At 36.0% G+C, this 101,693-nt stretch carries 100 protein-coding genes, 1 rRNA gene, 1 other RNA gene, 2 pseudogenes and 1 riboswitch; of the genes and pseudogenes, 75 read left to right on the top strand and 29 right to left on the bottom strand.

Translation table 11 applies throughout. The features are described from left to right. Nucleotides 1–481 precede the first annotated feature (481 nt). The 18 genes from HCJ50_RS10955 (at nucleotide 482) to smpB (ending at nucleotide 20,256) form a co-directional block, all read left to right on the top strand. A complete protein-coding gene (locus tag HCJ50_RS10955; protein ID WP_185345613.1) occupies nucleotides 482–877 on the top strand; it encodes a hypothetical protein in 396 nt (131 codons plus the stop codon). Between the two features lie 18 nt (nucleotides 878–895). Next, complete coding sequence (locus HCJ50_RS10950) at nucleotides 896–1,504, top strand: TetR/AcrR family transcriptional regulator (protein WP_185345611.1); 609 nt, start codon at nucleotides 896–898, stop codon at nucleotides 1,502–1,504. 78 nt (nucleotides 1,505–1,582) lie between these two features. Then, complete coding sequence (locus tag HCJ50_RS10945; protein ID WP_185345608.1) at nucleotides 1,583–3,745, top strand: MMPL family transporter; 2,163 nt, start codon at nucleotides 1,583–1,585, stop codon at nucleotides 3,743–3,745. Nucleotides 3,746–3,823: 78 nt separating this feature from the next. Then, nucleotides 3,824–4,750 carry a dipeptidase gene (locus HCJ50_RS10940; protein ID WP_185345607.1) on the top strand — a complete coding sequence of 309 codons (927 nt, stop codon included), beginning with the start codon at nucleotides 3,824–3,826 and terminating at the stop codon, nucleotides 4,748–4,750. Between the two features lie 157 nt (nucleotides 4,751–4,907). Then, nucleotides 4,908–6,251: an RNA polymerase factor sigma-54 gene (gene rpoN, locus HCJ50_RS10935; RefSeq protein WP_185345605.1), complete on the top strand. Its 1,344-nt coding sequence runs from the start codon at nucleotides 4,908–4,910 to the stop codon at nucleotides 6,249–6,251. A 440-nt stretch (nucleotides 6,252–6,691) separates the two neighbouring features. Then, nucleotides 6,692–7,738, top strand: a complete 1,047-nt coding sequence (locus HCJ50_RS10930) for a sugar-binding transcriptional regulator (protein WP_185345603.1) — start codon at nucleotides 6,692–6,694, stop codon at nucleotides 7,736–7,738. Nucleotides 7,739–7,771: 33 nt separating this feature from the next. After that, nucleotides 7,772–8,782 carry a type I glyceraldehyde-3-phosphate dehydrogenase gene (gap, locus tag HCJ50_RS10925; RefSeq protein WP_185345601.1) on the top strand — a complete coding sequence of 337 codons (1,011 nt, stop codon included), beginning with the start codon at nucleotides 7,772–7,774 and terminating at the stop codon, nucleotides 8,780–8,782. A gap of 135 nt (nucleotides 8,783–8,917) precedes the next feature. Continuing rightward, nucleotides 8,918–10,108 carry a phosphoglycerate kinase gene (locus tag HCJ50_RS10920; protein WP_185345599.1) on the top strand — a complete coding sequence of 397 codons (1,191 nt, stop codon included), beginning with the start codon at nucleotides 8,918–8,920 and terminating at the stop codon, nucleotides 10,106–10,108. A gap of 45 nt (nucleotides 10,109–10,153) precedes the next feature. Next, nucleotides 10,154–10,909, top strand: a complete 756-nt coding sequence (gene tpiA / locus HCJ50_RS10915; protein ID WP_185345597.1) for a triose-phosphate isomerase — start codon at nucleotides 10,154–10,156, stop codon at nucleotides 10,907–10,909. Nucleotide 10,910: 1 nt separating this feature from the next. Beyond that, nucleotides 10,911–12,443 (top strand): 2,3-bisphosphoglycerate-independent phosphoglycerate mutase, encoded by a 1,533-nt coding sequence (gene gpmI / locus HCJ50_RS10910; protein WP_185345595.1) that lies wholly within the window; start codon nucleotides 10,911–10,913, stop codon nucleotides 12,441–12,443. 123 nt (nucleotides 12,444–12,566) lie between these two features. Then, a complete protein-coding gene (gene eno, locus HCJ50_RS10905; RefSeq protein ID WP_185345593.1) occupies nucleotides 12,567–13,859 on the top strand; it encodes a phosphopyruvate hydratase in 1,293 nt (430 codons plus the stop codon). A gap of 101 nt (nucleotides 13,860–13,960) precedes the next feature. Beyond that, entirely contained in the window at nucleotides 13,961–14,134 is a 174-nt protein-coding gene (locus HCJ50_RS10900) for a hypothetical protein (protein WP_185345591.1), read from the top strand. Nucleotides 14,135–14,275: 141 nt separating this feature from the next. After that, nucleotides 14,276–14,995: an alpha/beta fold hydrolase gene (locus HCJ50_RS10895; RefSeq protein WP_185345589.1), complete on the top strand. Its 720-nt coding sequence runs from the start codon at nucleotides 14,276–14,278 to the stop codon at nucleotides 14,993–14,995. A 182-nt stretch (nucleotides 14,996–15,177) separates the two neighbouring features. After that, nucleotides 15,178–15,921, top strand: coding sequence for an alpha/beta hydrolase (locus HCJ50_RS10890; RefSeq protein ID WP_185345587.1), 744 nt, complete (start codon nucleotides 15,178–15,180; stop codon nucleotides 15,919–15,921). 89 nt (nucleotides 15,922–16,010) lie between these two features. Beyond that, nucleotides 16,011–16,244: a preprotein translocase subunit SecG gene (secG, locus tag HCJ50_RS10885; RefSeq protein ID WP_003753703.1), complete on the top strand. Its 234-nt coding sequence runs from the start codon at nucleotides 16,011–16,013 to the stop codon at nucleotides 16,242–16,244. A gap of 370 nt (nucleotides 16,245–16,614) precedes the next feature. Continuing rightward, nucleotides 16,615–17,361 (top strand): alpha/beta hydrolase, encoded by a 747-nt coding sequence (locus HCJ50_RS10880; RefSeq protein ID WP_185345585.1) that lies wholly within the window; start codon nucleotides 16,615–16,617, stop codon nucleotides 17,359–17,361. Nucleotides 17,362–17,394: 33 nt separating this feature from the next. Further along, nucleotides 17,395–19,776 carry a ribonuclease R gene (gene rnr, locus HCJ50_RS10875; RefSeq protein WP_185345583.1) on the top strand — a complete coding sequence of 794 codons (2,382 nt, stop codon included), beginning with the start codon at nucleotides 17,395–17,397 and terminating at the stop codon, nucleotides 19,774–19,776. Nucleotides 19,777–19,791: 15 nt separating this feature from the next. Further along, nucleotides 19,792–20,256: an SsrA-binding protein SmpB gene (gene smpB / locus HCJ50_RS10870; protein WP_003723350.1), complete on the top strand. Its 465-nt coding sequence runs from the start codon at nucleotides 19,792–19,794 to the stop codon at nucleotides 20,254–20,256. A gap of 57 nt (nucleotides 20,257–20,313) precedes the next feature. Here the strand turns inward: smpB and HCJ50_RS10865 are convergent, their stop codons facing one another. Next, nucleotides 20,314–21,225 carry a helix-turn-helix domain-containing protein gene (locus HCJ50_RS10865; protein WP_185345581.1) on the bottom strand — a complete coding sequence of 304 codons (912 nt, stop codon included), beginning with the start codon at nucleotides 21,223–21,225 and terminating at the stop codon, nucleotides 20,314–20,316. 377 nt (nucleotides 21,226–21,602) lie between these two features. On the opposite strand from HCJ50_RS10865, the pseudogene HCJ50_RS10860 reads away from it, so the two are divergent. The 3 genes and pseudogenes from HCJ50_RS10860 to ssrA all read left to right on the top strand — a co-directional run bounded on the left by HCJ50_RS10860 (nucleotide 21,603) and on the right by ssrA (nucleotide 29,494). Beyond that, nucleotides 21,603–24,877 (top strand): annotated as a pseudogene (locus tag HCJ50_RS10860) (TIM-barrel domain-containing protein). A 101-nt stretch (nucleotides 24,878–24,978) separates the two neighbouring features. Next, nucleotides 24,979–28,902 (top strand): TIM-barrel domain-containing protein, encoded by a 3,924-nt coding sequence (locus tag HCJ50_RS10855; RefSeq protein WP_185345579.1) that lies wholly within the window; start codon nucleotides 24,979–24,981, stop codon nucleotides 28,900–28,902. A 222-nt stretch (nucleotides 28,903–29,124) separates the two neighbouring features. Continuing rightward, nucleotides 29,125–29,494, top strand: a transfer-messenger RNA (tmRNA) gene (gene ssrA, locus HCJ50_RS10850). 210 nt (nucleotides 29,495–29,704) lie between these two features. On the opposite strand, the gene HCJ50_RS16100 is transcribed toward ssrA, so the two are convergent. Continuing rightward, a complete protein-coding gene (locus HCJ50_RS16100) occupies nucleotides 29,705–29,806 on the bottom strand; it encodes an LPXTG cell wall anchor domain-containing protein (protein ID WP_311769512.1) in 102 nt (33 codons plus the stop codon). A 240-nt stretch (nucleotides 29,807–30,046) separates the two neighbouring features. On the opposite strand from HCJ50_RS16100, the gene HCJ50_RS10840 reads away from it, so the two are divergent. Genes HCJ50_RS10840 through HCJ50_RS10830 form a run of 3 tightly spaced genes read left to right on the top strand, consistent with a single transcriptional unit; the run spans nucleotide 30,047 to nucleotide 31,994 of the window. Further along, nucleotides 30,047–30,616, top strand: coding sequence for a YdcF family protein (locus tag HCJ50_RS10840; RefSeq protein ID WP_185345577.1), 570 nt, complete (start codon nucleotides 30,047–30,049; stop codon nucleotides 30,614–30,616). A 44-nt stretch (nucleotides 30,617–30,660) separates the two neighbouring features. Further along, nucleotides 30,661–31,557, top strand: coding sequence for a helix-turn-helix transcriptional regulator (locus HCJ50_RS10835; protein ID WP_185345575.1), 897 nt, complete (start codon nucleotides 30,661–30,663; stop codon nucleotides 31,555–31,557). 53 nt (nucleotides 31,558–31,610) lie between these two features. Continuing rightward, nucleotides 31,611–31,994: a GyrI-like domain-containing protein gene (locus tag HCJ50_RS10830; protein ID WP_185345573.1), complete on the top strand. Its 384-nt coding sequence runs from the start codon at nucleotides 31,611–31,613 to the stop codon at nucleotides 31,992–31,994. A gap of 31 nt (nucleotides 31,995–32,025) precedes the next feature. Here HCJ50_RS10830 and HCJ50_RS10825 read toward each other — a convergent pair whose 3' ends face one another. Further along, nucleotides 32,026–32,367 carry a YxeA family protein gene (locus HCJ50_RS10825; RefSeq protein WP_185345571.1) on the bottom strand — a complete coding sequence of 114 codons (342 nt, stop codon included), beginning with the start codon at nucleotides 32,365–32,367 and terminating at the stop codon, nucleotides 32,026–32,028. Nucleotides 32,368–32,489: 122 nt separating this feature from the next. Between HCJ50_RS10825 and HCJ50_RS10820 the strand changes: the two genes are divergently transcribed. After that, nucleotides 32,490–32,999, top strand: coding sequence for a ClbS/DfsB family four-helix bundle protein (locus HCJ50_RS10820; protein ID WP_185345569.1), 510 nt, complete (start codon nucleotides 32,490–32,492; stop codon nucleotides 32,997–32,999). Between the two features lie 20 nt (nucleotides 33,000–33,019). On the opposite strand, the gene HCJ50_RS10815 is transcribed toward HCJ50_RS10820, so the two are convergent. Then, nucleotides 33,020–33,430: a VOC family protein gene (locus HCJ50_RS10815; RefSeq protein WP_185345567.1), complete on the bottom strand. Its 411-nt coding sequence runs from the start codon at nucleotides 33,428–33,430 to the stop codon at nucleotides 33,020–33,022. A 266-nt stretch (nucleotides 33,431–33,696) separates the two neighbouring features. On the opposite strand from HCJ50_RS10815, the gene licT reads away from it, so the two are divergent. Further along, a complete protein-coding gene (licT, locus tag HCJ50_RS10810; RefSeq protein ID WP_185345565.1) occupies nucleotides 33,697–34,551 on the top strand; it encodes a BglG family transcription antiterminator LicT in 855 nt (284 codons plus the stop codon). A gap of 60 nt (nucleotides 34,552–34,611) precedes the next feature. Here licT and HCJ50_RS10805 read toward each other — a convergent pair whose 3' ends face one another. Beyond that, nucleotides 34,612–34,920: an SdpI family protein gene (locus HCJ50_RS10805; protein ID WP_185345563.1), complete on the bottom strand. Its 309-nt coding sequence runs from the start codon at nucleotides 34,918–34,920 to the stop codon at nucleotides 34,612–34,614. Between the two features lie 126 nt (nucleotides 34,921–35,046). On the opposite strand from HCJ50_RS10805, the gene HCJ50_RS10800 reads away from it, so the two are divergent. Next, nucleotides 35,047–36,450, top strand: a complete 1,404-nt coding sequence (locus tag HCJ50_RS10800) for a glutamate decarboxylase (protein ID WP_185345561.1) — start codon at nucleotides 35,047–35,049, stop codon at nucleotides 36,448–36,450. A 39-nt stretch (nucleotides 36,451–36,489) separates the two neighbouring features. On the opposite strand, the gene HCJ50_RS10795 is transcribed toward HCJ50_RS10800, so the two are convergent. Both HCJ50_RS10795 and HCJ50_RS10790 read right to left on the bottom strand, forming a co-directional pair. Beyond that, nucleotides 36,490–37,248 (bottom strand): alpha/beta hydrolase, encoded by a 759-nt coding sequence (locus tag HCJ50_RS10795; RefSeq protein ID WP_185345557.1) that lies wholly within the window; start codon nucleotides 37,246–37,248, stop codon nucleotides 36,490–36,492. A 132-nt stretch (nucleotides 37,249–37,380) separates the two neighbouring features. After that, nucleotides 37,381–37,545 carry a hypothetical protein gene (locus HCJ50_RS10790; protein ID WP_185345554.1) on the bottom strand — a complete coding sequence of 55 codons (165 nt, stop codon included), beginning with the start codon at nucleotides 37,543–37,545 and terminating at the stop codon, nucleotides 37,381–37,383. A gap of 154 nt (nucleotides 37,546–37,699) precedes the next feature. On the opposite strand from HCJ50_RS10790, the gene HCJ50_RS10785 reads away from it, so the two are divergent. The 15 genes from HCJ50_RS10785 (at nucleotide 37,700) to HCJ50_RS10715 (ending at nucleotide 50,474) form a co-directional block, all read left to right on the top strand. Then, a complete protein-coding gene (locus HCJ50_RS10785) occupies nucleotides 37,700–38,671 on the top strand; it encodes an ABC transporter substrate-binding protein (protein WP_185345551.1) in 972 nt (323 codons plus the stop codon). After that, entirely contained in the window at nucleotides 38,672–39,682 is a 1,011-nt protein-coding gene (locus HCJ50_RS10780; protein ID WP_185345548.1) for a FecCD family ABC transporter permease, read from the top strand. Continuing rightward, a complete protein-coding gene (locus HCJ50_RS10775; RefSeq protein ID WP_185345545.1) occupies nucleotides 39,679–40,470 on the top strand; it encodes an ABC transporter ATP-binding protein in 792 nt (263 codons plus the stop codon). The genes HCJ50_RS10780 and HCJ50_RS10775 overlap by 4 nt, the downstream gene beginning before the upstream one ends. 143 nt (nucleotides 40,471–40,613) lie before the next feature. Then, entirely contained in the window at nucleotides 40,614–41,783 is a 1,170-nt protein-coding gene (gene rodA, locus HCJ50_RS10770) for a rod shape-determining protein RodA (protein WP_185345542.1), read from the top strand. A gap of 74 nt (nucleotides 41,784–41,857) precedes the next feature. Next, nucleotides 41,858–43,033: a rod shape-determining protein RodA gene (rodA, locus tag HCJ50_RS10765; RefSeq protein ID WP_185345539.1), complete on the top strand. Its 1,176-nt coding sequence runs from the start codon at nucleotides 41,858–41,860 to the stop codon at nucleotides 43,031–43,033. Between the two features lie 156 nt (nucleotides 43,034–43,189). After that, complete coding sequence (locus HCJ50_RS10760; RefSeq protein WP_185345537.1) at nucleotides 43,190–43,543, top strand: arsenate reductase family protein; 354 nt, start codon at nucleotides 43,190–43,192, stop codon at nucleotides 43,541–43,543. A 39-nt stretch (nucleotides 43,544–43,582) separates the two neighbouring features. Next, nucleotides 43,583–43,960: a glycine cleavage system protein GcvH gene (gene gcvH, locus HCJ50_RS10755; RefSeq protein ID WP_185345534.1), complete on the top strand. Its 378-nt coding sequence runs from the start codon at nucleotides 43,583–43,585 to the stop codon at nucleotides 43,958–43,960. A 60-nt stretch (nucleotides 43,961–44,020) separates the two neighbouring features. Next, nucleotides 44,021–44,329 carry a thioredoxin family protein gene (locus HCJ50_RS10750; RefSeq protein WP_185345814.1) on the top strand — a complete coding sequence of 103 codons (309 nt, stop codon included), beginning with the start codon at nucleotides 44,021–44,023 and terminating at the stop codon, nucleotides 44,327–44,329. Nucleotides 44,330–44,521: 192 nt separating this feature from the next. After that, nucleotides 44,522–45,397 carry a cation diffusion facilitator family transporter gene (locus tag HCJ50_RS10745; protein ID WP_185345531.1) on the top strand — a complete coding sequence of 292 codons (876 nt, stop codon included), beginning with the start codon at nucleotides 44,522–44,524 and terminating at the stop codon, nucleotides 45,395–45,397. Between the two features lie 76 nt (nucleotides 45,398–45,473). Beyond that, the gene (gene cesR, locus HCJ50_RS10740; RefSeq protein WP_185345528.1) at nucleotides 45,474–46,169 is read left to right on the top strand and encodes a response regulator CesR; all 696 of its coding nucleotides are present in this window, start codon (nucleotides 45,474–45,476) and stop codon (nucleotides 46,167–46,169) included. Beyond that, on the top strand, nucleotides 46,159–47,301 hold the full coding sequence (locus HCJ50_RS10735; protein ID WP_185345525.1) for a sensor histidine kinase: 1,143 nt from the start codon (nucleotides 46,159–46,161) through the stop codon (nucleotides 47,299–47,301). Before cesR ends, HCJ50_RS10735 begins: the two co-directional genes overlap by 11 nt. Nucleotides 47,302–47,379: 78 nt before the next feature. Next, complete coding sequence (locus HCJ50_RS10730; RefSeq protein WP_185345522.1) at nucleotides 47,380–47,568, top strand: hypothetical protein; 189 nt, start codon at nucleotides 47,380–47,382, stop codon at nucleotides 47,566–47,568. Between the two features lie 107 nt (nucleotides 47,569–47,675). Then, nucleotides 47,676–47,794, top strand: a riboswitch (SAM riboswitch). 89 nt (nucleotides 47,795–47,883) lie between these two features. Next, a complete protein-coding gene (locus HCJ50_RS10725; protein WP_185345519.1) occupies nucleotides 47,884–48,906 on the top strand; it encodes a methionine ABC transporter ATP-binding protein in 1,023 nt (340 codons plus the stop codon). Continuing rightward, the gene (locus tag HCJ50_RS10720) at nucleotides 48,903–49,577 is read left to right on the top strand and encodes a methionine ABC transporter permease (protein WP_185345516.1); all 675 of its coding nucleotides are present in this window, start codon (nucleotides 48,903–48,905) and stop codon (nucleotides 49,575–49,577) included. The genes HCJ50_RS10725 and HCJ50_RS10720 overlap by 4 nt, the downstream gene beginning before the upstream one ends. Before the next feature lie 63 nt (nucleotides 49,578–49,640). Beyond that, on the top strand, nucleotides 49,641–50,474 hold the full coding sequence (locus HCJ50_RS10715; protein WP_185345513.1) for a MetQ/NlpA family ABC transporter substrate-binding protein: 834 nt from the start codon (nucleotides 49,641–49,643) through the stop codon (nucleotides 50,472–50,474). Nucleotides 50,475–50,516: 42 nt separating this feature from the next. On the opposite strand, the gene HCJ50_RS10710 is transcribed toward HCJ50_RS10715, so the two are convergent. After that, nucleotides 50,517–51,596 (bottom strand): Lmo2079 family surface lipoprotein, encoded by a 1,080-nt coding sequence (locus HCJ50_RS10710; RefSeq protein ID WP_185345510.1) that lies wholly within the window; start codon nucleotides 51,594–51,596, stop codon nucleotides 50,517–50,519. A gap of 351 nt (nucleotides 51,597–51,947) precedes the next feature. On the opposite strand from HCJ50_RS10710, the gene sufC reads away from it, so the two are divergent. From sufC to HCJ50_RS10675, 7 genes and pseudogenes are all read left to right on the top strand, one after another. After that, nucleotides 51,948–52,733, top strand: a complete 786-nt coding sequence (gene sufC / locus HCJ50_RS10705; RefSeq protein WP_185345508.1) for a Fe-S cluster assembly ATPase SufC — start codon at nucleotides 51,948–51,950, stop codon at nucleotides 52,731–52,733. An 18-nt stretch (nucleotides 52,734–52,751) separates the two neighbouring features. After that, nucleotides 52,752–54,053 (top strand): Fe-S cluster assembly protein SufD, encoded by a 1,302-nt coding sequence (gene sufD, locus HCJ50_RS10700; RefSeq protein ID WP_185345505.1) that lies wholly within the window; start codon nucleotides 52,752–52,754, stop codon nucleotides 54,051–54,053. After that, on the top strand, nucleotides 54,054–55,280 hold the full coding sequence (locus HCJ50_RS10695) for a cysteine desulfurase (protein WP_185345502.1): 1,227 nt from the start codon (nucleotides 54,054–54,056) through the stop codon (nucleotides 55,278–55,280). After that, nucleotides 55,277–55,720 carry a Fe-S cluster assembly sulfur transfer protein SufU gene (gene sufU, locus HCJ50_RS10690; protein ID WP_003722439.1) on the top strand — a complete coding sequence of 148 codons (444 nt, stop codon included), beginning with the start codon at nucleotides 55,277–55,279 and terminating at the stop codon, nucleotides 55,718–55,720. Before HCJ50_RS10695 ends, sufU begins: the two co-directional genes overlap by 4 nt. A gap of 22 nt (nucleotides 55,721–55,742) precedes the next feature. After that, complete coding sequence (gene sufB, locus HCJ50_RS10685; RefSeq protein WP_185345499.1) at nucleotides 55,743–57,137, top strand: Fe-S cluster assembly protein SufB; 1,395 nt, start codon at nucleotides 55,743–55,745, stop codon at nucleotides 57,135–57,137. Nucleotides 57,138–57,641: 504 nt separating this feature from the next. Then, nucleotides 57,642–57,992 (top strand): annotated as a pseudogene (locus tag HCJ50_RS10680) (transposase); the annotation flags it as partial. Nucleotides 57,993–58,112: 120 nt separating this feature from the next. Next, a complete protein-coding gene (locus tag HCJ50_RS10675; RefSeq protein ID WP_185345496.1) occupies nucleotides 58,113–58,955 on the top strand; it encodes a DUF72 domain-containing protein in 843 nt (280 codons plus the stop codon). A 139-nt stretch (nucleotides 58,956–59,094) separates the two neighbouring features. Here HCJ50_RS10675 and HCJ50_RS10670 read toward each other — a convergent pair whose 3' ends face one another. Beyond that, nucleotides 59,095–59,460, bottom strand: coding sequence for a DUF1634 domain-containing protein (locus tag HCJ50_RS10670; protein ID WP_185345493.1), 366 nt, complete (start codon nucleotides 59,458–59,460; stop codon nucleotides 59,095–59,097). Continuing rightward, nucleotides 59,461–60,300, bottom strand: a complete 840-nt coding sequence (locus tag HCJ50_RS10665; RefSeq protein ID WP_185345490.1) for a sulfite exporter TauE/SafE family protein — start codon at nucleotides 60,298–60,300, stop codon at nucleotides 59,461–59,463. Nucleotides 60,301–60,434: 134 nt separating this feature from the next. Between HCJ50_RS10665 and HCJ50_RS10660 the strand changes: the two genes are divergently transcribed. The 5 genes from HCJ50_RS10660 to HCJ50_RS10640 are packed head-to-tail and all read left to right on the top strand — an operon-like array spanning nucleotide 60,435 to nucleotide 64,722. Further along, nucleotides 60,435–61,823 (top strand): bifunctional metallophosphatase/5'-nucleotidase, encoded by a 1,389-nt coding sequence (locus tag HCJ50_RS10660; RefSeq protein ID WP_185345488.1) that lies wholly within the window; start codon nucleotides 60,435–60,437, stop codon nucleotides 61,821–61,823. Then, nucleotides 61,820–62,095, top strand: coding sequence for a YutD family protein (locus HCJ50_RS10655; RefSeq protein ID WP_003720710.1), 276 nt, complete (start codon nucleotides 61,820–61,822; stop codon nucleotides 62,093–62,095). Before HCJ50_RS10660 ends, HCJ50_RS10655 begins: the two co-directional genes overlap by 4 nt. Nucleotides 62,096–62,114: 19 nt before the next feature. Beyond that, nucleotides 62,115–62,882 (top strand): TIGR01457 family HAD-type hydrolase, encoded by a 768-nt coding sequence (locus HCJ50_RS10650; RefSeq protein WP_185345486.1) that lies wholly within the window; start codon nucleotides 62,115–62,117, stop codon nucleotides 62,880–62,882. A gap of 51 nt (nucleotides 62,883–62,933) precedes the next feature. Continuing rightward, the gene (locus tag HCJ50_RS10645) at nucleotides 62,934–63,377 is read left to right on the top strand and encodes a GNAT family N-acetyltransferase (RefSeq protein ID WP_185345483.1); all 444 of its coding nucleotides are present in this window, start codon (nucleotides 62,934–62,936) and stop codon (nucleotides 63,375–63,377) included. 34 nt (nucleotides 63,378–63,411) lie between these two features. Beyond that, nucleotides 63,412–64,722, top strand: coding sequence for a hemolysin family protein (locus HCJ50_RS10640; protein ID WP_185345480.1), 1,311 nt, complete (start codon nucleotides 63,412–63,414; stop codon nucleotides 64,720–64,722). A 23-nt stretch (nucleotides 64,723–64,745) separates the two neighbouring features. Here HCJ50_RS10640 and HCJ50_RS10635 read toward each other — a convergent pair whose 3' ends face one another. Both HCJ50_RS10635 and HCJ50_RS10630 read right to left on the bottom strand, forming a co-directional pair. Beyond that, entirely contained in the window at nucleotides 64,746–65,246 is a 501-nt protein-coding gene (locus HCJ50_RS10635) for a phosphatidylglycerophosphatase A family protein (RefSeq protein ID WP_185345477.1), read from the bottom strand. 115 nt (nucleotides 65,247–65,361) lie between these two features. Beyond that, nucleotides 65,362–65,598, bottom strand: a complete 237-nt coding sequence (locus HCJ50_RS10630; RefSeq protein WP_185345474.1) for a NifU family protein — start codon at nucleotides 65,596–65,598, stop codon at nucleotides 65,362–65,364. A 480-nt stretch (nucleotides 65,599–66,078) separates the two neighbouring features. Here HCJ50_RS10630 and HCJ50_RS10625 point away from each other — a divergent pair, with 480 nt between their 5' ends. The 3 genes from HCJ50_RS10625 to HCJ50_RS10615 all read left to right on the top strand — a co-directional run bounded on the left by HCJ50_RS10625 (nucleotide 66,079) and on the right by HCJ50_RS10615 (nucleotide 67,034). Beyond that, a complete protein-coding gene (locus HCJ50_RS10625; protein ID WP_187125170.1) occupies nucleotides 66,079–66,210 on the top strand; it encodes a hypothetical protein in 132 nt (43 codons plus the stop codon). 241 nt (nucleotides 66,211–66,451) lie between these two features. Then, entirely contained in the window at nucleotides 66,452–66,778 is a 327-nt protein-coding gene (locus tag HCJ50_RS10620) for a YuzD family protein (RefSeq protein ID WP_185348710.1), read from the top strand. A gap of 22 nt (nucleotides 66,779–66,800) precedes the next feature. Further along, nucleotides 66,801–67,034: a YuzB family protein gene (locus tag HCJ50_RS10615; protein ID WP_185348708.1), complete on the top strand. Its 234-nt coding sequence runs from the start codon at nucleotides 66,801–66,803 to the stop codon at nucleotides 67,032–67,034. A gap of 49 nt (nucleotides 67,035–67,083) precedes the next feature. Here the strand turns inward: HCJ50_RS10615 and HCJ50_RS10610 are convergent, their stop codons facing one another. Both HCJ50_RS10610 and HCJ50_RS10605 read right to left on the bottom strand, forming a co-directional pair. After that, nucleotides 67,084–67,713, bottom strand: coding sequence for an SDR family oxidoreductase (locus HCJ50_RS10610; protein ID WP_185348706.1), 630 nt, complete (start codon nucleotides 67,711–67,713; stop codon nucleotides 67,084–67,086). A gap of 87 nt (nucleotides 67,714–67,800) precedes the next feature. Further along, nucleotides 67,801–68,796, bottom strand: coding sequence for an NAD(P)/FAD-dependent oxidoreductase (locus HCJ50_RS10605; protein ID WP_185348704.1), 996 nt, complete (start codon nucleotides 68,794–68,796; stop codon nucleotides 67,801–67,803). Between the two features lie 451 nt (nucleotides 68,797–69,247). On the opposite strand from HCJ50_RS10605, the gene HCJ50_RS10600 reads away from it, so the two are divergent. The 3 genes from HCJ50_RS10600 (at nucleotide 69,248) to HCJ50_RS10590 (ending at nucleotide 72,194) form a co-directional block, all read left to right on the top strand. Beyond that, entirely contained in the window at nucleotides 69,248–70,459 is a 1,212-nt protein-coding gene (locus HCJ50_RS10600; protein ID WP_185348702.1) for an NAD(P)/FAD-dependent oxidoreductase, read from the top strand. An 81-nt stretch (nucleotides 70,460–70,540) separates the two neighbouring features. Then, nucleotides 70,541–71,359 carry a YwqG family protein gene (locus tag HCJ50_RS10595; RefSeq protein ID WP_185348700.1) on the top strand — a complete coding sequence of 273 codons (819 nt, stop codon included), beginning with the start codon at nucleotides 70,541–70,543 and terminating at the stop codon, nucleotides 71,357–71,359. Nucleotides 71,360–71,537: 178 nt separating this feature from the next. Beyond that, nucleotides 71,538–72,194 (top strand): Crp/Fnr family transcriptional regulator, encoded by a 657-nt coding sequence (locus HCJ50_RS10590; RefSeq protein WP_185348699.1) that lies wholly within the window; start codon nucleotides 71,538–71,540, stop codon nucleotides 72,192–72,194. A 101-nt stretch (nucleotides 72,195–72,295) separates the two neighbouring features. On the opposite strand, the gene HCJ50_RS10585 is transcribed toward HCJ50_RS10590, so the two are convergent. Further along, nucleotides 72,296–73,525: a chloride channel protein gene (locus tag HCJ50_RS10585; RefSeq protein WP_185348697.1), complete on the bottom strand. Its 1,230-nt coding sequence runs from the start codon at nucleotides 73,523–73,525 to the stop codon at nucleotides 72,296–72,298. A gap of 374 nt (nucleotides 73,526–73,899) precedes the next feature. Then, nucleotides 73,900–74,373: a divergent PAP2 family protein gene (locus tag HCJ50_RS10580; protein WP_185348695.1), complete on the bottom strand. Its 474-nt coding sequence runs from the start codon at nucleotides 74,371–74,373 to the stop codon at nucleotides 73,900–73,902. 128 nt (nucleotides 74,374–74,501) lie between these two features. Between HCJ50_RS10580 and menI the strand changes: the two genes are divergently transcribed. Continuing rightward, the gene (gene menI, locus HCJ50_RS10575; RefSeq protein WP_185348693.1) at nucleotides 74,502–74,891 is read left to right on the top strand and encodes a 1,4-dihydroxy-2-naphthoyl-CoA hydrolase MenI; all 390 of its coding nucleotides are present in this window, start codon (nucleotides 74,502–74,504) and stop codon (nucleotides 74,889–74,891) included. Between the two features lie 24 nt (nucleotides 74,892–74,915). On the opposite strand, the gene mnhG is transcribed toward menI, so the two are convergent. The 8 genes from mnhG to HCJ50_RS10535 form a co-directional block, all read right to left on the bottom strand. Beyond that, nucleotides 74,916–75,509 (bottom strand): monovalent cation/H(+) antiporter subunit G, encoded by a 594-nt coding sequence (mnhG, locus tag HCJ50_RS10570; RefSeq protein WP_187127554.1) that lies wholly within the window; start codon nucleotides 75,507–75,509, stop codon nucleotides 74,916–74,918. Beyond that, a complete protein-coding gene (locus HCJ50_RS10565; RefSeq protein WP_185348688.1) occupies nucleotides 75,493–75,780 on the bottom strand; it encodes a Na(+)/H(+) antiporter subunit F1 in 288 nt (95 codons plus the stop codon). Before HCJ50_RS10565 ends, mnhG begins: the two co-directional genes overlap by 17 nt. Then, nucleotides 75,777–76,256 carry a Na+/H+ antiporter subunit E gene (locus HCJ50_RS10560; protein WP_185348686.1) on the bottom strand — a complete coding sequence of 160 codons (480 nt, stop codon included), beginning with the start codon at nucleotides 76,254–76,256 and terminating at the stop codon, nucleotides 75,777–75,779. The genes HCJ50_RS10565 and HCJ50_RS10560 overlap by 4 nt, the downstream gene beginning before the upstream one ends. Nucleotides 76,257–76,262: 6 nt before the next feature. Continuing rightward, complete coding sequence (locus HCJ50_RS10555) at nucleotides 76,263–77,747, bottom strand: Na+/H+ antiporter subunit D (RefSeq protein WP_185348712.1); 1,485 nt, start codon at nucleotides 77,745–77,747, stop codon at nucleotides 76,263–76,265. Further along, nucleotides 77,740–78,087: a Na(+)/H(+) antiporter subunit C gene (locus HCJ50_RS10550; RefSeq protein ID WP_185348684.1), complete on the bottom strand. Its 348-nt coding sequence runs from the start codon at nucleotides 78,085–78,087 to the stop codon at nucleotides 77,740–77,742. The genes HCJ50_RS10555 and HCJ50_RS10550 overlap by 8 nt, the downstream gene beginning before the upstream one ends. After that, nucleotides 78,087–78,512: a Na(+)/H(+) antiporter subunit B gene (locus HCJ50_RS10545; protein ID WP_185348682.1), complete on the bottom strand. Its 426-nt coding sequence runs from the start codon at nucleotides 78,510–78,512 to the stop codon at nucleotides 78,087–78,089. Before HCJ50_RS10545 ends, HCJ50_RS10550 begins: the two co-directional genes overlap by 1 nt. After that, complete coding sequence (locus HCJ50_RS10540; protein WP_185348680.1) at nucleotides 78,496–80,904, bottom strand: Na+/H+ antiporter subunit A; 2,409 nt, start codon at nucleotides 80,902–80,904, stop codon at nucleotides 78,496–78,498. The genes HCJ50_RS10545 and HCJ50_RS10540 overlap by 17 nt, the downstream gene beginning before the upstream one ends. A 355-nt stretch (nucleotides 80,905–81,259) precedes the next feature. After that, on the bottom strand, nucleotides 81,260–82,471 hold the full coding sequence (locus tag HCJ50_RS10535) for a lmo2377 family MFS transporter (protein WP_038407802.1): 1,212 nt from the start codon (nucleotides 82,469–82,471) through the stop codon (nucleotides 81,260–81,262). Between the two features lie 228 nt (nucleotides 82,472–82,699). Between HCJ50_RS10535 and HCJ50_RS10530 the strand changes: the two genes are divergently transcribed. After that, a complete protein-coding gene (locus HCJ50_RS10530) occupies nucleotides 82,700–83,284 on the top strand; it encodes a peptidylprolyl isomerase (RefSeq protein ID WP_185348678.1) in 585 nt (194 codons plus the stop codon). Between the two features lie 150 nt (nucleotides 83,285–83,434). Here the strand turns inward: HCJ50_RS10530 and HCJ50_RS10525 are convergent, their stop codons facing one another. Next, nucleotides 83,435–85,156 (bottom strand): ABC transporter substrate-binding protein, encoded by a 1,722-nt coding sequence (locus tag HCJ50_RS10525; protein WP_185348676.1) that lies wholly within the window; start codon nucleotides 85,154–85,156, stop codon nucleotides 83,435–83,437. Between the two features lie 187 nt (nucleotides 85,157–85,343). On the opposite strand from HCJ50_RS10525, the gene HCJ50_RS10520 reads away from it, so the two are divergent. Genes HCJ50_RS10520 through HCJ50_RS10490 form a run of 7 tightly spaced genes read left to right on the top strand, consistent with a single transcriptional unit; the run spans nucleotide 85,344 to nucleotide 92,374 of the window. Next, nucleotides 85,344–86,426, top strand: coding sequence for a U32 family peptidase (locus tag HCJ50_RS10520; RefSeq protein ID WP_185348674.1), 1,083 nt, complete (start codon nucleotides 85,344–85,346; stop codon nucleotides 86,424–86,426). Between the two features lie 16 nt (nucleotides 86,427–86,442). Next, nucleotides 86,443–86,733, top strand: a complete 291-nt coding sequence (locus HCJ50_RS10515) for a chorismate mutase (RefSeq protein WP_185348672.1) — start codon at nucleotides 86,443–86,445, stop codon at nucleotides 86,731–86,733. Next, the gene (locus HCJ50_RS10510; protein ID WP_185348670.1) at nucleotides 86,730–87,977 is read left to right on the top strand and encodes an ATP-grasp domain-containing protein; all 1,248 of its coding nucleotides are present in this window, start codon (nucleotides 86,730–86,732) and stop codon (nucleotides 87,975–87,977) included. Before HCJ50_RS10515 ends, HCJ50_RS10510 begins: the two co-directional genes overlap by 4 nt. Beyond that, complete coding sequence (locus HCJ50_RS10505) at nucleotides 87,970–89,184, top strand: ATP-grasp domain-containing protein (RefSeq protein WP_185348668.1); 1,215 nt, start codon at nucleotides 87,970–87,972, stop codon at nucleotides 89,182–89,184. Before HCJ50_RS10510 ends, HCJ50_RS10505 begins: the two co-directional genes overlap by 8 nt. Further along, entirely contained in the window at nucleotides 89,181–90,560 is a 1,380-nt protein-coding gene (locus HCJ50_RS10500; RefSeq protein WP_185348667.1) for an anthranilate synthase component I family protein, read from the top strand. The genes HCJ50_RS10505 and HCJ50_RS10500 overlap by 4 nt, the downstream gene beginning before the upstream one ends. 4 nt (nucleotides 90,561–90,564) lie before the next feature. Next, nucleotides 90,565–91,143 (top strand): anthranilate synthase component II, encoded by a 579-nt coding sequence (locus HCJ50_RS10495; protein WP_185348666.1) that lies wholly within the window; start codon nucleotides 90,565–90,567, stop codon nucleotides 91,141–91,143. A 7-nt stretch (nucleotides 91,144–91,150) separates the two neighbouring features. After that, complete coding sequence (locus HCJ50_RS10490) at nucleotides 91,151–92,374, top strand: ATP-grasp domain-containing protein (RefSeq protein ID WP_185348665.1); 1,224 nt, start codon at nucleotides 91,151–91,153, stop codon at nucleotides 92,372–92,374. Nucleotides 92,375–92,617: 243 nt separating this feature from the next. Here HCJ50_RS10490 and HCJ50_RS10485 read toward each other — a convergent pair whose 3' ends face one another. Next, a complete protein-coding gene (locus HCJ50_RS10485; RefSeq protein ID WP_185348664.1) occupies nucleotides 92,618–93,979 on the bottom strand; it encodes an aspartate kinase in 1,362 nt (453 codons plus the stop codon). 244 nt (nucleotides 93,980–94,223) lie between these two features. Here HCJ50_RS10485 and HCJ50_RS10480 point away from each other — a divergent pair, with 244 nt between their 5' ends. Continuing rightward, complete coding sequence (locus HCJ50_RS10480) at nucleotides 94,224–94,538, top strand: PTS sugar transporter subunit IIB (RefSeq protein WP_185348663.1); 315 nt, start codon at nucleotides 94,224–94,226, stop codon at nucleotides 94,536–94,538. 44 nt (nucleotides 94,539–94,582) lie between these two features. Here the strand turns inward: HCJ50_RS10480 and HCJ50_RS10475 are convergent, their stop codons facing one another. From HCJ50_RS10475 to HCJ50_RS10465, 3 genes are all read right to left on the bottom strand, one after another. Then, nucleotides 94,583–95,263, bottom strand: coding sequence for an ABC transporter ATP-binding protein (locus tag HCJ50_RS10475; RefSeq protein ID WP_185348661.1), 681 nt, complete (start codon nucleotides 95,261–95,263; stop codon nucleotides 94,583–94,585). Then, the gene (locus HCJ50_RS10470; protein ID WP_185348659.1) at nucleotides 95,263–96,366 is read right to left on the bottom strand and encodes an ABC transporter permease; all 1,104 of its coding nucleotides are present in this window, start codon (nucleotides 96,364–96,366) and stop codon (nucleotides 95,263–95,265) included. The genes HCJ50_RS10475 and HCJ50_RS10470 overlap by 1 nt, the downstream gene beginning before the upstream one ends. Nucleotides 96,367–96,512: 146 nt before the next feature. Beyond that, nucleotides 96,513–97,679, bottom strand: a complete 1,167-nt coding sequence (locus tag HCJ50_RS10465; RefSeq protein ID WP_185348657.1) for a MalY/PatB family protein — start codon at nucleotides 97,677–97,679, stop codon at nucleotides 96,513–96,515. Nucleotides 97,680–97,830: 151 nt separating this feature from the next. On the opposite strand from HCJ50_RS10465, the gene yugI reads away from it, so the two are divergent. The 5 genes from yugI to HCJ50_RS10440 form a co-directional block, all read left to right on the top strand. Next, nucleotides 97,831–98,184: a S1 domain-containing post-transcriptional regulator GSP13 gene (gene yugI, locus HCJ50_RS10460; RefSeq protein ID WP_185348655.1), complete on the top strand. Its 354-nt coding sequence runs from the start codon at nucleotides 97,831–97,833 to the stop codon at nucleotides 98,182–98,184. Nucleotides 98,185–98,333: 149 nt separating this feature from the next. Continuing rightward, the gene (locus tag HCJ50_RS10455; RefSeq protein WP_185348652.1) at nucleotides 98,334–98,741 is read left to right on the top strand and encodes an NUDIX hydrolase; all 408 of its coding nucleotides are present in this window, start codon (nucleotides 98,334–98,336) and stop codon (nucleotides 98,739–98,741) included. A gap of 102 nt (nucleotides 98,742–98,843) precedes the next feature. Beyond that, nucleotides 98,844–100,196, top strand: a complete 1,353-nt coding sequence (locus tag HCJ50_RS10450; protein ID WP_185348650.1) for a glucose-6-phosphate isomerase — start codon at nucleotides 98,844–98,846, stop codon at nucleotides 100,194–100,196. Between the two features lie 104 nt (nucleotides 100,197–100,300). Further along, the gene (locus HCJ50_RS10445; RefSeq protein ID WP_185348648.1) at nucleotides 100,301–101,059 is read left to right on the top strand and encodes a DeoR/GlpR family DNA-binding transcription regulator; all 759 of its coding nucleotides are present in this window, start codon (nucleotides 100,301–100,303) and stop codon (nucleotides 101,057–101,059) included. Nucleotides 101,060–101,415: 356 nt separating this feature from the next. Continuing rightward, a 16S ribosomal RNA gene (locus tag HCJ50_RS10440) occupies nucleotides 101,416–101,693 on the top strand; the annotation flags it as partial.

Raw genomic sequence — 101,693 nt, 5'->3', positions numbered from 1 at the left:
GGTGCAAGAAGACCTCCAAGCAGTGCAAGTGACGTTGAAAGATGCCTTTGAATCAGCGACAGGAGATGCGGTATTTACGTGGCTACAAACGACTCGAACAGAAGCGATACAAGCGAGTAGGGAAGCGTTAGAAGCTTCGTGGTAAGCCAGTACAAGAGATAGAAACGAATTAAATAGGAAGTGTTCACGGTAAAATGGCTGGCAGAATGGAGAGGGTTTTATGTTTTTTCTTGCCAGATAGAAGACACTGCCACTAAAAAATGAGCATAAAAGAAAAACACTTTCGTTGGATTCATGTAAAATGAACTGCCCCAAAAAGTTAGACCAAAAATCTAACTTTTTGGGGTATCTATATTAGAGATATACTTTTTTCCTACAATAATGCTATCATTATAAGGTGATAAAAGATATTGGATGAGAAAAGACACTTACATGCATTCTTATTTTGGTGAAATCGTAATTAGCAAGGGAGGCGTTTAGGTTGGCTATTAGTTTAAGAGAGCGATTAGAAGAAGAAATAAAGGTATACAGTGAAGAAAATAATTTAACCGTTCGGACAATGGATTTTTTATATGCTGGCCCTAACATGCGAGCAAGGCACACACTTGTCTTAGCTTTTACAGAGGCAGGAATGTTTACTTTTGTATTTAAGTTAAGTGATGCCGAAATGCACTTTTTAGATGCAAAAACAATTCAACAAATAAGTTTAGCTAAAAAAAAGTTAGTATATCAATTACATATTCGAGCAATTACTGAAAATGGCGAGCTTGAAGAAGGTAAATACCTTGTAAGCAAGCGTGTTTTTGGGAGGAAATGGCATAAAGAAACTTTGCAAAAATTAATTAATAAAAATATCCAATTGTTATCCGCGGAATAAAAGAAAGGTGGGATGATGATGCAGAAAAAGCGTACAAGAGCAGAAGAACTAGCAATTACTAGAAGAAAAATTTTGGATACCGCGCGTGATTTATTTATGGAAAAAGGCTATCGGGCTGTATCTACAAGGGAAATAGCTAGCGTTGTAAAAATTACTCAGCCAGCTTTATACCATCATTTTGAAGATAAAGAAACACTTTATATAGAAGTAGTCCGTGAATTAACCAAGCAAATCCAACTAGAAATGCATCCACTTTTAGCATCCGCAAAAACTAGCGAAGAGCAGCTGAAAGATATGTTAATCATGCTAATTGAAAAGCATCCTACCAATATTTTATTAATGGTTCACGATATATTAAATGAAATGAAACCAGAAAATCAATATTTAATGTACAGATTATGGCAAGAAACCTATTTAGAACCATTTCAAGCTTTTTTTCAAGGGCAAGAAGCTGCAGGGAAATTGCGAGAAGGTATAACTGCCGAAGTGGCCGCTAGATATTGTTTAGCGACAATTAGTCCGCTTTTTTCTGGTAAAAGTCAATTTGCTGAAAAACAAAGTACAACACAACGGATTGAAGAATTAATGGATTTAATGATGTTTGGCATTTCTAAAAAAGAGGTATAAATGAGAGTGCTTCTTTTTTTGGCATTTCACTTATCGAATGATAAATGAAAATCGGACAAGCGTGAAGGGGGATTAATAATGAAAGATGGATTCTTAAGTAAAGTAGCTAGCGGGGTAGGTGGGAAAAAAGGACGTTTTATAACTCTTGGAATTTGGATTGCCGCAATCATTGTGTTACAAATTTTCTTTCCAAAAGCAGCTGATTACAAAGATGATACAGCTAAAGATTTACCAAGTTCAGAACCTTCTGTTGTAGCGCAAAAATTAATTGATAAGCAATTTGCTGGGACAGATGGGGTGCCTGCGCTTATTACATGGTATCGTTCAACAGGTTTGACCACAGCAGATTTAATAAATATTCAAAAATACAGTAAAGAATTAACTGAGAGCCCTGTGGATTATCAACAAATGGCTGTTCCTTATGATAAATTGCCACCAATAGCTCTTAAACAGCAAGTATCTGATGATGGGACAACCTTTATTCAAACTATTATTATGGAAAATAGTGCTACATCTGATGAACTATCAAAAAGTTTTCAGCAACTTGAATCAAAAGCAAAAACAACTATTGGAGAAGATCCATTTACTCAGAAAGTGACAGCGAGCGATACGTTGATAGCGCGAACTACAGGGCCTGCCGGGATTAGTGTAGATGCGAGCGGCTTATTTAAAGATGCAGATGTTTCTCTTTTAATCGGAACTGTTTTGCTCGTGCTTGTTTTTTTACTAGTTATTTATCGTTCACCGATTTTAGCGCTTATTCCACTAATTGCAGTGGGTTTTGCCTACTTAGTTATTACGCCAATTCTCGGATTACTCGCAAAAGAAGGGATTATCACATATGGATCTCAAGGGCTGTCGATTATGACCGTATTGCTATTTGGTGCAGGAACAGATTATTGTCTCTTCCTTATATCCAGATTTCGTAGCCATTTGCATACAGAGAAAAATCGATTTCAGGCATTTAAAGAAGCTTTTAGTGGCACAGCAGGAGCAATTGCGCTTAGTGGTTTGACTGTAATGGCGGCACTGTTGTTGCTGCTAGCTGCTGAGTATGGTTCATTTCATAACTTTGCAGTACCATTTAGTTTAGCGATTTTTATCATGATGATTTCATCGTTAACGCTTGTACCAGCATTGTTAGGTATTTTTGGTCGCGTTTCATTCTGGCCATTTGTCCCTAGAACAGTGGAAATGGAAGAAGAACGTGCAACGAAGAAAGGTAAAGCACCTAAACATCACAAAGAAAATCGATTTTGGCATAAAATTGGCGAAATGTCTGCAAAACATCCAGTGAAAATTTTAGTTATTACTTTGATTATTTTAATTGGTTGCGGCATCTTTACCACCCAAGTAAAATACACCTATGATACACTCTCCACTTTTCCAGAAGATATGCCATCTCGAGAAGGATTTACATTAATTAGTGATCATTATGGTGCAGGTATGTTAGCTCCAATGGAAGTTGTTGTAAACTCGAAGGAATCAATGAAAGCCTCACTCGAAAATGTGGGTGGGATTCAATCTGTTTCCAGACCTGAATGGAACAATGGTTACCAAAAATATACACTGATTTTGGAGGATAATCCGTACAGTAATGAAGCAATGGATGTTGTACCGAAAGTTCGCGATGCAGCAGATAAAGGAAATGATGTATATATCGCTGGGCAAACAGCTACACAATATGATGATCGTGCAGTTACAGAGCATGATGAAAAAGTCATTATTCCTTTAGTGATAGCTTTAATTGCAATTTTACTACTCTGCTATTTACGTTCCATTACAGCCATGCTTTATTTGGTTGCGACTGTCTTGCTTTCATTTGTCGGGGCGCTGGGACTTGGTTGGGTCATTATTCATTATGTAATGGGAGTAGAAGCGATTTCTGGTTTAATACCACTATATGCTTTTGTTTTTATAGTTGCACTTGGAGAAGATTACAATATCTTTATGATTTCTAGTATTTGGAAAAATAGTGAAAAATTACCACTTCGAAAAGCAATTACAGAAGGTGTTGGGCAAACAGGAGGCGTTATTACTTCAGCTGGTTTAATTCTCGCAGGAACATTTGGTGTACTTACTACACTTCCAATTCAGCTATTAGTCCAATTTGGATTAATAACAGCAATTGGTGTGTTATTAGATACTTTTATTGTCCGTCCGTTCTTAGTTCCATCGATTACCGTACTTCTTGGAAAATGGGCATTTTGGCCGGGTAAAAAGCATAAAATCATCAAATAAATTCATTCTAAAAAAACTGCTTGTCTATTCCTTAGAAAAGTATATAATAGATGTATCAAAAAGGAGGCACGACAGAAAATGAGAGTAATTGATACACACTGTGATGCGCTTTATAAATTGCAAGCTGGAAAAGGTAAATACACTTTTCAAGATGCTGAGGAACTAGATGTTAATTTTGAGCGACTTGTAGAAGCTGAAATGTTATTACAAGGGTTTGCGATTTTTCTTGATGAGTGTGTTCCAGTAGAGCATAAATGGAAGAAAGCTGTAGAACAGGTTAATATTTTTAAACAACATGTGCTCCATAAGGGTGGAATAATTCATCAAGTGAAAAAATGGACTGACTTAGAAAATTTCCCAGAGAATAAAATTGGCGCTGTGCTAACGTTAGAAGGCATTGAACCGATTGGACACGACTTGGATAAATTAACACAATTACTCGATGCAGGTGTATTATCTGTCGGTTTGACTTGGAATAACGCAAATTTAGCAGCAGATGGAATTATGGAAGAACGCGGCGCTGGTTTAACACAGTTTGGCAAAGAAATTATACGCCGCTTAAATGAACGAAAAGTATTTACAGATGTTTCTCATTTAAGTGTAAAGGCGTTTTGGGATACTTTAGAAGAAGCAGAATTTATTATTGCCAGCCATTCAAGTGCAAAAGCTATTTGTTCTCATCCTAGAAATTTAGATGATGACCAAATTAAAGCAATGATTGAGCGAGATGCGATGATTCATGTGATTTTCCACCCGCTATTTACCACTAATTCTGGAGTAGCTAATATGGAAGATGTTATTCGTCATATTGATCATATTTGTGAACTTGGAGGAGTGAAAAACATCGGTTTCGGTTCGGATTTCGATGGCATTCCAGACCACGTTAAAGGGCTTGAAAATGCTGGGAAATACCAAGACTTTCTCCAAGTACTAGCAAAACATTATACAAAAGAAGAAGTAAGCGGATTTGCTTCTCAAAACTTTTTAAATCATTTACCGAAATAACCAAAAAACCAAGTACCAATCCAGTACTTGGTTTTTTGCGCATAAACAAACAGAATCTACTGTAATTTGAAAATCCCCATGTTATAATAAATAAGAATGGAATATTACTTAGCTTGATATAAACATAATCAGACTAAATTTTAATGGAGGTTTTATTTTGCGTTTAGAATCTAATTTCGTTCAAAAGCAGCAACAAAAACAATCGCTGAAATTAAATATGACGCAACAATTGTCACAGTCTATTGCTATGCTTCAATTTACAACAGCTGATCTAATGGCATTTTTAGAAGATAAAGCACTTGAGAACCCATTAATTGAAGTGATTCCAGGCTCAGATATTGGAACAGATTTTTCATACAGTGGTCGTAAAAGCTCTGGAAGTTCAGATGATACAGACTGGCTAGACCAAATTGCAGATAATAAGCTGACATTAGCTGATGCGCTAAAAGAACAGTTGCAATTAATGAAAGTGACCCAAACACATAAAATTATTGTTTTATATTTAATAGAAAGTTTAAGCGATAGTGGTTACTTACAAATTGATTTAAAAGATGTAAGTTCTGCACTTTTGATGGATGATTCAACGGTTATAGAAGGACTTGAAATTCTACAAAGTATGGAACCGGCTGGTGTGGGAGCTAGAGATGCACGTGAATGTATTTTACTCCAAATCGAACGGTCCCCAGATGCTCCTTATATCGCTTATGACGTTATTCAAAAGTATTTCACAGAATTTGCTGAAAAGAAATGGAAGAAAATTGCTACTGAGATGGATGTTAGTTTACAAAATATCCAAGAAGTATCTGATTATATCCAAACATTAAATCCTAAGCCAGGTTCAGAATTTGAGTCGGAACGGGTGCAATATATTGTGCCAGACTTAATCCTTTTACAAAATGAAAAGGAGCTCGTCGTTACTTTGGCAAAACAATTTTTACCGCAAGTTCGCTTTCAGTCTGCTTACTATGAAACAATGCGCGCAACCGAAGAGAAAGATGTTGCTCAATTTTTACGGGACAAAGCGGGAGAATTTGATTGGATTAAAAAAGGAATTGAACAACGAGAAAGCACCTTACAACGAGTGGGAGAAGCCATTGTTCAACATCAAAAGGCATACTTCACAGACAATTCAGCGCATTTGCAACCACTAACATTAAAAGAAGTGGCGGAAGAACTTGGTGTTCATGAATCAACCGTAAGTCGAGCAGTAAATGGAAAATACATGGAAACAAATACAGGGGTATATGAACTAAAACGCTTCTTTGCATCAGGATTACAGAAAAAATCTGCTGAAAATGAAGATTTAGGAGATGTTTCCAGTACAACCATCAAAAAACTAGTACAAGAATTTGTTTTAGCAGAAGATAAACTAAAACCACTTTCCGATCAAAAAATAGTAGATATGCTTGCGAAAAAAGATATTCAAGTTTCGAGAAGAGCAATTGCAAAATATCGTTTAGAATTAAATATTCCTTCTTCATCGAAAAGAAAGAGATTTTAAAAGACGTTTTACTCCTATCAAAAGCTGTGGGACACAAAACGTCTTTTTTAAAAATAAAAAATTCGCTAGAGCATGTTTCATTTTCAATTAAGGTGGAAAACTACTTATATAGCCTATCTAAAACTTTGCAAGATAAAAATGGATTGTAAATTATAGGTGAATATTTCATAAATGTCCCACTTAATACTTGAAGAATTATGCTAACACTGTTAGAATAGGGAACGTAGGGTAGTAAAAGAACGATAAAAAAGTTTCACCGGTGTAAGCAAAAAGAGAAGGGGTAAAAACACATTGAGAGACACTCTGTTGACGAGCTGAATTGGCTAGTTTAATAGTCTTGAAAGGTACGTTAAACCTCCATCTCTACTTTTTTTAGTTCAAACGGGACATCTTATGACTAAGCGGGTCGTATCGCGTCCATAGATGAGGAGCAATTAAAAATGTCAGATTTAATTAACATTCAGAAAAAGTTATTGCCCGACGTTTTAATGATTATGCAAAAACGCTACCAAATCTTACGCTCGATTTATTTTTCTGAACCAGTTGGGAGACGTACACTCGCTGGAATGCTCGGTATGAGTGAACGAGTTCTAAGAGGCGAAGTTGAATTTTTGAAAGCACAAGGTTTAATAGAAATTGCTTCATCCGGAATGACCGTTACAAAAGAAGGATTGATTGTTTTTCGTGATTTAGAGAGCGTCATGAATCAACTTTCAGGGTTACATTCAATGGAAGAACAATTAGCAAAAAAATTGCAAATCAAAAAATGCTTGGTAGTGCAAGGTGATAGTGATGTTACACCATGGGTCCGTGAAGAAATGGGACGTGTGGCAGTAGAACAACTAGACATGGCACTCACTGAAAAAAGAAACATCGTCGCAGTTATGGGCGGCTCTACAATGGCAACAGTTGCTGAAATGATGACAACTGATTTTGCAAAAGGCAGAGATTTACTTTTCGTTCCTGGACGTGGAGGTATTGGTGAAGACCTTGACAATCAAGCGAATACAATTTGTGACAAAATGGCAACAAAGACAAACACGAAACACCGCGTTCTCTATGTTCCGGAGCAGCTTGGCGAAGAAGCCTATCGTTCCTTACTGAAAGAACCGGCAATTCAAGAAGGCTTACGATTAGTACAATCCGCAAATGCCATTATTTTAGGCATAGGTGATGCGCTCGCAATGGCGAAACGCAGATATACCAGCGAAGAAGTGCTTGAAAAAATCATCCATCGTAAAGCTGTTGGTGAAGCATTTGGTTATTATTTTGATGAACAAGGCGAGGTTGTACATAAGGTTCCTACTTTCGGTCTTCAATTTGAAGATTTAGCACAAATCCCGCATATTATCGCTGTTGCAGGTGGTACATCAAAAGCCAAAGCAATCAAATCGTATATGAAAAGTGCTCCCAAAAATACGATTTTAATTACGGATGAAGGAGCAGCAAAGTCGCTTTTAAAAGGGAGTAATACCCTTTTGAAATAAAAAAAACACTATTTTCAAGGAGGAAATTGACTTATGACAGTTAAAGTTGGTATTAATGGTTTTGGACGTATCGGACGTCTAGCATTCCGTCGTATTCAAAATGTGGAAGGAATTGAAGTTGTTGCAATCAATGACTTAACAGATGCTAAAATGTTAGCTCACCTGTTAAAATATGATACAACTCAAGGCCGTTTTGACGGTGAAGTAGAAGTACACGATGGTTTCTTCAAAGTAAACGGTAAAGAAGTTAAAGTATTAGCTAACCGTAACCCAGAAGAACTTCCATGGGGAGACCTAGGAGTAGACATCGTTCTTGAATGTACTGGTTTCTTCACAGCGCAAGACAAAGCTGAATTACACATTAAAGCTGGCGCTAAAAAAGTTGTTATCTCCGCTCCAGCAACTGGCGATATGAAAACAATCGTTTATAATGTAAACCATGAAACATTAGACGGAACTGAAACAGTTATCTCTGGTGCAAGCTGTACTACTAACTGTTTAGCTCCAATGGCTAAAGTTTTAGAAGATAAATTTGGTGTTGTTGAAGGTCTAATGACTACAATTCACGCTTACACTGGTGACCAAAATACATTAGATGCTCCACATCCAAAAGGTGACTTCCGTCGTGCACGTGCTGCTGCAGAAAATATCATCCCTAATACTACTGGTGCTGCTAAAGCTATCGGTGAAGTATTACCAACACTTAAAGGTAAATTAGATGGAGCTGCTCAACGTGTTCCAGTTCCAACTGGTTCCCTTACTGAGTTAGTAACAGTTCTTGACAAAAAAGTTACTGTTGATGAAGTAAATGCAGCTATGGAAGCAGCTTCTGATCCAGAAACATTTGGTTACACTAATGATGCAATTGTTTCTTCTGACATCAAAGGTATGACTTTCGGTTCATTATTTGACGAAACTCAAACAAAAGTTCTTACAGTTGGCGATCAACAATTAGTTAAAACTGTAGCTTGGTACGATAACGAAATGAGCTACACTGCTCAATTAGTACGTACTTTAGAATATTTTGCAAAAATCGCTAAATAATTAGCAGATTAATTTTACTGACGTGCTTGTCACATCAGCAATAACAAGAATAAGCGGAGACACTATTGTTTCCGCTTATTTTCTGAAATAACGGGGGCAACCCTAATCCTTTAAAATCAATGGAGGAACTCTAAAATGGCTAAAAAAGTTGTAACTGATTTAAATTTAAAAGACAAAAAAGTTTTAGTTCGTGTTGACTTTAACGTGCCAATGAAAGACGGTAAAATCACTAACGACAACCGTATTGTAGCTGCACTTCCAACAATCGAATACATCTTAGAACAAAACGGTAAAGCAATTCTTTTTTCTCACCTTGGAAAAGTAAAAACAGAAGAAGATAAAGAAGGAAAATCACTTCGTCCAGTAGCCGCTCGTTTAAGCGAATTACTTGGTAAAGAAGTGAAATTCGTTCCTACTACTCGCGGTCCTGAACTTGAAAAAGCAATTGATGAGTTAAAAGACGGCGAAGTACTTCTTTTTGAAAATACACGTTTTGAAGATATCGACGGTAAAAAAGAAAGCAAAAACGATCCAGAACTTGGGAAATACTGGGCTAACCTTGGCGACGTTTTCGTAAATGACGCTTTCGGTACTGCTCACCGTGCGCACGCGTCTAACGTTGGAATCGCTTCTAACTTAGAATCAGCGGCCGGATTTTTGATGGAAAAAGAAATTAAATTCATCGGCGGTGTAGTTGATAATCCAGCACGCCCACTAGTAGCAATCCTAGGTGGCGCAAAGGTCTCTGATAAAATCGGTGTTATTGAAAACTTACTTACAAAAGCAGACAAAGTACTTGTTGGTGGCGGAATGACTTTCACTTTCATGGCAGCTCAAGGTCAAGAAATTGGTAAATCTCTTTTAGAAGCAGATAAAGTTGAGCTTGCTAAAGGCTTACTTGAAAAAGCTGGCGATAAATTAGTATTACCAGTAGATGCAGTTGTATCTAAAGAATTCAGTAACGATGCTCCATTCCATACTGTGAGTGCAGATAGTATTCCAGCAGATGAAATGGGACTAGACATTGGTCAAGCCACAATCGACCTATTTACAAAAGAACTTCAAGGCGCTAAAACAGTTGTATGGAATGGTCCAATGGGCGTATTCGAACTTAGCAACTTTGCTAAAGGTACAATTGGCGTTTGTGAAGCTATTGCAAACTTAACTGATGCGACAACTATTATCGGTGGTGGGGATTCCGCAGCAGCAGCTATGGACTTAGGCTTCGCTGACAAATTCACACATATTTCCACTGGTGGTGGTGCTTCTCTAGAATATCTTGAAGGTAAAGAACTTCCTGGAGTTGCTTCTATTAGTGACAAATAAGCTGAACCAAAAATAATTTTTAATATCGAGAGGATGTTTATCCATATGCGTAAACCAATTATTGCTGGTAACTGGAAAATGAACAAAACTGCTGCAAAAGCAGGACAATTTGCAGAAGATGTAAAAAATAACGTACCGTCAAACGATGCTGTAGAATCAGTAGTTGCTGCGCCGGCTTTATTTTTACAAGAATTAGTTCGTCTTACTGAAGGAACTAATCTTCGTGTCGCTGCACAAAACTGTTATTTTGAAGACGAAGGTGCTTTCACTGGCGAAATTAGCCCATTTGCAATTGCTGACTTAGGCGTTTCTTATGTAATTATCGGGCACTCTGAACGTCGTGAGTATTTCCACGAAACAGACGAAGATATTAACAAAAAAGCACATGCAATCTTTAAACATGGCATGACACCAATCATTTGCTGTGGTGAAACATTAGACCAACGTGAAGCTGGTCAAACAGATACTTGGGTACGTGGTCAAATCCGTGCAGCACTAGCTGGATTAACAGAAGAACAAGTAATCAAATCTGTTATTGCTTACGAACCAATTTGGGCAATCGGTACTGGAAAATCTTCCACAAGCGCTGATGCAAACGAAACTTGTGCAGTTATTCGTGCAGAAGTTGCGGACGCTGTATCCCAAAAAGCAGCAGATGCAGTTCGTATTCAATACGGTGGTAGCGTAAAACCTGAAAACATTGCTGATTATCTTGCAGAGTCCGACATTGACGGCGCTCTTGTAGGTGGAGCAAGCTTAGAACCAGCATCGTTCTTAGCATTATTGGAGGCAGTAAAATAAAATGAGTAAATCACCTGTAGCAATTATTATCCTCGATGGTTTTGGTAAACGTGCAGAAACAGTAGGTAATGCTGTAGCTCAAGCAAACAAACCAAATTTCGACCGTTACTTAGCTAATTTTCCTCATGGGGAACTTAAGGCTGCTGGTCTTGACGTAGGTCTTCCAGAAGGCCAAATGGGTAACTCTGAAGTTGGGCATACAAACATCGGAGCTGGACGCATTGTCTACCAAAGCTTAACTCGTATTGATAAAGCAATTGAAGAAGGCGAATTTCAAAAGAATAAAGCCTTAAACAATGCTTTCACTCATACAAAAGAAAACAATTCGGACCTACATCTTTTCGGCTTGCTATCAGATGGTGGTGTGCATAGTCACATTAATCATCTAGTTGCGCTACTTGAAACAGCCAAAGATAAAGGCGTGAAAAACGTATATATCCATGCATTCCTTGATGGACGTGACGTGGCTCCACAATCTTCACTAGAATATTTAGAAACACTGCAAAAAGCAATTAGTGATTTAAACTATGGTGCGATTGCAACTGTTTCTGGACGTTTCTACGCGATGGATCGTGATAAACGCTGGGAACGTGTTGAAAAAGCATATAAAGCAATTGTAAGTGCTGAAGGTGAAAAATTTGAAGATCCAATCGAACTTGTCAAAGCTTCTTATGCTAATAACAAAAATGATGAATTCGTTGTTCCAGCTGTCATTACTAAAGATGGCGAACCTGTTGCAACAGTGAAAGACAATGATGCCGTTATTTTCTTCAATTTCCGCCCTGACCGTGCAATTCAACTTTCTAATGCTTTCACTGATAAAGAATGGGATCATTTCGACCGTGGGACAAATCATCCTAAAAACATTAAATTCGTTACAATGACTCTATACAACCCAAGCATTGATGCGGAAGTTGCATTTGAGCCAATTGAAATGAAAAATGTAATTGGTGAAGTACTTTCTAACGAAGGACTTTCACAACTTCGCATTGCCGAAACGGAAAAATATCCGCATGTAACGTTCTTTATGAATGGTGGACGAAATGAAGAGTTCCCTGGTGAAAACCGGATTCTAATTAATTCGCCAAAAGTAGAAACATACGATTTGCAACCTGAAATGAGTGCATATGAAGTTACAGATGCACTTGTAGAGGACATTAAAAACGACAAACACGATGCGATTATCTTAAACTTTGCAAACCCAGACATGGTTGGACACTCAGGTATGCTTGAGCCAACTATTAAGGCAATCGAAGCAGTAGATGAAAATCTTGGTCGTGTAGTAGATCTTATTTTAGAAAAAGGTGGTTCAGCAATTATCTTCGCTGACCATGGTAACTCTGAAACAATGTCTACTCCAGAAGGCAAACCACATACAGCGCACACTACCGTTCCAGTTCCAGTAATTGTGACGAAAAAAGGTGTAACGCTTCGTGAAGGTGGTCGTCTGGCTGACGTAGCACCAACTATGCTTGACTTACTTGGCGTTAAAAAACCTGCCGAAATGACAGGGGAAAGTTTAATTCAAAAATAATTTTAGTTATTGCTTTAGTTTTTTTGCAAACAGAGCTACAATAAAAACGAATTTAAAAACGGATGGATCTTTGAATGTTTCGCTTTTTCATTCAAATGAATCCAACAAAGGAGAGAATTATAAATGTCTATTATTACTGAAGTTTATGCTCGCGAAGTCTTAGATTCCCGCGGTAACCCAACTGTTGAGGTTGAAGTTTATACAGAAGCTGGTGCGTTTGGTCGCGCTTTAGTTCCAAGTGGTGCTTCAACTGGTGAATACGAAGCTGTAGAATTACGCGATGGCGACAAAGCTCGTTACCTTGGAAAAGGTGTTTTAAAAGCTGTTGAAAACGTAAACGACATTATTGCTGACAAAATTATCGGTTTTGACGTAACTGATCAAATCGGAATTGACAAAGCAATGATCGAACTTGATGGTACACCTAATAAAGGTAAATTAGGTGCTAACGCTATTCTTGGTGTTTCTTTAGCTGCTGCTCGTGCTGCTGCTGACGAACTAGGCGTACATTTATATGAATATCTTGGTGGAGTGAATGGTAAAGTTCTTCCAGTACCAATGATGAACATCCTTAACGGCGGAGAACATGCTGATAACAATGTCGACGTTCAAGAATTTATGGTAATGCCTGTTGGAGCTCCTAACTTTAAAGAAGCTTTACGTATGGGTGCTGAAATCTTACATGCACTTAAAGCTGTTCTTAAAAATAAAGGTTTAAATACTGGTGTTGGTGATGAAGGTGGATTCGCTCCAAACCTTAAATCCAATGAAGAAGCCCTTGAAACAATTATGCAAGCAATTAAAGATGCTGGTTACAAACCTGGCGAAGAAGTTAAACTTGCGATGGATGCTGCATCAAGTGAGTTCTATAACCGCGAAACTGGTAAATATGAACTTAAAGGTGAAGGCGTAACTCGTACTTCTGAAGAAATGGTAACTTGGTATGAAGAAATGATTACTAAATACCCAATCATCTCTATTGAAGATGGCCTAGACGAAAATGACTGGGACGGATTCAAACTACTTACAGAACGTATTGGTGACCGCGTTCAATTAGTAGGTGACGATCTATTTGTAACTAACACAACTAAACTTAAAGAAGGTATCGAAAAAGGTATCGCTAACTCCATCCTAATCAAAGTTAACCAAATTGGTACTTTGACTGAAACATTGGATGCAATTGAAATGGCTAAACGCGCTGGCTACACTGCAGTTGTTTCCCACCGTTCTGGTGAAACAGAAGATTCCACAATCGCTGACATTGCAGTAGCTACAAACGCTGGTCAAATCAAAACTGGTGCACCTACTCGTACTGACCGTGTTGCAAAATATAACCAATTACTCCGCATCGAAGACAATTTGGCTGATCTTGCTGAATATCATGGTAACGACACTTTCTACAACTTAAAAAAATAAGTTGATTGAATAAAACGCTAAACACCGCGAAAAGTAAAATTTTCGCGGTGTTTTTTCTGTTTTAAAAATAACTAATGGGGTAATGTTTTGAAGAGGAGGTAATGCTGATGAAAGTAAAAAATACTCAGACCTCAAAAGTGCTCGAAACCCCAAAAATCAAAGACGCTGTGGTGCATGAAAAAAGCCACCCCTTAGCGGAAAAGCATTCTGTGCCAAAGAAAATCGTTAACGCAGATATGCCACAACAACAATTTCACCGAAGACTTATGAAATAAATAGTACGCCTGATTCTAGCAATAGTTGAATCAGGCGTATTAAAATTGAAGCGTGATAAAAACAATGCATTTTAATATGAAATCAAGTATAATCAGGTGTAAAATAAGAGTAGTAAAAGCTTCCACAAGGAGAAATGCTTTATGTTTGCAGAAATCAATGGAATTAACTTGTTTTATAAAATCGTTGGTAAAGGTGAACCAATTCTTTTGATTCATGGGAATGGGCAAAATCATCGTGCCATGAAACATATACTAGATGATTTAGCACTTGATCATATGGTAATTGCAGTTGATAGCCGCGGTCACGGCAAAAGCGATGCAGGAACTACGCCGCTGGATTTTGAAATAATGGCATTAGATATGCTTTCGTTACTTGATTATTTAAAAATTGATAAATATAAAGTAGTTGGTTATAGCGATGGAGGGATTATTTCTTTAGTAATGGGAAAAATGCAACCTAACCGTCAAATTGCATCTGTAGTCATTGGAACAAATTATCATGTCAATCAAATTCGATTTTTACCTGATTTGTTTTGTCGGATTGCATATGGTGCCGCTAGTATTTTTGCTCCATTTAGTCGTTTTTTCGATCGAATGAAACGTCAACTAGCCTTAACTATTTATCATCCGCACATGTCAGAAGCAGACTTAGAAAAAATTAGCGCACCACTCTTAGCTATAATTGGTGAGTTTGATATGATTTCTTCAGAAGATACGCAGAAAATGATTCACTCAGTTCAGCGTGGAAAAATGGAAATTATAAACAATGGCACGCATTTTTTACCACGCCAAAATCCAAAGCAATTGTTACAATTAATTCATACTTTTTTTTCTAATTCAAGCGCACAAATTCACATTTGAAACATACTGAAAAGAACCTATTACCAAGGGGTTTCAAGTTTCTTTAAAAAGTATTTGACAACTTTAAGAGATAGGGTTAATATTGGTCTATTGGTCAGAACTAAAAAGTTAGCTTATTTACTTAATATGGGCTACAATAGAGTGGATTATAAAAGTGATGATATTAGGAGGATTGCGTAAAAATGAGTGCGGATCGTAGCTTTACGTTAAAAGCGGGAAATCGTGCTGTTTTGCTCTTGCATGGCTTTGCAGGGACTACAGAAGACGTAAGAGAACTTGGAGAAAATCTAGCAGAAAATGGATACACAGTACATGCACCAAACTTCAGAGGCCACGGGGATGAACCCGCTATTTTCTTGAAAACAACACCGGAAATGTGGTACGAAGACGCGGTGGCTGGATATCATCAACTTGAAAAAGACGGATATAATGAAATTGCTATTGTCGGTGTGGCAATGGGTGGTGTTTTTGCGCTTAAAATGGCAGAATCATTCTCACCAAAAGCAATTGTTCCGCTATGTGCGAATGTAAACCGCAAAATGCGTTACATCCCAATTGAAAACTATTTAACAAAACAATTAATGAAGCAAGGAATAGTAGAACAAGAAGCAGATGATATGTTGAAAAAATATCTTCCTGAAATTGATACAATGACAGAAGCGCGCGCTAGTTTCTACAAAAATGTTGCTAAAGACATTGAGAAAATTCATGTACCAACCATGATTGGTCAAGGTTGCCAAGATGAAGAAATCGATGCAGATAATGCTAACTATATTTTTAAACACATTCACACAAATGATAAACAATTGTGTTTCTATGCAGGTTCAGGACATGATATTGTTAATGACTGCGAAAAAGACATTTTAGAAGAAGACTTAATTTATTTCCTAGACGATTTAGTTTGGCTAGAGGAAAAAGTTGTTTAATGATTGTAGCGAAACAAGTCTTTACGGATAATCACAAATATGGTAAAATTAATCTTAGTCAAATTGGGCGGTTTTAGGAGGAAAGAACAATGAGTACAGTTTTAACGGTCTTACTCATCATCGTATCAGTACTGTTAATTACAGTTATCATACTTCAACCAGGTAAAAGTGCTGGCTTATCCGGTGCCATTTCTGGTGGAGCTGAGCAATTATTCGGTAAGCAAAAAGCAAGAGGACTAGAACTTATTTTACACCGTACAACCATCGTTCTATCCGTTGTTTTCTTCGTAATACTAATTGCACTGGCATACTTTGTACAGTAACGAGATGTTAACCACCTGAATGAAAATTTAGGTGGTTTTTTATTGGAGTTCTCAGGAAGCGTACTAAGCTTCCCTAGAACTCCAATACAAGGCGTAACAAAGTGAAGCGTTGTTTCCATAAAAAAGTGGACGAACCACCCCACCAGTAAGAGACAACTCATACAACATAAAAATAATCCCTAGAACTCCAATACAAGGCGTAACAAAGTGGAGCGTTGTTTCCCAAAAAACGGAAGTATCCACCAAATAGAGAAAACCCAAGAGAATAAAAAACAATAAACTCGCGCCTAAGAATTTCAACATAAGGCGCACCTAATAAAAATAACTAACACGACAAAACTCCCAAAAGAATCAAGGAGCGATAGTTACTATGAAAATAACACCACCACAACCATTTTTATTCGAAAAAGGTCCTCGGGCAGTATTACTTTTACACGGATTTACAGGAAGCTCAGCGGATGTGAGAATTCTAGGTAGGTTTTTACAAGAAAATAATTACACATGTTATGCACCTCAATACAGAGGTCACGGCGTATCACCAGATTTATTATTACAAACAGGCCCAAAAGAATGGTGGGAAGATGTTCTTACAGCATATGACCACTTAAAATCGCTTGGTTATAAAGAAATAGCTGTGGCAGGACTTTCACTAGGGGCACTTTTTTCATTAAAATTAGGTTTTTCTAAACCGTTAAAGGGAATTATAGCCATGAGTACTCCAACAAGAATGGATAGCTCGTCTCCAATAATCCAAGGCTTTTTAGATTATGTTCGTAATTATAAAAAATTAGAAGGTAAAAATCCGGAACAAATTGATAGTGAAATGCTGGCATATAAAGATGCACCAATGAATACTATCGCCAAATTAAAAGAAGAAATAAATGGTGTAGCTGCTGAAATGGATATGATTTATGCTCCAATCATGGTTGTCCAAGGAGAAAAAGATGATATGGTTGATGTAAGCGGAGCACAGTTGATTTATGATACAGTAGAGTCAACAAAAAAAGAATTACACTGGTTTAAAAATTCTGGTCATGTAATAACATTAGACAAAGAACGAAAAGAAGTAAATCAAGCAATTTTGACCTTTTTAAATGGTCTAGACTGGCAAGAATAAACAATTTTTTAAACAGAGAGAGGAGGGACAGAAGTGGAACAAAAACAAATGGAAGAAAAAATTATGAACTTACTAACTTCAGCGCCGAATAAGACATTTGCGTTAGAAGATTTAGAAATAGAAATCGCCTTAAACAATGCGGATGATTTTAAATTAATGGTTAAGTCCTTGGTAAAACTGGAAGATTCCGGAACTATTGTCCGCTCAAGGAAGAATCGGTATGCACTACCTGAAAAAATGGACTTAGTAAAAGGGACATTTCGTGCACATGAACGTGGCTTTGGCTTTGTTCTCCCAGAAGAGAAAGAATTAGATGATATCTTTATCCCGCCAAATGAAGTGAAAGATGCAATGAATGGAGACTTGGTTTTTGCGACTATCACGAAACGTAAGAGTGATAATTTAGCAGAAGGCACAATTAAGAAAATCGTCGAGCGGAAAACCACGCAAATTGTTGGAACTTATATGGAAGATTTAGCAGGTACGCCAATTGTTATGCCTGATGATAAACGCTTATTTGGAGAAGTAGAAATTGATTTAGAAGATGGCTTAAAACCAGTAGACGGCCATAAAGTCATCGTCGAATTAACTGAATACGCAACTGGGCATGATCGAGCTAGAGGTGTTGTAAAATCAATTATCGGACACAGGAATGATCCTGGGGTGGATATTTTATCGATTATCCATAAACATGGTATTTCTATCGGATTTCCGGAAGAAGTGATGGAACAAGTAAGCAAAGCGCCAGATGTGGTTGATGCATCAGATATTGGTAGCCGCCGTGATTTACGTGACCAAATGATTATTACGATTGATGGGGCAGATGCTAAAGATTTAGATGACGCGGTAACAGTAAGCCAATTGCCAAATGGTAACTGGAAACTTGGCGTGCATATTGCGGATGTAACGCACTATGTCACAGAAGGTTCGCCGCTTGATATCGAAGCGCAAGACCGTGGAACAAGCGTGTATTTGGTAGACCGAGTAATTCCCATGCTACCACACAAGCTTTCCAATGGGATTTGCTCGCTTAATCCGCAAGTAGACCGTTTTACAATGAGTTGTGAAATGGAAATTGATCAAGATGGTCATGTAGTCAATCATGAAATCTTTGAAAGCATCATTAAAACAACTGAAAGAATGACTTATACAGATGTAAATGATATTTTGGTTGAAAAAGATGAAGCGTTGCGAGAAAAATATGCCCCAATCGTTCCAATGCTTGAAGCAATGCAAAATTTAGCAGAGACACTTCGAGGTAAACGTGAAAAACGTGGGGCTATTGATTTTGATTTTAAAGAAGCTCGTGTAGTAGTTGATGAAGAAGGTCATCCAGAAGCAGTTGTGATGCGCGAACGTTCAGCTGGGGAGCATTTGATTGAAGAATTTATGCTTGCAGCGAATGAAACAGTTGCAGAACATTTCCACTGGATGGATGTACCATTTATTTATCGTATTCATGAAGATCCAAAAGAAGATAAATTAGCGCGTTTCTTTGAATTTATTACTAATTTTGGACTAATTGTCAAAGGTACAGCAAATGATATTCATCCCGCAGCCCTACAACAAGTGTTAGAAGAAGTAAAAGGTAAACCGGAAGAAATGGTCGTTTCAACTGTAATGCTACGTTCTATGCAACAAGCGAAGTATGATACAGTTAGCGCTGGACATTTTGGTCTATCAACAGACTTTTATACACATTTCACATCACCAATCAGACGTTACCCGGATTTAATCGTTCACAGGCTAATTAGAGAGTATTTAATTAACGGGGATGTTCGTCCAGAAACGCTAGAAAAACGTGCTGAGGAGCTTCCTGAGATTGCTGAACATAGCTCGAAAATGGAGCGACGTGCAGTAGAAGCTGAACGCGAAACGGATGAACTTAAGAAAACGGAATTCATGGTCGACAAAGTTGGGGAACGTTTTATTGGTATCATTAGTTCCGTGACGAATTTCGGCTTATTTATTGAGCTACCGACAACGATTGAAGGTTTAGTCCACGTTAGTGCGATGAAAGGTGATTATTTCAAATTCCACCAAAACCAACTAGCAATGATTGGTGAAAGAACTGGCCAAATTTATCGCATTGGTGATGAAGTGGAAGTAGAAGTAACAAAAGTAGATGTTGATGCACGTGAAATTGATTTTGCGCTTCGCAGTGAAGGCAAGCCAGGTCCAGTGAGCGATAAGCAAAAACGCCAACGTGAAAAACCGATTGATAAAACGAGAAACTATAAGAGTAATCCAAAAAACAATCGCAAAAAGCGCAGAAATGGTAGCACAGAAGACGTGAAACCAAAATCAGAACGTAAAGAAGACGAATGGTATACAAAACCGAAAAAGAAAAAGAAGAAAAAGCCTTTTTACCAAGGTGTAGCAAAAGAAAGCCCGAAAAAGAAAAAACGTCGCTAGAAAGGATGGGGAGTTATGCCAAAAGGTGATGGTAAACTAGTCGCGCAAAATAAAAAAGCGCGCCACGATTACGCAATTGAAGAAACTTTTGAGGCTGGCATTGTCCTGCAAGGTACTGAAATTAAATCCGTTAGAAATGCACGGGTAAACTTAAAAGATTCCTATGCACGTATTGATAAAGGGGAAATTTTCTTGCACAATATGCACATTAGCCCATACGAACAAGGAAACCGTTACAATCACGACCCACTAAGAACACGCAAATTACTTCTTCATAAAAAACAAATCAGTCGTTTAATTGGAGAAACAAAAGAGTCCGGTTATTCCATCGTTCCGCTAAAAATGTATATTAAAGATGGCTACGCAAAAGTACTTATCGGTGTAGCTAGAGGTAAAAAGAAATACGATAAACGCCAAGATTTAAAACAAAAAGAAGCAAAACGTGATATTGAGCGTGCTTTCAAAGAACGCCAACAATAAAAAACCAAATCTAGTCATTCAACTTAAGTAGTTGGAGAAACTAGATTTGGTCTTTTTTTATAGATTAATTTTAGTTGATTCATCGAGTGCAAGTTCTTCGATGTCCTCTTGCAGAAAATAATTTATTTCATCTTTAATCCCTTTTAAAATGTGTTCATCTTCAAGTACTTTGGCAACTCGTAGTGCGCGTTGCATAAATTCTTTACCTGATTGTTTTTCGCCTAATTTGTACAGCACAATGCCTTTTTTAGCAGTCGCCATACAAAATTGGAGATAATAATGGTTTTGTTTGGAAATTTTAATGGACTTTTCTATATAGTATAAGGCAAGTTCGTATTTCTCATCTAAAATTAAATAAGTTGCACGATTGACATGAAGTGAGATTTCAATAGAAAGTGTTGGATATAAATAACGATACTTCTTAAGTTGGACAATAAGCCGATTAACAATATGTTGAGCGGTTTCATTTTCAAAAATAAAGAAGATATTTCTTAGAATCATAATGTCATTCCAAAATAATTCATCTGATTTAGAAAGTCTCTCCCAAATATAAGCTACTTTTTGCCTCGCGAGTGTGAAATCATGTTCTCTTTCAGCGAGTAAGATTCCTTCAAGTGAAGCTTTAACATCTGCAATAAAAATATCAAGTGGTTGTTCTCTTAAGTAATCGTCGCATTTTGAAATAACATCAGTTAAATTATCTGTTTTTGAAGAGGTAAGAATCTTGGAATATAAATAAAGAATATTTTCTTTTGGAGAAGGTGTGAAACCACGCTTAATAAATTTAAATTCTTCTAGCGTCATATTGAAATTAAATAAGATTTGAACAAAACGGTCCATACTAGGCATGATTTTATTATTTTCGATTTTTTGATAATTAGACCGACTTAAGGCTCCTGAACAAGCTTCCCTTTGTGTTAGGCCTTTACTTTTTCGAATGAATTTTAACGTATCACCAACATTTTGCATAAAACACAACCCCTTTTGTTCAAATTTGATGTATTTTAATTTTATGTAGTGTTTCTAGGATAGAATTTATGTACAGATAAAAAGGAGGGGGAAAATATGTTGACTTTTTTAACAAGTATTAATTGGTTATTCTAGGTTAGCTATGCAAGTTCTTCTGATGAACGCAATTATTGTTTTACCATGAATGTGGTCTGGCGTAATTGCGTTTTTTTTTGTAGGACGGAGGTTAATTTGAATATTTGTAGTGTATCTGTGAAAATTATAACACTTTGTGATTAAACGCACAATTCAAATATTCTAAAATTAACAATTTTGCAAAACATTATACCAAAAGTAGTAATTTTTTGAAAAAAGGTGAATAAAGGGAGGAAAGTGAGATGAAGCGAAAGACAAAAAAAGCTAGTTTGGTCTTTGTTCTGGGGATACTTATTTTTAGTTGTTTAAGTGGATTTGGAACGAACGTTTTTGCGATGGATGGGGAATATCACTCGCCATATGGAGACGATGATTTATATTCTGTTCAACCAACAGAGCGTTCACCAAGAGATCCAAAAGCTGGAGAAGATGTGATTCTAAACATTACTACCTGGCCAATTGAAGACGGGATAACGTCTGGGTGGAATGGACTAAGAATGGAGTCGCACAAGAAAATGTAACAGCAAGCTATGATTATAATAGCGGCACCAATACTTACTGGAAAGCTAATTTAGGGAAATTTGAAAAAGGCGACGAAATCACATACACAACAAAAGGTTCCCAAAACGGTGGAACAACCCATGAAAGTGGTCCATTTACTTTTTATGTAACGGACTGGGAATATGTGGAAAATGTTAGTAGCGTAGTTGACAACGGTGATTCTATTACATTAAATATGACCGCTACTGCAGGAACTTTTACACCGAAGTTATATGTATCTTTTGAAGATTTAGATACTCTACGGATGGAACTTTCACCAACTGGTAAGGAAACTGGACACCCTGGTAAATCAGGTTACACTGTGGAAGATGGCGCAGATGAAGTAATAATTACAACGGATGATTTGCGAGTGGAAATCCAAAAATCACCTTATCGGATGGAAGTGTATCAAGCAGATGGAACTTTACTTACAAGTGAATATACAACTGCAAATAGTTTAGGTTGGTTAACAGATGGTAAAAACGTTATTAACCAATATCAAAATAATTTTGTAACGCCAAGTGATGAAGCGTTTTATGGCTTTGGTGAACGTTATGACACAATTAACCAACGCGGAAAAGATGTAGAAACATATGTCTATAATGAATATCAAGATCAAGCTCAAACAGAAAGAACTTATTTAGCAGTACCATTCTTTGTAAGTGCTAATAAATATGGTATGTACGTTAATTCGGATTTCCATTCACAGTTCCAAATGGCTTCTAAAGTAGAAGACAAGTACAGCTTTGTTTTGGACAATGATGGAGACATGACAACGATGCTAGACTATTATGTTATTAGCGGGAAAGATCAAAATGATATTGTGAATAATTATACAGATATAACTGGGAAAACCACTTTGCTACCGAAATGGGCTTTTGGTCTTTGGATGTCAGCAAATGAGTGGGATAGAGATTCAGATGTCGATGCAGCACTAGCTAATGCAGAACAAAATGAAATTCCAGCTACTGGATTTGTATTAGAGCAGTGGAGCGATGAAGAAACATATTATATATGGAATGATGCAACTTATACAGCAAAAACAAACGGGGAAGCATTTAGCTATGACGATTTCACTTTCAACGGGAGATGGACTGATCCAAAAGCAATGGTGGACAATGTTCATAATGCAGGAATGAATATCGTTTTATGGCAAGTGCCGGTACTAAAAGATGATGGTATCGTTTATGAACAACGGGATAATGATGAAGACTACATGATAAGTCAAGGGTACAGTGCAAAAGACGGGACAGGAGCACCATATCGGGTTCCAGCGTCTCAGTGGTTTGGAAATGGGGTTTTACTCGACTTTACCAATCCAGCAGCAGTTGATTGGTGGACGTCGCAACGTGAATACTTATTAACAGATGTTGGTATTGACGGATTTAAAACAGATGGTGGAGAAATGGTCTGGGGACGCGATACGACCTTCTCTAACGGCGAAAATGGACAAGAAATGAGAAACCGTTACCCAAGTGATTATGTTTCTAGCTATTTTGATTTTGCGAAGAGCATTAATCCGGATGCAGTTTCATTCAGTCGTTCAGGAACTTCCGGAGCACAAAAATCAGGAATTTATTGGTCAGGAGATCAAACTTCTACCTTTGAATCATTCCAATCATCTGTAAAAGCAGGACTTAGCGCTTCCACGTCTGGTGTTTCATACTGGGCTTGGGATATGGCTGGATTTACTGGAGATTATCCAACGTCGGAACTTTATAAACGCTCCACAGCAATGGCAGCATTTTCACCAATTATGCAGTTCCACTCGGAAAAATCTAATCCATCGCCAAGTGAAGAACGTTCACCTTGGAACGCAGTAGCTAGAACAGGTGACGAAACAATTTTACCAACGTTCCAAAAATATTTATATACAAGAATGAATTTATTACCATACATTTATACAGCGGCGAAAGATACTGCTGATAATGGAAAATCAATGATGCGTCAAATGGCAATGGATTATCCAGATGATGTCAATACGCATGGCTTAGATGAACAATATATGTTTGGTAATGATTTATTAGTAGCACCAATTGTACAAGAAGGTCAAACTGAAAAAGAAGTTTATTTACCAGAAGGAGAATGGGTTGATATTTGGAATGGTGGTATCCATCCAGGTGGTGAAACAATTTCTTACCATGCAGATGTTGATACACTTCCTGTCTTTGCAAAAGCAGGTGCAATTATTCCGATGAACATGACTGATGGTTACCAAATTGGTCAAAATGTTGGAAATGATTTAGATACGTACGAAAACCTAACTTTCCGTGTTTATCCATCAGGAGATAGCTCATATAGTTTCTATGATGATGTAAATGGTGGAGAAATGCGCGATATTAGTGTTTCAGAAGACTTTGCTAACGAAAAAGTAACAGTAAATCTTCCAGCAATGGCAGATGAAACTACTATGCAAGTATTCAGTACTGAACCAACAGACGTTACGATTGATGGAACAGAAGTAGCGAAAATGGATACTCTGGATGCATTTAATACAGCTACAACTGGATATTACTATGATTCTGTTCAAAACCTAACTTATGTAAAAGCTGAAGCAAAAACAAGCGCACAAACAATTGTAATGAATGGAACAAATCACGCGCCTTACGAAGCAGAATTCGGCCATTTAACAAATGTAACCACTGCAAATGATCATGCAGGATACACTGGAACTGGTTTTGTAGCAAGTTTTGACCAAGAAAAAGAAGCCGTTGAGTTTGATATTGATGCTGTGGACGGCGCTTCTGATTATACAATGGAAGTTCGCTATAGCGCTGGTGTTGAAGATGCAACTAGAACGGTTTATGTGAATGGTACAAGACAAAAAATCACCTTACCAAAAACGACGGATTGGGATACTTGGGCAACAGTAGAAATTCCAGTAACTTTACATGATGGTAATAATCAAGTCGTCTTTGATTTTGAAGCAGATGATGCAGCAGGAATTAATTTTGACCATGTAGTTATTAAGAAGTAAGTTTTGGTTCCTCTTTTCCGGTGAGGGGAAGAGGAACCGAAAAGTAATTTTATCTATGAATTTCAGGGATACTTAAAATAACTAAAAAACGAGGCGAGATGATGAAAAAAGGGATGAAGCAAGTTTGTGTCAGTATGGCAGTTCTCCCGCTTGTTTGGCTGAATTTAGGGATAACTCAGCCACTTGAAGTACAAGTAAATGCGGAAGAAACTAAAGAAAATGAAACAGCGAAAACAGAAGCAGCCCAGCAACTAAGTAAAGAAGAGTACGCGAAATTGAGTGCCGAAGAAGGGCTGGGGAATGTAATTGATGCATCTGTAACAGATAACGTAATTACACTTAAAATCGATAATGGAGATGAAGATCAAGATGACTATCTAGAAATTTCTCCACTAGCAAATAACTTGCTTAAAGTTAATTTGCGTCCAAGAAATATAGAAAACAGTGAGTCTACACCAATGATTGACCCAAATGCTACTTTTACGGCAATTGGAGCAACAATTGATTTAGAATCAGATCCAATGATTATTTCAACAGATGAATGCACACTTGAAATCTCCAAAAACCCAGCTCGGATGACTTTTAAAGATAAAGACGGGAAAACGTTATTATCTGAATCAGCTGACGGAGGTATTTTTGATGGTGGCGTCAGATTTAAACGTGGCGCAAGTGATCATGTGTACGGCGCTTATGGAATTAGTTTTGGTGAAGGCGACCTTGGGATGGAGCGCGATAATACGGCTGCGGATAGCGGGAAAACAGCTCAAGCAGGTCAGCAAGGTAATGCTGGTGGACCATTTATGTGGTCAACAGCTGGATATGGCTTATTAGTAGATAGCGATGGTGGTTATCCATATTCTGTAGCAGATGAAGAAAAGTTAGAGTTTTACTATGGTGATACGATTGTTGAAGGACGTCGTTACGTAAAAGAAAATGTCGAAATGTACCTGATGTCAGGTGAGCCAGAAGCGATTATGTCTTCTTATGCTGACGTAACTGGACATACACCAATGATGCCGAAATGGTCACTTGGTTTTTCTAATTTTGAGTGGGGAACAGATGAAGCTGAGTTTAGAAAAAACATTGATACTTATCGTGCAAAAGGTATCCCAATTGATGCTTTTGCTTTCGATTATGATTGGAAGTTTTACGGCGACCCAGTTCATGGTGCGGATTACGGAGAATTTGCGTGGAATACGGAGAATTTCCCATCCGCAGCAGATGCAACTTTAAAAACTGATATGGATGAGCTAGGCGTTAAAATGATTGGAATTACGAAACCGCGTGTTGTGACTAATTTAGAAGATGGAACCCCAACACAACAAGGTAAAGACGCTGAAGCAAATGGTTACTGGTATCCAGGTCAAGCACCATATGAAGATTATGCTTTCCCTGTAACTGTTAGAAGTATTGACCCATACAATGCAGAGGAACGTGACTGGTGGTGGTCTCATTCAGAAGATGCGCTAGATAAAGGTATTGTTGGTTGGTGGAATGATGAAACGGACAAAGTATCCTCCAATGGAGCAGATTACTGGTTCGGTAATTTCTCAACGGGCTTTACTTCTCAAGCGATGTATGAAGGCCAACGTGAATATACAAATGAACGTGTTTGGCAAACAGGTAGAACATATTACCCAGGAGCACAACGCTATTCCACATCAACTTGGTCAGGAGATATTGGCGTTCAGTGGAAAAAAGGCGAAGTAGTTGATTGGGCAAATGGGATGCAAGAGCAACCAAGTACGATGCTCTCCACTATTAACTTAGGGCAAACAAAATGGGGCATGGATACAGGTGGCTTCAATGCAAATTCAGGACAAGTTTTAAACCCTGATCCAGAACTTTATAGTCGTTGGATGGAATTTAGTTCACTTGTACCAGTTTTCCGTACACACGGAAATGACAACCAACAACGCCAACCTTGGTTTTATGGTGGAACCGCAGAAGAAGTAGCGAAAAGTAGTATGAATTGGCGTTATTCGATGATTCCTTATATGTATGCTTATGAAAGACAAGCGTATGAATCTGGCGTGGGCTTAGTTCAACCACTTATATTTGATAATCCTACTGATGAAAATGTTGTTGATTTAACGGATGAGTGGATGTTTGGTGATGGAATTCTCGCAGCGCCTGTATTAGAAGAAGGAGCAGGTTCGCGTGATATTTATTTACCAGCAGGAACTTGGATTGATTATAATCGCGGTGATGTTTATGAAGGAAATCAAACCATTAGTTATGAAGTGAATGATGAAGACTGGACAGACGTACCGATGTTTGTGAAACAAGGTGCTATTATGCCAATGCAACAACCGCAAAATTACGTTGGTGAATCAGCAGTCGAAACAGTTTATTTAGACACTTTTGCATCTGATGATAATACTTCATTTACACATTACGATGATGACGGAAAATCTTTTGACTATGAAAATGAAACATACCTAAAACAAAAAATGACTACTTCAAAAACAACTGATGGAACAACTTTCACTGTTGGTGCTAAAGAAGGAAGTTATCAAGCGGATACAGAAAACTATATCGTTAAACTTCACGGAAATGCAGCAGAAAGTGTTCAAGTTAATGGAGCGGATAGTAAACTTTATGATGATTTATCTGCCCTAGAAAATGCGGATGGAGGCGGGTATGCCGTTTCGAGCGATATCTACGGAGCAGTAACTTATGTAAAAGTACCAGCACAAGCCACTGCCGATACAGTGATTACAACAACTGGTTCTGCAAGTGTCGTACAAACGGGAACATATGAAATGGAAAATGGTTCAAGTTTTGCAAATACTGTAGCAGATAAACCAGTTTCTGAAAACACGTATGTTGATGGTTATGATACTGATGGCGCTGGATCAACTGTTTATGCAAATGTAAAAGATTCCGGTGATTACAATGTTGACCTAACTTACAAAAACACATCAACTGAGAACCAATCATTAAGTATTTTTGTTAACGGTGAATATGTAAAACAAACAACCTTGAAACCAGCTGCAGAATGGACTATAGCATCTGAAGCACTACCACTTTCAGCAGGTAAAAATAGTATTACTTATAAAGTGGTAACAGATACTGGTGATAAAGCTGATCAAGTACAACTCGATAAAGCAAATGTTGGTTTTACACCGACTATTGCAAAAGTAGAAGCAGAAGAAGCTGATCTTTCAGGAACACTAGCCGTAGCAACAGATCACTGGTTCTATAGTGGAGCGGGATTTGTTGGTGGTTTTGGAACAGCTGGAGATGAAATTAAATTTACAGTAGATGTACCAGCGGACGGGGAATATGTGCTAAATACACGTACTGCCAATGGAACAGGTATGCCGCAAACGCTTGATTTGTATACAAATGGTGAATACAATTCTCGTATTACTTTCCCTTCTGAAGGCGAAAACTGGAATATTTGGTCTGATACTGAAAAAGCGGTTGATTTAAAAGCTGGAACAAATAAAATTACTTTCTTAATGGACGGCGCAACAACTGGGAATATCAGCATGGACAGAATTCTCGTTTCAGCTGCCCCAGTGGAATCTCCAGTTCAGTCAGAAGTGAATTTATTAGACAATGGCGGATTTGAACGTGATGCAAGTGGAACGACGAATTGGGTAGAGTCACATCCAGATGGTCAAGAGAAGGCATATGCCGTTGATAGTGGATCAGGAGTAAATCCTCCAGAATCCCCAGCGTTCGGTAGCCAAAGCGCGTATTTCTATCTTCCAGGAGCATATGAGCAAACACTAGCTCAACAAATTGCTGTCCCAACGAATAATGCAACTTATGATGTGGAAGCTTGGGTTAAAGTAAGTGAAAATGAAGCAGCAAAAGCACAAATGACAGTCAATAATTATGATAGCAGCGATGGACAAACAATTGATTTAGTGGCAGATAATGTGTGGCATTACGTATCAATTAAAGACGTCAATGTTACAACTGGCAATATCAATACAAGTTTCCAAATGGACTCACCAGGTGGAACAAGTATCCATATTGATAATGTCAGGGTTATGCCAGCAACAAAATAATTAAGAACTGAGCGGGGTGTGTTCCATCCCGCTTTGTTTAGTTTTGGAAGAAAAAACTGGATGTATTATTGTTTTTAATGGGACAGATGGGGATAAAATTTTAAATTATACTGTACTGCGATAATTGAGTAAAATGAAACTTATATTCTGGCCAATCAAGTTTTTTCTATTTGTAAAGCCCCGTTTTTTCCTGTATAATAATATCCGTTAGACTTGTTTCCTGGGGATGTTACGGATTCGACAGGGATAGTTCGAGCTTGAGTTGCGAGTCGGGGGGATCGTCCTCGTTATCAACGTCAAAGCCAATAATAACTGGCAAAGAAAAACAAAACCTAGCTTTCGCTGCCTAATAAGCAGTAGCATAGCTGATCCTCCGTGCATCGCCCATGTGCTACGGTAAGGGTCTCACTTTAAGTGGGCTACACTAAATAATCTCCGTCTGGGGTTAGTTAGAAGAGCTTAATCAGACTAGCTGAATGGAAGCCTGTTGCTGGGCTGAGGTTTATGCGAAATACTAATACGGTGGCTACGCTCGTAGATATTTAAGTGCCGATATTTCTGGACGTGGGTTCGACTCCCACCATCTCCACTTTTAGAAGAATAATAAAAAGCACTATAAACTGCTATTTTAAGCCGTTTGTAGTGCTTTTTTTATTTTGAGGTATCAAAAATTTCATCCCCATACCAAAGTTAGTTAAGATAAATCTATTTTTGTCATTTTTAATAAAAATAGCAGAGAAAATCATTTAAAAAGATTTTCTCTGCTATTATCTTTCTCACTTTTAGCATTGTTTTGAAGTGATTAGCTTCTTTTCTTCCACATAACTAAAGCGGAAGTTGAAAGAAGGACTCCCATAATAAGTGCATTCCAAGGAGTAGTGTCACCAGTCTTTGGTAATGAAATAGTAGCTGTTACTATAGTTTTCCTTCTGCAGAAATCCGGTTTTCGGAAATGGAAAGATTAGCAAAATATACAAAAAATGTAGTGAGCACTTTAATCTTTTGAATTCATAAAATTAGCGAGTATATTTATAGAAAATAAAAGCCTTTTTTACACGAATTTCCAATAATTTGAGGTTATCTTTCTCTTTTATTTAAAAGTCATTGTTAAACTGAATAGAATAACATATAGGAGGAAGCGAAAATGGAGCATCTTAGAAAAATTTTAATTGTTTTAGTAATAATTGGTTTGTTATATATGTTTTTGGTTGCCATATGCATGTTTAGTGGAAGTCAGGCAAAACCAAATGAAAATGTGGACACAGTATTGATTTTGGGCGCGAAAGTAAATGAGGATCCGGGTTATCCATCTCCAGTTTTGCAAGAAAGGTTGGATACTGCTGTTAATTATTTAAATGAATATCCGAAATCCAAGGTGATAGTCAGCGGCGGTCAAGGGGCAGATGAATCTGATACAGAAGCCGCTGTAATGAAGGAATATTTAATAAATAAAGGTATCTCAAAATCACGAATTGATATGGAAACAAAATCTAAACGAACAGAAGAAAATATTAGTTATAGTAAGGAAAAATTCCAACTGGGAAAAACGGTCATTATCACGAGTGATTATCATATGTACCGGGCACTTATGCTTGCGAAACGCCAAAATATCGATGTAACTGGACTTCCAGCAAAATCAGAGACAGGTGCAAAATACAAAGGAATGATGCGAGAAGCGTTATCCATTACTTATGCCTGGGTTTTTGATTGGTAAAAAGGCATGCTATAATTAGGCTAAAAATGCGGGAGGTTGTATCGGTGAAATTAGAGCGGATTTTAGCAATACTAATATTAATATTAGAACGAAAAGTAGTTGCAAGTGAGCTAGCTGAAAAGTTTGAGGTTAGTGTGCGAACTATTTATCGTGATATGGATACACTTCTTTATGCAGGATTTCCAGTCGTTGCGTTACCTGGGAAAAACGGCGGATTTACAATGCTAGATTCTTATAAATTATCAACATTTACTTTTTCTGAACTAGAAAAACAAATTTTATTAGAAGCGCTTCAAGCTCGTTCTGGATATATTTTGAGTGAAAGTCAGGAAATTTTACAAGAGAAAATTGCATTATTACAAACAGAAAAGCCAACTAGCAATCATCTTTTCTTTGATTCTGCAACACAGCATCGGCAGCAAATTGAGGCAGAGGTGAAACGAAAAATAGCACATATCCAAAAAGCTTTTACAACAAACAAACAGTTAGAAATTACCTATATTGCGATGAATGGGACGGAAACGAAACGACGAATTTCTCCACAAAAGCTAAATTTAATGGATGGCAGTTGGTATTTGGAAGCATACTGTCATAAAAGAGCAGCAACTCGGAGTTTTAAATTAACAAGAATTATTACGTTAAAGCAACTTAATAGAGATATAGAGGTATTAAACAAAATAGAGTCAGATGTTCATGCAACAAGTAAAGTTATATTAGAATTTCCTAAAAATCAACTGGGTAAATTGCTCGATTATTTTTTATTAGAAGAAATGAATATTCAATCTGATCTTGTTCGTGTTCAGTTTGAATATGATAAAAGTAAAAATATGATTCCTTTTTTACTGATGTTTACTAGTTCTGTAAAAGTTATCGAACCAGAATCGTTAAAAGCAGCATATAAAAAAGAAGTGGAAAAACTTTATTTTAATTTGAATAGTTGACATTATGTTGTCAGGGTTTGTTTGCTATTATCTAGTTAAAGAGGTGGTAAATAATGAACTTGCCAGAAAACAAAATAATTTATGGGAAGAAAATTCGGACTAATAATGCTGATTTTGCTCCAATTGCAAGGCTTTGGGGTGAGGTGATGGTAGAGCAACCAGCAGGAGATATTTTTGCAGTGTATAGTAATTATGCTAGTGACTATATGGGTGATTACGATTTGCTTGTAGGAACCACTGATTGGGAACAAGAAATAACTTCTATTATTGAAGCAGGAGAGTATCTTGTTTTTCCAGTAGATACAACTAATCCAAAAGGGGTAGAACAGGCATGGCGAGAAATTTGGAGCCGTGATAGTGAGTTGGCTAGAACTTATAATACTGATTTTGAATGGTATCATAAAAATGGTAAGATTGAAGTGTATATTGCAATTTAAAATCCCCACGGAAAACCGAGGGGACTAGTTATTAATTGAGTTTTTTAGCAGCTTTTTGGGGGATTTGCTTAAGTGTTATTTCTTCAAATGTAGTGACTCCCTTTAATTTTTTATAATAGACTCTTAAGTAGGCATCTTTACGTAAGTTTTTATCTGCTGTGAAACTCATTTTTTCTCCGTGGCCATCTTTATCATATCCGGGCAGTCTGTAAGAATAAGCAAAGCCTTTTTGCCCATTATTTTCACCATCCTTAGTGATTTTTACATAATATTGCTCGGCTACTGCTGTTTTATCGTAGCAATAGTAAAAAACAGTTATGCCAATGCCTCCAAGTATGAGTAAACTAATTATACCTATAAATAGTTTCTTCATCGAATCATCCTTTTCTAAGTTCTTACGTTTATTTTATAGGTAAAAATAGTGAAAATCCTGCTTATAAAGTAACAAAAATAGTAAAAAAACTTACATAATTGTTGGGAAGGAGTAAGATTATTATGGCGAGACCGACGAATAAAGGGGAATTAATAAAGTTAAGTGCGGAAAATTACAAAAAGCTAAATGATTTAATTGATGCCATTCCAGTAGAAAAACAAATGCAACCATTTCCGTTTGAAGATAGGGACAAGAACATTCGGGATGTCATTATACATTTACACGAATGGCACAAGATGATGCTTGAGTGGTACAAAGTTGGGATGTCAGGCGGAAAACCAATCACTCCAGCAGAAGGTTATACGTGGAAAACCACACCTGAACTAAATAGGGCTATTTGGGAAAAGTACCAAACGACCTCTTTAGCAGAAGCACGGAAATTACTAGATGAAACGCATAAAATAGAAATGGATATAATTGAAGGACATTCAAATGAAGAATTATTTACAAAAAAATACTTTAAATGGACAAGTACTACTTCGCTAGGTGCCTATTTTATTTCTAGTACATCTAGTCATTACGATTGGGCTATTAAAAAAATCAAGAAATTTAAAAAAGCTGCTGGAATTTAATTGATTCCAGCAGCTTTGTTTTATTCAAATGCGTCTTCGTTGAAATAGAGAATTTCCCATAGGTGTTTGTCTAAATCGAGAAAACTTTTACTATACATATATTCATATTCTTGAGGTTCAGCAGCTATCTCTGCGCCGAGGCTTAAAGCTAAATCTACTAATTCATCAACAGCTTCACGGCTTTCGAGTGTTATTGTGATGAGAACTTCGCGTACTTTAGTTGTATCTGCGAGTGCATTTTTATGGAAAGTCTGGAAGAAATCTTCTTTCAGTAACATGGCAGAAATATTTTTCCCAATAATCATTTGAGTAGCATTTTCATCAGTAAATTTAGGATTAAACTCATAACCAAGTTTCGTGAAAAAAGCGATGGATGCTTGTAAATCTTTTACAGGCAAGTTAACAAAAATTTGTTCCGAGCGTGTAACCATAATTTATCACCTCCAGCCAAAAATAGCACGATATAAATTATATGTCAATGAATAAAATGGAGTAAAATAGGGAAGATAAAAAGTAATGCTAAATTGAATATCAAAAAACTACTTGTAATCGGTTTCTTTTTGTACTATAATGTTAGAGAAATGTATAGGATTGTTACTGCCAAGGCAGGCAAAACCTAAACTAATTCAAGTGCTATTTTGAATTCGATAGCATTAGAATTAGTTTGGGTTTTTTCTTTTGAGAGAGGTGAAGATGCATGATTATTAAAAAAATCCTAAATAACAATGTTGTAATCGCCGAGGGTAAAAATGGCAAAGAGTCTGTAGCGATGGGTCGCGGTCTTGCTTTTCAAAAGAAAGTTGGAGATGAAGTAGACGCATCCAAGATTGAAAAGACATTCATTATGGAAACGCACGAACTATCGGAGAAGCTGTCAGAATTGCTAAGTGAAATCCCGCTAAAACATTTGCGCGTGGCGGATGATGTTGTCCAGTATGCGCAAGAAACATTGGAAACAGATTTAAGTGATAATATTTATTTAACGTTAACAGATCATATTAATTTTGCAGTATCCCGCTATAATCAAGGTATTAATTTGAAAAACGCACTATTATGGGAAATAAAACGATTTTATCACGCAGAGTACTTAGTCGGCATGAAGGCGTTAGAGTTTATTGAAAAAGAAATCGGAATTAAGCTAGATGAAGATGAAGCAGGTTTTATTGCACTTCATATTGTGAACGCTAGACAAGATGGGCAACAAATGCATATGACTGTTGCGATGACACAAATAGTTCAAGACATTCTAAGTATTGTTACATATCATTATGGTATGGTTTTAGATGAAACGTCGCTGAATTATACTCGTTTTATTACACATCTACAGTATTTTGCACAACGGTTACTACGAAAAGAGATTGTTGACTCTGGGGATGATTTTTTATACGAACAAGTACAAATGAAATATCCCGAAGCATTTGATTGTACGAAAAAAATTGATGCATATTTAATTAATACGCATCATACTGAGTTAACTAGAGATGAACAAGTCTATCTCACCATCCATATTTATCGAGTAACAGAGCGCAACACGATAACAAAAGAAGATTAATTTTTTTTGATAAGGTATGTAATGGATTACAGAAAAGCACTGCCAACTGGTTGTGCTTTTTTATTTTAGCTTTTTTTCTACTAAAATAATCGAAAGTAAAACGGCAAAAATACTTGTAGCTAGTAATATAGAGCTGCGCACAAATGCATACATTGGAATAAACGCGAGGATAAGTGAAAAAACAAGTAATAAACATCCCGTTAATATCCAGTAAAAGCCGAGTAAGCGATGCGCTTTTTGCCAATTGGTTGCGTTCTTAAGGGATGCTTTTGTACGATAACTAAAACGGCTATCTCTATTTTGTGGTAGATGAACGCGGTAAATAATGCCAAGAATAATAAGTAATATGGGGAAAATTAAATCAAACATAATAACCTCCTCTTGGATATCTTTGTAGTATAACAAAAATTTGTGAAAAATTGAACGGTTTGGGTATAATATTTAATGGGTATTGGTCAAATGATACAGTTAGATTATATTGAAGGAGGAAAAAAGATGCTTTATAGCGAAAACGACAAACGAAAACATGAAAGTTATCGAATTCCACTCTTTGGTTCCGAGGAAGAAAGTACTAGCATTCCAAAATATGTCTTAAGAAAAGAGCCAATGGAACCAAGAATTGCTTATCAACTCGTAAAAGATCAATTGCTAGATGAGGGCAATGCTAGGCAAAATTTAGCTACTTTTTGCCAAACATATATGGAAGAAGAAGCACAGTTGCTTATGGCGGAAACGCTGGAAAAAAATGCTATTGATAAGTCGGAATATCCGCAAACAGCAGAACTTGAGAACCGTTGTGTGAATATTTTAGCTGATTTATGGAATGCTCCTAAAGAAATGTCTTACTTAGGGACGTCTACTGTTGGATCATCGGAGGCGTGCATGCTCGGTGGTTTGGCGATGAAATTTAGATGGCGGAAAGAAGCTGAGAAACGAGGACTAGATATTCAAGCAAAGCGTCCGAATTTGATTATTTCTTCAGGCTATCAAGTTTGTTGGGAAAAATTTTGCGTATATTGGGATATTGATATGCGTGTTGTACCAATGGATAAAGAACATTTAAGCCTTGATGTAGATCGCGTATTTGAATTGGTAGATGATTATACGATTGGCGTAGTTGGAATTCTGGGCATTACTTATACTGGTAAATTTGATGATATTGCACTATTAGATGAAAAAGTGGAGGAGTACAATAAAGTCAATGAACATCAATTAGTAATTCATGTGGATGGCGCAAGTGGTGCGATGTTTACTCCTTTTGTAAATCCAGAGTTACCATGGGATTTTCGATTAAAAAATGTCGTTTCGATAAATACATCTGGTCATAAATATGGCTTAGTATATCCTGGCGTTGGTTGGATATTATGGAAAGATAAGGAATATTTACCAAAAGAATTGATTTTCGAAGTAAGCTATTTAGGCGGATCCATGCCAACAATGGCAATTAATTTTTCCAGAAGTGCTAGTCAGATTATTGGGCAATATTATAACTTTTTACGGTTTGGTTATGATGGTTATCGTGAAATTCACGAAAAAACGAAAAAAACAGCAAGCTATCTTGCCAAAGCGGTAGAAAAAAGTGGTTACTTTGAGTTAATTAATGATGGCTCTAATTTGCCAATTGTTTGTTATAAAATAAAAGAGGGACTTGATGTAGAATGGACTCTCTATGATTTGGCAGATCAACTTTTGATGAAGGGGTGGCAAGTTCCGGCGTATCCACTTCCAGCTGATTTGAGTGATACAATTATTCAGCGTTTTGTTTGTCGCGCGGATTTAGGTTATAATGTTGCGGAAGAATTTGCAGCGGATTTTCACGAGGCATTGCATAACCTAGAAAAAGCTAGAGTACTTTATCATGATAAAGGGCGAAATGATTCATATGGTTTTACGCACTAAAAAAATGAAGACTTGGTTTTTTTTCCAAGTCTTTTTTCTTTATAAAGGCAACCAATCGATAATTTCTTTGATACTTTTATCCCAGAAATCCCAGTTGTGTTCACCTGGACCTTCTCGATATTCAAGTGGTGCATTTTTGGAAAGAGCGAAATCACGAAAGCGAATATTATCTTGATAAAGGAAATCTTCTGTCCCGCAATTTTGAAATAGAAGTGGCAGTTGGACTTGATTGATTAGATTTTTCTCTAATAAATAAAATAAATCATTTTCGGTGCCTGTTTGACTGGTCATTTCTCCTGTAATCGCTCTAGTACTAAAGTTATCAAAGCAGTCTTCTTTAATAATGTAGTTAATATCCATGACGCCTGACATACTTGCGGCAGCTTGGAATTTTTCAGGAAAAGTGAGTGCGACCTTGAATGCCCCGTAACCACCCATCGAATGCCCCGCGATAAATGTATCTTCTTTATTTTCCGAGAGAGGAAACCAGTTTTGCATTACTTGCGGAAGTTCCTTACTAACAAATTCAAAATAATTACGGCCATGTACCATGTTAGAGTAAAAACTATGATCAGCTGCCGGCATAATAACGGCAAGTCCTTTTTCGGTCGCATAACGTTCAATATTAGTATTTCGAGTATAAGTAGTATGATTGTTTGATAACCCATGAAGAATATATAAAGTTTTATATTTAGGAATGGAACGATGATAAAGTGCCTCTGTTTCAGGTAAAATCACTGTTACGCTAGTTTGCATAGCCAAGCATTCCGATTTGAAATTTAGTTCTAAAATAGCCAATATAGCGGCCTCCTAACGTGTCTTTTTTTCTAGTATACATGATTTTTTAAGCAAATAAAATAAATATAACTTATCATATGAGTTAACTCGGAATTAATAACTAAAAGAGGAACCTGCGCAAACAGGCTCCTGTTATTTTTTGTTACTAGGATTCTTTTTATCAACTATTCTTAAAATCTCATCAAGCTTTCGATTCTTTTCCAAGATAGCAGCTTCTTTAAATTGTTCTGTTGTGACTGGGGGCATCGTTTCTTTGCAATTTTCATGCGCTAGATTTGGAAAAAGATTATCAGTCATTTTCATCGCCTCCTTATGTTAATTATAAAGTATAATAAGAATAATATCGACTAATTGCTTATAAATGAAAATAATTCTCATTTAGGGTCCCGGCTTTTTGAATATCGTGGTATAATTTAGTAAAATAAAAGGGATAGTGTTGTGGAGGGGAATTATGAAGAAATTAACTATAGTTGTTTTAAGCATTGCGACCGCATTATTACTCGCTTCATGCGGAAATGATACTACAAATGGCTCGGAAAATGAAACGGTAGCGAAAGAAAAACAGACTCAGGCGGCACTGGAACTTACAGATATGTCGGGTCGTGAAGTTTCTTTTGAAAAAAATCCAGAAAGAATTATCGCGCTAACAAATGCGGATATGAATATTATAGATGCACTTGGTGGAACTGTGGTTGGTCGCCAAACAACAGACGCAAGTGGTGTTCCAGAGGGGGCGAAGGATGCGACAGAAGTTGGAAATACGCATGACTTGAATTTAGAAAAAATTGCTTCTCTAGGTGCGGATACCATTGTTGCAAGCTCTGAGCAGAATTTGAAAGATGTACCAGCAATGGAAGGCGTTGGTCCAAAAGTAGTTTTAACAGGAGCAAATTCGATTGATGAAATTAAAAAACAAACGGCCGTGCTTGGAAAACTTTTAGGCAAAGAAGAAAAGGCTAAAGAATTACAAACTGACATCGATAATAAAGTGACAAAAATAAAAGAGCAACAAAAAGCAAAAAAAGTCCGTTCGTTATTAGTTTTAGGGGCACCAGGAAGTAATTATGCTGCCTTACCATCTTCTTTAAGTGGTGATATACTAGAAATAGCTGGTGGAGAAAATGTAGCTAAAGATTTTAAAGGTGTTGAAAATTTTCCACAATATGCTTCTATAAATGTTGAAAAAATTGTTGCTGCTGATCCAGAAGTGATTTTCTTAATGATTCATGGTGGAGATGAGAAAGAAACAGAGGCTGCATTTAAAAAAGAAATGAAACAAAATGAAGCTTGGAATTCTACAAGTGCTGTAAAAAATGATCATATTGTTGTTCTTCCAGCAGAGCTTTTTGGGACGAATCCGGGAATAAAGATTGATGAAGCATTAGATTATATGGCAAACGAAATAAATAAGGTGGATAACTAGATGACAACTGTAAAAGCGCATGATCCGCGGCGCAAACGTAGACGGATAACTTTTGTGGTAGTAATTATTTTACTCATATTGACTTTTTTTTACGGACTTACCACGGGATCAGTGAAAGTTACATACAGTGATGCTTGGCAAGCGTTGACAGGTGGAGGTAACGACCTCGCTAATCAACTGATATGGAATTTACGCTTACCAAGATTATTAATTGCTTTCTTAGTAGGGGCTGCACTTGCGATTGCTGGGTGCTTGCTACAAGGTGTGATGCGAAATCCATTAGCTGACCCTGGAGTGATTGGGGTCTCAGCCGGTGGTGGTTTTGTCGCTATTGTGATGACACTTGTCTTTCCAACGATGGCTGCTTTTGTTCCACTAGGGGCGTTTATAGGTGCATTTGGGACAGCTATTTTAATTTATTTATTAGCGTGGGACCGAGGCGTTTCCCCACTTCGAGTTATTTTGTCAGGGGTTGCGATTAATGCTTTTATTGGCGCAATGACTTCGGGTGTAATGGTACTTTATAGTAACCGGGTTCAAAGTGTTATTTCTTGGATGACAGGAACACTTTCAGGGAAAAGTTGGTATCACTTAGACTTAATTTGGCCCTATATGTTAATTGGTTTTATTTTAAGTGGTTTTGCGATTCGTTCTTCTAATGTGTTACTTCTTGGTGATGATGCGGCAAAATTACTTGGATTTTCAGTAGAGCGACACCGATTTTTCATTATTATGTTGGCAGCTTTTCTAAGCGGAATTGCGGTGAGTGTTGCAGGTTTGATTGGTTTTGTTGGTCTTGTTGTACCACATATTTTCCGATTAATTATTGGGAATGATTATAAATATTTGCTTCCACTTTCTGCACTGGGTGGCGCTTTGTTAGTTGGTTTTGCAGATACGGCAGCGAGAAGCTGGTTTGGTTCGATTGAGCTTCCAGTGGGGATTTTACTGGCGATGATTGGTGCCCCGTTCTTCTTATTCTTACTTCAACGTGGGAGGGTTGCTTCATGAAATCAGCGTTAGAATTAAAAAATATTTCCTTCTCGCGCAAAAGAGATTTTCAAATGTCGAATATAAATGTAACTATTCCAGAAGGTAAAATTACGACGCTTATTGGGCCAAATGGTTCCGGTAAATCAACTATGTTACGCTTAATGATGCGATTGTTGACACCAGATAGTGGCGAAATTTTGTTGGGGAATAAAAACATGACGGATATTTCGGCTAAAGAACTTGCGAAAAAGATGACTATGCTGGCACAGGCTCCGGAAGGTTTAGTCGACGTGATTGTCCATGATTTAGTTGCGTATGGTCGTTTGCCATATCGAAGCTGGATATCGACCTTACAAGAAGAGGACGAGGAAGTCATTCAGTGGGCAATAAAAGTGTGTAATCTTGAAAGTTTGGCATATAGACCGCTCCATTCATTGTCTGGTGGTGAACGGCAACGGGCTTGGCTTGCGATGGCATTAGCTCAAAAAACACCCATTTTATTACTAGATGAACCAACGACCTATCTTGACATCGCACATCAATTAGAACTGTTAGATTTACTAGTTCATTTAAATAAAACGTATAATTTAACAATAGTGTTAGTGTTGCATGATTTAAATCAAGCGGCAATATATAGTGATTATGTTTTTGTTTGCGAAAATGGTCAGTTAGTAAAAAATGGAACCCCAAAAGAAGTGTTCACGGTAGATTTACTTCGGAATGTTTTTCATATTACCGCAGATATTACTGAAAAAGACGGTAAGCAACACATTTATCCGCTTGCTTCAACGAGGTTTGAATATTAAAGAAAACAGAAAGAAGATTAGAATTTAGTGAAAAAGCTTTCTATCCTTGATAAACTTTATTATAATAGATGAAGGCTGTTGCTCTTTTTAAGAATAGCGGCTTTTTTCTATTTGAAAATCTAAATGTAAAAGGACGGAATAAAATGGCTAGGAATAGAAAAAAGGCAGTTCGAGTAGATTATGCAATTATTTTCTTAATGATGTTACTTTGCATTATTGGGCTTGTGGCGATATATGTTGCTGGACTTGTGAATGATCAGTATACAAATAATTTCTTGCTACAGCAGTCTATTTGGATTGTTATTTCTACAGGAGTAGTCGTGGTTATCGTACTTTTTTTTGATTATGATAAACTTCAGTGGGCAGCGTATTATTTATATGGTTTAGGGAATTTGCTACTGATTCTTGTATTAATAGTTGGTGACGAACGAAAAGGTTCCAAAAGTTGGATTAGTATTGGCTCGTTAGGAAGTTTGCAGCCGTCAGAGTTAATGAAAAGTTTTTTAATTCTCGCCCTTGCAAAAGTAATTTGGGATCATAATAAAAAATACCAGCTGCATACGGTAAAATTGGATATTCAATTGCTTCTAAAAGTAGGAGTTATTTCAATTATTCCGCTAGGTCTAGTTGCGCTTCAACCAGACCTAGGGACAATTTTAGTATTTATTGCAATTATTATCGGTATGGTATTTATCAGTGGTGTCACATGGAAAATTTTAGTCCCTTTGTTTAGTTTTATTACAGTAATAGGTGCAACTTTAATTTATTTAGTTTTATATAATCAGGCAATTTTACAAAAATTAGGATTTGAACCATATCAATTTAAACGAATTACTTCTTGGTTACGTCCAGAAGAAGATCCACTTGGTGACGGGATGCAGCTTCTTCGGTCAATGCAGGCGATTGGTTCTGGTCAGCTACAAGGCAACGGAATAGGTAATCAAGCTATTGCAATTCCAGAAAACCATAATGATTTTATTTTTTCGATTATTGGTGGGAACTTTGGTTTTGTTGGTGGCTGTCTATTAATTATGTTATACTTTTTACTGATTTACCAAATAATTCGAGTAGCACTAGATATTAATATTCCGTTTTATTCTTATATTTGTACGGGTGTTTGTTCGATGATTTTATTTCATGTTTTAGAAAATATCGGAATGACCATTGGTTTACTGCCAATTACCGGTATTCCACTACTTTTTGTCAGTTATGGGGGAAGCTCTCTTCTGGGCGCATTTATGGCACTTGGACTCGTGTTGTCAGCGAGGTACAACGCTCCAGAAGTTAACTTAGGAAAAGGAAATCAAGTTTGATTTTCTTTTTTAACTGTTTGGGAGAAAGTGTTACTTAAATTTATACAAACCAACCAGTAAGGAGTAATTTAACAATGAATCAACAAAATAAATTAGCTGGACGTATTGATTATGGGATTGTTTTATCCATGATGTTACTTATGATAATCAGTTTAGTGTCCATTTACAGCGCGCAATTAACAAATGACCAATATGATGCAAACTTTGTTGTAAAACAAGGCATGTGGTTTGTCGTTTCGACATTTGCAATTATTGTCGTGATGCAATTAGATTATGACCGACTAATGAAATGGGCCTATTATTTTTATGGGCTTGGTCTTTTTATGCTTGTTTTTGTTTTGTTTTTCGGTAAAGAAGTAAAAGGCGCAAAAAGTTGGATTGTTATTCCGTTTTTAGGAAATATCCAGCCATCTGAGGTAGTAAAAGTTATTTTAATTATCGTCTTAGCAAAAGTGATTTGGGATCATAATCGAGCATATAAAATTCATCGACTTAGCTATGATACATGGTTGTTAGTCAAAATTGGTTTATTTACGCTCTTTCCATTAATTTTAATTATGTTGCAACCAGACTTGGGTACAGCCTTGGTGTTTATTGCTATTATGTCTGGCATGATACTTATTTCTGGGATTAGTTGGAAAATTATTGTTCCGCTGTTTGGATCCATTGCTGCGATTGGGACAACGCTCATTTGGATGGTTATTTATCATCAAAATTGGTTAACAAGTCTTGGATTTAAACCATATCAATTTGAACGGATTACTACTTGGATTAATCCGGAGAATGATCCTCAAGGTGGCGGATATCAGGTGCTTCGTGCGCTGACCGCAATTGGTTCTGGACAAATTTCTGGAAATGGGCCAGGTTATGATGCCATTGCCATTCCAGAAAACCACAATGACTTTATCTTTACGATTGTAGCCGGCGATTATGGCTTTATTGGAGCGAGTATTCTGCTTGCAATTTATTTCTTATTAATTTATCAAATCATTCGTGTGGCATTAGATATTGGTATTCCTTTTTATTCTTATATTTGCACAGGTGTAGTTATGATGTTAATGTTCCATGTACTTGAAAACGTTGGAATGAATATTGGCTTACTACCAATAACAGGGATTCCATTACCATTTATTAGTTATGGTGGTAGTGCGCTGCTTGGAAACATGATGGCGGTCGGACTAGTGCTAGGAATAAGGTTTAATTATAAAAAGTCGATGTTTGAAGTAAAAGAAGAAAATCGTGTCTCCTAAAACTTAAATACAAAAGTCGAATCAGGCTTTTGTATTTTTTAAAACTTGAAATGTATCCGCTTTCAAACAGACTATTTTTTTCTAAGTGTTGCTGTTTGTACTTTCATAAAAAATGCACTATGATAGTATTAGAATGCAATCGAAGGGAGAGGCAAAATGATTAATTTTTATTGGTATCCAAAATGTAGTACTTGCAAAAAAGCAAAGGCATGGCTTGAGAATGAGCAAATTGAATTTACCGAGATGGATATTAAAACAGAAACACCAAGTGCAGAAGAATTACAAGCATGGCATGAACTTAGCGGGCTTCCAATCCGTCGTTTCTTTAATACAAGTGGAATTAAATATCGTGAATTAGGATTAAAAGATAAAATTGATACGATGTCACTTAAAGAAGCTTATGAAATACTTGCCTCAGATGGAATGCTAATTAAGCGTCCGTTAACAACAAATGGTAAAGTAGTAACACTTGGATTTAACGAACCTGAATTTGAAGCAACTTGGAAATAGTCACAATAGATAATCGTAATAGAAGGAGGAGTTTGGAAAATGAGTTTACCAAAAGATTTATTGTATACAGAAGAGCATGAATGGGTGAAAGCGGAAGATGGTAGTTACCTTATCGGGATTACTGATTTTGCACAAGATCAATTAGGGGATATTGTTTTTGTTGAATTACCAGAAGTTGGGGATACTGTCGCAAAAGGTGATTCAATTGGTAGCATTGAATCCGTTAAGACTGTATCAGATTTCTATGCGCCGGTTAGCGGAAAAGTGGTTGCTGTGAATGAAACTCTAGAAGATGAACCAGAATTAATCAATAGTAACCCGTATGATACTGGTTGGATTTTAAAATTAGCAGAAGTAGAAGCGGCAGATATAGATGCGCTTTTATCAAGTGAAGATTACGAAAAAACATTAGATTGATTTATACGAGGGCCGGCTTGGGATAACCGAACTGGCCTTTTTTTATAGGGGGTGTTTTCTCTGGAAATTTGGGGAAAAGAAACATTACAATTAGCGCAAAAAAATAAGGCGGATTTTGTCATATTCTTTTTTACACCTATGTGCGGAAGTTGCCAGATGGCTAGTCGTTTGGTGGACATGACTCAAACCGCTGATAGTATTGATACAACGATTGCCAAAGTAGATTTAAACTATGTGCCAGAAATTGCTCAGAAGTTAGAGATTACATCTGTTCCTGCTCTAGTGAAGTTTAAAGCTGGAATACCTAAAGATGTAAGTTATCAATTGCATGATATAACAGCTGTTTTTGAATTCCTGTATGATGAGTAATACAGGAGTTTTTTCTGTTTAATAATTTGCCTTAAAGCAAAAAAGTTTCGCTTCAGATATAGAAATGTATTTAGCTAAAAACATTGCTATAGACACAATTTGACTGAACGTGGTAAGATAATTCGAGTTGTTAAATTTGTGTTTTATAAAGAGAGATTTTTAGTGAAACATAACATATCGGAGGCTGTTTGGATGAATCATTCTAATCTTACTATTTTATCCGTTTGTAGTAATTTTATTATAGTTGTACTTAAACTTATTGTAGGCTTTTTTACAGGGTCTGTCGCAGTGATTTCGGAAGGGATTCACTCATCGATGGATTTATTTGCGTCGGTCATTACTTTCTTTTCCATTCGGATTTCCAATCAACCTGCTGATGAAGAGCATCCATATGGGCATGGGAAAGCTGAAAATATTGCTGGGACAATCGAAACATTACTTATTTTTGTTGCGGGTATTTGGATTATTATTGAATCCGTAAATAAACTTGTAAATCCACATGAAATACGTTTTCCAGCGCTTGGCATAATGGTAATGCTTTTTGGCGCGCTCGTTAATATTGTCGTATCCCGAATTATCAAAAAAGCTGCCGATGAAGCGAATTCTGTAGCGATGAAATCGAATGCGCTCCATTTATATACAGATGTTTTTACCTCACTAGGTATTGCGCTTAGTTTATTTTTAGTATACATAACCGGTTGGCTGTGGATTGATCCTGTTATTGCTATTTTAACCGCTTTTTATATTATGTTTGAAGCTTTTAAATTACTGAAAGAATCTTTCCCACCGCTAATGGATAAACGTTTATCAACGGAAGAAGAAGCGGCAATTAAGCAAATTATTTTGACACATAAAAATAAATTTATTGAGTTTCATGATTTTCGCTCAAGACGTGCAGGAGCGGAAGAGTACATTGATTTTCATTTAGTGGTCTCTTCTTCCATGACAATCGAAAGCGCTCATTCGCTATGTGACGAGATTGAAGCAGAAATAATGGATTTTTATGCGAAAGCGGAAGTTCTCATTCACTTAGAGCCAGAAGAAGAGCGAGTCCTTACAGAAAATTAAAACAAGCTCTTTCTATTCGATTTGTTTCAAAAGTGCTACAATAGGGAGAAACAGAGAATGGAAAGGAAAATTAAGTATGACAACTTCTATTTTAATTGCGGATGATGATAAAGAAATTGTGGATTTAGTGAAATTATATTTGCAAAATGAAGGATATACGATTTACCAAGCATATGATGGAGCAGAGGTTTGGCGTCTTGTGCAAGATAAGCAACCTACTTTAGTTATATTAGATATTATGATGCCGGAAATGGATGGCTTAGAAGTATGCCGTTTAATGCGAAGTGAAGGTATTTTGACACCCATTTTGATGCTTAGTGCGAAGGCGGAAGATAATGATAAGATAATGGGGCTTTTAACTGGTGCAGATGATTACATGGTGAAGCCGTTTAATCCATTAGAGCTTTCTGTTCGTGTCAAAGCAATTTTAAGGCGAATGCAACAAATGAGTCAAGTAGAGCCGATTAGTCAAGATAAAGTTATCATTGGGCCAATCATTGTTGATCGTGCGCTTCATGTGGTGACAGTTAGTGGAAAAGAACTACATTTAACAACTTCGGAATTTGATATTTTATTTTTGCTTGCAAGTGAACCAGGGCGAGTATTTAGTTCCGAATATATTTTCGAAAAAATTTGGCAAGAAAAAGCGCTTGGAGCAAGTAAAACGGTTATGGTCCATATTAGCAATTTGCGTGATAAATTACGAGATGCTATGGGCGGGGAAAATGTGATTAAGACTATTTGGGGAGTAGGATACAAAGTTGAAATATAAACTTGAAATGTTGTTTACTAAAATTAGCCATGTGATGAATATTTGGCAAGCAACTTTTTTCGCTGTTATTTCATGGGTTTTAGGCATGATTACGGTACGAACTATATATTTATGGGCTATCTCCATTAGAGATGATTCTTTATTTTTAAAAGAAGTTACTCGAGCGATTGTCAGTTTATTTGGACCTAATAAATATGTTCGTGTGATGGATTCCATTTGGGTATTATTAATCAATTATTTTATTATTTTCTTGATTACTTGCTTATTTTTCTCCTTTTTCTATCGTTACATGCGGCAAAAACTTTTGAAAAAGCAATTGCGAACAATTAATTTTGCGCTAAACGATGGAAAACCAGTGGATACAGAGAGTTTTGTTCCTGAAATTCAAGAATTAGAGCGAAATATCGAAAACATGCGAGAACGACAAAATAAATTAATGAAACAAGAAGAGCAGGCGCAACAAGCTAGAAATGATTTAATTACGAATGTTTCGCATGATCTTAGGACACCACTGACTTCAATTTTGGGGTACTTAAGTTATATTCATGAAGATCGTTATCGTGATGAAGTGGAATTGCGTTATTACACGGAGCTGGTTTACGGTAAGGCGCGACATCTGCATAAGCTGATTGATGACTTATTTTCTTATACAAGACTTGATAGCGTTGAGTATCAATTAAAAAAAGATGAATTAGACGTTATTGAATTATTAAGTCAGCTAGTTGCCGAATATGATGGACAAGCAACGGAACGAAATATGAAAATCGTAGAGCATTTTGATGCCAAAAAGTTAATTATTAGCGGTGATGGCAATCAAATCATGCGTTTATTTGAAAATCTGTTTTCGAATGCGCTTCGGTACGGAGAAGGAAATAAGCAAATCGACGTAAGCGCAAAACAAGAAGGAAATATGGCTGTTGTAAAAGTAACGAATTACGGACAAGAAATTTCAGAAATTGATTTACCATATTTATTTGAGCGATTTTATAAAGCTGATAAAAATAGGACAACGACTGGAACTGGCTTGGGGCTTGCTATCGCCAAATCAATTGTTGAAAAACATGGTGGACTTGTTACTGCTGAGAGCAAACATCGGAAAACTAGTTTTATCGTTAAATTACCACTCAGTTAATCTTTAATAATTCTTAAATTTTTCTTTCCTCATGGTTTATATTCATTCAGTAGAATATAAATTACGGAGGGTGAACAAATGAAAAAGCATTTTGTCTTAATTGTTGTTGCTTGTATTACAGTCGTTGTGATTTTTGTTTATTTAGCCCAAATAAATAAGGGTGAAATTAATTCTCAAAATAGAGCACAAGTTAAAATTGCCTCACAATTAACTAGTATAGATGATCAAAGAAATACCGTTATAATTAGTGAATTAAATTACAATTAATAAGCTATTAGTAAAAATTTATTGACAAAGTAGAGTGGAAAAGGTAATATGAAAAAACAAGAAATGTCACGATAGTCATAAATGAAGTGATATAATTATATGTAGAAATCTTATCCAGAGTGGTGGAGGGAAATGCCCTGTGAAACCCAGCAACCTAAACAATAGTTCATTTTGTGTTTAAGGTGCTAAATCATGCAGAACAGTTAATTGTTCTGAAAGATGAGAAGGAAGTTAGTCCATTTGAAAAAATGCTGCCTTTCTGCTCATCAGCAGAAAGGCTTTTTGTATACCAGAAATGTAGAAAAGGTGATAGAGATGATAACATTACAGCACGTTGTAAAAGAATATACATCAAGAAATAATAAAGTCAGAGCAGTCGATAATGTCGATTTAGAAATTGAACAAGGAGAAATATTTGGTGTAGTAGGCTATTCAGGGGCTGGAAAAAGTACGTTGATAAGAATGTTCAACGGATTAGAGCTACCAACTGAAGGGTCAGTAGAGGTGGATAACTTACTAATTAGTCAGATCCGTGGTGGAAAACTTCGAAAAGCTCGGCAACAAATTGGAATGATTTTTCAACATTTTAATTTATTATGGTCACGTACTGTTGCTGAAAACATTGCCTTTCCGTTAGAAATTGCTGGCGTACGCGGTGAAAAAAGACGTTTTCGCGTTAATGAATTAATTCGGTTAGTTGGGTTAGAAGGAAAAGAAAATGCTTATCCAGCTGAACTAAGTGGTGGGCAAAAGCAACGGGTAGGAATTGCTAGAGCGCTTGCTAATAACCCCAAAGTGCTATTATGTGATGAAGCAACCTCCGCACTAGATCCACAAACAACAGATGAAGTTTTAGAACTTTTATTAGATATTAACAAACGCCTAAACCTTACAATCATTGTTATCACCCATGAAATGCATGTTATTCGAAAAATATGTAATCGTGTAGCCGTGATGGAAAACGGAAAAGTTGTTGAACTTGGAGAAGTATTAGATGTTTTCCGTCATCCAAAAGAAAAAGTAACCCAACGCTTTGTTCGTCAAGTAACTGATTCAGATGAAACGGAAGAATTAATTCATCTGCTACTTGAAAACTATGCAGAAGGTGAAATAGTTAAATTGTTATTTATGAGCGAAAATGCGACCCAACCTGTGATTTCTCAAGTTGCGAAAGATAATGATGTTATGCTAAATGTCCTCCATGGTAATTTAACACAAACACAAAACGGCGCTTATGGAACGCTTTATGTACAGATACTAGGTGAGAAAGAAGCGATTAATGCGAGTCTAACACAGCTACGTCAACTTAATGTAGAAACGGAAGTGTTAGAGCGATGACGAAATTACAAGAATTATTCCCAAATGTTGATTTTCAAATGATGTGGGTAGCGACACAAGAAACATTATATATGACACTTACTTCACTATTTGCAGTATTTTTATTAGGAATTGTGTTAGGATTGTTACTATTTTTAACAAATAATAAAAAACATACTGGTGCCCGTATTCTTTACTGGATAACAGCAATACTAGTCAACGTTTTCCGTTCCATTCCGTTTATTATTTTAATTGTCCTACTTCTCCCAATGACAAAATCGCTAGTTGGTACAGTTATTGGACCGAAAGCCGCTTTACCAGCGTTAATTATCTCGGCTGCTCCTTTTTATGGTCGGATGGTGGAAATTGCTTTTCGTGAAGTAGACAAAGGAGTTATTGAAGCGGCAAAATCAATGGGTGCTAATATGTTCACCATAATTGGAAAAGTGCTTATCCCGGAAGCTTTACCAGCGATAATTTCTGGTATTACAGTTACAGCCATTTCTTTAGTAGGTTTCACAGCGATGGCAGGTGTCATTGGTGCAGGTGGACTTGGAAATACCGCATATCTGGAAGGATTCCAACGAGGGCAACCAGATGTAACAGTTTTAGCAACCATTATTATTTTGATTATAGTCTTTATTTTTCAGTTTATCGGCGACTTTTTAACCAAACGAACCGACAAACGCTAACCTAAGTATATGAAGCAATTTATATAAAAAACGCGGAATCCCCGCAAAAAAGGAGAGATTTTCATGAAAAAGGTTCTTGGATTTATTTTTACATTAAGTTTAATTTTAGTACTTACAGCTTGTGGTAGCTCATCTGATAAAGCATCATCCAGTAAAACAGATGATAAGGAATTGGTAGTAGGTGCCTCAAACACGCCACATGCTCAAATTTTGGAACAAGCAAAACCAATTTTGAAAGACAAAGGAATTAATTTGAAGATTGTAAAGTATACAGATTATGTTATGCCTAATAAAGCACTTGAAGAGGGCGACTTGGATGCCAACTATTTCCAACATAAACCTTACCTTGAACTAGAAGAAAAGGAAAAAGGATATAAATTTGCTGATGTTGGTGCAATCCATATCGAACCAATGGGAATCTACTCCAAAAAAGTAAAAGATATTAAAGATTTAAAAGATGGCGCACAAGTATTACTTTCTAATTCAAAATCAGATTGGCCACGTGTTATTGGTATTTTTGTAGATAATGGGCTATTAACTTTAAAAGATGGTGTTAAAGCGCAAGATGCAACTTTTGATGATATTAAAGACAACCCTAAAAATTTGAAATTCAAATATGATTTTGATCCAGCTTATTTAATGACTGCTTACAATAACGAAGAAGGCGATGTTGTTGCGATTAATTCTAACTTTGTAGTTGATCAAGGCTTAAATCCTTCCAAAGACGCCATTGCGATTGAAAGCAAAGACTCTCCATATGCTAATATTGTTGTTACAACAGAGGAGAATAAAGATGATAAAAATGTTAAAGAATTAGTGACTGTGCTTCACTCTAAAGAAATTCAAGACTATATTACAAAAGAATGGGACGGCGCAGTAGTTCCAGTTGATAAGTAAACAATAAAAAAATCCTTTTACCAAGTCGGTAAAAGGATTTTTTTATTGTATGGTACTTCCTAAATAAAGTTTTAAACCATCTGAAATGGCTTTATCAAGTTCTTTTTTAGAAACAATTTCGTTTCCTTTTGGCATTGAAGGAACTTTTTCATAGTCTAACATATCAATGGTTGTAGTGAAGTTCATTAAGTGATTTGACGATTCATTTTTATAGTTGGTGTCAATAGTGGCTTTACTAAAACCTTTTTTGCTATCTGGTGTTAAAGTTAATCGGAAATCTAAGCTTTGTGTTTTTGTAGATGTAAGTTTTTTTAATGCAGAACGAATGGATTTTTGTTGTGCTTGCCAAGTAGATTTGGCTTCTTTTTGTGTACTGCTATTAATTTCAGAAATAAGGGTAACGATATTGCCGTCGTCATCAAGAGTTTTCAGTACTTCGTTAATCATATCGCTAATTTCTTTTTTACTTAATTTGAGCACGATATCACCATTATCTTTTGCGGTGAAGTGTTGATCATCAAGGTTATTTAAATAGCTATAAATTGCAATACCACTTTTTTCTTCAATTTTTTTCAGTTGTTCAGCTTGGCGGTCAACGGTTTCTGAATCGATTGTCTGATTAGAAAAGTTTTGAACAGTTTCAAAAAGATTAAGATACTTTGATTTCAATTCTTTATTTTGAGCAAGAACTTCATTGAAAATGGTAGCAGTTGAATCGTTTAGCAAACTGGAGATACTATCAGACGCATCATATATATCTGATACCGGAATATAAGCTTTTCCGTCGTCACTATTTTGAAGTGCATGTAAAGTTAAGTCAATTGGCTTATTACCAGCCCAGTGAACCGAGAAACTACTATAAGAAGAATCAGACTCGCTATTTACGGAAATTTTATATTGAAGATTAGATTTTTTTAGTTGAGTTAAAGTAATATCAGGCCCCAATTGTTTTATGTAATTATCTGATAGGTCGTTAATTTGGAATTTGACATTTGTTGTATATTGTTTGTTTTCAGTAACTTTTTTTAGAGCTGCAGTGAAGTCTGACTTTGGTGAACTACAACCGGATAGTGTAGTTAAAAGCAATACAAAGATGGTCACAGCCATTATTGCTTTCTTCATATTTAAATTCTCCTTCAATATTTAATCGTTTATTACAAATAGGTTATTATGTTGCAAATTTGTTACGTTACAACAATAACACATCTAAATAAGATATACAATCCTTTTTTTACCAGGGGATAATCTGCTTTTTTATTGATATGTAGGGCTCGTCTATTTCATTAGTTGCTGTTCTTGAATATTCTCAAATAAAAGGGAAATACTGATAATGCTTGAAAACTGGAAAAAATCGGCTATTAATAGTAGAATGAAGGGGAGAATGCGAAGAGTGCTGGTTTTTATAGTTGTAATCAGATTAGAATTATACTAAACTAGGATTATGCAAATTTTACACTAGGGAGGACTTTTTTTATGGCAACTTTAAAGATTCAAGATTTACATGTTGAAATAGAAGGAAAAGAAATTTTGAAAGGTGTTAATCTTGAAATTTCAACTGGAGAAATCCATGCTATTATGGGACCAAATGGAACAGGGAAATCTACGTTGTCCTCAGCTATTATGGGGCATCCAAAATATGAAGTAACACAAGGAACAATCACACTTGACGGCGAAGATGTTTTAGAAATGGAAGTAGATGAACGCGCTCGTTGTGGACTTTTCTTAGCGATGCAATATCCAAGTGAAATTAGCGGAGTTACAAATGCTGAGTTCATCCGTGCGGCAATCAACAGCCGACGTGAAGAAGGTGACGAAATTCCTGTAATGCAATTTATCCGTAAATTAGATTCCAAAATGGACATTTTAGATATGGACGAAGAAATGGCAGAACGTTACCTAAATGAAGGATTTTCAGGCGGAGAGAAAAAACGTAATGAAATCTTACAACTACTTATGATTGAACCAAAACTAGCAATCTTAGACGAAATTGACTCCGGTCTTGATATTGATGCACTTAAAGTTGTTTCTAAAGGTGTAAATGAAATGCGCGGCGAAGGATTTGGCTGCTTGATTATTACCCATTACCAACGTCTCCTTAATTACATTACTCCAGACTTTGTACATGTAATGATGCAAGGGAAAGTAGTTAAAGAAGGCGGACCAGAGCTTGCTAAACGTTTAGAAGCAGAAGGTTATGACTGGATTAAACAAGAACTTGGTATTGAACTTGAGGAAGAAGAAGCAGTAGACCAACAATAAGGAAGTGAGGTTAAAATCATGACAGAAAATATGACGATTAAAGATGATTTTATCCACGCTTTTTCAAGTAATGCGAATGAACCAGATTGGTTTTTAGATATTCGTCGCACTGCTTTTAAAGCTTATGGGGAACTGGACTTACCTTATGTGGATAAAACAAAGATAACACGCTGGAATTTCACAAACTTTGAAACATTTATACCTTTTAAAGAAGGCGTAACAAATGAAAATTTACCTGAAAAAGTAGCGAATCTAGTGGATTTAGATAATAAAGAAGCAAACTTTTACGTTCAAATGGATGAACGTCCGGCAAGATTACAACTCAGTCAAGAATTAAGCGAACAGGGTGTTATCTTTACCGATATTATTTCGGCTGTTAAAAATCATCCAGAGCTTGTAAAAAAATATTATATGACAGATGCGGTGCAAGTAAGTGAACATAAATTGACTGCTTTCCATGCGGCACTGGTTAATGGTGGTATTTTCTTATATATACCAAAGAATGTGGAAGTAAAATCGCCAATTCAAGCGGTTTTTGTACAAGATAAAGCAGAATCTCCGCTAGTGAACCATGTGTTACTTGTTGCTGATGATAATAGTGCAGTTACTTATGTGGAAAACTATGTAACAGTAGATAATGCACCAAAAGGAATTGTAAGTATTGTTGAAGAAGTTATTGCCGAAAAAAATGCCCGAATTACTTTTGGCGGAGTTGATAATCTAGCGAGCGAGGCAACTACTTATGTAAATCGTCGCGGTCATATCGGCACGGACAGCCAAATTGAATGGGCGCTTGGTCTAATGAATGATGGCGATACAATCAATGAAAACGTAACGAATTTAATGGGTGACGGCTCTTCTGCTGATGTGAAGACAGTAACGGTTGGACGTGGAAAACAAACACAAAACGTAACCACTCGTGTAACTCATTATGGTAAGGCATCAAATGGTACGATTTTATCTCATGGTGTTATGAAAGAAAGAGCAACAACTATTTTTAACGGAATTGGTCATATTAAGCACGGCGCTTCTAAGTCTGATGCACAACAAGAATCACGTGTATTAATGCTTAGCCCAGAAGCACGCGGTGACGCAAATCCAATTCTATTAATAGATGAAAATGACGTTGTTGCAGGACATGCAGCTTCTGTTGGTCGTGTGGATCCGTTGCAACTATTCTATTTGATGAGTCGCGGTATTTCACAAAAAGAAGCAGAACGTTTAGTCATTCACGGCTTCTTAGATCCAGTTGTACGTCAACTACCAATCGAAAGTGTTAAATCAATGCTGCGGGAAGTAATTGAAGGGAAAGTGCGCTAAATGATAGATATCCAAAAAATTCGTGCGGACTTTCCGATACTAGCCCAAGAAATAAATGAAAAACCGTTAGCCTATTTAGATAATGCGGCTACTTCACAAAAACCAAAACAAGTTATCCGAGCCTTAACTCACTACTATGAATTTGATAATGCGAATGTACATCGTGGAGTGCATACACTTGCGGCTAGAGCGACAGATGCATTTGAATTAGCACGTGCTAAAGTAGCAAAGTTTATTCAGGCACGGGAAGTAGCAGAAATTATTTTTACAAGAGGAACCACTTCGGCAATTAATTTAGTGGTAGATAGTTACGGAGAGACAAATATCGAAGCTGGCGATGAGATTGTTATTTCTTATTTAGAGCATCATTCCAATTTGATTCCGTGGCAACAACTTGCTAAACGTAAAGGCGCGGTTTTGAAGTATATCGAGCTAGAAGAAGATGGTACCATTTCCATAGAACAAGCAGAAAAAGCAATTAGTGAAAAAACAAAAATAGTTGCTTTGGCGCATGTTTCAAATGTTCTTGGGACAATTACCCCGATAAAAGAAATTGCAGCACTGGCCCATAAAGTTGGTGCAGTAATCCTTGTGGATGGCGCGCAAGCCGTGCCGCATATGGAAGTAAATGTAGTCGATTTAGATGCTGATTTTTATGCTTTTTCTGGTCATAAAATGATGGCTCCTACTGGTATTGGTGTATTGTACGGAAAACGAGAATTACTAGAAAAAATGGAACCGACCGAATTTGGCGGAGAAATGATTGATTTTGTTGAATTATACGATTCCACTTGGAAAGAACTACCTTGGAAATTGGAAGCTGGAACACCAATCATCGGCGGAGCTATTGCGCTTGGTGCAGCGATTGATTACTTGGCAGAGATTGGAATTAGTAATATTCATGCCTACGAACAAGAATTAGTAAGCTATGCAATAGAGCAAATGAGTAAAGTAGAAGGTATCACGATTTACGGTCCAACCGATGCAAGTCTTCGTTGTGGATTAGTGACTTTTAACATAGAAGGAGCTCATCCGCATGATGTTGCAACTATTTTGGATGAGGACGGGGTGGCAATTCGCGCAGGACATCATTGTGCACAACCTTTGATGAAGTGGCTAAATGTATCTTCTACAGCTCGTGCAAGCTTTTATATTTATAATACAAAAGAAGAAATTGATGCGCTTATAGAAGGGCTCAAGTTGACAAAGGAGTATTTTGGATTATGACAAGCCGGAAATTAGATCAGCTATATAGACAAGTCATTATGGATCACTATAAAAATCCGCGTAATAATGGAGAACTCCCAGATAGCGATGTAACCATTGACCTTAATAACCCAACATGTGGCGATCAAATCCATCTTCATTTAAAAATGGACGGGGATAAAATTGTTGCAGCAAAATTCACTGGTAGCGGCTGTTCGATTTCGATGGCCTCTGCTTCGATGATGACGCAAAGCATAATTGGAAAAACCGAGAAAGAAGCACTAAAAATGTCACGCGAGTTTTCAGAGATGGTTCAAGGTCACGATCACGAAACTATTGATGAATACGGTGATGTCGAAGCGCTTGCTGGAGTTGCAAAATTCCCAGCAAGAATCAAGTGCGCAACCCTTTCCTGGAAGGCGATGGAACGAGCAATTTTTGAAAAAGAAGGAACAAAATAAGTAGCGAAAAGGAGGATACGACATGACTGAAATTCCAGAAATTGGCGAATACCAATATGGATTCCATGATAAAGATACCTCTGTGTTCCGTACAGAACGCGGATTAACAGAAAAAGTAGTAAGAGAAATTTCGAATATTAAAGAAGAACCAGAATGGATGCTTGAATTCCGTTTGAAGTCTTTAGAACAATTTTATAAAATGCCAATGCCGACTTGGGGTGGTGACTTATCCGAACTTAAGTTTGAAGACATTACTTACTATGTGAAACCGTCAGAACAAACCGTGCGTTCATGGGATGAGGTTCCGGAAGAAATTAAACGAACTTTTGATAAATTAGGTATTCCAGAAGCGGAACAAAAATATTTGGCTGGTGCCTCTGCTCAGTATGAATCTGAAGTTGTTTATCATAATATGAAGGAAGACTTAGAAGAATTAGGAATAGTCTTTAAAGATACTGATTCAGCTCTAAAAGAAAATGAAGACATTTTCAAAGAGTATTTTGCTAAAGTAATTCCGCCAACTGATAATAAGTTCGCAGCTCTCAACTCTGCTGTTTGGTCAGGTGGTTCATTCATTTACGTACCACCAGGCATCAAAGTAGATACGCCACTACAAGCTTATTTCCGGATTAACTCCGAAAATATGGGGCAATTTGAGCGGACCCTTATTATAGTGGATGAAAATGCAAGTGTGAATTATGTGGAAGGCTGTACAGCACCAGTGTATACAACAAATTCCCTTCACTCTGCTGTTGTAGAAATTATTGTAAAACCAGGAGCATATTGTCGATATACAACCATTCAAAACTGGGCAAATAACGTATATAACCTAGTAACAAAACGTACTTTCTGTGAAGAAAATGCTACGATGGAATGGATTGACGGTAATATTGGTTCGAAATTGACAATGAAATATCCAGCAGTACATTTACGTGGGGAAGGTGCACGTGGAACGACCCTTTCTATCGCTATTGCAGGAAAAGGGCAACGTCAAGATGCGGGCGCAAAAATGATGCACTACGCACCTAATACGTCGTCTACTATCGTATCGAAGTCGATTTCTAAGCAAGGCGGAAACGTAACGTACCGTGGAATCGTTCATTTTGGCCGTAATGCAGATGGAGCACGTTCGAATATCGAATGTGACACGCTGATTATGGATAATCTTTCAACTTCAGATACAATTCCATATAACGAAATCCTAAATAGTAATATTTCGTTAGAGCATGAAGCAAAAGTTTCTAAGGTTTCAGAAGAACAACTTTTCTATCTAATGAGCCGTGGTTTAAGCGAAGAAGAAGCGACCGAAATGATCGTTATGGGCTTCATTGAACCATTTACAAAAGAATTACCAATGGAATATGCCGTCGAAATGAACCGTTTGATTAAGTTTGAAATGGAAGGTTCGATTGGTTAATAAAATTAAAGAGTACCAAAACATCAATTTATGAACCGACTCTCAAAAGTTAGACCAAAAATCTAACTTTTGAAGGTCGGTATTTTTATGGCAATACATAGTTTTGAATTTAAATTTAAAAATAATTCAAGAGTACCTTGGTAGTAATGGGTGGTTACACATATCTAGCGAAAAAAACACGTGGAAAACTCTACGAGGATTTAAAAAAATTAATCAGGATGTTAAGTTGCTGCCCTAAACACTAAAAACTTATGAAACACTTAGTAAGCGAGAAAGGAGGGTATTAGAATGTGTGTTGAGGGTTTAAATAACAAGAGATAGCAGATAGGCTTTTCATCACTAGAAGAGCTGTTAATAATCATTTGGTTTCTATAAATTCAACCATTTTTGCTATTATTCAAGCAATGGTACTAGGTATTATTAGAGAGCATGGGTATTAAAAGAACACAAATTAGATGATAATTGGCTAAAAAATTGCTAATTTGGGATTAAATTGTACTTTAAAAAAACAGCTCTTGGGAATATTTTAAGGCTTACATAGATAAAAGGCTGAAGGATGCTAAAACGAAGAAAATTTATGCACAACGTAAAGTAGATGTGGAGCCAGCTTTCGGAGATTTGAAGGCTTCTTTACACTTTACTCACTTATCTGTAAGGGGGAGAGAAAAAGTAAAAAATGAACTTGGTTTTGCCCTTTTAGCAGTAAACCTAAGAAAATATACTGCCAGGGGCTGTCAAAATAAGGGTCTCTATTTTTATTCCTCAAAAAACCAGAAACGAAAATCTAGTTACACGATTTTCGCTTCTGGTTTCTATTTATCAAGACTTATATCCCTGTATCTTTATATGTATTAAAATTATTTGAAAATTGTTACTAAATTTATCTAATTAGTAGAACCAAAATAAAAGATTCTCAATTGGTTTTACGTTATAATGAACATAAATAAAGATTGAAAATAGAGAGGGTGGTAAGCGGTGATTACAATAGGATTAACTGGGTGGAGTGATCATGATTCTTTGCTACAAACGAAAAAATTAACTTTAGCTGACTATGCAGCACATTTTCCCGTGGTGGAAGTTGATACGAGTTTTTATGCCATTCCTTCTCCAAGAACTACAGCGAATTGGGTAGCACAGACACCAGAAGAATTTCAATTTGTAATGAAAGCTTTTTCAGCCATGACCAAACATAAAGAATGGTCACAGTATTTTGATAGTGAAAACGCTATGTATACTGCTTTTATGGATATGATTGCACCAATAAGTGAAACGGGGAAATTAAAAGCAATATTATTCCAATTTCCGCCGTATTTTAACTGTACAAAAGAAAATGTTTCTTATTTAAAATATATTGCTGAAAAAATGGGTGATTTGCCAGTTGCGATTGAGTTCAGAAATAATTCATGGTACACCGAGCAAAATACCGAAAAAACATTAGTATTACTTAGAGAGCTGGGGTTAGTTCATACAGTTGTTGACGAACCGCAAGTTGGATCAGGAAGTGTTCCAATTGTTCTGCGAGAAACAAATAAAGAAATGACAGTGGTAAGATTGCATGGTCGGAATCAATATGGCTGGATGAAGGCAAATAGTCCAGAGTGGCGCGAGGTTAGAACGCTATATCGATATAATGATGAGGAAATAAAGGAATGGGCCAAATATATTGAACATTTGCAAAAGGTATCCAAAGAAGTAGTTGTTATTTTCAATAATAATAGCGGGGGAGATGCAGCAGATAATGCTAAACATTTACAAGCTGCATTGCAAATAGAGTTTCAAGGTCTAGCACCAATGCAAATGGATTTGTTTTCTGAGTAAAATAAAAACTATCTTTTCAATAGAGAAGATAGTTTTTTGCTTGAGGCTATTAATCAATCATAACTAATCAGCTTATTTCAGTCCAATAATTACAGACTAGCTAAAGAAAAATATTGGGTAAAATCTGCATCCTGTTTTTTTATGCCTTTATACCAAGCAGAAAACTAATAACTAAAATAACCAATACTAGTCCTGTAATCCCAACATACAAGTAGTCTTTCTCTTTTAAAAAAGTAAATAGCGAAACAACGACTCGTAAGACAGGGGTCAAAATTAAGCAAAATAGCCCGAACATCATAATGGCGTATGGTTTAAGCGTGCTAAGTCCACTAAAAATGGCGGTGAGCGATGTTGGGTAAGTTTCCCCAGGATAGCCGGTTTCGCCAGTCACAAAAAGCATCACAAGTCCAAAAATAATAATAATAGCACTCAAAACAACACCGATTCGTAACAATGCACTCACAATAAGTTCGACGCGATACATCTCATCTTTTTTCTCAGTCATTTAAATCCACCCCAATCCTTCTAAAATCATTTGGATGGCAACATATAAAATGACAGGAATGAAGATGATTCGGATGATTTTACTTTTCAAACGTTGCATAACACGAGTTCCAAGTGTTGCACCAACTAATACACCAATGGCAACAGGCGCAGCGATAGCAGGTTGAATGTCTCCTTGGAATAGATACACAGTTGCACTGGCTGCTGCAGTTACCCCCATCATTAAATTACTTGTTGCACTGCTGACTTTAAGTGGCATTTTCATAAAGACGTCCAGGGCCATTACTTTAAAAGCACCACTACCGATACCGAGTAACCCGCTTGCAATTCCGGCTCCATACATAACGCCAAAACCAGCAGGAACATTAGCGACTTGGTAATCGACTGTTTGCCTTAGAGATTTATCATAATAAGAATCATGTAATTTTAATTTTGTTGCTAATGGATCTGGTTTTACATTTGTCGGGAATTCTGAACCGACTTTTTTAATCATATTGAAGGCAGAATATAGTAATAATAGACCGAATATAATGTATAAAGCAGTTGCTGACAGTAGTCCGCTGACAAAAGCACCTGTTATTGCGCCAATAGTTGTGGCAATTTCGAGAAACATACCCACTCGTAAGTTTGTAATTCCATCTTTTATGTAAGCGACCGCGGAACCACTGCTTGTTGCAATCACAGAAATAATACTCGCTCCAATGGCATATTGGATGTCAATACCAAAAAGAAGTGTGAGGGCAGGTGTGACAATAATACCACCACCTAGACCAAGCAAAGAGCCAATTACCCCTGCAAAAACAGAGATTAGCAGGATTTCAACCGTTTGCGTAATATCCAAAAAATCACGTCCCTTTAAAAACAATATATTCTATCATAACATAAAAAATGGAACACGAGATTTATATAGCCCCAACACGTGTAAAAAAAGCAGATTTAAGCTACAATAGTTATAGTAAGGAGTGGGGTGGATTAATGAAACAATTAACTTTATGGCATACCAATGATGTTCATAGTCACTTGGAACATTGGCCACGTATTTTTGCCTTCTTAAAAGAGAAGCGAACACTAGCAGAGGAAGAAGGCAAGTCAGCACTTTTTTTTGATATTGGCGACTTCATGGACCGGGTTCATCCGCTTACTGAAGGAACAAATGGTCAAGCAAATACTGACTTACTCAATCAACTACCTTATGATGCAGTGACGTTTGGTAATAATGAAGGAACAACTTTAGCACATGAAGACTTAGAAAATTTGTATAAACATGCGGCTTTTTCGGTTGTTTGCTGTAATTTTTTTGCGGATAAGGCGAGAACAATGCAACCAGACTGGGTGAAGTCGATTGTATATAAAGAAATAAACCAAATAAAAATAGCGATTATTGGTGCCACAGCTCCTTTTAAAGAGTATTATGAAGCAATGGGTTGGGGAATTGAGGAACCAATGAGTGCAATAAAAAAACAAATTGATAGCTTAGAACAAGATACTGACTTGGTTATTATGCTGAGTCATTTAGGTCTACCAACCGACGAACGAATTGCTCTTGAGATTCCCGAAGTCGATATTATTTTAGGCGGACATACACATCATTTACTTGAAAACGGAAAACTGGAAGGAGATGCAATACTCGCTGCTGCTGGAAGATGGGGCGAATATGTTGGTAAAGTCGATATAGCGTTTGATGATGATAATCATATCCTTTCAAAAACCGCAACCACATTTAAAACCGAAGACCTTCCCGCTGTTCCAAATGAGGTAAACGAAATTCAAGCTTTCTTTGAAAAGGGGCGGGAGGAGCTTGCCGAAAAAGTAGTTGCGATTCCTGAAAAGTTAGCGCATAATTGGTTTGATGACTCCGAAATTGCTCATATTTTAAACGATGCTGTTTGTGAGTGGACAGGTGCGGAGACATTCGTGATGAACGCAGGCATTTTTATGACGGATTTTGAGGCTGGAATTGTAACTTCCTTTGATATTCACCAAATGTTACCACACCCACTCAATGCGATTGCACTAACGATGACAGGCGAAGAACTTGAAATTCTTGTAGATAGGATTTACCGAAAAAGAGCAGAACTTCAAGAAATTCCTTTACGTGGGTTTGGCTTTCGAGGCGAGTTTTTTGGGACAATTTTAATGGACAGAGCTAGCTTTGACCCAGTAAAAAAAATACCTCTTTTTGACAATAAACCAATTGATAAAAACCGGGAATACCGAATAGCGACACATGATACCTTTGTATTCGCTCCGTTTTTCCCAATAATAAAACAAATAAAACGAAAAGAAGTATATACACCAGAGTTACTCCGAGATATTTTAAAATGGAAACTCAAGAAAATGTACGGACAGGAGGAAAACAAGTGACAATTACGATTCAAGATTTAAATTATGAGATTATCACCAATTATCGCGATGCTTTTGATGAGGAAAAATTGAACGAACGATTTAGTGATATCCTTGGACGATATGACTATATAGTAGGTGATTGGGGTTATGATCAACTTAGACTAAAAGGCTTTTTTGATGATGAAAATCGTAAAGCAGCCTATGATAATAAAATTAGTACATTAAAAGAGTATATATATGAATATTGCAATTTTGGTTGTGCTTACTTTGTTATTAAAAAAGTAAAATAGTAAATGAGGTAGTAGGGATTTGAAGAATTATCAAGCTTATTTAATTGATTTAGATGGTACAATGTATCGTGGTGCGGCAGTGATTCCTGAAGCGATTATATTTATTGAAAACTTAAAACGAGCGGGAATTCCATATTTATTTGTGACTAATAACTCAACAAAAACACCAGGACAAGTAGCAGAACATTTAACAGATATGGGGATTCAAGCAAAAAGTGAGGATGTTTTTACAACTTCACAAGCAACCGTTCAATTTATGATAGCGCAAAAACGAGAAAAAACGGTTTATGTTATCGGTGAACGTGGAATAAAACAAGAACTAACCGATAATGATTTTGAAATAACTTCTAGTAATCCAGCTTTTGTAGTTGTTGGCCTTGATCGCGAAGTTGATTATGAAAAATTTGCGAAGGCAGCTCTCGCCGTTCGAAGTGGTGCAATGTTTATTTCTACAAATGGTGATGCAGCAATCCCGACAGAACATGGTTTGCTTCCGGGAAATGGTTCGATCACATCGGTTGTTTCCGTGGCGACAGAAACAGCACCCGTTTTTATTGGAAAACCAGAACCGATTATTATGGAACAAGCACTCGCAAAACTTGGTGTAACGAAAGATGAAGCAATAATGGTTGGCGATAACTACGAAACAGATATTTTGGCAGGAATTAATTATGGGATGGACACACTTATTGTTCATACAGGTTTTACTTCAAAAGAAGCATTACTTACTAAAAAAATTCAGCCAACTTATGCAGTGAATAAGCTAACTGATTGGAAAATTAACTAGAAGAGCGGAATTTTTCTGCTCTTTTTTTATCAAAGAAATGGGGGAGAAATTATGGTTTCAATTCAAAAGCTAACAAAAGATAATTTTCATGATACGGCTAAACTTGAAGTACACCCACATCAAAAAACCTTTGTAGCAGAAAATTGGTATTCAATTATTGAAGCAAGTTTTGAAGAAACCTATCATTCGCTTGTTATCTACTCGGAAAATATTCCTGTTGGCTATGCGATGTATGGGATGGATACGGATGACGGTGAATTTTGGCTTGTTCGTTTTATGACAGGTAAAGAGCATCAGGGCAAGGGCTATGGCGGAGAAGCCTTAACGCAAATTATTGAAAAAGTGAAAAATCTTCCTGAGAAGCCGGCACGTTTGCGCTTATCTTTTGAACCAGAAAATACGATGGCTGAAAAGTTTTATGCAAAATATGGTTTTGAAAAAACGGGAGAAATTATCGACGGAGAAGCAATTGCAGATTTGTGGTTTAAACGCTAATAGTACGAAAGGCAGCAGATAAGGAGAATGTAGAATGGATATTTTTAATGATTTTTTTGTGATATTTTTAATTGCAGCGACAGCCTTCTTTGTTGCGAGTGAATTTGCGATTGTAGCAATTAGGAAACCAACTGTCTTGCAACTACTTGCGACAAACAATCCTCGAGCGAAATACGTTAAGAAAGTAACCTCCAATATGAACGACTATCTGGCTGCCTGTCAATTAGGAAATACGCTTGCTGCACTTGCGATGGGGTGGATAGGAGAAGCGACCATGCGTGGTTGGCTTGAGCCGTTATTTCTTATGTTACCTTTACCAGAATCATTCGAAAAACCGATTTCTATTTTTGTTTCATTTATTTTAATCACTTTTTTAAATGTGGTTCTTGGGGAACTTGCTCCGAAAACATTTACGATTCAAAGTACAGAGAAAGTAGCTCTATTTATTGCTAGACCACTGGTTTATTGGTATCGTTTAACGTTTCCGCTTAATTGGCTTTTAAATAATTCAGCTAATTTAATTACTCGGATGTTTGGTGTAAAGCAGACAAATGATGTAGATCAAATGACACCAACGGAACTAAAAATTATTTTTGAAGATAGTTATAGACAGGGCTTGCTTAATCAGCAAGAGTTTCGTTATATGAAAAATATTTTTAAACTAGGTGATGTTCCTGCAAAAGAAGTGATGATACCTCGGATGTCGATGATTGCAATTGATCAGACAGCGACAGTGCGAGATTTATTGCAATTAATTTCTCAACATACATACCATATTTTCCCAGTGATGGAAGATGAGGATAAGGATCACATTGTCGGCATGCTTCGAGTCAGTGCTGTAATGGCTGGACTTGGAAAAGATGAAACGATTATTAATAAGCCAATTAAACCTTTTATTATACCTGTTTTGGAAGTGTTTGAAGGAATTGCCTTAGAAGAATTGCTTGTTAGAATGCAACAAGAAAGTGAGCCATTCGCTGTTTTGACGGATGAATACGGTGGAACTGCTGGTATTGTTACGCTTGAGGATGTTACGGAAGTGATTGTCGGTGATATGGAAGAAACAAAAGGACCAAAAGGAATTCGAAAAGTAGCAACAAATCACTTTATTATAGCTGGCTCAGAACCACTTCTTGAAGTAGAGGAAGCGCTTGGTATCCCAATTGACACTCCAGGGGTACACACATTATCAGGTTGGATGTTACTCGAACAGTTTGACTTAGAAGCTGGTGATGAGATAGAACATGAAGGATACCGTTTTATAGTTCGTTCTATGAATAAACATTCTATTCGTCAAGTAGAAGTAAAATGGAAAAAAGAAAACCCAGTAAAAACAGAGGGATAGCCCCGTTTTTACTGGGTTTTTGTTTAGTTTACAATATCATCATGATAACTATGCGCAAGACGACTTGCAGCTGCAGCAGCGATTGCACCAACAATATCATCTAAAAATGTATGGACAGCCATTCCGTCATGGGCGTTTAGTTTAGCTAGAATACCAGGTTTTACTTTATCAATATAACCATAATTAGTAAAGCCGATAGAGCCATAAACATTGACGATGGAAAGCGCAAGGATCTCATCAACACCGTATAGTCCTTCATCAGCATCAATGATATTTTGGAGTGGTTGGACAAGTTCGCCTTTTTCTGCCAATACATCTAGTTGTATGCCCGTTAAAACAGCATTTTGAACTTCCCGCTTACGAAGAACATGTTCTACATTTTGACGGCAAATTTCAAGTTCTAATCCAGGATGATATTTTTGTTGTAAAAATAAGACAAGTTCGGCAATATCATCTATTTCTACTCCTCGTTCGATAAGCCAGCTACGAGCTTTGGCTTCTAGGGCACTTTGTTTTTCGACCATTTTGCAACCTCCTTATTTCTTGTATGTATATTGTTATGATAGACGTTTACAGGATGTTCTAAACATAAAGCTACAAAAATAGCGACCGATAAATTAGGTCGCTAAGATGTGCTTGTTAAAAAACCTGCACTACTTCTTTGAAACCGATGATTTTTTCAGCTAAAGTAAGCTCAATTCCCATCTTTAATGTCATATCAGAACTTGGACAAGTCTCGCATGCACCGAGCAACTTGATTTTCACGGTGCCGTCTGGAGTTACTTCTACAAGTTCATAATCGCCGCCATCCCTTATTAGGAAGGGGCGGAATTTTTTTAAGGCTTTATCCACTTCGGCATAACTGATTTCTTCCATAGGAAATAGCTCTCCTTTCGAGCGGAGTTATTATATTTTCTATTATAACAGGATAATGGAAAATGGGAAGGGATTGATTTTGATGAGGGAGGGATTGTGTTGATTGTTTGGGTGTTTGGGTGTTTAGGTGTGGGAGGATTACATGCTCGCTTTGCTCGCATGTATATTTGGCCCGTAGCTCGCTTTGCTTCGAACGGGCCGGTATTAGGTGGGTTAGGTTTTTTTGTTTTCGAGTACTGGGAGGATTACATGCTCGCTTTGCTCGCATGCATATTTGGCCCGTAACTTGCTTTGCTTCGAACGGGCCGGTATTAGGTGGGTTAGTTTTTTTGGGTTTTGAGTACTGGGAGGATTACATGCTCGCTTTGCTCACATGTATATTTGGCCCGTAGCTCGCTTTGCTTCGAACGGGCCGGTATTAGGTGGGTTAGGTTTTTTTGTTTTCGAGTACTGGGAGGATTACATGCTCGCTTTGCTCGCATGCATATTTGGCCCGTAACTTGCTTTGCTTCGAACGGGCCAAACAAAAACACGTTCCTAAGGCTCAGAAAGGAACGTGCTCTTTCAACTGGTAAGGTTGAAAGACAATTGGGTTGCGCGCCCAATTGTTAAAGGGAGTGTTACTTATATGTTGACCGTGGAATCACGGGTACAACCGAGCTTGGTTTTTGCTTGATAACACATCACAGCGTTAAAGAAATGCAATGTATTGGAAATATTATAATATATCTAGAAATTTGTGTCAATTCATACCTTTATAAAAATTCATGAAATTTAATAGTTATGCTAAAATGAAACAGCTTAGTCGCTTTTTAGGGTAGGTTTTTGTACAATGATAGTGAGGTGAAGCGTGATGGTAAAGGAAGCAAAGTTATATGTATATGGTTCAACGACTATTTGTGCGAGTTGTGTCGGAGCGCCATCCTCGAAAGAAACAGAGGAATGGCTTCGAGCAGCTATTGGTAGAAAGTTTTCCGGACAGCCGTTTGTAGTTGAGTATGTAGATATTTTTAATCCGCCGAGTGAAACAGAGATTAGGGATATAGCGAATAAAATTGTAGATGAGGACTATATGTATCCAGTTATTGTCGTTGATGGGGACATTATCGCAGAAGGTAATCCGCGGTTAAAAGATATCTATCAAGTTATGACGGATCGTGGGTACTCAGCAACAATGTAGGACTTTTAGGAGGCAAGAAGGAATGAATCCTATTGTGGAATTTTGCGTGAATAATTTAGCTAGTGGGGCAGATGCGGCATTTGCAAAATTAGATGCAGATGATAGTTTAGATGTGATTGAATATGATTGTCTAACTTATTGTGATTTATGTGCAACTAGTTTGTTTGCTTTAGTTGATGGAGAAGTGGTTCGAGGAGAAACACCGGATGAACTTGTTTCAAATATCTATACATTTTTAGAAGAGAATCCGTTTTAATAATATAGAAAAAGCGATGAGCCGTAAAAATTGGCATCATCGCTTTTTATTAGTTGAAAAAATTGGTGATGGGTGTTTCGCCGCTTTCGATGGTATATGTCTTATAAAAACTGGATTTTTGTGACAAAGCTTCTGTAATAAAAGTGGCTACATCTTCACGTGGTATTGATGTTTTTGGCGTACCAGAAACTTCCGCGATTTTGCCAGTTCCAGCGTCATCAGAAAGTCCAACTGGGCGGACGATTGTATACTCAAGTCGGCTTCTTTTTAGTACTTCATCTGCCTTAGCTTTAGCTTTTAAATAATGAACAAGGGAGTCTGGTCCATTTTCTGGGTTATCTGCTCCATAAGAACTAACAAGAATAAAGCGACGAATTCCTCTTTCTTTTGCGAATTCTATTGCTTTAATTGCGCCATCCTGATCAATTTTGATGGTTTCTTCAGGAGGTGTATGACCGCCAGATCCTGCTGTGAAAATGACTGCTTCTATTTCATCGTACGCGTAAATAAAATCTTTTTTTAAATCTGCAATAATAGGCTTTGCACCAAGCTTTTCAAGTGCTGCTACTTGTTCGGCTTTTCTAACCATTGCTCGCACAAAAAACCCTTTTTCTAAAGCAAGTTTTTTAACCAGATGACGGCCAATCTTACCATTTGCGCCAATTACAAGTACATTCATTGCTAATCTCCTCCTAAAAAATCTCTACAAAGAACTTTTCCCGGTGAGTAAAAAATAAAACCACAAGTTACCTCGTGGCTTTAGGTATTATTCGAATAAAGAAGTGGAATGCATTGGTTGTACGCGAGCTTTTGGATCAATAAAGTTCATCGCATTATTTACAGCAGTAGGTGCTTCCCCAAATCCAGTAGCAATCAGTTTTACTTTGCCATCATAAGTACAAATATCACCAGCACAATAAATACCAGGAACACTCGTCTCCATTTTGGAATTGACAAAAATGGAGTTACGCTCTAGCTCAAGTCCCCAATTTTTAATAGGTCCAAGTGAGGAAACAAAGCCATAATTGATGATAAAATCGTCAATTTCCAGCGTTTCTTTTGTATCTCCTTTTACTTCTTGCAATGTAATATGGGTCAGCCTGTCTCCATCTCCAAGAATTTCGGTTGGAATGAATGGTGTTTTAACCTTTATGGAAGATTTTTCTAGATTGCTTACGCTATGTTCATGTGCACGAAAAGCGTTGCGTCTATGAATAATGGACACGGAACTTGCAACTTTTTCCAGCATAAGCGCCCAGTCTACTGCAGAATCTCCGCCGCCACAAACAGCAACATGCCGTCCGGAAAAACGACTTATATCATTAATAAAGTAGTGAATATTTGTGCCTTCATATTGTTCCGCGTTAGGAAGGTCCAAACGTCTAGGTTCAAATGCGCCGTTACCTGCTGTTATAATCACTGCTTTACTATAATGTATGTCTTTCTTTGTGATGATTTCAAATGTACCATCAACTTGTTTTTCCACACTTTGAACAGCTTCTTCTAATGCAACAGTCGGCTCAAATGGCTTCATTTGTTGAATAAGATTATTTACAAGTTCTTGTGCGCGGACAGATGGATAGCCCGGAATATCATAAATATATTTCTCGGGATATAGCGTTGAAAGTTGCCCCCCTAATTGTGGTAAACTTTCGATTATTTTCACACTCGCACTTCGCATTCCAGCATAAAAGGCCGCAAATAGCCCAACTGGTCCACCGCCAATGATCGTGATATCGTATATTTTTGTTTTTTCATCCAAAACACATCACCCCCCTAGGTACTAAATTCCTTTTGAAAACACTAAAGTTGCAATAAGCATATTTTAGCATAATTTGTTGAAAAAGAATGTTTGCGGGATTGCTAGACTAAAAAAAGGAATTAAAGTGAACTAGACCAATTTTAATTTAAATAAAGGATGATTCCAAAATACAAGCAAGTAGAGAGCTTTATTGTGAAAAAAATCGTATACCACTCTAACCTAGTTCGCAGGAAGCCAAAAACCGCAAGTTCGCTTTCTTGAAAATGATACTTAAAAAGTCTATGATATAGTTTGTAAGCTATAAATATGGGGAATATATTGGTACTTACCAGTTTCACTTGAAAATAGTTTGCAGTAGATTTTTAGCGCAATCTACATAGGTGCAGTAAGAAATTCTTAATGCAATTTTTTTTGTGAAGAAAAATATAAGGGAAAGTAGATGTGATAACAGATGAGTAAATCAAAAATTGTCATTCTCGGAGCAGGTTACGGAGGACTAAAAACATTGCGTAAATTGCAACAGAGAAACTTGGATGCCGAAATCGTTCTAGTGAATAAGAATGACTATCATCATGAAACGACATGGTTACATGAGGCAGCAGCAGGAACAATTGAACCAGAAAAATTAATGTACCCGCTTGAGAAAGTTGTTAATGAAGCAAAAACAACCTTCATGCAAGATACTGTAGTCAAAATTAATAAAGACGAAAAAACAGTTACACTAGATGCAAATGGCGATATTAGCTATGACTACTTGTTAATTGCACTTGGGTCAGAAGCAGAAACATTTGGAATCAGTGGTTTAAAAGAATATGCGTTTACTATTACAAGCGTAGAATCAGTGAAAAAAATCCGTGCGCATATCGAGGCGCAATTTGCTAAATGGAAAACAGATCCTCGTGATGAATTATTAACAATCATCGTTGGTGGAGCTGGCTTTACTGGAATTGAGTTTCTTGGGGAATTAACTAATCGCATTCCAGAACTAGTTAAAAAATATGATGTACCTCGTGAGAAAGTAAAGATTTTCTGTATGGAAGCAGCACCAAAAGTATTACCACAATTTGATGCTAAATTAGTGGATTATGGAGTAGGTGTTTTAGAAGACCGTGGTGTAGAGTTTCATGTTGGGAAACCAGTCAAAGAAGCTACTGCTGACGGCGTAAAATATGCTGAAAGTGAAAACGAAATTCGCGAAATTAAAGCAGCAACGATTATATGGGCTGCTGGAGTTCGTGGAAATAGTGTCATCGAAGCATCTGGATTTGAAGCAGGCCGAGGACGTGTAAAAGTAAACAATAATCTTACTGTTCCAGGTAATGAAGAAATTTTAATCGTGGGTGACTGTTCTTTAATCATTAACCCAGCGAATGAACGTCCATTCCCACCAACTGCCCAAATCGCTATGCAACAAGCAGATGTAGCGGCAGTCAACTTAGAAAAATTAGTGAATGGTGAAACAGATTTACAAGATTTTGTTTATCATGAAAAAGGAACGGTTTGCTCATTAGGTGATAATGATGCAATTGGCGTTGTCTTTGGAAAAAATCTTAAAGGCTACCCAGCATCCGTAATGAAAAAAGTTATTGATGATCGTGCGCTTCTATTAATAGGCGGTTCAGGTGTTTTAGCGAGTAAAGGGAAATTTAAATTTTATAAATAATAACAAAGTAGTGCAATATCTCGTTTCATCAGATATTGCACTTTTTCATGTTATAATGGAAAAAAAGAAAGAAGGTAACGCATGGAACAACTTTTCGATATTCTACCAAGTGAATGGGCAGAGCGATTTTTAGAAACTGAGAAAGAACGGCTAGTATTGAATTTTAAAGAAGCGGGAACATTATCATTACTCCAAAGTAAAGCTGGAGGACGTGGTTATTTGCCAAAAGAACAAGGTTACCCATTAACAGAAGAAGGGAAGCCGCTTTCTTTATTAGCGCAAATTAATTTTTCCGAAATGCCACAAATGGAAAATTATCCAGAATTTGGTATATTGGCATTTTACATTGATTATCAAGATGATTTATTAGGACTTAATTTCGAAAATCCTACAAAGCAAGAAAATTTCCGTGTTTTTTTCTTTGATGATTTAGGAAGTGAAAGTTTAACGGCAGAAGAACAAGATTTCTTTTTTAAAGATGTATTAAAAACACACTTTTATCCGGTCGTTAATGGGGAGTTTAAAATCTCTGGTCTAGTATCAGATCAAATCCTTTTACAAGATAGTTATGATTTTGAACATGAATTTGGTCATAATTTCTATGAACTTGCAGATTTAATATTTGCCGAAGCTGAAGATAAAATAGACCAATTATTTAATCTAGCAACAGAGAAAAGTCAAGTTGGTGGCTATCCATTTTTCACACAAGAAGATCCTCGTATGTATACAGAAAGCCCGTATCATGACACGTTGTTATTCCAATTGGCCTCAGAAGACTTTGACGAAAATCGAATGGCAATTATGTGGGGTGATTGTGGCGTTGGTAATTTTTTCATTAATAAACAAGACTTAATTAATCGTGACTTTTCGAATATTTTATATAACTGGGATTGTTCCTAAAAAAGCAGAAATTCTCTCCATTGATGGATGAGGATTTTTCTTTTTAGTTATAATTTCTCATTTTAAAGGTACTTTTGTAATAAATTTGACGAAAAAGAAACCTAATAGTGTGTAAAATCCACACATGAAATCCCTTTAATCCTGCTAAACTTAGGAAAACTAGTAGGAGGAGATACATTTGTACAATGAAGAAGTGAAAGAAATGGTCCAAGAATTAGATAAGTATAAGTTAAAAGATAAATGGATCCGTTACGTGAAACTCTCTAAAAATAAGATTATCAAGGGAGAAACTTTTCTAGACGAGTTTATTATCATTACAAATGGAATTCTTCACGTTGAGAATAAAAAATTTCAAATTCTTCATTTTTTTTCAAATGGGGATATAATTAACCAGCAAGTCGCAGCAATTAGTGGAGAGAATGAATTACATTTGGTTTGTGATACAGATGTTTCGCTCGTATTTGTGGATAGAGAGTATTTTCTCAACTATGCGACAAATAAACCTTCATACATGGAATGGCTGTTAGAAGCAACCCTAGTCAATAACAAAAATTTATATAATGAGTTAATTAAATATGATTTATCCGCAGAAGAAAGAATCGTTTACGCTTTGCAATATCTTTGCGAAAAGTTAGAAATCGAAAGTATAGATGGCTACCAAGAAATCCCAAAATATATTAATAAAATGAAAATGGCCAAGTACGGCAAAATATCACGAAAATTATTAAATGAAAAACTATTACTTTTAATTGAAAAAGAAGTTTTAAAAGAGAAACAAGGTAGGTTCTACATTAAAAAAGTTGAAAATAAAGTGGTTGAAGAGCCTGAGAGCTAAAAACCATTATAGAAAATAATAAAAGCAGAAATCATTATATAGAGCCATTTTTAAATGGAGCTATCAGATTTCTGCTTATTTTGCATTTAAAAAGTACTTTTTTAATTTGGTTGGATTCTTTTTTTAATGCTAGCCCACCAATCTTTATTTACGATAAATCCAGTAAGTAATATGAATGGGAAGAATTGTAGTGGAAAGACAAATAACAGAATCGATGCTGTTAATAGCGGCTTGCCAATGATTTTTGTACAGCTTGCAGCGACGAATACAGTGATTAAAAAACCAGTGGGCGCATCTAGCCATGCAGTTACAATATATCCCATGATACTGCTAGAGAAGATTGCGGGGAAGATGGCTCCCCCTCTCCAACCAGTAGCTAAACAAAGTGCAACTAACACCGGTTTTAAAAGAGCGATAAGTAATAAGGCGATAATCGAAAATGTTTGAACCGATTTTGTTACTTCGATTAATTGGTGTTCTCCGGAAAATAATAAATAAGATGAACCTATGCCAAAGACGCCGATACTTAAACCACCAATTAAAGCAAGAACCATTTTATTTTTAATAAGTGAGAGCGCTTTTGATAGGTAAACTTGAAGCTGCTTAAAATAAATACTAAATAGCCATCCTAAAATAATAATGGGGAAAAATAAGATGGCAAACCACCAGGACCAACCTGCATCAGGTAAACGAATGGCAAAAATACTAGGTGGTACTTGCATAAATGATTTCAACCATAAAAACGACGAGAGCGCACTAACTGAAATTAAAATAGAAAGAAGTAATTTAGATTTTTTCGGAATTTTCTTAGCTTCTGTACTATCATCAAGTTCCTCAGCTAGCCCACTAAAAGGCGAAAGGAAAATACTAGAAATAATAGCGCCAATACTTAAACTAATCAATTCTTCTTTATGTTTTAAAGAGACTTTTAAATGATCGATAATCCATGTGGTACTGCTCCCAACAATCCCGATTAATGCTGCTTCTGGCCCAACACTAGCCCCGAAAGATAGAATAATCCAAGCACTTATAATTGTTTTAAGCAAGCTACCTTTATATTCAATCCTGCCAGTACGCTTAAGCTCAGCCATATTTTCATGCATAGAGTGCGGATAAGCGCCAAACTTAATTTGCAACAATCCTACAAACAATCCACCAATTAACCCGATAATTAAAGGATAAAACCATGGTGATTGGAAATGTTCAGGTATGTAAGTCCATAAAAATTCAGTAGAAAAATAAACTAAGACTAAGAAGATAGCAGCAATTGCACCAACTAGAAGTCCAAGAGCAAGCGTATAAAAACCAAAAACGAATGACAATTTTTTCAAGCAGTCCAACTCCTTATTTAAACTATTATATATAAATTCGCCCACCTTAAAAATGAGACTTTTCTCAAAAAGAAGCGCCATTTTGTCATCAACAATGGACTATCTTATCGAGTAAAACGTAAAGGAGCGTCTGTTGCTTTAATGAAAACAGAAGGGGTTATATGTTTCTTGTTAATATAGAAAAATAAACTCCAAGTGTTTTCATTATACTATGATTTTTCGGTTTTTGTAAGGGGCTATTCTTGCAAGGAAGGGCTTCAAGACATAGGAAAGTTAAATACGATAAATTTTTAAAGGAAACAGTTGTATAATGATGTATAGATAGCAGGATGAGAGTTTTATACAATGAAAAAAGCTAGCAAGTGCCAGCTTTTTCATAAAATAAATTCCATTAAAAATCCGATGACAATCCCGGTCACTGCACCAAAGAAAACCTCCATTGGCTTATGACCAAGTAATTCTTTTAAATGTTTGGTTTTTTCTTCTTGTTCAGGTGCGGCAAGCCCTTTTGCATGTTCCATAAATTCTTGGAAATCGGTAACTAGTTTATTAAGCACGACAGCTTGTTCGCCAGCTTGTCTTCTAACGCCTGTTGCATCAAACATGACGATAATACCAAAAACAACTGCAAGGGCGAAATAAGGCGAATCTAAACCATATTCAATAGCAAGTGTAGTCATTAATGCTGTTACTGCTGCTGAATGAGAACTAGGCATGCCACCAGTAGAAAACATAAGCCCGAAGTTGAACTTGCGATATACTAGAATATGTATTGGCACTTTGACGACCTGTGCAAATACAATCGCAATAATCGAAGCAATTAATGGTGTATTCATAAATATCGACATCTAATCTCTCCTGTCAAATAGACTATTTTCATTTTACCACAACAAAACTTATTAAGAGAGCAATATAGAATTTTTCTTTCAACTCTTATATAATAAAGTATAAATCAATTTCGGAAAGAAGGGAACACATGGGACTTCAAGAAACAATTGGTATTCAAGTAATATCGGTAGAAAAAGGAAAAGCAATAGTTCAGTTAGACGTGACCGAAAAAGTACATCAACCATTTGGCTATTTGCACGGCGGGGTTTCTGTTGTATTAGCAGAACATGCCGCAAGTATAGGTGCTGCAAAATCAATCGAACCTGATGAAATCGTTTTTGGTCTAGAAATTAACGCAAACCACTTAGCTTCTAAAAAAGCAGGTCTGATTACAGCAACGGCAGAAGCAACCCATCTTGGGAAAAGTACACAAGTATGGGAGATAAAAATTACCGATGAAACAAATAGGTTGATCTGTATTAGTAGATGTACAATAGCAGTGAAAAAGAAACGAAAAGAAGAGCATGGCGGAGAGTAATAATAACTCTTCACCATGCTGTTTTTATTTTTCGGATTTATCTTCGTCGGAGTCTGTTGCACTTTCATCTTGCTCGATGATTTCATGCTCAGAATCATCCGACTGTTCTTCAATTGTTTGTTCATCACGTTCGTGTTGTTCTTCTTCTTTATCTTCACGTTCATCAATTTTTTCTTCGCGTCGTTCCCATTCCATTCGTTCTTCAAGTTCTTCTCGTTCTTGTCGTGCTTTTTCAATTTGTTCTTGACGAATAATTAAGTTTTTCTTCTTCTTAATATCGTCTTTTTTCACGGAACGTAATTGGTCACGAATTCGAATGGCAAGTGGAACACCTGTATCATAAGCAGCCCGATTAATTAAGTGAGAGGCAACAGGTGTTGTTAAGAAAATAAATAGAATAGCAAGTAGGACACGTGCATTAAATCCTTCTCCAGAGTGGAAAAAGTAACCAACCGTGGCAAATAGTAGCAAACTAACTCCGAAAGTATTGCTAATACCTGCAGCGTGAGTTCTTGTATAAACATCAGGCAATCTGATAACACCAATCGCGGCTAGAATACTAAGCAAACCGCCGATTAAAATCATCACAGAAATAATAATTTCAATTATCACGTTCACGGTCAATCACCTTCCCTTTCTCAATAAATTTAGCAAAGGAAACTGTTCCAATAAATGCCAGTAGAGCGATGAGTAAGATTACATCTAAAAAAGCATTGGTATCATAAAACATCGACAGGAGGGCAACAATTGCAACGAGATTCATCCCAATAGAATCAAGTGCCACTACTTTATCCGAGGTGGTTGGTCCTTTTAGAATTCGGAAAAGATATAAGAAGGTTGAAACTGAATATAGCAGTAAACCAATAGATAATGCAATTTGAATAATCATCCGTGGAACACCTCCATAATCGCGCCTTCATATGATTTACGAATGGTAGCAATTTCTTCTTCTATATTTGGAACATGAAGAGAATGGACATAAATAGCTTTATAATCATCAGAAATATCAATTGAAAGTGTTCCAGGCGTTAAGGTGATTAGTAAAGCCAACATCGTTACTTCCCAATCAGTTTCAAGTGTTGTATCATATCTGAAAATTCCAGGACGGATATTCATATCTTTTTTCAAGACAATTCGGCTTACATGAATAGTAGAGATAATTAAATCATGTAAGAAACGAAATACCAGTTTGACTAAAGCGAACAATCGGAAAATGTAAAATCGTGATCCAAGAAAGCGTCGCATGAATAGCAAGAGGAAAATCCCGATGATAAAGCCAATGATAAATGTTGCAAAACTAAACGATGACTCAAGAAACATCCACAAACAAGCAAGAATTATATTAAGAATAAGTTGAAAAGCCATCTTTTATCACTCCTTTAACACCGCATGAATATAAACAGAAGGGTCAACAAGTGGATCAACCGCCTGTTCAATAAACGGATAAATTGCGTTACTAAACACACCATATGCTATCGAAATCGTTAATAAGACAATAACTGGAACGAGCATTTTTTTATAAGGGATTTGCAAATTAAATACCCCTTTTTTCTCTCCCCAGAAACCTTTAGTAAAGACTTTAATTAGTGACATAAGGACGAACAAACTAGAAAGTAGAATGATAATACCACCAACCATTTGACCAGCTGAGAAAGCTCCTTCGACAATTAAAAGTTTACCAATGAATCCACTCAATGGAGGAATTCCTGCCAGACCTAACGTGGCGATAAAGAAAATCCAACCAAGAGATGGCTTAACAGTCATTAAACCACTAAACTTCTTCACACTAGAGTAACCAGTAATCGCCATTACAATACCGATAATGAGGAATAGAGCTGCTTTAATAATCATATCGTGAATTAAGTAAAATACTGCACCAGTCATTGATTCGCGTGTCATAATCGAAACGCTAAACAAAATCACACCAATGGCAATCATAATATTGTAAATCACAATCGTCTTCATATCATAATAACTAATTGCCCCGATAACACCGAGGATAATCGTCACTATTGCCAGTATTCCAAGCATCGGAACGACAAAATCTGTTAAAGAACTAAAGAATAACGTATAGGTCCGAATAATCGCATAAACACCGACTTTGGTCAAAAGCCCACCAAACAGCGCTAGAACAGGGATTGGTGGGGCAAAGTAAGATCCTGGGAGCCAGAAATAAAGTGGAAACAGCCCAGCCTTAAGCCCAAATACAAATAAGAAAAGAACCGCGACAACGCTTATCATTCCAGTATTTGCTCCATTTAAGTCAGCAATTTTTTGCGAAATATCTGCCATATTTAATGTTCCAATCATTGAGTAAAGTAATGCGATGGCAACAACGAAAAATCCAGAACCAACGACATTAATCAGCAAGTATTTAATCGTTGCTTTTAACTGTACCTGCGTGCCCCCAATAACTAATAACACATAGGATGCCATTAACATTACTTCAAAGAAAACAAACATATTAAAAATATCGCCCGTTAGAAAAGAACCATTCACACCAACAATCATAAAGAGCATTGCAGGGTAGTAAAGAAATTTCTCACGTGGTTTTCCGATAGTATAAAAGGAATATAAGATAACACAGAACAAAATGATGCTAGTTGTTGCTGTAAGTAAGATGGCAAACATATCACCAACCATCGTAATCCCAAAAGGAGCCGCCCAGTTACCAATATTTAGTGTCGTAATCCCGTTTTCTTGAATATAAAATACTAAAGAAAAATTAGCAACAACCAAAATACCACTAAAAATAAGAGCGGAAATCCGTTGTACAATCACGCGTTTTGGAAGGAGCATTAGCACAATTGCCCCAAAAAATGGAATAAGGATTGGCATTAAAATTAAATTATTCATCATCGGCTTCATGTCCTCTCGTCTTGGATACACTCTCGCTATCAAGCTCCTGATACGCTCTATAAGCAAGAACAAGGAAAAAGGCAGTTACACCAAAGCTTATAACAATCGCGGTTAAAATAAGGGCCTGTGGAAGGGGGTCATTGTATAAACCAGTTCCTTCCGTGCCTAGAATCGGCACACGTCCTTTTTTTAAGCCACCCATCGTCAGTACAAGTAAATTTACCCCATGACTAAGGACAGCCGTTCCAATAATAATTCGTAGTAAACTTTTAGAGAGAATTAAATAGACAGCAGCAGCAAAAATCAAGCCGATCAATATAGACATTAATAGTTCCATCAGTCACTCTCCCCAATCGTTTGAATTATCGTAAGTGTTACACCAACAACCACTAGATAAACCCCGAGATCAAAAATGGTTGCCGTGTGCAGTGCTGTATCACCTAAAATAGGCAAATCCACATGACCAAATTTGTGTGTCAAAAAAGCGTCGCCAGTAAAAATACCAATCATTCCAGTACCTAGTGCAAAAACAAGTCCAATCCCTGTAAGCATAATCGTATTGATGTTTAGCATGCTTGCAACGGTTTTTGTATCATATGCGAGTAATGTTAAAGTAATTGCTCCTGCTGTAGTGAGTCCAGCGACAAAGCCACCACCAGGATTATAATGACCAGCAAAAAATAAATGGAGTGAGAATAAGAAAATAATGAAAGCAACTACTTTCGTCACATTTCTAAGAAGAACGTCATTCGTTTTCATCATTTTCACCTCGTTTCGTCAATCGTAATTTAATCATTGCATAAATACCAATAGCAGCAATGGAAAGAACGGCTGTTTCGAACATTGTATCAAAACCACGGAAATCAACTAGAATAACATTTACAATATTTTTTCCAGCAGCTTCCACGTAAGCATTATCAATATAGTATTTAGAAATCGAATCATAAAAAGTAGTATTATAAGCAGAGAGTGAAACAAGTGTAATAATGACACCAACACCGATACTTAAAAACGTCTTCATCGATAACCATTTAGGCTTTTCTTCAATATTACTAAACTGCGGCAGATGATAGAAAACAAGTAGATAAAGCACTACCGAAATCGTTTCAATAATAAGTTGTGTTAGCGCAAGGTCTGGCGCTCTAGAAATAACAAAGAAAATACTGATTGTGTAGCCCATTGCTCCAAGTAAGATAATGGATGTAATTCGTGATTTAGAGAAAACAGTACCAACTAAAGTAACAAGAATAACCGCTGCTAATACGAAATCAACTACAGTCACTTTCGTCATATTAGAAAAATTAAAATCAAGCGCTTGAGTAAATATTATCACAGAAGCCATCATTAAAATAAAAGCAGCTAACATATAATTTAAGTAAGTTCTAAGCCAGCCAGTCATAATAAACATCGTCATTCGATAAGAGCCTTGTTCTAAATAAAACATCCCATTGTCGTATGTTTTTCCAATTCTAAGTGCTTTAGGAATGCGGGTTGTAATCCAAGGTTTCCAGTATTTATGTGTAAGGAATAAAATAACGCCAAAAGTGACAACCCCAATCGTCATCAGAAGTGCAGGTGTAAATCCGTGCCACATACTAATATGAATCGAAAAGTCAGTATCTAATCCAGGAACGATTGCTCTGACAGCAGGTTCCAAAATCGGCTCAGCAATTAAATTAGGGAATATACCAATAATAACGACTAATGCAGACAAAATTATTGGAGGTAGAAGCAATCCAAAAGAAGCTTCATGTGGCTTTTTGGGAAGTAAGTAAGGTTTTACTTTTCCAGTAAATGTTTTAAAGAAAATAATCATACTATAAACAAAAGTAAATACACTAGCAATCCAAGCGACTACTGGAAGGATAACACCCCAAGTGCTAGCATTAAATAACTCTAAATGTGTAATATTAAGCATACTTTCAAAAAACATTTCTTTACTTAAGAAGCCATTAAAAGGTGGAATCCCAGCCATTGCAAAGGTACCAATGAAAGCAATCGTAGCAGTTATAGGCATGATTCGCATTAAACCGCCAAGACGTCTAATGTCCCGTGTCCCAGTTTCATGATCGACAATACCAACCATCATAAACAAGCTACCTTTAAATGTGGCATGATTAAATAAGTGGAAAACTGCTGCGACAATCGCCATCACATAAATATCATCACTTAACGTATCAAAGTGAAGCGAGGCTGCTCCAATCCCAAGTAACGCCATAATCATCCCAAGCTGGCTAATGGTCGAATAAGCTAAAATCGCTTTTAAATCATTTTTCTTTGTGGCATTAAGCGAACCCCAAAAAAGAGTAACAAGCCCAACGAGTGAAACGGTCCAAAACCAAACCCCAGAACTTGCAAATAGTGGAGTAAAGCGAGCTACGATATAAATCCCAGCTTTTACCATCGTCGCGGAATGCAAATAGGCGCTAACAGGAGTCGGTGCTTCCATCGCATCAGGGAGCCAAATATGGAATGGAACTTGAGCAGATTTTGTAAAGGCGCCAAGTAAGACGAGAATCATTGCAGGAATGAATAAACTACTTTGACTAATGACATCTGCATCTTGGATAATTGCTCGAATAGAGTAAGAATCACTCATAATATGGAGTAAAATAAATCCTCCAAGCATCATCAAGCCACCAAACACGGTAATCATCATAGATTTACGAGCGCCATAACGCGAACGCTCCCTATGATACCAGTAACCAATCAGTAAGAAGGAACTAATTGAAGTTAACTCCCAAAACAGATAGAGGACAATCAAGTTATCACTAAGAACAACTCCAAGCATAGCGGTCATAAAAATAAATAAGAAAGTATAAAAATTATTAAGTCGCTCTTTTTTCTTCCCTAGATAATATATCGAGTAAAAAGTTACGAGTGACCCAATCCCTGTAATCAGTAATGCAAAAAGTAAACTAAGACCATCTACAACTACTGTAAAATTAATCCCAAGTCGCGGAATCCAAGGCATCGAAACAATCGTTGCCCCGTCCATCGTCTTTGGGATATAAGTTAAAAAGTAAATAAATAGAATTACTGGAATCGGTAGTACTAACCAGCCAGTGTGAACATGTTTAGTCCATCGGTAAAAAATTGGAATGAAAAGTGCCACAATGAATGGCAAAAGAATAGCTAGATGAAGAAATGACAAAATCGGCTCCCCCTCGAAGAATTTTTATACGGAAAGTCCTCCTGAAATTAAGAAAATAACTACAGGAAAATCATTGTTTTTTAAGCAAGTACTTACATTTAATAAAATCTAAATGTAACTAAAAATAGTAGAAAGTCGTACTAAATCATAAAAATGCATTATTTTTATAACTTTACCATTCCTAAAGTACCCAAATAATCGCCGTACTTTTTATATTTTTTATTATAACATACTTTTTTAGTTGAAAAAAAGGTGGAAAACTTAACTTTCTAAATCAATTTATGTAAGTTAAAAAAACAATTAAATAGGAAGAATAAAAAAGCAAACCTAAGAAAAAACTTAGATTTGCTAAAACTTAATCAACATTAACATGGCGTTTTCTGTCGGAATGAAGTGCGTATAGTAAAACAAAAAAAGCAACAAAAAACATAAAGCTCATAAAAAGGAAAACACTAGGTATTCCGATATAGCCAGCAAGTGTACCGCCTAGAATTGGCCCAATAACATTCCCTAAGAAACGAGCACTTTGATTGTAGCCAAGCATCTCACCTTGCATAACACCAGGTGCTGCAAGCCGAATATATGCCGTCGTACAGGGAACCATTCCACCAATAGCAATCCCAAATAAAAAGCGGAAGAAAATAAAAAACCAGAGATTTGTTGCAAAAGCTTGGGGAATAACAAAAATAGCAGCCATAATTAACAAGATATTTAAAATCTTCTCATAGCCATACTTATCGCCAAGCTGTCCCCATTTTCGAGTCATTACTAAATTCCCAAAACCAGTCGCTGAAAAAGCTAAACCAGATAAGAAAGCAATATTATTCGAGTGAGTCATATCTCCAACATAAAGGGCTAAGAGTGGCTGTACGCTAAAATTCGCAATTTGAATAAGAGCAGTAATAATCATTACCGTAAAGAGAACACGAAGCGTAAAGATTTGTTTTAAAACAGCTCGTCTCGAATAAACTACTTTCGCGGCTTCCTTTTGTTCTTCTGTCCGAATCTCTTTTACCCCAAGAGCAACGAGTAACGCCGCAAGCATCATCGCGATCCCTGTAATGGTAAAAGTATCTTTAAAACCAAATAAATCAGCCATTGCTCCACCTATTAGCGGACCAAATAACATGCCAGTAACACCACCAAGTTGAAGTGTTCCAAGGATTTTCCCTGCTTCATTTCTAGGTGTTTGTCGTGCAATAAAAGCATTACTAACCCCGATGAAACCCGTAACAACACCCATAAAAATTCGCAAAATCAACAAGTAAGTAACCGAATGTGCAAATCCCATCAGGAAAATACAAATTGCTAAACCAAAAGAAGTTAAAATCAAAATCCCTTTATAACCATGTTTGTCCCCAATCCGACCCCAAATAGGAGAAAAAATAAATGCCACTAAAAAAGTAACTCCGAAAATATAGCCTGCCCATCTTTGAACATAAGAGTCGCTATAATCTCCAAATGTGTCAATATAGAGCGATAAAAACGGCATAATCATCGTCATACTAGCTGACATCAACAAATTGGCAACCATTAAAATGTACAAATTTCTCTTTCTTGTTGTCATAAAAAAATCATCTCTATTCGTATTATTGTTAAAACTCACCTTTTCATTATAGAATAAAAGGGAGTGAATGAAAAATAAAGTGAAGGAAGTGCATTTTTGGTTAAAAAAATTGTCATTTGGGTTTCAGCTGTTATACTAGTACTATATCTGATTGCTGTCGTTGTTAATTTACTTATTATTTGGCTGCGTTAGTGAACAATCAATTAAAACAAGAAGGAGTTTTACAATATGACCTACCCACAATTATCAAAAGAAGTAGCACCTAATGAGATTGAAGCAGAAATGATTACAAATCGAGGAACTATTCGTATCAAATTGTTCCCTGAAATTGCTCCAAAAACAGTAGAAAACTTTGTTACACATTCTAAAAACGGTTATTACGACGGTTTAATTTTCCACCGTGTTATACCTGAATTCATGATCCAAGGTGGCGACCCAGACGGCCTTGGTACTGGAGGCGAAAGTATTTGGGGAGAAGCTTTTGAAGATGAATTCTCTACAGAAGCATTCAACCTTCGTGGTGCTTTATCAATGGCCAACGCTGGTCCAAATACTAACGGCAGCCAATTTTTCATCGTTCAAAAACCAGATATGCCTGCTGACATGCTTGGTCAAATGGAACAAGCTGGCTTCCCCGTAGAAATTATCGAAGCTTACAAACAAGGCGGAACACCATGGTTAGACGGTCGCCACACAGTTTTCGGTCACGTAATCGAAGGCATGGACGTAGTAGACGAAATCGCAGGTCTACCAACTGGCATGCAAGACAAACCAGTGAATGATGTTGTGATTGAGAAGATTAATATTAAATAATTAATTAGTGGATGAGATAAAAGAGCCACTAAAATAAAAAATAAGCAGAAATCTTGTATATCCTATTTTGGAAATGGCTTAATACAATGATTTTTGCTTATTTATTTTCTGATTTTTAATACTTGATTTTAGTAGTGCCCAATCTCTTGTTTACCACCATAGTTTGTTTAAAATAATATTTCCATTACTATCAAATTCTACACCATTAATAAAACTATGAATATTATAATATTTTAAAGGGTGATATAAATAAATGAGTAAGTTTTCTTGATTGATATAATTCTCAATTTCATTTATTAATGTAACCTTATGGTTAAGGGATTGTGTTTGTCTATACCTTGCAGTGAGTGAATATATAAAGGATAAATGATTCTTAGAAACAAACTTTTGAAAGATTAAAGTTTTATTTAGTAAGAAATCGAAATATCCTAATTCAATATCGGTTACAGGTATATCTGTCGCTAAAGCCATGTCAGCATCAAATGTAATTTTTTTCGAAAAATAATCATCGTTAAATGAATAAGTTATTATTTCTAGATTGATGTTATAAATACCAGCTTTTTTCTTAAACCATAATGCTTCACGTATTAGTCGGGGATGGTTATAGACTGCTAATTTTAAAGTTTTATTGCTGTGATTAGGTAAATTGACAGTTTTTATTATTTCTTTTTCTAAAAGTACAGAAGCTTTTTTTTTAGTTTCTGAATTTTTATAAAAATAACTATGGGCTACTAATACTTTATTATTATGCATTTCAGATACAAAATCTGATACATTAAAAATCGTTTTTAATGTATTTGTTAAAAAGTGGTCCATTGAATTTTTTTTCTTTTTATTGAAAATTAAATAAGACACTCCGGATCGAGGTACTCCAATAGGATTAATTGTATTATTTAGATTTTTCTTTTGTGGGATAATTAGCCACTTTTTGAAATTTGAGTTTATCAACCAGAATTCTATACCATCTATTAATGGAGTCTCTTTGAAATATTTTGAAAAACTTTTTAAGTATACATAATTATTCTTGTTTTCAACAAGTTTGAATGGTCCGCAACCAATAAAATATTTACTGTTTGAGAATGCAGGTCTAATTACGAGCGAATAATGTGTTACTAATTTTAAAAATGCAGGTTCGGGTTTTTTAAAATTAAAATGAACAGTAAACTCAGATTCACAATACATATTTTCTAAATTGTTTAGTAGCCATTTACCGGTACTACTTCTTAAAGCTTCGTTAAATGAAAAGAGAATATCACTTCCAGTTACTTTTTTTTCGTCATGGAAATATATGTTTTTTCTAATGAAGAATTTCCATGTTGTAAACTCTTCATTATGAGACCAATTAAGTGCGACAGAAGGAGTGAATATATCTCCTTCCTCAGAATAATCAACTAATGTATTGCTTATTTGTTTAATTAAGGAAGCCTCAAATTGCAAGCAAATTGTATTCGGATCTAATGCAGTGATTTTTCTGTTAATTATAAATCTAATAATGTTGTTACCATACTCATTTTCACTGCTAAAAAGGGTTTGTATTTTTTCCAAAAAAGGAGAAAACCACTCTTGAGGTATGGATAACTGAGAGAGTTGGAGTGCAAATTTAATATCATTATTTTCTATGCAACTAGTTAAAATCTCGTTTATCTCTGAATGGAAATCTTTGATGAAAATAATAGTAGATACATTACCTCTCCCTTTTCCAGGAATATATTTCAACAAGTTTTTTTCTTCGTATTTTTTGAGCTTTTTTTTTACATTTTGCTTTGAATAATACCACTTTTCAGCAAGTTTCTCCATACTAAAATGAACGATGTTTTCTTTTTCGTTGCTGTAGAGCAGGGATCTTAATTCAAAATAATCCAAATTTTTCAAGTTGTACACTTCCTAACTAATAAAAGGGATACTTTTTTATTTCATTTTACACTTTTTTTGAATCATAATCTATAAGATAATTTATTAAATATTAATAATTCTAACTTATTAATAAAATTTTGTTTTAGGGACCTTTGTTCATTATATAAAGAATAGCTATTTTAAGACAACATTGGAGGGGAAGTAAATGAAAATATCGGTAGCAACTAATTTTGATGATAAACTAATTGAGGGAATTAAAGGAACTGATGTAACTAACTTATTTGGGAAATTAACTAATGATTTTGTTGGAGGCGGATTAGAGACTACAAATTTAGATTCAATAAATCGAGATAAAGTTATAGAACATGTGAAACAAGCCCACCATAATGATTTAACATTTAATTATACTTTTAATAATCCTTTTTTAGGTAATGAAGAGTTTACTAAAAAGGGGAAGAACGAGTTAAAAGAACTCTTTGATTGGCTTAATGAAATAGAGGTGGATTATCTAACTATTTCCATTCCTATTTTTTTACGCTATGTGAAGAAAAATTATCCAAAAATGAAGGTAAAAGTCTCTTCTAGTGTGTGTGTTAATTCTGTAAGTAAAATCCGGCGTTGGGAAGAAATGGGGGCGGATTGTATCGTATTAGATCCAATGACAGTTAATAGAAACTTTTCGCTTTTAAAAGATTTAAGAGATTCGACTGATCTTGATTTAGAGTTAATTGTTAATAATAATTGTCTTTATGAATGTCCAATATTATCTTATCATCAAGCGTTCCTAGGTCAATCTTCACGTGTAACAGGAAAAAATGTGGGCACAGATTATTGTTATTTAGGTTGTTCTAAAAAAAGAGTGTTAGATCCAGTTAATTACTTGATTTCAGATATTATTCGACCAGAAGATGTTCAGTTTTATGAGGAATTAGGATACAACCATATAAAAATCATTGATCGTGCGACTCCAACAGACTTGTTAATCAAGCGTTGTAAAGCGTATACAGAGAGAAAATATAATGGGAATTTGCTTGATCTAATACAGCATTTTGGCTATCATGATGTCTCTACTCCAAACAAATATATAGATAATGTTTTTATTGATAATTCGAAGCTAAATAAGCATCTAAACAAATTTCTAATAGGAGAATGCAATAAACTAGAATGTGGTGAAAAATGTAAACATTGTTATTCTTTTGCTAAAAGGGCAATTTTTATTAATGAAGAATTTAGAAAAAATCATTTAGCAAATATTGAGTATCAGACTAAAGAAATAGAAAAATTATAGCGGGAGGTAAATTTATTTGGATACAATTAAGGAGCATAGAAAACTTATTAATGAACTAGATTTTAGATTAATAGAAAATATTAAAGAACGCAGTATGATTGTACAATCTATTGGAAAAATAAAATTAGATAAAAAAATAAATATTATGCAGGAAGATAGAGTGTCTGAATTATTGAAGGACAGAAAAGCATTTGCAGAAAAATTACAAATAGATGGAGAATTTATTGAAGACATTTTTAGTTTAATAGTTTCATATTCATGTAAATTGGAAGAAGAAATATTTGAAACGGGGATGGAATCTGAATGAAAAGAATTTTGATTATTGGTAATTATATTTTTGGTAGAAAGTATATGAAACATTCAAAGAGACTAGGTTATGAGGTGATTCTTGCAACAGCCATGGCTGAAGAAGAATTAAGTTCTATTGAGAAATTCAATATTGATTACTATATACAAATCAATTATTTTCAAGAAGAAGAAAGTTTTAAAATAATAGAAGAATTTTTTAAAGAAATTTCGTTTGATGGTGTATTAGCTGGTCATGTGTTTTTGCCACCTTTAGTAAATTTAGTGGCTAAAAGATTAGGTTTACCATATTTTGGAACAGAGGCTATAGAAAATTCTATGTCAAAAGAAAAAACTAGAGAAAAGATGAAAAAGAAGGGAATGTTTGAAGGGGATTATTTTAAATTTTCTACAATTAGTGCAATTTTACAACAGAAGGATAATTTGTGGTTTCCAAGTGTAGTCAAGCCTTTAAATGGATTTGGAAGTATAAATGTAGAAAAAGTAAACTCATTAGATGATTTACTAAAAGCATTTGAAAAAAATGTAAAGAATCTTAATTATGGAGCGTTAGGACAAATTTTTTCTAAACAAGTTTTGGTTGAACCATATATTGAAGGAAAGGAATTTTCAGTTGAAAGTATTGTTGAATATGGAAAAGTAAATTCAATAATGATTACAGAAAAGGTTTTTAATGAAAAATTTACAAATGTTGAAAATGGTCATATTATACCAGCAGTAAGTCTGAGTGATTTAGAAAAGCAACAAATTATTTCTTATGTAAACAAGATTCATAAAATTTTTGATATACATACTGGAATTACACATACCGAGATAAAAATTAATCAGGATGGGGTTCATTTAATTGAATTAAATCCGAGGGTGGGGGGAGGATTTATTGCGGAGATGCTTAGTAAAGTATTAAACTTGGATTTTTATAAAATAATTATTGAAAATTGTATTGGGAAAAAATATGAAGAAGAATTTAAAGAAAATGGTTATGGTTATATTCGATTTATTCATTCGCCTAAAAAAGGGACGTTTTTAGAGATCGAAAACTTAAATGATTTAATAAAAGATAAAAACTTTTTAGATATGGAATATAAAGTTGAACAAGGAAGTGTAGTTGAAAAGCTAGATGATAATAGAGGAAGGCTGGCTTTATTTGCATATTTTAGTTCCGAAAGTTACGAATCTGTCGAAAAATCAGTTATATCATTGCAAAAAAATGCTGAAATTATGATGAAGGATGATACTAATGGATAAAGAATATTGTGTTTGCCTTGGAAGAAGAGAAGAAGTTCTTAAAGCAATCAGACGAAGGGGATTAAAAACAATTGTGTTTTCAGATAAAACAGTGGTTCCTCCTGATGTGAATTTATGTGATTATTTTTTTCAAATGGATAACTTATCAAACACAGAACAAATAAGTGCGATTTTATCTAATTTTGATAAAAAAATTAAAGCAATCATAGCTCCAGGAGAAAAAGGTGTTCGTGTTGCTGCTGAACTAAGAGATAAATTTTCAATTGATGGAATAGGTGCGGGGGAAGTTGAGAAATTTCGTGATAAAGCAAAAATGAAAGATATTTTAATAAAAAAGAATATTAGAGTTCCAAATTATATTGAGGTCAAGGACTTAGAAGATGGTTTCAGATTTTTAGATGAATTTAAAGACGTGGTTGCAAAACCAAAACAGGGCATGGGTGCTATTGGAGTAAAACAAATAAAATCAAAGGAAGCGTGGATAGAGTATTTTCAGAAATTCACTCAAGAAACAGAACTTTATCACTTTGAAAAAGGTGTTTTGTTGGAAGAATTTGTACATGGAGAAGAGTATCATATTGACGCAATTATTCAAGATGGGAAAATCAAATTTGCATATGCTAGCTTTTATCCAGTACCATTGATTGATTTTAAAAAGTATAATTTTGTTGGAACTATTGCTTTAGATATGAGTTCTTCTTTGTTTAAAGAATTAATTAAATATAATAGAGAAATACTCAAAGCTTTAGAAGTGCAAAATGGTGTTACACATTTGGAATGTTTTAAGGGGGAAAATGAAATATGTTTTTGTGAGATTGCTATCAGGCCAGCTGGAAGTGCGATTCCAGAAAACTTGAAGATTCAAACTAATATTGATATTATTGACAGCTTTGTCATGGTAGAAATTGGGGAAAAATTTATTCCAGAAATTAAAATAATTAGTGGGATTTCTGGTTCATTACAAATTCCTATTAATCAAAAAGGTAGGGTATTATCACTTCTAAATGAAAAAGAAGCAGATATAAAAGATATAATAAAAATTGATTATTTAGTCGATGTTGGCCAGATTGTCAATAAACCAAATGCTTCTCATGAAAGAATAGGAGATATTTTTATACATGCAAATAGTGTATGTGAAATGATGAGAAAGTTCAAAAAAATTCATCTTAATTTAGATACTTTTGTTCAAGTGGAGGGAGAGCTATGAAGGTTAACAGCACTTTATTAGAGTTTCAAAATAATAATGTCTTTGACTTAGTTCGGAATTTAGATAATCAACATAAGAATATTTTTTTCTTAGATAATTCTAGCTCAATTGGAAAGGAGGAAAAAAGCTATATTGGCTGGAATGTAATTGATTCACTTGAACTTCTAGTGGAAGAGAAGAAGGCGGATAGAATAATAGCAGAAATTGATGATTTTATAAACAAGTGGTCATCTATTGGAAAAGAAATTGAAGAAGGAAATTTAAGACCAAATTTTTATGTATATTTAAGTTATGATTTTGGTGAAAGACTGATGGGAATAAAAAGCAATAAAGAGAAGGAAGATTCTTTTTTTGATGTTGCTTTCTATGTTTGTAAAGATAATTTGGTTTATAATTGTCATACCGGAAATTATACTTATATAAATATTACCAATGTAACTATGACTAAGGATAGTTTGATTTCAAGATTTAAAAAGGAAATTAAACTTAATTGTGATCAAAAATATGAGAATCGAGATGAAATTGATTATACAAACAAAATAAAAAGTAATTTTAAATATGATAATTATATTGATAAACTTAAGGATATTAAAAAGTATATTTTTGATGGTCACATTTATCAAGTTAATATGAGTCAAAGGTTTACATGGACAATTAAAGAAAAACCTATTGAAATATATAATAAAATTAGAAGGTCAAATCCAGCTCCTTATTCGGCTTATTTTAAAAATAATAATTTAGCTATCTTGTCAACAAGTCCAGAATGCTTTTTAAGTAAGAGAAATAATGGAATAAAAACCGAACCAATTAAGGGAACACGCCCTAGCGGGAACAATAAAGTAGAGGAGCAAAGAAACTATGAAAGTCTTTTGAATTCAGAAAAAGAGCGTTCTGAAAATACAATGATTGTTGATTTGCTTAGAAATGATTTAGGCAGAATTGCAAAACCAGGCACTGTTCGAGTTGAAGGTTTAATGTTTATTGAAAAATATGCATCAGTTCTACAACTGGTTTCTAAAGTTTCAGCTGAATTAAAGGATGACATTACTTTTGGAAAAATAATTCGCGAAACTTTTCCTGGGGGATCAATAACTGGGTGTCCTAAAAAAAGAGCAATGGAAGTGATTTTAGAAAGTGAACCCTTAAAAAGGTCTCTGTATACAGGTTCTTTAGGTCGAGTTTCTTTTGATAGTCTGGATTTTGATTTAAATATATTGATAAGAACAATTTTTCTTGATAAAAATAATGCTAGCTTATCACTGGGAGGTGGCGTTGTTTTTGATTCAGTTGAATCAAAAGAATATCAAGAAACGCTTGATAAAGGGGAAGCAATAATTGCAGGATTATGTCGTAAGTCAACTATATTTAAGGAGTGAATATATGATTCTAATAATTGACCACTATGACTCTTTTACATACAATTTAATGCAATACACACTTGAATTTACAACTAGTGTAAAAGTAATAAATTATGATAAACTCAATTTTAAAGATTTTAATGCAAATAATATCACTAAAATAATACTTTCACCAGGACCAAAAGCGCCAAAAGATTATGAGAAGACGAAAAAAATTATAGAACATTTCAAAGGAAGAGTTCCAATTTTAGGTGTTTGTTTAGGGCATCAAATAATTGCCGAATTTTTTGGAGGTGAAATCAAACATGCGCCCTATATCTGTCATGGTAAAATTGATCGAATTGAACATGATAATAAAAGGATATTTAATTGCATTGAACCGATAACGAATGTTGCGAGGTATCATTCTTTGGTAGTAAATGAAGAACATTTCCCAGAGAAAGAGCTAGAAGTCACTTCTCGTACAATGGATGGATTAATAATGGGAATCAGACATCGATTCTATGATATTGAAGGAATTCAATTTCATCCGGAGTCAATACTTACTAAACAAGGTCTTGAGATGATTCGGAATTTTGTTTTAGGAGAAGGGCATAGGTGAAGAACAAATGAATATTTTACTAATTGGGAAAAATAAAGCTTTTATAGAAGAAATTTGTAATATGTCAGAAGTAAATTCAGTTGTGATTATCGAAAGTGAAAATGTTTATAATAATTTAGATAAATATGTGATTAGCATAAGTCATGAAATGATCTATTGTGAATATGTTAATAATGATAAATTTTTAGAAGAAGTGATTTCTTATATAGGTGATACCAGAATAGATGGAGTTATACCAGGATTTGAATACAGTGTTCCTGCTGCCAATGAGTTGGCGGAATATTTAGGTTTACCATCTGTTGGAAAAAAAGGAGCTGACATTTTTACCAATAAAAAGAAATTTAGAGAGTTTAGTGAAAAAATTAATCTAAAACATCCGAGATTTTTAAATATAAAATCATTAGAAGACTTATACGACTTTTTTGAAGGAAAGAAAATTGTTTTAAAACCTAGTAATAGGCAAGCTTCAATAGGAATATATATAATTTCAAATCAAGATGAAATTAGAGATGCATATAGAGATGCACTAATTGTGAAAAACGAGAAAACTGTAGCTGAAGATAGACTTGAATGGGAGTATATAGTTGAGGAATATTTAGCTGGTTATGAAGTGAGCTCGGAGTATTTAGTAAAGGATGGAGAAATAGTTTTTAAAAATATTACTTTAAAAGAGGGGGCTGAGAATCAAGAGTGCATCGAAATGGCACATCACGTACCAGCAATGGAAGATTCTAACATAGAAAGAGCAATTCATAGTCAAATTAATAAGTTAATAGAAGAAGCGGATGTTGGGACAGCAGTTCTTCATGCTGAATGGAAAATTGAAGAAAATATTCCTATACTGATTGAATGTGCAGCTAGAATGCCTGGAGATTTTATATCAAATGCTATAAGCTCATCTTATAACTTTAATTTTAGGAAAGAATATATAAAAATGATGGTTGGGTGCTCTTTTGAAATTAATAAATATTATCAAAGATATACAATAGTTCAGTTTTTTCATGCAGAAAAAAGCGGTATATTGTCAAAGGTAAAGAATTTGAACTTATTAGTTAAGCATGAAGAAAGTATTCTAGCACACAAAATGACAAAAGACATAGGTTCATTTGTTGCCCCTCCTAAGTCATCGTGGGATAGGTTAGGATATTTTATTATATGCGGAGAAATGTATGAAGATCTTTTATTGAAGAAGAATTATTTGTGTAAAAGTATAAAATTTGTGATTTTATAGTCTACCAACGGGCAAGCAAGACAAACCAGTGCAGATGTTACGATTGAAAAGATTAATAATTAAATAATTAATTGAGCACCCTTTCTTTGTATTGCCCCCCCAAAGTTAGATTTTTGGTCTAACTTTGGGGGGGCGGTTTACTTGAGTTTAGGAAAGGGCTCTTTTTTATTTAGAATTACTAGTTAAATTGTAAAGAAAAGTTTTCTTTAAAAATTTTTGGAGATGAAAAATTCATTTTATACCCTAAACCAAAACCTCCGAAAAGAACTCATCATACAAGGCACGGACAGCCGCATCTTCTTGCGCTTCCTTCACGCCAAACATAATGCTAACCTCAGAAGACCCTTGATTAATCATCTCAATATTTACTTTTGCGTCGGATAAAGCTTTAGAAGCACGTGAAGTTATCCCGACGTTATGGCGCATTGTTTCGCCTACAACCATAATCAGTGAAATTCCATGTTGCATAATAACTTGATCGGCATTTAATTCTTCTTTCAACCGAGTCATAATCATCTGCTCGGTATCTTCACCAAACTGATTTTCACGGATTATAATGGTTAAATCATCAATTCCAGAAGGCATATGCTCGTAGTTTAATCCAGCATCTTCCAGAATTTGCAACACTTTCCGACCAAAGCCAATTTCGCGGTTCATTAAATATTTGCTAATATAAATGCTGCAAAAACCGTCATCACTCGCAATCCCAACTACGGGACCATTGCTGCTTTCCCGTTCATGAACGACTTTAGTACCGCAACTATCAGGGTTATTCGTGTTTTTTATATGTACCGGGATACCTGCATGGAACGCTGGTATAAGTGCTTCGTCATGAAAAACAGAAAATCCTGCATATGATAATTCGCGCATTTCGCGGTAAGTCAGCTCAAGAACTTTTTTTGGATTTTTTACGATAGCGGGATTAACAGCGTAGACCGCATCGACATCTGTGAAGTTTTCATATAACTCTGCTTGCGCCCCATTTGCTACGATTGCTCCGGTAATATCTGAACCACTTCTTGAAAAGGTGCTAATCTCCCCGTCTTTTGTATAACCAAAAAATCCTGGGAAAACAACAATCCCTTTTCGTTCTCGCAACTCAAATAAACGGTTATATGATTCTGGTAAAACTTGTGCGCTAGCATGCTCATCAGTTACAAATAAACCAGCATCTTTAGGGTTTACATAATTTGCTTCAAGACCTTTAAATTGGAAGTAAGCGGCGACTAACTTTGCATTATTATCTTCGCCACTAGCTTTCATACGATCTAAAAATTTATCTGGATTGCTTTTATCAGAGGCAATAGTTGCTTGTAAGTCTGTGCGAATTTGCTTGATAATCGCATCACTCATTCCCGTATCAAGTGCGATTCCAGCATATCTCGCAATAATCGCTTCAAACAGTTCTGCCGTATCTTCTTTAAGAAGTGCTTTTGTCGCACAATCAATAAGTAAATCGGTCACTTTTGTATCTTCTTTAAAACGTTTACCAGGAGCTGATACAACAACAATTTTTCGATCAGAATCCTCCTCTACAAGTTGGAAAACTTTATTTAATTGAATCCCTGATGCTAAAGAGCTCCCGCCAAATTTAACTACTTTCATGCCACACACTCCTGATCATTAATTTTTTTCCATTAAAGCTTCATTTTCGAACGATATGAAATTTTCTGAGCTTTCGGATAAAGTTATTGTCTATTATCGCTCTTTTCATATGAAATCGCAATGCTTTTTCTTATTTTAAATAAATTTTTTGTAGCTCCATTCGTTTACTTGTTTAAAAAGGGAAAGGTAGGATATAATAAGAGTGTATCAAAAAAGCAGCTTTAATCTGAAAGGAAAGATTACTATGAAAAATATTGTTTTAGTGTGTGCGGCAGGAATGTCAACAAGCCTTTTAGTAACAAAAATGCGTAAAGCAGCAGAAGCGCGTGGAGAAGAATGTGAAATCGAGGCGTATTCTATCGCTGAAGTAAGTAATTTAATCGATAATGCGGATGTAGTACTTTTAGGACCACAAGTGCGTTATCAAAAGAAAACAGTTGATGAATTAGCAGCTGGTAAAATTCCAGTTGATGTTATCGACATGACCGCTTATGGTACGATGAACGGGGAAAAAGTACTTGGTCAAGCATTAGAGTTAATTGAAGGTTATCAAAAATAAACATCAAAAAAACCTGTGTAGCCAATTAGGCCACACAGGTTTTTTTAACTTTCTTGAGTAAGTAAGCCATCTTCCATACGATATACATGGTTAACTAAATCAAGCATTCGTTCATCATGTGTAACCATAATTGCGGTACGGCTTGTTTGAACCACTTCATCACGAAGCAGCGTCACGACTTCACGGCTTCTTTCGGTATCAAGGCTAGCAGTTGGTTCATCCGCTAAAATAACGGACGGTTGATTAATAAGCGCTCGTGCAATGGCGACACGTTGCTTTTGACCGCCTGATAAATCTTTTGGAAAGAAGTTTGCACGATCAGCAATTCCAAGTTGAGCAAGCAAGTCAGCGGTATCTTTTTCCAGTTCCGCTGCATTCTTCCCAGCCATTTTTCCGATAAAACTGATTTGATCCTTCACATGTAAGTAGGGAACTAGATGCGCTGCTTGAAAAATAAACCCAATTTCTTCCAAACGAAGAGCTGTTTGATCTTTAGCAGATAAATTGCCAACAGATTTACCATTAATCGAAATAGTTCCGCCAGTTGGTGTTAAAAGTGCGCCTGCAAGCGAAAGTAAGGTGCTTTTTCCAGAACCACTTGGACCAACAATCGCAATAAGTTCGCCTTTTTTAGCTTCAAAGTTTGTTTCCTTCAGCGCGTGAATAATCGAAGGACCGGACGGGTAATCTTTATAGACATTCTCAAAAGATAGTAAAGTTTCCATTATTCATCACCTCCTCGAATAGCATCTAACGCATCTACTTTAGCAATTCGTCTAAGTGATAAAAGTGCGCCAATTAAAGCAACTAAGAAGAAAATACCGCTATAGAGCGCAATCGTCATCGAACTAAGCCTAAATGGCATTGCAGCAGGCATAATACTTGGTAAAATAAGTGTTACACCAATGCTGATTAAGATGCTGATAAGTGAGATAATGACGACTTGTGTAATAATGCTTTTCGCTAAATAACTAGTTTTCGTACCAAGTGCTTTTAAAATACCAAATTGAGTTGTTTTTTGTAACGTCATTACGTAGAAGAAAGCTGTTAAAATAAATCCACCGATAACAATTAAGAAATAAATCATCATATTAAGTGTCATTTGCTCAGCAGAATAACCAGGGATTTGATTTAAAAAGCCTTTATGATCTATTGTTGTTAAATCTTTATCCGCAAGCGTTACACCTTTGTCAGGATTATCTGTTTTGATAGCAATTGTACTCGTTTGTGGGATTTTTTGGTGGTATAAAACAGGATTGATTTCTTGCCACGTGGCGATGTTAAGATAAACAACTGGCGCATGGCTATATTTTTGATTTTCTGTAAAACCAACCACTGTGAGTTCTTTATTTAAAATATCGTCCATCAAAATATCGCCAATCTTGATTCCGTCAGATTTAAGAGAAGAATCAACTACGATTTCATCTGGTTTAGTTACCTGAATGCTGCTTCCTTTTGAAATTTTTGGAGCAAGGAAGCTATCTGGTTGAATACCGAAAAGCGCCACACTGAACTTTTTGTCATCGCTTTCCCGTTTTAATGTTTGCATGGATTGTCCTAGAACTGCAGCATCTTTTACATTTTCATCTTTTTTCACTTCTGCAAGTTTGGATTCTGGAAACTGTGAGCGAGATAATTTGTCTTGGGCGTCTTTGCTGAGAACATAATATGGAACCCCGTTGTCTGCAACTGATGAAGCATTATCATAGGCAAGGCCGTTTGCTAGTCCAGATAAAATAAGTGAAAGTAACATAATCAATACCATGATGCCTGTTACTAAAATATAGCGCAACTTAGAATAAACTAATTCACGAAGCCCTAAAAACATCGGTTATACCAACTCCTTTAATTTATGTAAGAAAGGGATGAAGTGATTTTCATCTCTCTTGCTTTCCAAACATTAGTATAACAAAGCTAGCGCCATTTGACTAAAAAAAGAAACCAAACAAATTTCGTTTAGTTTCTTTATTTTTACTATTTTTTAAGCCCTTTAATAAGAAGTTTTACGCCTTTTTCAAGTGTTTCTTTTGGACAAGCGATATTGAGACGAACAAAGCCTTTTCCAGAATAGCCAAATCCAGATCCCATTTGCACGCCAACACCAGCATCAATTAAATCTGCATAAATCGCTTTTTCCCCTTTTGGTAGCGCGCGGCAATCCAACCACATTAAGTAAGTAGCTTCTAAGTCCGTAATACCAACTTCCGGCACTTCTTTTTCAAGCATGTCCTTTACATACTCAAAATTACTATAAATATAGTCTTTTAGTTCATTTAACCAATCAGCTCCACCGCGATAAGCGGCTTCAGTTCCGACAATTCCAAAGACATTTAGATCGTTGGTAGTGGCATATTTTTGTTCTGCGGCAAATTTATCTTGGTAATCTTTATTTGTAATAATATAGTAGGAAGCTTTAATTGCAGCCAAGTTAAACGTTTTTGTTGCGGCCATTAATGTGATGATTTGATCGCTATAAAAAGGTGCTGCAACCATCAGCGGAACATGTTTATGATTTTTCATCACCAAATCAGCATGGATTTCATCAGAAACAACCGGTATTTGATATTTTTCGCAAAGTTTAGCTAATTGATTTAATTCCTCTTTTGTAAAACAGCGCCCCCCAGGGTTTTGCGGATTACATAGTAAAAAGAGCTTTATATTTTCTGTTTTCATACGTTCCTCTAAATCATTAAAATCAATACGGTACTGATGATTTTCATATATTAAAGGAGACATGACTACTTTTCGTTCAGTAGCTTTCGTCACATTGAAAAAAGGTGGATAAATTGGTGAGACCATTAATACAGCATCCCCTTTATTAGTAAGCGAGCGAATTGCCAGCGAAATCGTTGGAACGACAGCGCCATTGAAAAAAAGCGTGCTAGGATCAATTTCAAACTGATGTTGTTCCTTGTTCCAATTAATTACAGCATCGACAAGGCTCTCTGATTTTGCCGAGTAACCAAAAATCCCATGATCAATTTGACGCTGGAAAGCATCAAGTACAGGTTTGGGTGCCCGAAAGTCCATATCTGCAACCCACATTGGAATAATATCTTTACGACCAAATAATTCTTCTACTCCATCCCACTTTTCTGAATTAGTCCCAGTCCGTGGAATGACTTCATCAAATTGACTCAAATACGCCACACTCCCATCATTTTATTCTAATCAATTATAGCATAAAGTAGCCCTAAAGCTCGCTCCAAAAGGGTTTAGAATAATTGTTAAAGTTACAGCTAAATGTTATAATTTTAAAATATTGTAACACTAGAAAGCAGGTGGAATGAAAATGAGTACTTTTAAAGTAGGAGAAGTAGTTTCTGGAAAAATTGCAGGGATTCAAAGTTATGGAGCGTTTGTAGCGTTAGATAATTCTACACAAGGATTAGTCCATATCTCAGAAATTACCCATGGTTTCGTAAAAGATATTCATGATTTTCTAGAAGTTGGGCAAGAAGTGAAAGTGAAAATACTAGATATTGACGAAGAAAAAAATAAAATTAGCCTTTCTATTAGAGCTACAGAAGATGCCCCCAAAGAACAACCGACTAAGAAGAAAAATCTATCCTCTAGCGAAAATGATGAAGGCTTCAACACACTACGAGACAAATTAGAAGAATGGATAAAAAAAGCAGATAAATAATCTCAGCAAACAGACAATCAGCCTGATTTTGACATGACTGGCAAGGCTGATACAGTCAATTGACTAATATTTTAGAAAAAGGGAATAGATAGTAGTAATTTTCTATTTACTTAAAAAAATAGGAGCTTTTTTAATAAAGGGGGATTTTGGTGAAAAGGTCTATTCATGTGCAAGCATTTGTATATAATGAGAAAAAAGATGAAGTTTTAGTAGTAAGAAATCGCAATATGACTTGGACATTGCCAGGCGGACTTGTAGAAACAAATCAAACAATGGAAGAGGCTATTGCAAGCAAAGTAAAGAATCAAACCAATATAGACGTGGAAGTTGCATCTATCTTATCATGTAAAGAGCGACGTGCTAGTTGGGAACATGTTTGTACGTTTGTGTTTCGAGCACAACCAGTTGGACCTATAGCAGCCGTCGAACATGACGATAGTGTCTTTCATGTGAAATGGCTTCCAATACCACTTGCGGATGATGTACTCAATATAGACCAATTAACTTTAAATGAACTACTTAGAAGCGAAGGCATTCTATACGAAAACTATACCTGATTTCAAAAACAACCAAAAAATAACAGATGACAAGTCTTGCTAAAAAGCACTGATTGAGATAAAGTTAATAAAGAAACTTTTTTAAAATTTGGAGGGAAAATGATGACACATATTAAATTTGATTATTCCAAAGCGCTCCGTTTTTTTGAAGAACGCGAACTTGAATACCTTGAACCAGCAGTAAAAACAGCACATGATACATTACATAACGGTACTGGTGCAGGAAGTGACGCACTTGGTTGGATTAACCTGCCAACAGATTACGACAAAGAAGAATTTGCTCGTATCAAAAAAGCAACAGAAAAAATCCAAAGCGATTCTGATGTATTAATCGTTATCGGTATTGGTGGTTCATATCTTGGGGCACGTGCAGCAATCGAAACATTAAATCATTCCTTCTATAATGTACTTGAAAAAGGTGCGCGCAAAACACCACAAGTATTTTTTGCAGGGAATAGCATAAGTTCTTCCTATTTACATGACTTAATTGAAGTAGTTGGTGACCGTGATTTCTCAGTCAACGTTATTTCTAAATCCGGAACAACAACAGAACCAGCTATTGCGTTCCGTGTTTTCAAAGAGCTTTTAATTAAGAAATACGGAGAAGAAGGCGCTAAAAAACGTATATACGCAACAACTGATAAAGCAAAAGGAGCGCTAAAAACATTATCTGATAACGAAGGCTACGAAACATTCGTTGTTCCAGATGACGTAGGTGGACGTTTCTCAATTTTAACAGCTGTTGGCTTACTTCCAATAGCAGTTAGTGGCGTTGATATTGATGCCTTAATGAACGGAGCGGCAGCAGCAAGTAAAGACTTTGCTAAACCTGAACTAAAAGACAACATCGCTTATCAATATGCAGCAGCTCGTAATATTCTTTATCGTAAAGGAAAAGTAACAGAACTTCTAATTAGCTATGAGCCAGGCTTACAATATTTCAACGAGTGGTGGAAACAATTATTTGGCGAAAGCGAAGGGAAAGACAAAAAAGGCATTTACCCATCAAGTGCTAATTTTTCCACTGACTTGCATTCAATTGGACAATACATCCAAGACGGTCGTCGCAACCTATTTGAAACAGTAGTGAAAGTGGACAAACCACGCCACAACCTAACTATCAATAAAGAAGAAGTAGACTTAGACGGTCTTAACTACCTTGCTGGTGAAACAGTTGATTTCGTTAATACAAAAGCCTTCGAAGGTACACTATTAGCTCATACAGATGGTGAAGTACCAAACTTTGTTGTGGAAATACCTGAACTAGATGCTTATACATTTGGTTACCTAGTATACTTCTTTGAAAAAGCAGTAGCAATCAGCGGCTACATTAATGGCGTTAATCCATTTGACCAACCAGGAGTAGAAGCATACAAAGCAAATATGTTCGCTCTTCTTGGCAAACCAGGATTTGAAGAGAAAAAAGCAGAACTTGAAAAACGCTTAAACGACTAATTTTCAGAAGCAAAACCTTGGAGCCTGCGCTTCAAGGTTTTTTGTTTGTTTGCGATTTTTCTTCATTGGCGTTACCATATAAGAAAATAGAAGGAGGGGAAGAATTGCTATCAATTGAACGAAAACGAGCGATTGTCCAATATGTCAAAAGCCGAAAAATAGCAACAGTCAATGAATTAGCTAGGCATTTTGAAGTTCACGAAGCCACCATTCGTCGTGATCTAACTGCTTTAGAAAAAGATAAGAAACTAAAAAGAACACATGGCGGAGTAATGATTGAAGAAAAAGTAGTTTCCGAACCCAATTGGAAAAAACGTAGCGAAGTTCGTTATGAAGAAAAACAACGAATTGCCACGTTGGCCGCAACAATGGTCAAAGACGGAGACACAATTATCCTAGATGCCGGAACAACAACTGGGCATATCGCAACAGCACTGAAAGATCGCTCTAAGTTAACCGTTATTACCAACGATATTAATGTTGCTTCTATTATGCGCTTCTCCCCATCAAAAGTGATTGTTACTGGAGGTGTTATCTACCCAGAAACTTTTATATTAAATGGCATGATAACAAGCGGAACATTACAAAGCATCCATGTACACAAAGCATTTGTAACAACACCAGCACTGGATATTGACAAAGGCTTAATGCACTATGACGAATACCTTATCCCTGCTAAACAACAAATGCTCCATTCCGCTGATGAAGTTATCCTAGTTACTGACCACACAAAATTTGGTCGCATTTCTTTATATAAATATGCCACACTTGATGAAATTTCCTCCATAATTACTGGAAAAGAAATAGATCCAGTTTTAAAAGAACAGTTTGAGGAAAAAGGAATGCAGATTTATACAATTTAATGTTTTTATATGTAAAACCGTATTTTTAGGTAGATTTATACATCTAAAACATCTTTTTTCACCTTTATTAAAAAAACTTGATAAAAAGTATTGACGAAAGGCAAAAATCTTGGTATATTTATAAACGTTGCTGATGCGGACAAAACGCTTTTGCAACAAAAGAAACTGACCTTTGAAAACTGAACAAAGAAGAAGACGAAAAGCAATGAGACGTAAAGTCTCACTGGTAATCGCAGGGCAGAAAACAGAAAGCTGTTTTCAACAAAACAAACTAGTAATTTAATTGCTAGCGAAGTCAATTTGACGCAAGGAATCTTATTCACGGTGTTGAATAAGTATTCAAATTCAATTTATATTTTAAAGAGAGTTTGATCCTGGCTCAGGACGAACGCTGGCGGCGTGCCTAATACATGCAAGTCGAACGAACGGAGGAAGAGCTTGCTCTTCCAAAGTTAGTGGCGGACGGGTGAGTAACACGTGGGCAACCTGCCTGTAAGTTGGGGATAACTCCGGGAAACCGGGGCTAATACCGAATGATAAGTAGTGACGCATGTCACCACTTTGAAAGATGGTTTCGGCTATCGCTTACAGATGGGCCCGCGGTGCATTAGCTAGTTGGTAGGGTAAAGGCCTA

It is taken from the genome of Listeria immobilis, assembly GCF_014322765.1.
Classification (GTDB): domain Bacteria; phylum Bacillota; class Bacilli; order Lactobacillales; family Listeriaceae; genus Listeria; species Listeria immobilis.
Note: the sequence above shows the minus strand (reverse complement) of the source record. Positions and strands in the feature narration are given on the sequence as shown.

What these genes read in the sequence shown, in the direction of transcription:
- HCJ50_RS10950 (WP_185345611.1), top strand. Translation starts at nt 896, where the DNA reads ATGCAGAAAAAGCGTACAAGAGCAGAAGAACTAGCAATTACTAGAAGA.
- HCJ50_RS10945 (WP_185345608.1), top strand. Translation starts at nt 1,583, where the DNA reads ATGAAAGATGGATTCTTAAGTAAAGTAGCTAGCGGGGTAGGTGGGAAA.
- HCJ50_RS10940 (WP_185345607.1), top strand. Translation starts at nt 3,824, where the DNA reads ATGAGAGTAATTGATACACACTGTGATGCGCTTTATAAATTGCAAGCT.
- HCJ50_RS10930 (WP_185345603.1), top strand. Translation starts at nt 6,692, where the DNA reads ATGTCAGATTTAATTAACATTCAGAAAAAGTTATTGCCCGACGTTTTA.
- gap (WP_185345601.1), top strand. Translation starts at nt 7,772, where the DNA reads ATGACAGTTAAAGTTGGTATTAATGGTTTTGGACGTATCGGACGTCTA.
- HCJ50_RS10920 (WP_185345599.1), top strand. Translation starts at nt 8,918, where the DNA reads ATGGCTAAAAAAGTTGTAACTGATTTAAATTTAAAAGACAAAAAAGTT.
- tpiA (WP_185345597.1), top strand. Translation starts at nt 10,154, where the DNA reads ATGCGTAAACCAATTATTGCTGGTAACTGGAAAATGAACAAAACTGCT.
- gpmI (WP_185345595.1), top strand. Translation starts at nt 10,911, where the DNA reads ATGAGTAAATCACCTGTAGCAATTATTATCCTCGATGGTTTTGGTAAA.
- eno (WP_185345593.1), top strand. Translation starts at nt 12,567, where the DNA reads ATGTCTATTATTACTGAAGTTTATGCTCGCGAAGTCTTAGATTCCCGC.
- HCJ50_RS10900 (WP_185345591.1), top strand. Translation starts at nt 13,961, where the DNA reads ATGCTGATGAAAGTAAAAAATACTCAGACCTCAAAAGTGCTCGAAACC.
- HCJ50_RS10895 (WP_185345589.1), top strand. Translation starts at nt 14,276, where the DNA reads ATGTTTGCAGAAATCAATGGAATTAACTTGTTTTATAAAATCGTTGGT.
- HCJ50_RS10890 (WP_185345587.1), top strand. Translation starts at nt 15,178, where the DNA reads ATGAGTGCGGATCGTAGCTTTACGTTAAAAGCGGGAAATCGTGCTGTT.
- secG (WP_003753703.1), top strand. Translation starts at nt 16,011, where the DNA reads ATGAGTACAGTTTTAACGGTCTTACTCATCATCGTATCAGTACTGTTA.
- HCJ50_RS10880 (WP_185345585.1), top strand. Translation starts at nt 16,615, where the DNA reads ATGAAAATAACACCACCACAACCATTTTTATTCGAAAAAGGTCCTCGG.
- smpB (WP_003723350.1), top strand. Translation starts at nt 19,792, where the DNA reads ATGCCAAAAGGTGATGGTAAACTAGTCGCGCAAAATAAAAAAGCGCGC.
- HCJ50_RS10865 (WP_185345581.1), bottom strand. Translation starts at nt 21,225, where the DNA reads ATGCAAAATGTTGGTGATACGTTAAAATTCATTCGAAAAAGTAAAGGC.
- HCJ50_RS10855 (WP_185345579.1), top strand. Translation starts at nt 24,979, where the DNA reads ATGAAAAAAGGGATGAAGCAAGTTTGTGTCAGTATGGCAGTTCTCCCG.
- HCJ50_RS10840 (WP_185345577.1), top strand. Translation starts at nt 30,047, where the DNA reads ATGGAGCATCTTAGAAAAATTTTAATTGTTTTAGTAATAATTGGTTTG.
- HCJ50_RS10830 (WP_185345573.1), top strand. Translation starts at nt 31,611, where the DNA reads ATGAACTTGCCAGAAAACAAAATAATTTATGGGAAGAAAATTCGGACT.
- HCJ50_RS10825 (WP_185345571.1), bottom strand. Translation starts at nt 32,367, where the DNA reads ATGAAGAAACTATTTATAGGTATAATTAGTTTACTCATACTTGGAGGC.
- HCJ50_RS10820 (WP_185345569.1), top strand. Translation starts at nt 32,490, where the DNA reads ATGGCGAGACCGACGAATAAAGGGGAATTAATAAAGTTAAGTGCGGAA.
- HCJ50_RS10815 (WP_185345567.1), bottom strand. Translation starts at nt 33,430, where the DNA reads ATGGTTACACGCTCGGAACAAATTTTTGTTAACTTGCCTGTAAAAGAT.
- licT (WP_185345565.1), top strand. Translation starts at nt 33,697, where the DNA reads ATGATTATTAAAAAAATCCTAAATAACAATGTTGTAATCGCCGAGGGT.
- HCJ50_RS10805 (WP_185345563.1), bottom strand. Translation starts at nt 34,920, where the DNA reads ATGTTTGATTTAATTTTCCCCATATTACTTATTATTCTTGGCATTATT.
- HCJ50_RS10800 (WP_185345561.1), top strand. Translation starts at nt 35,047, where the DNA reads ATGCTTTATAGCGAAAACGACAAACGAAAACATGAAAGTTATCGAATT.
- HCJ50_RS10790 (WP_185345554.1), bottom strand. Translation starts at nt 37,545, where the DNA reads ATGACTGATAATCTTTTTCCAAATCTAGCGCATGAAAATTGCAAAGAA.
- HCJ50_RS10785 (WP_185345551.1), top strand. Translation starts at nt 37,700, where the DNA reads ATGAAGAAATTAACTATAGTTGTTTTAAGCATTGCGACCGCATTATTA.
- HCJ50_RS10780 (WP_185345548.1), top strand. Translation starts at nt 38,672, where the DNA reads ATGACAACTGTAAAAGCGCATGATCCGCGGCGCAAACGTAGACGGATA.
- HCJ50_RS10775 (WP_185345545.1), top strand. Translation starts at nt 39,679, where the DNA reads ATGAAATCAGCGTTAGAATTAAAAAATATTTCCTTCTCGCGCAAAAGA.
- rodA (WP_185345542.1), top strand. Translation starts at nt 40,614, where the DNA reads ATGGCTAGGAATAGAAAAAAGGCAGTTCGAGTAGATTATGCAATTATT.
- rodA (WP_185345539.1), top strand. Translation starts at nt 41,858, where the DNA reads ATGAATCAACAAAATAAATTAGCTGGACGTATTGATTATGGGATTGTT.
- HCJ50_RS10760 (WP_185345537.1), top strand. Translation starts at nt 43,190, where the DNA reads ATGATTAATTTTTATTGGTATCCAAAATGTAGTACTTGCAAAAAAGCA.
- gcvH (WP_185345534.1), top strand. Translation starts at nt 43,583, where the DNA reads ATGAGTTTACCAAAAGATTTATTGTATACAGAAGAGCATGAATGGGTG.
- HCJ50_RS10745 (WP_185345531.1), top strand. Translation starts at nt 44,522, where the DNA reads ATGAATCATTCTAATCTTACTATTTTATCCGTTTGTAGTAATTTTATT.
- cesR (WP_185345528.1), top strand. Translation starts at nt 45,474, where the DNA reads ATGACAACTTCTATTTTAATTGCGGATGATGATAAAGAAATTGTGGAT.
- HCJ50_RS10730 (WP_185345522.1), top strand. Translation starts at nt 47,380, where the DNA reads ATGAAAAAGCATTTTGTCTTAATTGTTGTTGCTTGTATTACAGTCGTT.
- HCJ50_RS10725 (WP_185345519.1), top strand. Translation starts at nt 47,884, where the DNA reads ATGATAACATTACAGCACGTTGTAAAAGAATATACATCAAGAAATAAT.
- HCJ50_RS10720 (WP_185345516.1), top strand. Translation starts at nt 48,903, where the DNA reads ATGACGAAATTACAAGAATTATTCCCAAATGTTGATTTTCAAATGATG.
- HCJ50_RS10715 (WP_185345513.1), top strand. Translation starts at nt 49,641, where the DNA reads ATGAAAAAGGTTCTTGGATTTATTTTTACATTAAGTTTAATTTTAGTA.
- HCJ50_RS10710 (WP_185345510.1), bottom strand. Translation starts at nt 51,596, where the DNA reads ATGAAGAAAGCAATAATGGCTGTGACCATCTTTGTATTGCTTTTAACT.
- sufC (WP_185345508.1), top strand. Translation starts at nt 51,948, where the DNA reads ATGGCAACTTTAAAGATTCAAGATTTACATGTTGAAATAGAAGGAAAA.
- sufD (WP_185345505.1), top strand. Translation starts at nt 52,752, where the DNA reads ATGACAGAAAATATGACGATTAAAGATGATTTTATCCACGCTTTTTCA.
- HCJ50_RS10695 (WP_185345502.1), top strand. Translation starts at nt 54,054, where the DNA reads ATGATAGATATCCAAAAAATTCGTGCGGACTTTCCGATACTAGCCCAA.
- sufU (WP_003722439.1), top strand. Translation starts at nt 55,277, where the DNA reads ATGACAAGCCGGAAATTAGATCAGCTATATAGACAAGTCATTATGGAT.
- sufB (WP_185345499.1), top strand. Translation starts at nt 55,743, where the DNA reads ATGACTGAAATTCCAGAAATTGGCGAATACCAATATGGATTCCATGAT.
- HCJ50_RS10670 (WP_185345493.1), bottom strand. Translation starts at nt 59,460, where the DNA reads ATGACTGAGAAAAAAGATGAGATGTATCGCGTCGAACTTATTGTGAGT.
- HCJ50_RS10660 (WP_185345488.1), top strand. Translation starts at nt 60,435, where the DNA reads ATGAAACAATTAACTTTATGGCATACCAATGATGTTCATAGTCACTTG.
- HCJ50_RS10645 (WP_185345483.1), top strand. Translation starts at nt 62,934, where the DNA reads ATGGTTTCAATTCAAAAGCTAACAAAAGATAATTTTCATGATACGGCT.
- HCJ50_RS10640 (WP_185345480.1), top strand. Translation starts at nt 63,412, where the DNA reads ATGGATATTTTTAATGATTTTTTTGTGATATTTTTAATTGCAGCGACA.
- HCJ50_RS10635 (WP_185345477.1), bottom strand. Translation starts at nt 65,246, where the DNA reads ATGGTCGAAAAACAAAGTGCCCTAGAAGCCAAAGCTCGTAGCTGGCTT.
- HCJ50_RS10630 (WP_185345474.1), bottom strand. Translation starts at nt 65,598, where the DNA reads ATGGAAGAAATCAGTTATGCCGAAGTGGATAAAGCCTTAAAAAAATTC.
- HCJ50_RS10625 (WP_187125170.1), top strand. Translation starts at nt 66,079, where the DNA reads ATGCATATTTGGCCCGTAACTTGCTTTGCTTCGAACGGGCCAAACAAA.
- HCJ50_RS10620 (WP_185348710.1), top strand. Translation starts at nt 66,452, where the DNA reads ATGGTAAAGGAAGCAAAGTTATATGTATATGGTTCAACGACTATTTGT.
- HCJ50_RS10615 (WP_185348708.1), top strand. Translation starts at nt 66,801, where the DNA reads ATGAATCCTATTGTGGAATTTTGCGTGAATAATTTAGCTAGTGGGGCA.
- HCJ50_RS10610 (WP_185348706.1), bottom strand. Translation starts at nt 67,713, where the DNA reads ATGAATGTACTTGTAATTGGCGCAAATGGTAAGATTGGCCGTCATCTG.
- HCJ50_RS10600 (WP_185348702.1), top strand. Translation starts at nt 69,248, where the DNA reads ATGAGTAAATCAAAAATTGTCATTCTCGGAGCAGGTTACGGAGGACTA.
- HCJ50_RS10595 (WP_185348700.1), top strand. Translation starts at nt 70,541, where the DNA reads ATGGAACAACTTTTCGATATTCTACCAAGTGAATGGGCAGAGCGATTT.
- HCJ50_RS10580 (WP_185348695.1), bottom strand. Translation starts at nt 74,373, where the DNA reads ATGTCGATATTTATGAATACACCATTAATTGCTTCGATTATTGCGATT.
- menI (WP_185348693.1), top strand. Translation starts at nt 74,502, where the DNA reads ATGGGACTTCAAGAAACAATTGGTATTCAAGTAATATCGGTAGAAAAA.
- HCJ50_RS10565 (WP_185348688.1), bottom strand. Translation starts at nt 75,780, where the DNA reads ATGATTATTCAAATTGCATTATCTATTGGTTTACTGCTATATTCAGTT.
- HCJ50_RS10560 (WP_185348686.1), bottom strand. Translation starts at nt 76,256, where the DNA reads ATGGCTTTTCAACTTATTCTTAATATAATTCTTGCTTGTTTGTGGATG.
- HCJ50_RS10555 (WP_185348712.1), bottom strand. Translation starts at nt 77,747, where the DNA reads ATGAATAATTTAATTTTAATGCCAATCCTTATTCCATTTTTTGGGGCA.
- HCJ50_RS10550 (WP_185348684.1), bottom strand. Translation starts at nt 78,087, where the DNA reads ATGGAACTATTAATGTCTATATTGATCGGCTTGATTTTTGCTGCTGCT.
- HCJ50_RS10545 (WP_185348682.1), bottom strand. Translation starts at nt 78,512, where the DNA reads ATGATGAAAACGAATGACGTTCTTCTTAGAAATGTGACGAAAGTAGTT.
- HCJ50_RS10535 (WP_038407802.1), bottom strand. Translation starts at nt 82,471, where the DNA reads ATGACAACAAGAAAGAGAAATTTGTACATTTTAATGGTTGCCAATTTG.
- HCJ50_RS10530 (WP_185348678.1), top strand. Translation starts at nt 82,700, where the DNA reads ATGACCTACCCACAATTATCAAAAGAAGTAGCACCTAATGAGATTGAA.
- HCJ50_RS10520 (WP_185348674.1), top strand. Translation starts at nt 85,344, where the DNA reads ATGAAAATATCGGTAGCAACTAATTTTGATGATAAACTAATTGAGGGA.
- HCJ50_RS10510 (WP_185348670.1), top strand. Translation starts at nt 86,730, where the DNA reads ATGAAAAGAATTTTGATTATTGGTAATTATATTTTTGGTAGAAAGTAT.
- HCJ50_RS10505 (WP_185348668.1), top strand. Translation starts at nt 87,970, where the DNA reads ATGGATAAAGAATATTGTGTTTGCCTTGGAAGAAGAGAAGAAGTTCTT.
- HCJ50_RS10500 (WP_185348667.1), top strand. Translation starts at nt 89,181, where the DNA reads ATGAAGGTTAACAGCACTTTATTAGAGTTTCAAAATAATAATGTCTTT.
- HCJ50_RS10495 (WP_185348666.1), top strand. Translation starts at nt 90,565, where the DNA reads ATGATTCTAATAATTGACCACTATGACTCTTTTACATACAATTTAATG.
- HCJ50_RS10490 (WP_185348665.1), top strand. Translation starts at nt 91,151, where the DNA reads ATGAATATTTTACTAATTGGGAAAAATAAAGCTTTTATAGAAGAAATT.
- HCJ50_RS10485 (WP_185348664.1), bottom strand. Translation starts at nt 93,979, where the DNA reads ATGAAAGTAGTTAAATTTGGCGGGAGCTCTTTAGCATCAGGGATTCAA.
- HCJ50_RS10480 (WP_185348663.1), top strand. Translation starts at nt 94,224, where the DNA reads ATGAAAAATATTGTTTTAGTGTGTGCGGCAGGAATGTCAACAAGCCTT.
- HCJ50_RS10475 (WP_185348661.1), bottom strand. Translation starts at nt 95,263, where the DNA reads ATGGAAACTTTACTATCTTTTGAGAATGTCTATAAAGATTACCCGTCC.
- HCJ50_RS10470 (WP_185348659.1), bottom strand. Translation starts at nt 96,366, where the DNA reads ATGTTTTTAGGGCTTCGTGAATTAGTTTATTCTAAGTTGCGCTATATT.
- yugI (WP_185348655.1), top strand. Translation starts at nt 97,831, where the DNA reads ATGAGTACTTTTAAAGTAGGAGAAGTAGTTTCTGGAAAAATTGCAGGG.
- HCJ50_RS10450 (WP_185348650.1), top strand. Translation starts at nt 98,844, where the DNA reads ATGACACATATTAAATTTGATTATTCCAAAGCGCTCCGTTTTTTTGAA.